The following is a 108,444-nucleotide window of genomic DNA, read 5'->3' as shown; positions in this document are numbered from 1 at the left end:
GCCCCCAGCGGCAGGCCCACCCCTGGGGCTTTGGGGCTTCGCCCTGGCCTGCGGCCACCCCAGGCCCGGGCCTGCCTCCGGACCAGCCTGCCATGACGCTTCAAGAGGCTCCCCCACACACCACGGGACGGCGCTCCCTCGAGGTAGGGGTCCGGGGCTTCGAGTGACATCGGGAGCCGGGTCGGTTCAGTCGGCCTCTGACGGTGGTTGGGGTGCGGGCGGGCGTACCCGGGGTCGGGCGTGGTTCCCGGGCATGCCGGGGGCGCAAGGCAGGCCGTAGACTGGGCCGTTGCTCCAGAGAAGCATGAAGTCAGCGCAAAGCGAGGTATGACCCCAGTGAAGCTCGTCTTCGCAGGTACCCCCGAGGTGGCCGTGCCCGCCCTGGACGCCCTGATCGCCTCAGAGCGGCACGAGGTCGCCGCCGTCGTCACCCGGCCCGACGCGCCGGCGGGCCGCGGCCGCCGGCTGGTCGCCAGCCCCGTCGCGCAGCGCGCGGAGGAGGCCGGCATCGAGGTCCTCAAGCCGACGCGTCCCCGTGACCCGGAGTTCCAGGCGCGGCTGCGCGAGATCGCGCCCGACTGCTGCCCCGTGGTCGCCTACGGCGCCCTGCTGCCCAAGTCGGCGCTCGACATCCCGACTCGCGGCTGGGTCAACCTGCACTTCTCGCTGCTGCCGGCCTGGCGCGGCGCGGCGCCCGTGCAGCACTCGATCATGGCGGGCGACGAGGTGACCGGTGCCTCCACCTTCCTCATCGAGGAGGGCCTGGACTCCGGGCCGCTCTACGGCGTGCTCACCGAGGAGGTCCGGCCGACCGACACCAGCGGCGACCTGCTGACCCGACTGGCCTTCGCGGGTGCGGGGCTGCTGGCCGCGACCATGGACGGCATCGCGGACGGTGCGCTGCGCGCGGTGCCGCAGCCGGCCGAGGGCATCTCCCTCGCCCCCAAGATCACCGTCGAGGACGCCAAGGTCGACTGGGCCGCGCCGGCGATGCGCGTGGACCGGGTGGTCCGCGGCTGCAACCCCGCTCCGGGCGCGTGGACGGTCTTCCGCGGCGAGCGGCTGAAGCTCATCTCGGTGGGGCTGCTTCCGGAGCGGACCGACCTGGCGGCCGGTGAGCTCGCGGGGGCGAAGAACAACGTGTACGTGGGGACCGGCTCGCACGCGGTCGAGCTCCTGTGGGTGCAGCCGCAGGGGAAGAAGCCGATGCGGGGTGCGGACTGGGCGCGTGGGGTCCGGCTCACCGTCGGCGAGCGGCTGGCCTGATCCTCGGTCGTGCGGGCGGGTCTGCTCGGTGGGCCCGCTGACCGGCGGTCCGGGTGGCGCGGGGCGGGGGCGCGGGGGACGTACGCTGAAGGCGACATCGCGCACCATCACCGTAAGCGGAGCACCTTTCACGTGACCGAGCAGCCCCGTCGTCGTCCCGGCAAGCAGGCCAAGCCGTACCGGCGGCCCCAGAAGGACCCCGTCCGCATCCTCGCCTTCGAGGCCCTGCGGGCGGTCGACGAGCGCGACGCGTACGCCAACCTCGTCCTCCCGCCCCTGCTGCGCAAGGCCCGCGAGGCCGCCGAGGCCAAGGGCGGCAGTTTCGACGCGCGTGACGCCGCCCTCGCCACCGAGCTCGTCTACGGCACGCTGCGCCGCCAGGGCACGTACGACGCGGTGATCGCCGCCTGCGTGGACCGTCCGCTGCGCGAGGTGGACCCGCCGGTCCTGGACGTCCTCTCGCTGGGCGCCCACCAGCTGCTCGGCACCCGTATCCCCACCCACGCGGCGGTCTCGGCCACTGTCGAGCTGGCCCGGGTCGTGCTCGGCGACGGGCGGGCCAAGTTCGTGAACGCCGTGCTGCGCAAGATCGCGGCGGACGACCTCGACGGCTGGCTGGAGCGGGTCGCCCCGCCGTACGACGAGGACGCCGAGGACCACCTCGCGGTCGTGCACTCGCACCCGCGCTGGGTCGTCTCCGCCCTCTGGGACGCCCTGGGCGGCGGGCGCGCGGGCATCGAGGACCTGCTGGAGGCCGACAACGAGCGCCCCGAGGTGACGCTGGTGGCCCGCCCCGGCCGCTCGACGGCCGAGGAGCTGCTCGGCGCCGCCGGCGAGGAGTCGGCGCTGCCCGGGCGCTGGTCGCCGTACGCCGTCCGGCTCGCGGAGGGCGGCGAGCCCGGCGCGATCGGGCCCGTGCGGGAGGGCCGCGCGGGCGTGCAGGACGAGGGCAGCCAGCTGGTGGCGATCGCCCTCGCCAACGCCCCGCTGGAGGGCCGTGACGAGCGGTGGCTCGACGGCTGCGCCGGCCCCGGCGGCAAGGCGGCGCTGCTGGGTGCGCTGGCGGCCGAGCGCGGCGCGGCGCTGCTCGCCTCCGAGAAGCAGCCGCACCGGGCCCGGCTCGTGGCCCGGGCCCTCGACGGGAACCCCGGCCCGTACCAGGTCATCGCAGCCGACGGCACCCGCCCGCCGTGGCGGCCCGGCAGCTTCGACCGCGTCCTGATGGACGTGCCGTGCTCGGGCCTGGGCGCGCTGCGCCGCCGCCCGGAGGCCCGCTGGCGCCGCCGCCCCGATGACATGGACGGCTTCGCGCCGCTGCAACGTGCGCTGCTGCGCGAGGCGTTGAGCGCGGTGCGGGTGGGCGGCGTGGTCGGTTACGCGACCTGTTCGCCGCACCTCGCGGAGACGCGCGTGGTCGTGGACGACATCCTCACGGGGCGCGGTGGCGCGGACCCGGTGGCCGCCGAACTGATCGACGCCCGGCCGCTGATGCCGGGTGTGCCGGCACTCGGGGACGGCCCTGACGTCCAGCTGTGGCCGCACCTGCACGGCACGGACGCCATGTACCTGGCACTGCTGCGGCGCACCGGGTGACGCGGGGCCCGCGGGCTGCCGGGCGGTCCGTGGGCTGATGCGCGTGCCGGTGGGTCGGGTCGGTCGAGCGGCGGGTCGGCCCGGACGCCGTCGTCCGGGGGCCCGGATGCCGTGGGATCCGGCCAAGTAGCGCAAGAACGCGGCCAGTTGTGGGCCGAGGACCTGGAACCGACGGGTCCGGTCGCGTGCTGCACGACTAGCCTGCCCCTCCTGGTACCGCCTCTTCCGGGGCGGCCGGAGGGAGGGGCAGACATGGCCGACGTCGTGCCGGCGGAAGCTCCTGACCTGCAGCTGGCGCGGGTCATCGTGGCCCGCCTCGCCCCGCAGGAGCTGCCGCTGTTCGAGCTGACGGCGCGGAGCCTCGTCGGGGACGGCGGCCGCCGGGTCGGGCGCGGGTCCGGTGGACGCGGGCGGGTGAAGGACGATCCGCTCGCCTTCGGAGGCGTGGCCGAGGTCGTCGTCACCGGCGTGGCCTGCGGGGTGGCCGTCGAAGTGGTCAAGGCGATGTCGCAGGACCTCGGGGCGGGCCTGGTGGTCCGGCTCCGGCGCAGGCTGGCCAGGCGGCGGGCGGGACGGGCCGGGGGCCGGGGCGAGGGCGCGCGCGAGGGCCTGGCGCTGCGGGCCGTGGGGGCTGAGGGGGCCGTGGAGCGGACCTCGGCGGGCGAGGGTGCCGCCGTCCCGGCGGCGGGCGGGGAGCGCGTCCCGGGCGGGGCGGTGGCCGGGTCCGGTGTGCTGTCCGAGGAGCGGATCGCGGAGCTGCGGGACGTGGCGCGCCGCAGTGCGGTCCTGCTCGGTCTGCCCGAGGACAGGTCCGAGCTGCTGGCCGCGGTGGTCGCCGAGCACCTCCGGGGTGCCGGCCGGGCGGAGGCCTGATCCGTGTCCCCGGTCGGGGAGGACGGGCGCCCATCGGGCAGCCCGGTGCCGGGGCGGGTGCGGGCGGCGGTCGGTCGCGGGGTGACCCCGGGGCGCGGCGGGGACCTGCCGTCCGGCACGCTGATCGCGTTCGTGCTGCTGATCTGCGCCGTGTTCGCCTTCATCGGGGTCCTGCATCCCGGTTACGCGGACTGGCTGGCCGGGGCCCGGCGGCTGCCCGGCGAGCCGAACGCGTGCCTGCGGGAGGCCATCGCCCGGGCCGGCGGGGTCGAGGCCTTCCTGAACGGCCCCCGCACGGGGCGCTGCGGGGTCTCCGGCGACCGCACCGCCCAGGGCACGCTGGTCTCGTACGCGATCCTCGTGGCGGCGACCGCCGGTCACTACTGGTTCCGCTCCGGGCGCCGGGAGCGCCGGCGGGGCGTGCACCGGCTGGATCCGGCGGCGTCCCCCGCCCTGGCCGCCGTGCACGCCGAGCTCCAGCGGCTGACTGCGGGGGTGCCGCGGGCGCGGGGCGTCGTCTACCTCGTCGACCTCCTCGACTCCGGCGTGAACGGTGTGGCCTTCGGGCGGGTGGGCCGGCGGCGGGTCCTCCTCAGCCGGGGCCTGCTCGAGCTGTACGGGCGGGACGCCGAGGGGAGCGGGGAAGGGGCCGGGAGCGGGAGCGGGGGAGGGGCGGACCGGGAGGCGTTCCGGGCCGTGGTGCTGCACGAGCTGGCGCACCTGCGCAACCGCGATGTCGACATCACCATGATCACGCTGGGGCTGATGCGCTGCCTCGTGGTGCTCATGCTGGTCCCGCGGGCGCTCGGGGACCTGCTGTCGCTGCTCCTCGTACCGGCCGCCGGCCGGTGGTCGATCGCGGCCGTGGTCGACTGGGCGGCGTTCGGGGCGGTGCTGCTCGTGGCGCGCGGAGCCGTGCTGCGGACCAGGGAGTTCCAGGCGGACGCCAGGGTGGTGGAGTGGCAGGGCGGGCCGGGTCCCCTGACGCGTGCCTTCGCACGGGCGGGGGCGCGGGGGCGGGGCGGGGCGCGGGGGCGGCCGGGGGCGTCGCCGTGGGTGGGAGGGTGGCGGCGGCTCACCCGCAGTCACCCGGGTTTCGCGGAACGCGAGCGCTGCCTGACCGACCGGCGCGCGCTCACGCACCAGGGGTTCGGCTTCGCCTTCGTACTGGGGTTCTGCGTGCCGGCGGCCTGGGACCCGGCGGTCTCCTTCACCGCCCTCTCGCGGGCCGGCAGCCTGCGGTCCTGGTGGCCGGCCCAGCTGATCACCGTCGTGGTCACCGTCGTCCTCTTCCTGACGGTGGCCCGCTCCCGCGGACTGGGCCCGCGGCTCGGTCCGGACCGCCGTCCCGGCGTGCCGAGTGCGTCGGACCGCCGACGCCGGGCGCTGTTCCGGACCGGGCTGGCGGTCGGGATCGTGGCGGGCTACGCGGTGGCACCGAGCGTCGTGGCCGACCACGTGATGCTCCCCGGGCTGGGGGTGTCGGCGCAGCTCGCGGGCTGGGTGGCGGTGGCCCTGCTGGGCCTGCTGTTCGCGGTGTGGTGCGAGTACGTGGCGGAGTGCTGGGCCGGGCCGCTCGCGGGGGCCCGGAGGCCGCTGCTGGGGGTGGCGGTCCTGGGGCTGGCCGCGGTGGGGCTGGTACTGCTGCACGCGTCGCTGGTGTTCGGGCTGCCGTGGCAGATCGAGCTCGGGCAGTTCCTGGACGAGCGGCTGCGGGACCTGCCGGCGGTGGTGCGGGCGGCGGTGTGGACGCAGAACATGTTCGCCGTCCGGTTCGCCCAGCCCCTGTGGTTCGGGGCGGTGCTGCTCCTGGCGCTGGGCGTGCCGTCGGCGGGGGCGGCCGTGGGGCGGTGGTCCGGTGCGGGGCGCGCGGCGGACCGGGCGGGTGTGCGTGGAGGGGGCGGGGACCGGGACGCGGTGGGCGCGGGTGCGGCTGGGGGTGCGGGGGGAGACGCGGGTGCGGCCGCGGGGTCCTGGGCCGGCTCCGGGTGGGCGGCCGCGGACGGTGCCGGGCCCGGGGCGCGGGGGCCGTGGGGTCCCGGTCCGTCGGCGGGGGCGGGCGTACCAGGGGCGGGGGCGGCGGACCCGTGGGCTCCGCCGCCCGGCGCCGGTCGGTCCGCGACGCCGCCGGGGGCGGGGCGGCGGGGGTGGGGCGTGTCCGGGGTCGGCGTCCTCGTGGCGGTCCTCTTCCCGTACGGCTTCGGCTGGTGGTGCGCGCGGGCGGGGGCGGGCGGACTGGACCGGCCCGCCGTGGTCGTACCGATGACGCTGCTCGTGGTCGTGGGAACGGTGGTCGGCGGCCTCGTACGACGGCACCGGGCGCTCTGGGCGGCCTGCTCGGTGCTGGCCGTGGCGGTGGTGCTGCTGGCCTGTGCGGCCGGACTGGTCCTGGTGGCGGGGGCGCTGGCACGGCCGCCCCGCTCCTGGGCGCGTGGACCCTGCTGGTCGGACTGTGCCTGGAGGCGGCCGTCGTCGGGGCGCTGGCGGCCGGGATCGCGGCCGGTCCGGGCCCGGACACCCCCTAGCGAGGTCGGGCGGATGCGCCGGGCCCGTCGCCCGGTCGGGGCCGGGGCGGGCCGGCGGGCGATGGGCGGGACGCCCGCGTAGGGGGAGGGGTGGAGGGCATGGCACGCTTGGGGCATGGCCGTTCAGATCAACCCCAGCATCCTGTCCGCCGACTTCTCCCGGCTCGCCGACGAAGCCAAGGCCGTCGAGGGCGCCGACTGGCTCCACGTCGACGTCATGGACAACCACTTCGTCCCGAACCTGACCCTCGGCATGCCGATCGTCGAGTCCCTCAGCCGGGCCACGGACACCCCGCTGGACCTGCATCTGATGATCGAGGACCCCGACCGCTGGGCCCCGCAGTACGTGGAGGCCGGTGCCGGTTCGATCACCTTCCACGCCGAGGCCGCCGCGGCGCCCGTGCGGCTGGCGCGGGAGATCCGGGCCAAGGGCGCCCGCGCCGCCATGGCGCTCAAGCCCGCCACCCCCATCGAGCAGTACGAGGACATCCTCGCCGAGCTCGACATGGTGCTGATCATGACGGTCGAGCCCGGCTTCGGCGGCCAGGCCTTCCTCGACGTGATGCTGCCCAAGATCCGCCGCACCCGCGAGCTGATCGCCAAGCACGGACTGGACATGTGGCTCCAGGTCGACGGCGGTGTGTCGGCGTCGACGATCGAGCGCTGCGCCGAGGCGGGGGCCGACGTGTTCGTGGCCGGCTCGGCCGTGTACGGGGCCGCGGACCCGGCCGCCGCGGTCCGCACCCTCCGCGAGCAGGCGGGCGTCGCGATCGCTGCGGCGCCGTGGGCCTGCGACCACTGACCGTGTGACGTCCGGGGCCCCTGGGGCGCCCCGGACGCCCTGGAGGAAGGCTCGGTGAACAGCTCGGTGAACGGTTGCTGTCCGGGCTGATCAACGGCCGCCGGATCTGACAGGATGAACGGCGAGTCGAGAGTGTGAACAGCAGTGAGGAGATCGCGGTGTCTGGTGTGTCGGCGGGACGCACGGCCCTGCGGATGGGACCCGCGGAGCTGGTGCAGGCGGCGGCCATGGCCCGTCGCTTCTACCTGGAGGGCAAGTCCAAGATCCAGATCGCGGAGGAGTTCGGCGTCAGCCGCTTCAAGGTGGCCCGTGTCCTGGAGACCGCCCTCGAACGCGACCTCGTCCGGATCGAGATCCGGGTACCGGCCGAGCTCGACGCGGAGCGCTCCGACGCCCTGCGCGCCCGGTACGGGCTGCGGCACGCGGTCGTCGTGGAGTCCCCGGCCGACGCGGCCGAGGACGCCCCCGACCCGGAGAACCTCGGCGCCGTCGCCGCCGACCTGCTCGGCGAGCTGGTCAGCGAGGGCGACGTCCTCGGCCTGGCCTGGGGCCGGTCGACCATCCACATGGCGGCCGCGCTGCACCGGCTGCCCCCGTGCACGGTGGTCCAGCTGACGGGCGTGTACGACGCGGGAACGGCGGAGCGCGGCTCCGTCGAGGCGGTACGGCGTGCCGCGCAGGTCTCCGGCGGCGACGCGCACCCCATCTACGCGCCCATGCTGCTGCCCGACCCGGCGACGGCGGCCGCCCTGCGCAACCAGACCGGTATCGCCCGCGCCTTCGAGTACTTCGACAAGGTCACGGTGGCCGCGGTGTCCATCGGCTCCTGGGAGCCGGGCATCTCGACGGTGCACGACATGCTCACCGACGAGGAGCGGGCGCACTACGCCTCCCTCGGCGTGGCCGCGGAGATGTCCGCGCACCTCTTCGACAAGGACGGCCGCAGGGTCGGCCGGGACCTCGGCGAGCGGTGCATCACGGTCGAGGCCGACCGGCTGCGGCGGATCCCCGAGGTCGTGGCGATCGCGGGCGGCCTGCGCAAGGCGTCGGCGATCGGTGCGGTGCTGCGGTCCGGGCTGGTCACGAGCCTCGTCACGGACACGGCGGCCGCCGAGTACCTCCTGACCGAGTCGGACCCGCCGGTCCGGCCGGCGCTGGAGCGGTCCGACCCGGACGACTACTCCGCCCGCTGACCGTTCCGTCCGGGCGGCGGTCCCGATCGTCGGGTCGCCGTACGGACAGGGGTGGGCGGGGGCACGGGCCGGGGGACCGGTCCTGCGCGGCGGGCGGTGGATCGCGAGCGGACGGGCGGGGCAGTGAGCGGCGAGCGGGTGGGCGGGGCCGACGTGCCCGGACCGGAGTGGTGGGCGCAGGACCCCGAGCACTGGGAGCTGCTGCGCTTCGAGGCGGTCTCCACGGGGGACGGGCCCACCGGGGACCGGGCGCGGGAGGACCGCGCCGCCGTCCTGGACCTGCTCGCCATGGCCCCGGGCCCGGTCGGCCACGGCTTCGCCCGCTTCCTGCTGGAGCAGGAGATCCTCTTCCACGAGGACTCCTGGGGATTCCACCACACCATCGAGGTCGCCGCGCTGCTGGTCGCCGAGCACCGCCGGCCCGAGGACGTCTGGCTGCTCGGGAAGGCGGTCGCCACCAGCTTCGACACGTGGTGCGGCCTGCCCCACCGGTTGCTGTTGGCGGCGGGCGGCAGCGCCGGGACGCTCGCCCACGTCGCCGGCTCGGACCACGAGCGGCGGGAGCACCTGCTGGAGCTGCTGCGCGACATGCCGGCGACCTCCGAGGACGAGGTCGGCGCGTTCGTCGCCGGACGCCGCCGGTACTACGCCGAGATCCTCCGGGAGCTCGCCACGGACCCGGCCCCGGACGCGGCCCCGGACGCGGACGCCGGCTGAGGGCCTCGGCCGCAGTCCGTCCCGCTGCGGCGGCCGACGGCCGTCGGTTCGCGGGCCCCGGGGACGATCGGCGGCATCGGGCGCACGATCGTGCGGCGACGGTCCCGCCCGGCGGTGCCGGCCGGGTGGGACCGGACGCGACCGCGGCCCCGTCGTCGGTCGGGGCCGCGGTCGCGCGGCGGCGTCAGGACGCCGTCTTCGGGATCCAGGGCGGGGTCTGGCCCCAGCCCCAGACGGGGACGCGGGCCGCGTCCACCGGGGGCGGGTCGTCGCCCGAGTAGATCAGGGCCATGCGCGTGCCCCACTCGATGTAGTAGACGAAGACCGCGCGGAACTCGGGGTCGGTCGGGAGGCCGACCTCGTCCGCGGTGTCGAGGAGGAGGTCCACCCAGCGCCGGCGCTGCTCCTCGGTGATGCCGCGGCCCAGGTGCTTGGTGGCCATGTGCATGTGGCCGCCGTGGTGGGCCGTGTAGTCGGCCGGGCCGCCGAAGACCTCCGACAGCCAGACCGCCACGTGCTGCGGGTGCTCCGCGTCCATCCCGGCGAACACCGGGGCCAGGATCTCGTCCTGCAGCGCGTGGCCGTAGAAGGCGTCGGTGAGGCGGTTCATCGCCTCGGCCCCGCCCATCCATTCGTAGATCGTCGGGGTGCCCGACGGGTTCGAGGTGCTCATCGTGCTCCGCCTCGCCTCGTGCCTCTCGTGCCTCTCGTACCGGGCCGGTCCGTGGCCGGCCGGTTCATGCCTGTGCGGGAGCGCCGCCCGTGCCGACCACGTCCGTGACGCCGTAGTGCTGCATCTCCTCGATGGCGGTCACGTACGGGCGGATGGCGCTGAAGAAGCCCGGGAAGTGCTCGCCGCGCCGGAAGCCCTGCAGGTGGGCCTCGACCGAGGTCCAGCGGATCCGGAGGATGTAGCGCTCCGGCTCCTCGTCGCAGCGGGCCAGCTCGTAGTCGATGCACTCGGGCGCCGCGGCCAGCGACTTGGCGGCCTCGCGGTACGCGTCCTCGAAGGCCTGGCGGTCGTCTAACGCGATCCGGTAGCGGATGTACTCGACGGTGGTAGCCATGTCAGGTCTGCCCTTCCCTGTTGCCTGCCCCGGTCGCCTGCTCCGGGTCGGCGGTCGGCTTGATCAGTTGCTCGTCGCCACCTTGGCGCGATCATCCTTCCCCGTCAGCCGTTTGCCTCATTCCTCCTCAGACTCCATGGAGTCGGTCGCCCGGTCGGGGCCCTGCGCGCGTACCCGTTCGACCTCTTCCAGGGACGAGCGCAGGTCCGCCAGCCACGTGTCGGTGTTCTTGCCGACCAGGCGTACGCACCACGCCAGCGCGTCGGCGCGGCTGCGCGCGACCCCGCCGGCGACCAGGGTGTCGAGGACCTGGCGCTCCGACTGGCGCAGCCTGGTCATGACGGGGACCGCGAGGTGGGTGAACAGGGCGCGCCCGGCGTCGGTCTCGACGCCCCAGGCCACCTTGCGGCGGTAGAGGGACTCGGCCTCGCGGGCGACCTCGATGCGCTGGTCGCGGGTGCGGGCGCGGAACTCCTTCACCGATTCGCCGGCCGGGACGCGGCCGATGACGGTGATCTCCTCCCGGTCGACGACCACGTCGACCAGGCTCTCGTACACGTCGATGGGCAGTCGTTCCGCGAACCAGCCGCGGAGCTGCTCTCGCTGCTCGGCTGTAATCATGTAATCAACGGTGCGTCCGTTGCGGGCTTGATCGCAAGAGGGGCCGGTCCGTTCCGCCCACGGCGGAACGGACCGGCCCCAACGGCCGGCGGACGGTCAGCCCATCGAGCGGTAGCGGTGGATCAGGGAGACGGCCATCGCGCCCTCGCCCACCCCGGAGGCCACCCGCTTGACCGAGTGCGCCCGGACGTCGCCGGCCGCGAACACCCCCGGCACGCTGGTCTCCAGCGGGTACGGGGCCCGCTCGAGGCTCCACTCGGCCGGCAGCTCGCCGCCGTTGGCGATCAGGTCGGAACCGGTGAGCACGAACCCGAACTCGTCCCGCTCCACCACGCCCGCCAGCCAGTCCGTGTGCGGCCGGGCGCCGATGAAGGTGAACATGAACCGGCATGCGACCTCGGTGTCCGTGCCGGCCGCCGCGTCGTGCAGGGTGATCCGCTCCAGGTGCTCGTCGCCGTCGAGGGCGACGACCGTGGTGCGGGTCCGCACCTCGATGTTGGGCGTGCGCTCGATCTCGTCGATCAGGTAGTGGGACATGCTGGCGGCCAACGAGTCCGCGCGGACGAGGATCGTCACGCGGGCGGCGTACTTCGCGAAGTGCACGGCCGCCTGCCCGGCCGAGTTCGCCCCGCCCACGATGAACACGTGCTGCGAGATGCAGGCCGAGCTCTCCGTGGTGGCCGCGCCGTAGTAGAGCCCCGCGCCCTCGAAGCGCTCCGCGCCCGGCGCGTCCAGCCGGTTGTACGCGACCCCGGTCGCCAGCAGCACGGTCTCCGCGCTGATCTCCGTGCCGTCCGCCAGCGTGAGGATCTTGGCCGGGTCGTCGCGGGTCAGCGAGACCACCTCGACCGGGTGCAGGATCTCCGCGCCGAACCGGGCCGCCTGGATCGTGGCCCGCCGGGTCAGGTCCCCGCCGGACAGGCCGGAGGGGAAGCCCAGGTAGTTCTCGATCAGGCTCGAGGTGCCCGCCTGGCCGCCCGGCGCGCGGGAGTCCAGCATCAGGGTCGACAGGCCCTCGGAGGCCGAGTACACGCCGGCCGCGAGCCCCGCCGGGCCGGCGCCGACGATCACGCACTCGTAGTGCGGGCGCGAGGCGGTGGTCGACAGGCCGAGCTTGCGGGCGAGTTCGGCGTCGGAGGGTGCCGACAGCACGGCGCCGTCGGGGAAGCGGACGAGCGGCAGGGCCGCGTCCGGCTGGGCGGCGAGCAGGGTCAGGGCCTCGGGGTCCCGCTCCACGTTCAGGAAGCGGAACGGCTGTCCGTTGCGGGTGAAGAAGTCCCGCACGGCGTGCGTGCCGGGGGCGACCAGGTGGCCGGCGACGATGATCCCGTCGTACGCGGGCCGGTAGGTGGCCAGCCAGTCCGACAGCAGGTCGTCGAGGACCGGGAAGAGCCGCTCGTGCGGCGGGTCCCAGGGCTTGAGCAGGTAGTAGTCCAGCCGGACCCGGTTGATGGCGGTGATGGCGGCGTCCGTCTCGGCGTACGCCGTCAGCAGCACCCGGCGGGCGTCCGGGAAGCGGCTGACCGCCTCCAGCAGGAACTCCACCCCGGTCACGTCCGGCATCCGCTGGTCCACCAGGAACAGCGCCGGGTCGTGGCCCCGCTCGTCGAGCGAGTCGAGGATCTTCAACGCGTCGGCGGCCGAGGAGGCGCCCAGCACGCGGTACCGGTCTCCGTACGCGCTGCGCAGGTCACGGCGTACGGCCCGGAGCACCTGGGGGTCGTCGTCGACGGCCAGGATGACGGGCTTGCGGCTCTCGCGCTCCTCGCGGGCCCGCGCCGGGGCCCCGGCGGCCTCCGCCGCGACGGCCGGCCGCGCCGCGCTGTCGTGCGCCGTACTCATGCGGTCTCCAGCATCAGCTCGTCGGCGTAGCACCAGGCCCAGTCCTCGCCCGGTTCGTGCGAGGCGGCGATGGGATGGTCCGTGCGCCGGTAGTGCTTGGTCGCGTGCCGGTTTCTGGAGGAGTCGCAGCAGCCGATGTGACCGCAGCTCAGGCACATCCGCAGATGGACCCACGAGTCGCCGAGCGCGAGGCACTCCTCGCAGCCCTCGGTGCCTGCGGTCACCGGGCGTATCTGATCGATATGGGTGCAGCTCATGTCCATCGGACCCCGTCCCTCCCGACGTCCTACCCGATTCCCACCGGTCCCTTCCGGGGAATCTTGAAGACCATAAAGCCGGGGACGTCGGAAGGTTCACCGATTCGGCCGAAGTCATGAAGTCCTGGAGGTACTTCATGACGTCCGCGGGTGACTACCGAAGGTTCCTCGAAGACCTGCCCCGCTACCTCACGAAGTCGCACACCGGCGCTTTGACGGGACCTCCCGGGAGCAGCAGTGTGGGGGTCGCCAACGACAACAGGCGGCGCCAGGAGGAATACGTGAGCAGAAAAATTCTGGTCATTGTCTCCGAACGCGGTTACTGGGCCGAGGAACTCATCGGGCCGGTTTCCAAGTTCGACGAGCGTGGTTATGAGGTCGTCTTCGCCACGCCGACCGGAAAGCGGCCGCACGCCCTTCCGCCGAGCCTCGACGCGAACTACGTCGACCCGCCGCTGGGCCGCTCGGTGACCACCGAGGAGAACGCCCGGCTCGGCCGCGAGTTCGAGGCCTCCAACCGGCTCGACACCCCCCTCGACATCGAGGCCTGGGTCCCCGAGCGCCCGTACACCAGCGACGAGGGCTACCTCCGCAAGCTGGAGCAGTACCACCGCGACCTCGACAAGGTCGACGCCGACATCGCCGAGTACGACGCCATCCTGATCGTCGGCGGCTCCGGCCCGATCGCCGACCTCGCCAACAACGAGCGCGTGCACGCCCTGATCCTGGCCTTCAAGAAGGCCGGCAAGGTCGTGGCCGCCGAGTGCTACGGCGTCGCCTGCCTGGCCTTCGCCCGCGACTGGGACGACCGCCGCAGCATCCTCTGGGGCAAGCACGTCACCGGGCACTGCAAGGAGTACGACTACAAGGACGGCACCGGGTTCCTCGGCACCGACTTCAACATGGGCCCGCCGCCGTACCCGCTGGAGTACATCCTGCGCGACGCCACCGGGCCGCGCGGCGCCTACCACGGCAACTTCGGGAAGCCGGTCTCGGTGATCGTCGACTTCCCGTTCGTGACGGGCCGGTCGACCCCCGACTCGTACCTCACGGGCCAGAAGATCGTGGAAGTCCTGGAGGACGGCCTCACCCGCTACGGCTGGTGACCGAAGCACGGAACCGGAAACGGAATCGGAATCGGCCACGCCATCAGCCGCGAAACCAGGGGGAATTCATGGCAGCGACCCCGGGCCGGGAAAGGCTCATCGAGCAATTCAAGGCCGACGGCCTCAACGTGATGTTCGGAAATCCCGGAACGGTGGAGCAGGGGTTCCTCGACGCGGCCGACGCGGCCGAGGGGTTCCAGTACGTGCTCACCCTCCAGGAAACCGTGGCCGCCGGCATCGCCGACGGCTACGCGCGGGCCACCGGAGGCGCCGCCCTGCTCCAGCTGCACTCCGGCGTCGGCCTGGGGAACGGCATCGGCATGCTCTACCAGTCGCTGCGCGGCCACACCCCGCTGGTCGTGGTCGCCGGCGACGCGGGCGTCCGGTACGACGCGATGGACGCGCAGATGGCCGCCGACCTGGTGGCCATGGCCAAGCCGGTCACCAAGTACGCCACGCGGGTGACCGACCCGCGCTCGGTGCTGCGGACCGTCCGCCGGGCCGTCAAGATCGCGCTCACCCCGCCCCGCGGCCCGGTGTTCGTGGCCCTGCCGATGGACGTGCTGGACGAGCTCAACTCCGAGCCCGTGCTGCCGGCCGCCGTCCCGCTGACCGACGTGGCGCCCTCGGACGCCGCCGTCGGGCGGGCCGCCCGGCTGCTGGCCGGGGCGGAGCGGCCGATCGTCCTCGTCGGCGACGGGGTGGCCCTGTCCGGCGCCCAGGCCGAACTGGCCGCCGTGGCGGAACTGCTGGGCGCCGACGTGTACGAGGTGGACTCCTCCGAGGTGAACATCGCCGCCTCGCACCCGCTGCGCCGCGGCCAGCTGGGCCACATGTTCGGCGAGCACAGCAAGGCCCTGGTCCGGGACGCGGACGCGGTGCTGATCGTCGGCACGTACGTGTTCCCCGAGGTCTTCCCGGAGCTGGCGAGCCCGTTCGCCGACGGCGCCCGGATCGTGCACGTCGACCTCAACACCTACGAGATCGCCAAGAACCACCCGGTGGACCTCGGTCTGGCGGCCGACCCGAAGCTCGCGCTGCGCGCCCTGGCACCCGTACTGGAACGGGAGCTGGACCCGCTGCGCCGGGCGGCCGCGGCCACCCGGCTCGACGCCCGGCGGCGCGAGCGGGCGCTCGCCCCCCGGCCGGCGGTGCCGGCGGAGTGGGACGGCACGCCGATGGCCGTCTTCCTGCAGACCCTGGCCGAGCGGACCGGGGGCGACCTGATCGTCTTCGACGAGGCGCTGACCACCTCCCCGCTGGTGACCGCCTACCTGCCCCCCGAGAGGCCCGGGGACTACCACCTCACCCGCGGCGGCTCCCTCGGCGTCGGGTTCCCCGGCGCGGTCGGCGCCAAGCTCGCCCACCCCGACCGGACGGTCGTCGGCTTCGCGGGCGACGGCGGGTCCATGTACACGTACCAGGCGCTGTGGACCGCCGCCCGGCACGGCATCGCCGCCAAGTTCGTGGTCTGCAACAACCGCAAGTACCGGCTGCTGGACGACAACATCGCCCAGTACTGGCGGGAGCGGGAGATTCCCCAGCACGCCTTCCCGAGCTCCTTCGACCTGTCCCACCCGGAGATCGACTTCGCGGGTCTCGCGCGCTCCCTCGGGGCGGGCGGAACGCGCGTGGAGAAGCCGGACGAGGCCGTCGCCGCGGTGCGCCGGATGCTCGACCACCCCGGCCCGTTCCTCGTCGACATCCAGATCTGACCACCACATCACACGGAGGCGCGCATGCCCGCCGAGCGGCTCACCGAGCACGCGATCCGGACCTTCGCGGGGGACTGGTACACCGCCCTCGACCAGCACGTCCCGCTGTCCGAGGTGCTGGCCCTCATCACCGAGGACCTGGAGTTCAAGGTCCCCGAGGACACGTTCCTGGGGCACAGCGGCTTCGGCCGCTGGTACGACGCCGTCACCAACCGGTTCTTCGACGAGGTGCACACCGTCACCAAGGTCGAGCCGGTCATCGAGGGCGACAAGGCCATCGTCCGGGTCCTGGTGAACTGGCAGGCCAAGATCTGGGACCCGCCGGCCGCCCGCAGCGTGTGGCTCGGCTTCGACGCCGACCAGACGTGGACCGTCGTACCCGGCCCGGACGGGCCGCTGATCAAGACGTACACCGTCAACGAACTGGCCCCGATGCCGGGTTCGGCCTCCCTCTGACGCCCCGAAGGAGAAGCGGACCATGACCAACGTGACGCGGCAGCGGGTCGAGGCGGCCTACCGCGCGCTCGGCTCCGGCAACCGCGACCGGATCCTGGAGTACTACTCCGAGGACCTGCGGTGGCTGGTGCCCGGCAACCACCCGCTGGCCGGCTGGTACGAGAGCCTGGACGCGTTCCTGGAGCTCATGGGCGAGACCCACAAGCTCACCGGCGGCACCTTCAAGATGGACATCGAGTACGTCCTGACCGGCCCCGACTGCTCGGCCGACGTGTGCCGCAACACCGGGTTGCGGGCCGGCGCGAAGGACGACGCGCAGTCCCCGTACGAGCGCATGGACTACCAGGTCTTCCACTTCATGCGCTGGCACGAGGGACGGATCGTCGAGGGCCGGGACGGCCTGTTCGGGGACACCGCCAGCGCCTTCAGCCAGTTCTGGGCGCCCTTCGCGCCGGGCGGCATCCGCAGGGACCGATGAGGGGGAGCACGCGATGGACGCACGTCACATCCTGACCAAGTACTACGAGTACGCCAACGCCGGCGACTGGGACCGCTGGTGCGACCTGTTCGCCGACGACCAGGTCATGGACGAGCAGCTGGCCGGCCACATCGAGGGCCTCGACACCCTGCGCTCGACGATGAAGGGCATGGGGGACATGTACCGGGTCTTCCGCAACACCCCCGTGCACCTCATCGTCGACACCCAGGGCCCCGGCGGAGAGACCCCCGGCACCGTCAAGGCCGCGGCCGTCTCCCACCTCAGCGCCGTCAGCGCCTCCGGCGAGGCGGTCGAGGCCGAGGTGATGAACTTCTTCAAGATCGTCGACGGGAAGATCGCGTACATGGCGAACTTCCACGACACGGTCCCCTTCCAGGTCCTGAGCCAGGGCTGAGGGGGCGCAGTCGTGACGGAGACTGAGTACGACTACGTGATCGTCGGCTCCGGCACCGCGGGCAGCGTGCTGGCCAACCGGCTCTCGGAGGACCCGGACGTCTCGGTGCTCGTCCTGGAGGCCGGCGGCGGCCGCATCCCGCCCGAGGTCGACGACCCCTCCTCCTGGTACAAGCTGCTCGGCGGCCCGGTCGACTGGGGCTACCAGTCCGTACCGCAGCCGGGACTGGACGGCCGGCGCACGTACGAACCGCGCGGCAAGGCCCCCGGCGGCAGCAGCAACCTGTACATCATGATGCACATCCGGGGCCACGCCTCGGACTTCGACAACTGGGCCTACCAGGGTGCCGCAGGCTGGGCGCACGAGGACGTGCTGCCGTACTTCGCGCTGCTGGAGTCCCAGGAGGACCGGACCACCGCGGCCATCGGCACGGACGGCCCCCAGCGGGTGACCAACGCCGGCCGCCACGACCCCAACCCGGTCTCGCGGGCCTTCATCGACGCGGCCGTCGAACTCGGCCACCGCGAGATCGCCGACTTCAACACCGACGGCCCGCAGCGCGGCCTGTTCGGCACCGGCTGGCACCACATCGACGTGGCCGACGGCAAGCGGCAGGGCACCCTGGCCGCCTACCTGGAGCCCGCGCTCGCCCGCCCCAACCTCACCCTGCGCACCGGGGCCCAGTCCTCCCGCATCCTGTTCGACGGCACCCGCGCCACCGGCGTCGAGTACGTCCAGACGGCCCCGCCCGCGGACTTCCCGGGCCGCACCGTGGCCGCCGACACCCCGCGGACCCCGGGCACGTACACCGTACGGGCCCGCCGCGAGGTGATCGTGGCCGCCGGGGCCATCGAGTCCCCGAAGCTGCTGCTGCTGTCCGGCGTCGGGGACCCGGAGCAGCTGCGCGAGCACGGCATCGCCGTCACGGCGGCCGTGCCGGGCGTGGGTGAGAACTTCCACAACCACGTCCTGACCGGGCTGATGGCCGAGGTCACCCAGGAACTGCCGCCGCCGACCCAGAACCTCTCGGAGAGCGCACTGTTCCTGGCCTCGCAGCCCGGCCTGCCGGCCCCGGACCTCCAGATCGCCTTCGTGCACGTGCCGTTCGACGTGATCGTCGGCCAGTCCCACCCGAACACCGTCAGCATCCTGCCCGGGGTGGTGCGGCCGGTCTCCCGCGGCTGGATCCGGCTGGCGAGCGCCGACCCGCTGGAGCACCCGCTGATCCACCCGAACTACCTGGGCGACCGCTGGGACCTGGAGCGCATGGTCCAGGGCGTCAAGACCGCCCGCGAGATCTTCGCCACCTCGGCCTTCTCGCCCTGGTACAAGCAGGAGCTGCAGCCCGGGCCCGGCACCGTCACGGACGACGAGCTGCGCGCCTTCGTCAAGCAGAAGTCCGAGAGCTACCACCACCAGTCCGGCTCCTGCCGCATGGGCATCGACGACCTCTCGGTCGTGGACCCCCAGCTGCGCGTGCACGGCACCGAGAACCTGCGCGTGGTCGACGCGAGCGTGATGCCGGCGGTGCCCTCGGGCAACTGCCACACCGCCATCGCGATGATCGCCGAGCGGGCCGCCGACTTCATCAAGGGGGTCTCCCGTGTCGAATGACGTCGTCCTGCGCGAGGGTCCGCTGTCCGGGACGAGGATCGCCGTCCTGGTCGAGAGCGACTTCTACGAGCCCGAGATCTTCTACTACCAGCGCCGGTTCGCCGAGGAGGGCGCGCAGGTCGACTTCCTGACCCGGTTGTGGGGCCAGGACTCGATCACCTTCACCGGGCACGAGTACCGGGCGCCCTTCACCGCGGACCGGAGCCTGGAGGGTCTCGGGGACGACGAGCTGCGCTCGTACGCCGCCCTGATCGTGCCCTCCGGCATGGTGGCGGACCGGCTGCGCTACACCGAGGACGTCGACGTCCTGGCCCCGGCGACCGAGCTGCTGCGCCGGGCCTTCGAGGAGCCCACCGTCCTCAAGGGGATCATCTGCCACGGCATGTGGCTGGCCTCCTCGATCCCCGGCACGGTGCGCGGCCGCAAGGTGGTCTGCCACAACAACCTCATCGGCGACGTCCGCAACATGGGCGGCCAGTACGTCGACGAGGACGTGGTCGTGGACGGCGACCTCGTCACCGGGCGCACCGGAGCCCACCACCACCTCTTCGCCCGCCGCATCATCGAGCTCATCGCGGCCGGCCGGGGCCGGAGGGCCGACTGATGCGCTGGTCGCACGTGGGCCTGAACTGCACCGACCAGAAGGTCACCGAGGAGTTCTACACGCGGTGGTTCGGCTTCACCCGGGCCCGCGTGGTCGACCTCGGCGCCTCGCAGATCGTGTTCCTGCGCAAGGGGGACGCGTACCTGGAGCTGTTCCCGGCCGGCACCGAGCCGGCCCGCGCGGCGCAGGAGGACGGACCGCAGGCGCCGGGCCGGATGCGCCACCTGGCCTTCCAGACCGACAGCGTCGACGCCTTCCTCGCCGACCTCGGGGACGCGGCCGAAGTGACCCTGGGCCCGCTGGACTTCGACGACTTCATCTGCGGCTGGCGGACCGTCTGGCTGCGCGACCCCGACGGCGTGATCGTCGAGGTCAGCCAGGGCTACCACGACGACGAGGCAGGACCGTCCCGCACCACCGCCGAGCCGACCCACGACAAGGAAGGTGCCCGACATGGCTGACGCCGTGAGCTTCTCCTTCTCCGACACCATCGCCGGCTACGTCGGCCACTTCGACTCCGAGTCCCGGCAGCTGAGGCTGACCACCGCCGACGGGCGCGAGTTCACCGTGTCGCTCGCCTCCGGCCCCAGCGCCGAGCTCGTCCGCAACCTCGACGAGCCGTACGTCGACGCCTCGGGCCACATCGACGAGATGCTCTCCCCGGGCCGGTTCCTCTTCGTCTACGGCGTCCACTACCCGGAGCACGGCGGGCGCTTCGACGCCAAGCGCCTGGTGTTCCTGGGCCGCGGCGCCGAGGACTACCGCTTCGAGGAGTCCGGCTGGTGGGTCAAGCAGGTCGAGTCGCTGGCCGCCTTCTACAAGCGGGCCCAGTTCGGCGACGGGCCGGTGGACTTCACGGAGTACCGCACCGAGATCCGGCTCGGCGGCGACAAGACCGCCAGCCACGTCCAGGAGACCGACACCATCTCCCGCCTGGTCTACGGCATGGCCTCCGCGTACCTGCTGACCGGCAAGGACGAGTACCTCGAGGTCGCCGAGCGGGGCACCGAGTACCTGCGCGCCCACATGCGCGTGGTGGACTCGGAGGAGGACGTCACGTACTGGTACCACGGCATCAGCGTGGACGGGGACGCCGAGCGCAAGCTCTTCACCTCCGAGTTCTACGACGACTTCGACGCGATCCCGATGTACGAGCAGATCTACGCCCTGGCCGGCCCGATCCAGACCTACCGGGTCACCGGCGACGCGCGGATCAAGAACGACGCCGACGGCACGATCCGCCTGTTCGACAAGTTCTTCTTCGACCGCGAGCAGGGCGGCTACTACTCGCACATCGACCCGATCCTCTTCAGCGCCGACCACGAGTCGCTGGGCGAGAACGCCGAGCGCAAGAACTGGAACTCGGTGGGCGACCACGCGCCGGCGTACCTGATCAACCTGTACCTGGCGACCGGCGACCAGAAGTACGCCGACTTCCTCGAGTACACCTTCGACACCATCGCCGAGCGGTTCCCCGACTACGACAACAGCCCGTTCGTCCAGGAGCGCTTCTTCCGCGACTGGTCCCACGACAAGGGCCACAGCTGGCAGCAGGACCGCGCGGTCGTCGGCCACAACCTGAAGATCGCCTGGAACCTGATGCGCATGAACTCCCTGAAGGCCAAGCCGGCCTACCAGGAGCTCGCCACCAAGATCGGCGAGATCATGCCGGCGGTCGGCAGCGACCTCCAGCGCGGCGGCTGGTACGACGTCGTCGAGCGCGTCAAGGAGGGCGACCAGGAGACGTATCGTTTCGCCTGGCACGACCGCAAGGCGTGGTGGCAGCAGGAGCAGGCGATCCTCGCCTACCTCATCCTGCACGGCACCGTCGGCGGCGACCTGTTCAAGAAGGAAGCCCGCCAGGCCGAGGCCTTCTACAACACCTTCTTCCTCGACCACGACGAGGGAGCGGTCTACTTCAACGTGCTCGCCAGCGGCACGCCGTACCTGCTCGGCACCGAGCGGCTCAAGGGCAGCCACTCGATGTCCATGTACCACTCGGCGGAACTCTGCTACCTCGCCGCCGTCTACAACAACCTGCTCATCAACGGCCGGGAGATGGACTTCCACTTCAAGCCGGACCCGACCGACCTGCCCGAACGCGTCCTGCGGGTGTCGCCCGACCTGCTGCCCGCCGGATCGGTGCGGATCGCCTCCGTCGAGATCGACGAGAAGCCGTACGACGACTTCGACGCCGAGGCCCTCACCGTGAAGCTCCCGGACGTCCAGGGGCGGGTCAAGGTCAAGGTCCGGCTCCGGCCCACGGCCAAGTAGCGCTCAACGGGGGCGCCCCACACCAAGGGGATGGGAAATGACTCTGACCATCAAGGAACGCCGGACCAAGGCCGCGACCGTGATCGCCGCCGCCGGTGAGATCAACAGCGAGACCTCCGGGCAGCTGCTCGACAAGCTGCTCCCGCTCGTCCGCGAGGGCCAGACCCTGCGCATCGACCTCAAGGCGGTCACGTACGTCTCCAGCGCGGGACTGCGCACCCTCCTCGTGGTCTACCGCGAGGCCCAGCACGCCGGCGTCGCCGTCACCCTGTCCGGGGTCAGCGACGAGGTGCGGTTCGTGATGTCGGCCACCGGCTTCCTCGACTTCTTCGAGACCGGCGAGGCGGCCGCGGCCGAGGCCGCCCGCAGGGAACGGCTGGCCACGAGGACGGCCCGATGAGCCCCGAGGCCGCCGCCCGCGCGGACCAGGTCCGCATCGACGCCTACCCGACCCACGACGTGGCCGGGTACGGCGTCCGGGCCGGCAAGCCCTACCCCTTCGGGGCGTGGGTCGTGCCCGGCGGCGTCAACTTCTCCGTCTTCTCCGACCAGGCCACCTCCATGACCCTGGTCCTCTACAAGCGCGGCGAGCCCGACCCGTTCGCCGAACTGGAGTTCCCGCAGGAGTTCCGCACCGGCAGCGTCTTCGCGATGACCGTGTTCGGGCTCGACCACGAGAACATCGAGTTCGGCTACCGGGCCGACGGGCCCTTCGACCCGGTCACCGGCCACCGCTTCGACGCCCGGCAGGTGCTCTCCGACCCCTACGCCCGGCTCATCGCGGGCCGGGACGTGTGGGGCACCGAGCCCGACTACAGCCGCGGCTACCAGTACCGCTCCCGCGTCTGCCTGCAGGACTTCGACTGGGGCGACGACACCCCGCTGCGGATCCCCGCCGAGGACCTCGTCGTGTACGAGACCCACGTGCGCGGGTTCACCCGGCACCCCTCCTCCGGGGTGACCGCCCCGGGCACCTTCGCCGGGCTGCGGGAGAAGATCCCGTACCTGAAGGAGCTCGGGGTCAACGCGATCGAGCTGCTGCCGATCTTCGAGTTCGACGAGACCGACAACCCGCGCACCAACCCCGAGACCGGCGAGAAGCTCTACGACTACTGGGGCTACAACACCGTCGCGTTCTTCGCGCCCAAGGCCGGCTATGCGGCCACCGGACGCTACGGCATGCAGGGCGACGAACTGCGCACCCTGGTCAAGGACCTGCACGCGGCGGGCATCGAGGTCATCCTCGACGTGGTCTTCAACCACACCGCCGAGGGCAACGAGATGGGTCCGACCATCTCGTTCAAGGGCCTCGACAACGCCACGTACTACATGCTCACGCCCGAGGGCTACTACTTCAACTTCAGCGGCACCGGGAACACCGTCAACTGCAACCACCCCGTGGTGCGCAACTACGTCCTCGACTGCCTGCGCCACTGGGTCGCGGACTACCACATCGACGGATTCCGCTTCGACCTCGCCGCCATCCTCGGCCGGGCCCTGGACGGCACCCCGCTGCCCAACCCGCCGCTGCTCGAATCGCTCGCCTTCGACCCCGTCCTGCGGCACACCAAGCTCATCGCCGAGGCCTGGGACGCCGCCGGGCTGTACGAGGTCGGCAACTTCCCCGCCTACGGCCGCTGGGCCGAGTGGAACGGGAAGTACCGCGACACGGTGCGCCGCTTCATCAAGGGCGACCCGGGCGTCACCGGGGAACTGGCCACCCGCATCGCCGGCTCCCCGGACCTGTACTCCACCCGCGGCACCGCCGCCTCCGTCAACTTCCTGACGGCGCACGACGGCTTCACCCTGGCCGACCTGGTCTCGTACAACGACAAGCACAACGAGGCCAACGGCGAGAACAACAACGACGGCGCCAACGACAACAACAGCTGGAACTGCGGCGCCGAGGGCCCCACGGACGACCCGGAGATCAACGCCCTGCGGCTGCGGCAGATGAAGAACGCTATCGCGATCCTCCTCACCAGCCAGGGCATCCCGATGCTGCTGTCCGGCGACGAGGTGGGCCGCACCCAGAAGGGCAACAACAACACCTACTGCCAGGACAACGAGCTCTCCTGGTTCGACTGGGACCAGGTCGACGACAACGCCGAACTGCTCCACTTCGTCCGGCAGATGATCGCCTTCCGCAAGCGGCACCGCGAGCTGCGCTCCACCACCCACCCCACCGGAGCCATCCGCGAGGGCCTGGGCCTGCCGGACATCAGCTGGCACGGCGCCCGCGCCTGGCTCCCCGACTGGTCCCCCGAGTCCCGGCTGCTGGCCGTGGCCCGGTGCGGCGCCGGCGACGACGACGTGGTCTACGTCGCCATGAACTCCCACTGGGAGGCGCACGACCTGGAGCTGCCGGCCCTGCCCGGCGGCCGCAGCTGGCACCTGTTCGCCGACACCGGGGCCGCGGCGCCGTACGACATCCGCACCCCGGGGGCGGAGAGCGAACTCGACAACGCAGGCAAGTACCTGATCGGACCGCGCTCGGTCGTGATCCTGGTGGGCCGCGTGCCCACCGAGGACTGACCAGCGCCCTGGACCCGTACGCCCGAAGGAGCCTGACATGCCGCTTTCCGTGTCCCTGACCATCGACGGCGACACCACCGTGATCGAGCTCGCCGGCGAACTGGACGCCAACACCGCGCCGGACTTCCACCAGACCATCGAGAAGGCCGCGGGCCACGGCACCGGCACCGTGGAGATCAGGATGGCCGGGGTCGGCTACATGGCCAGCGCCGGTCTGCGCTCCCTGGTCTTCGCGCAGCAGAAGGTCGCCTCGAACGTCACCATCAAGGTGGTCGGCGCGATCGAGCCGGTGGCCCGCACCATCAGGACCGCCGGGCTGCACCGCAGCATCGTGCTGAGCGATGACTGACCCTGTCCGACTGGCCGAGCGCCCCACCGAGCTGCAGGTGCCCGCGACCCTGGGCGCCCTGGCCGACATCGCCGCCTTCGTGCTGGGCCTGGCCGACCAGGCCGGGCTCGGCAAGCGGGCGACGTACCGGCTGCGGCTGGCGGTGGACGAACTGGCCACCAACATCGTGACCCACGGCTACCGGGGCGGCGACGGACGGATCACCGTCCGGGGCCGCGCCGGGGCCGGCCGGGTCCGGGTCCGCCTCGAGGACACGGCCCCCGCCTTCGACCCGGTCGCCGGCTGCCTGCCGCCCGCAACGGGGGTCCCCCCGGAGCGGCGGCGGGTCGGGGGCCTCGGCATCCACCTCGCGCTGACCAGCGTCGACGAGTTCGGCTACGTAAGGAGCGACGGCCGCAACATCAGCACGCTGACGGTCCTCGGTGAAGACGTGAGAAGGACGCGACCATGCCCTCCACGACCGTGATCATCCTGGACGAGCAGCCGCCGCCTCCCCAGGCCCTGCTCGACGCGCTGGCCAGCATGGACGCGGAGCTCTCCGCGCGCACCCTGGCCCAGCTGCTCACCGGCCCCATCTCCGCGCTGCCGGAGGCCGACGTCCTGCTCGCCCCGGCGCAGACCCCGGGCGAGCCGGTGCGCACGGCCGTACGTCGGCTGCGGCGCCGGGCCGGGGCGCCGATCGCGGTCGTGTGGACCACGGACGACTTCGAGGCCCTGGAGGACCACGTCCGGCTCGGCCACGACTACCTCGTACCGCCCTTCCTGCCCGCCCTGGTCGGCGCCCGGCTGCACAGCTGCTCCGAGCGCGCCGAGCTGGGCCGCACCCTCCAGGAGGCCGACGCCCGGGCCGAACTCATGAGCTACGAGAAGGAGCTGGAGATCGGCCGGGAGATCCAGGCCGGCTTCCTGCCGGAGGACCTACCGGTCCCCGCGGGCTGGGAGATCGACGTCCGGTTCCGCCCCGCCCGCCAGGTCGCCGGCGACTTCTACGACGTCTTCGAACTGGTCCACCGGCGCAGACTCGCCCTGGTCGTGGCCGACGTGTGCGACAAGGGCGTCGGCTCCGCCCTGTTCATGGCCCTGATCCGCTCGCTGCTGCGGCACACGGCGGAGAACAGCGGACTGCAGCACCTGGTGGCCGGCGGCCGCTCCGGCGCCGGGATCCCGGTCGTCGGTGCCACGCCGCTGCTCAACGCGGTCACGGCCACCAACGGCTACCTCACGCGCAACCACCTGCGGCAAGGCTACTTCGCCACCCTCTTCTTCGCGGTCCTGGACCCCGCGACGGGAAGCCTCGTCTACATCAACGGCGGCCACAACCCGCCGCTGCTGCTGGACGCGGACGGCGCCGAGCCGGTGCCTCTGGAACCCACGGGGCCGGCCGTCGGAGTGCTGCCGGACTGCTCGTACGCCCTCGGGTACGCCCAGCTCGACCCCGGGGACACCCTGTTCGTCTACACCGACGGCGTACCCGAGGCGCGCTGCCCGGACGGCCGGTTCCTCGGCGACGACCGGATGATCGACCTGCTCAGCGAGTCGGCGGTGAACGGGCGCGCGGTCCTGGACCGGATGGACCTGGCCGTGCGCCAGCACACCGGCGAGGCCGAGCAGCACGACGACGTCACCATGCTGGCCCTGCACCGGCCACGTGCGGCGCGGGGGCCGCACGCGGCCGGGCGGGCGGTGGCGTGATGGCGACGACCATCGTGGTGCACTCGCACCGGGGCGGCACCGGGAAGTCCACGGTACTGGCGAACCTCGCGCTGCTGATCGCGGCAGAGGGGCGCCGGGTCGCCCTCGTCGACACCGACATCCAGTCACCGACCATGGACGTCCTCTTCAGGGTCGGCCCCCGGGTCTGGTCCCTGACCGACTACCTGCTCGGGCGCTGCGAGATCGAGGCGGCCGCCCACGCGGTCGGCCCGCCCGGCCTCTACCTCGTACCCGCCCGGACCACCACCTCCTCCCTCCCCGAGATCATGGCCAACGGCTACGACGTGGGCCTGCTGCCCGAGGCCTTCGGCCGGCTGACCCAGAAGTACGACCTGGACGTCCTGCTCCTGGACACCCACGCGGGGCTCAACAACGAGACCGTGACGGCGATGGCGAGCGCCGACGTCCTGATGATCATGGCCCGGGCGGACCGCATCGACCTGTCCGGGGTGGAGGAGACCATCGCCCTGTCCGGTCGGCTTGCCTGCCGGCGCACCTTCGTGATGAGCATGGCCCCGGAGGGCATCGACCGCGAACGGGTACGGGACCGGGCCGAGCGCGTCTACGGCGCCCCACTGGCCGGAATTCTTCCCTACGTGCCGGAAATGGCGGCGCTGTGCGGAGAACGCATATTCGCGGAGGCCTGTCCCGACCACCCCCTGGTGGATGAATTCCGGAACATCATCGCGGTACTGGACGCACGTGACGAAGTCTCGCGTGCCTGACGCCCCACTCTCGCGCGCCCCCAGCAGGGCGTGTTGAATCGGCACCACTCCAGAAAGAGGAGAAAGAGTCATGAAGATACTCGTCGTCATGACGGCCAAGGCCACGCTCCACCTCCTGGACGGGGAACTCCACCCCTCCGGATTCTGGGCCGAGGAATTCGTCGTTCCTTACCAGCTGTTCCGCGCCGCGGGCCACACCGTCGACGTGGCGACGATCGGGGGCCAGGCCCCCACGGTCGACCAGACCAGCATCGACCCCGACTTCCTCAAGTGGGTGCGCCCCGAGGGCTCCGCGGACGACGACGCGGCCAACGCCGCGGAGTACGTACGGGTCATCGGCAGCACGCCGCAGCTCCAGAGCCCGATCGCGCTCGAGACCCTGGGCGAGAAGGACATCGCCGGCTACGACGGCATCTACGTGAGCGGCGGCCACGGCGCCATCGGCGACCTGCCCAAGTCCGACGAGCTCGCCCAGCTGCTGCGCTGGGCCATCGCCCAGGACAAGAAGATCGCCACCGTCTGCCACGGCCACACCTCCCTGCTCGCGCTCCGCGACGGCGAGGGCCACTGGCCCTTCGAGGGCTACCGGATGACCGCCTTCTCGCACAGCGAGGAGCTCGTCACCAACATGGCCGGCCGGCTGCCCCTCATCCTCGAGGTGGAGCTCACCCGTCTCGGCGCCCGGTACGAGAAGGCCGAGAAGATCTGGGACTCCCACGTCGTGGTGGACCGCAACCTCACCACCGGTCAGAACCCGTACTCCTCCAAGGCCCTCGCCGAGACGTTCTTAGCGCAGCTCGGCGCGTGAGCGGGTCCCGGGGCAGGCCCGGGCCCGTCGGGGCATCCGCACCCCCCACCGACACCGGAAGGCAGTCATGACCAAGCGCGCGCTCAGCGACCAGCCCCTGGCGAACCCGGGGAAGCTGTTCATCGGCGGGCAATGGCGGGAGGCGGCCGACGGCCGCACCGAGCCGGACCTCAGCCCCATCGACGGACAGGAGATCGTGCCGGTGGCGCAGGCCACCGCCGCGGACGCCGACGCCGCCGTGGCAGCGGCCCGCACCGCCTACGAGGAGGGTCCCTGGAGCAGACTCTCCGCCCAGGAGCGCGCACTCAGGCTGAACCGGGTCGGTGAGCTCATCGAGCGCGACCTGGAGGAGATCGCCCTGCTGGAGACCGTGGACATGGGCAAGCCGTTCGCGTTCTCCAGCACGGTCGACGCCCCGATGGCCGCGCAGCTCATGCACTACTACGCCGGCGCCGTCACGCGCGTCGACGGCGCCTCCCGCACCCCGGCCGGCGGACAGCTGGCGTACACCCTGCGCGAACCGCTCGGCGTGGTCTGCGCGATCACCCCGTTCAACTTCCCGCTGCTGCTGTCCATGACGAAGATCGCCCCGGCCCTGGCCGCGGGCAACACCGTGGTCCACAAGCCCTCCCCGGCCACCCCGCTCACCGCGCTCAAGATCGCGGAGCTGTTCCAGGAGGCGGAGATCCCGGACGGCGTGCTCAACGTCGTCACCGGGCCCGGAGTGGAGCTCGGCGAGACCCTGACCGACCACCCCGGCATCGACAAGATCGCCTTCACCGGCTCCACCGCCGTCGGCCAGAGCATCATCCGCAAGTCCGCCGGCACCCTGAAGAAGGTCACGATGGAGCTCGGCGGCAAGTCCGCCAACATCGTCTTCGCCGACGCCGACCTCGACCTCGCCGAGGAGCTCGCGTTCTTCGGCATCTACTACAACAAGGGCGAGATCTGCACCGCCGGCTCCCGGCTGCTGCTGCAGCGCCAGATCCACGACGAGATGGTCGAGCGCCTGGTCACCCGCGCCGCCGCCCTCAAGCCCGGCGACCCGCGGGATCCGGCCACCCTGTTCGGCCCGCTGGCCCACCGCGGCCAGTTCGAGAAGGTCAGCTCGTACATCGAGATCGGCCAGAAGGAAGGCGCCACCCTGCGCACCGGCGGCACCGGCTGGACCCCCGAGGGGGCCTCGTCGGAGGGGCTGTACTTCCTGCCCTCCGTCTTCACAGGGGTGGACAACTCCATGCGCATCGCGCAGGAGGAGATCTTCGGTCCCGTGCTCGGCATCATCCCCTTCGACACCGAGGAGGACGCCGTCCGCATCGCCAACGACAGCGCCTACGGGCTCGCCGCGGGCGTGCACACCCGGGACCTCAAGCGGGCGCACCGCGTCGCCTCGCAGATCAAGGCCGGCACCGTCTGGGTCAACTGCTACAACCAGTACGACCCCTCGGTGCCCTACGGCGGCTACAAGGCCTCCGGCTTCGGCCGCGAGTGCGGCCCCGAGTCCCTCGAAAGCTACACCCAGACCAAGTCGGTCTGGATCGGCATGAGCTGAGGAGCACACGAGCGCATGGACATCGGCATCATCGGCACCGGGCGGATCGGCTCCACGCTGGCCCGGATCCTCACCGCCGCGGGTCACCACACGGTCCTGGCCAACGCCGGCGGCCCGGCCTCCCTGGCCCCGCTGGTCGCGGAACTAGGTCCGGCCGCCCGCGCGGCCCTGCCGGAGGACGCCGCCCGAGCGGCCGAACTCCTGGTGCTGATGGTGCCGTTCGACAGCGCACGGGGCCTGCTGCCCGCCCCGGCCGTGAAGGACCGTCTCGTGGTCGACGCCATGAACGCCTTCACCGGCCGGGGCGAGCCCCGCGACCTCGGCCCCCGCGGCTCCAGTGAGCTCGTCGCCGACTGGTACCCCGGCGCCCGGCTGGTGAAATCCCTCAACACCATGCACTTCCAGACCCTGGCCACGGCCGGCGCCGCCGCCGGACCGCCGCTCGCCCACTACGTGGCGGGCGACGACCCCGAGGCCAAGGAAATCGTCGCCGGAATCATCCGCGACCTGGGATTCGCACCCGTCGACACGGGTTCCCTCCACACGGGCGGAATTCTCCAACAGCCCGGCGGTCCGCTTTTCAACCGGACGCTCACGGAACAGCAGGCCCGCACCGCAATCGGCGCGCGGTGAAAGCAAGCGAAGGGGCGTGGTCATGAATGTCGAACTGAACGTCAACGGTGTGCCGGAGCGATTTCCGGCCGAACCCAACGAGCTGCTCGTCGAGCGGCTGCGCGACGGTCTCGGCCTCACCGGCACCAAGGTCGGCTGCGACACCGGCCAGTGCGGCAGCTGCGTGGTCCGGCTCGACGGCCGCTCCGTCAAGAGCTGCCTCGTCCTGACCGTCCAGGCCGACGGCTGCGCGGTCGCCACCATCGAGGGCGTCGCCGCCGCCGACGAGGAGCTCACCGGCCTGCAGGAGGCGCTGCGCCAGGAGCACGGTACCCAGTGCGGGTTCTGCACCCCGGGCATGGTCATGTCCCTGGGCGAGCTCCTCGACGACAGCCAGGGCGGGCCCGCCCCCACCGAGCCCGAGATCCGCGAATGGCTGACCGGCAACCTGTGCCGCTGCACCGGCTACCACAGCGTCGTCCGCGGAGTACAGCGCGCCTGCGCCGCCGCCGCGGCCCCCGGCGCCGCCGCGGAGCCCGCGGCCGCAGTGTCCAGACCGGCCGCCACGACGGAGGGATGACGAGAGATGACCACCGTGGTGGGGGACCACACCCGACCGCTCGGCGCGCCGCTCGACAGCCGTGAGGACCCGCAGCTGCTGCGCGGCCAGGCCACGTACGTCGCCGACATCGAACTGCCCCGCATGGCCCACATGGCCATCCTCGGCAGCGACCGCGCCCACGCGCGCATCCTCGGCATCGACACCAAGGCCGCCGAGCAGATGCCCGGCGTCCTCAAGGTGGCCACCGCCGCCGACTTCCAGGACGTCATGCCGCTGCCGTGCATCTGGATCCCCGGCGGGGTGGAGAGCCACTTCCCGCCGCACCCGTACGGACTGCCCGGCGCCCGCCCCGTCCTGACCGGCGACGCCGTCCGCCACGTCGGCGACGCCATCGCCGTCGTGGTCGCCGAGACGCCCAAGCAGGCCCACGCGGCGCTGCGCGCCATCACCGTCGAGTACGAGCCGCTGCCCGTGGTCACCCGTGCCGACCACGCCCTGGCGGAGGGCGCCCCGCAGCTGCACGAGGCCGTACCCGGCAACCTCAACGCCTACTGGACCTGCGGCGACCAGGAGCGCACCGACCGCGCCATCGCCGAGGCCGAGGTCGTGGTGGAGCTGGACCTCGTCAACCAGCGCACCATCAACAGCCCCCTGGAGCCGCGCGGCGCGGTGGGCGAGTACGACGCGGCCACCGGCGAGTACACCCTGCACGCCTCCACCCAGGGCCCGCACAACCACCGCTTCCTGCTGGCCGCCCTGGTCCTCGGCATCCCGTTCAACAAGCTCCGCGTCGTGGCGCCCACCGTCGGCGGCAGCTTCGGCACCAAGGGCTACCTGTACCCGGACATGGCGCTGGTGCTCAAGCTCGCCAAGGCGCTGGGCCGCCCCGTCAAGTGGGTCGACACCCGCACTGGCCTGATGAACTCCACCGTCCAGGGCCGCGACCACCGCCAGCACGTGACCCTGGCCGGCACCCGCGAGGGCCGCATCACCGCCGTGCGCTGCACCAGCTACGCCAACCTCGGCGCCTACCCCTCCACCATCGGCCCCGGTGTCGCCACCGCCCTGATGGGCCGCTCCATCACCGGCATGTACGACGTCGACGCCGCCTTCTGCGAGGTGTACGCCGCCTTCACCAACACCGTGCCGCTCGGCGCCCAGCGCGGCAGCGGCCGCGCCGAGGCCGCGTTCCTCATGGAGCGCCTGGTCGACCGCTACGCCGCCGAGATCGGCCAGGACCCGGCGGCCGTCCGACGCAGGAACCTGGTCCCGGCGGAGAAGTTCCCGTACGACAACGGCCTCGGCTGGACCTACGACTCCGGTAACTACCAGGAGAACTTCGACAAGGCCCTGGCCCTGGCCGGCTACGCCGACATGCCCGCCCGCAAGGAGGAGGCCCGCGGCCGCGGCAAACGCCTCGGCGTCGGCCTGGCCACCTACGTCGCCATCTGCGGCGTCGGCCCCTCCACCCGGATGTCCCAGGAGGGCATGCTCGGCGGCACGTGGGAGAGCTCCAACATCCGCGTCCACCCCACCGGCGAGGTCACCCTGACCGTCGGCTCGGCCTCCACCGGCCAGAGCCACGGCACCGTCTTCGCCCAGGTCGCCGCCGACGTCCTCGGCATCGACCCGGAGCAGGTCCAGGTCCTCGAGGGCGACACCCTCAAGGCGCCCTACGGCCAGGGCACGTACGGCAGCCGCTCCTTCAGCATGGCCGGCCCCTCCGTCGCCCTCACCGCCGGCAAGGTCAAGGAGAAGATGCGCCGGGCCGGCGCCGCCCTCATGAACCTCCCCGAGGACCAGGTGGCCTACGAGGACGGCCGCGTCTTCGAGCGGGCGAACCCCGAGAACGGCAAGGCCTTCGCCGACCTGGCCATGGCCCTCTGGTACGGCTGGAACCTGCCGCCGGAGATCGAGCCCGCCATCGACGAGACCACCCACTTCGACCCGCCGGACTTCAACTACCCGTTCGGCACCCACGTCGCCGTCGTCGAGGTGGACGAACTGACCGGCGAGACCGAGGTGGTGGCCTACACCGCCGTCGACGACGCCGGCAACATCGGCAACCCCAAGGTCGTCGAGGGCCAGATCGAGGGCAGCATCCTGCACGGCCTCGGCCAGGCCCTGATGGAGGCCGCCGTCTACGACGACCAGGGCGTCCTGGTCAGCAGCGACCTGCGCAGCTACGCCCTCCCGCGGGCCGCCGACGCGCCGTTCTTCGCCCTCGACAAGACCGTCACGCCCACCCCGCACAACGTGCTCGGGGCCAAGGGCGCCGGCGAGATCGCCACCGTGCCGCCCGCCGCAGCCGTGGTCAACGCGGTCGTCGACGCCCTCTCCGACCTGGGCGTACAGCACATCGACATGCCGCTCACGCCGGAGAAGGTCTGGCGCCGGATGCAGGGAGAGGCGCAATGATCCTCACCGACTTCGACTACGTCCGGCCCAGCACCCTGGCCCAGGCACTGGAGCTGCTCGGCACCGGCTCCCGCGCCCGGGTGCTGGCCGGCGGCCAGAGCCTGCTCGTCGACCTGCGCACCGGTGAAGACACCGCCGAGCTCCTGGTCGACGTACGCCGCCTGGAGGAACTGCGCGGCATCCGGCGCACCGAGAACGGCTCGCTGCGCATCGGCGCCGGCACCACGCTCGCCGAACTCGCAGCCGACCGCCGGGTCCTGGACGAGGCACCCGCCCTCGCCCAGGCCGCCCGCGCCAACGGCGACCCGCAGGTCCGCAACCTCGGCACCGTGGGCGGCAACCTCGCCGCCCGCGGCCGGGCCACCGACCTGCCCGCCGCCGCCATCGCCGCCGACGCCCGGGTGCTGATCGCCGGCCCCACCGGCCGCCGCTCGGTGCCCGCCGAGGAGTTCGCCGCCACCGGCGCACCCACCGGCTCCGTCGTCACCGCCCTGACCGTGCCGCCCGCCCGCGCGGGCGCCTTCGTGAAGACCGCCGACCGCGCCACCCGCTACCCGGTGTGCGCCGTCGCGGTCCGCGTCGGCCCGGCCGGGCTGCGGATCGCCGTCACCGGCGCCACCGCCCGGCCGGTCCGGCTGCGCGGCGTCGAGGACCGGCTGCGCGGCACCGACCTCGGCACCGAGGCGGTGCTCGCCGCCTTCCGCGCCGAGCCCCGCGACCGGTTCACACCCGGCCGCGGCACCTCGGCCGAGTACCTCGGCCACCTCGCCGGGGTGCTCACCGCACGCGCCCTGAAGAGGGCGCGGAACCTCGCGAACAGTACGTGACCCGTACCCGCCCAGGCCCGCACACGGGGGAGTGAGCACCAGTGGCCAGCGACACGTCCAACCACCAGACCCACGGGGCACGACGGCACCGCGCCCCGCAACCGGCGAGCACATCCGGAGGCTCCGGCTTCTGGGTGGTCGGCGCGGTCCTCGTGCTGCTGATGCTCTCCTCCTCCGTACCCTCCGCGCTGTACGTGCTCTACCAGGAGAGATGGGACCTGTCCTCCGGGACGATCACGGTGGTGTTCGCCGTCTACGCGGTCACCGTGCTCATCGGACTGCTGGTCTTCGGCTCGCTCTCCGACACCCTGGGCAGACGGCCGGTGCTCACCGCCGGACTCGTCCTCGCCATCGTCTCGATGCTGCTGTTCGCCGGCGCCCAGGGCCTGGCCTGGCTGCTCGCCGCCCGGGCCGTCCAAGGCTTCGCGGTGGGACTGGCCACCGGGGCCATGGGCGCCGCCCTGCTGGAGCTCGCCCCGCGCTCGCGGCCCGCCCTCGGGGCGCAGGTCAACAGCGCGGGCCCGACGATCGGCATCGGGCTCGGTGGCATCGGGGCGGGCGCGCTCGTGCAGTACGCGCCCGCCCCGACCGCGCTCAGCTACCTGCTCCTGGTCGGGGCCTTCGCCCTCTCGCTGGTCGGGGTGTTCCGGATGGGCGAGAGCGCACCCGCGGCCGGCGGCCCGCTCCGGGTGGCCCCGCACCGCATCCGAGTGCCCGCCGAGGTACGCGGACGGTTCGCCGTGCTGGTCCTCACCATCGTCGCCGTCTGGTCCGTCGGCGGCTTCTACCTCTCGCTCGGGCCGCACCTGGCCCTGTCGCTCATCAAGAGCGCCAACTACGTCGTCGGGGGCGCCACCGTGGCCCTGCTCGCCGGCGCCGCCACCGGAGCGCAGCTCCTGCTCGGCCGGGTGGCCGCCCTGCGCACCGCGATCGTGGGACTCCTCCTCCTGCTCGCCGGACTCGGCCTGGTCCTGGTCTCCCTCGCGGCGGGCTCGGCCGCCCTGTTCCTGGTCGCCACGGCCGTCCTCGGCAGCGGCTGGGGGGCCGCGTTCCTGGGTGCCTTCCGGGCCCTGAGCGCCCTGGCCGACCCGGCCCGGCGCGGTGAACTCACCGCCGCCGTCTACGTGTTCGCGTACCTCGCCATGAGCGTCCCCGCCGTGCTGGCCGGCGTCCTGACCAACGTCCACGGCCTGCACCGCACCTCCGTCGGCTTCATGGCGGCGGTGGCGGCCGTCTGCGTGGTGGCGCTGGTGGCCACCGTACGGCTCGGCGCCCGGGGCACCACCGACCGCACGGCGGAAGGAGGCGCGGCGTGAGGGAGGCCATGACCCCGCGGCGGCTGCGCACCACCCTGTACGCGCTGGAACTCTTCGCCGGCCTCACGGAGGAGCAGCTCGACTGGCTCGTCTCCGTCTCGCAGCCCCGGGTGCTGTCCGACGGGGAGGCCCTCTTCCACGACGGCGACCCGGCCACCGACTTCCACGTGCTGCTCTCCGGCGGCCTGGTCGTCACCAAGGTGGTCGACGGCCGCGAGGAGGTCCTCACCCGCCACTCCACCGAGGAGGAGAGCGCGGACTCCCACGACGGCAAGCCCTCCGCCGCCCACCGCTTCACCGGAGAGCTGCCCCTGCTCACCGACGGCGCGTACGTCGCCACCGCCGCCGCCTCGGGGCCCGCGACCACCGTCGTCAGCTATCCCAAGGCCGTCTTCTACGAGATGCTCACCCGCTGCCACGGCGTGGCGGCCGTCCTGCTGCCCGTCCTGGCCTGGCGCATCAAGTCCTCCGAGGTGCAGGCCCGCAAACGGGCCACGGTCGAGGCGCTCGGCACCCTCGCGGCGGGCCTCGCCCACGAGCTGAACAACCCGGCCGCCGCCGTGGCCAGGGCCGCCCAGGAGCTCGGGCCCGCCCTCGACCGGCTCACCCGCACCGCGCACGGCTGGGGCGCCGTGGCCGGCGGCTCGGAGCGCGCCGTGTTCGACCGGCTCGCCGACGAGCTCGACAAGGTCCCGCCGCCGGCCACCAGCGACCCGCTCGCCCAAGCCGACGCCGAGGAGGAGGTGGCCGACTGGGCCGGGGAGACCGGCGCCGAACGCCCCGGTCTGCTCGCCGCCGGCATCGCCGACCTCGGACTGGAGCTCGGCTGGCTCCTGGAGCGGCTCGAAGGGGTGTCGGAGCCGGCCCTGCCGGCCGCCCTCGACCACCTCGCGGCCCTGCTGGAGACCCGGTCGCTGGCCGCCGAGCTGCGCGCCGCCGGCCCCCGCATCTCCCAGCTGGTGGCCGCCACCCGGGACTACGCCAACCTCGACCGCGCCCCCGAGCAGCGGTTCTCCGTCACCGACGGGCTCGAGAACACCCTCGTCGTGCTGCGCTCCAAGCTCTCCGCCGTCACCGTCGTCCGCGCCTACGAGGACCGCCTGCCCGAGCTCACCGGCTACCCCAGCGAGCTCAACCAGGTGTGGACCAACCTCGTCGACAACGCGGTCGACGCCATGGACGGGGCCGGCACCCTGACCCTGCGCGCCCGCACCGAGGGCGGCTGCATGGTCGTCGAGGTCCAGGACAGCGGCCGCGGGATCCCCGAGGACGTCCTGCCCCGCATCTTCGAGCCCTTCTACACCACCAAGGACGTGGGCAAGGGCACCGGCCTGGGGCTGCACCTCAGCTACCGGATCGTGACCCAGCGGCACCGCGGCTCGCTCACCGCGCGCTCGGTGCCGGGCGACACCCGCATGACCGTACGCCTGCCCCTCGCGACGAACCCGTCGTCCGATCCCAACGTGACACCTCAGACAGGGAGTTGAGATGCCGAAGTACGAGATCGAGAAGCTGCACCCGGTGTTCCGCCGCCAGATGGACGCGCTGGCCGCGCTCGACATCGACGCGGTGATGGCGAACTACACGGACGACGCCGTGCTGCTCCGCTTCGAGGGGGTGTCCACCGGGGCGAAGGCCGTACGCGAGACGTTCACCGGATATCTGACGCTGAAGCCGACTCTCGTCGAACTCCAGGAGTACATCGAGACGGACGACACCATCTTCTATCGGGCGATCATGAACCTGAACGGCGAACCGGAGCACGCGTTCGGGACACTCGTCGTCCGCGATGGCCGGATCTGGCGCCAGACCGCGGGATTCGGCAGCTGACCGCGAACTTCTGGGTAGCGTGTGCGGGGACGGCGGCCGAGCCGCCTTCCCCGCATACTCGGACGACAATTAAAGGGACGGTCCATGGAGCAGGAGACCAACCGCGTCGAGGCTTTCAGTGACGGTGTGTTCGCGATTGTCATCACCATTCTGGTCCTCGAGATCAAGGTCCCGGAGCACGGCGGCGACGAGCTCTGGCCCGCACTGGGTCATCAATGGCCCCATTACGCCGCGTACGTGGTCAGTTTCCTCGTGATCGGGGTGATGTGGGTCAACCACCACACCATCTTCAGCCACCTCAAGCGTGTCGACCGCCCCCTGCTCTTCCTGAACCTCCTGCTCCTCATGGTGGTCTCGGTGATCCCGTGGACCACCTCGGTCCTGGCCGAGCACCTCAAGGACCCGGAATCGGCCAACGCCGCGGCGATCCTCTACAGTTCGTGGACCGTCGTGTACGCCCTCGCGTTCCTGGGCTTCTGGTGGTACGTCACCCGCGTCGGCCACCTGTTCCACGAGCGGGTGGACAAGGGCGGGGCCCGTGCCACCCGGATGCGGTTCGGCCTGGGGGCGATCGCGTACCCCTTCACTGTCATCCTGTCCTTCTTCTCCGCCACCGCCACACTGGTCGCACACGGGGTCATCGCGATCTACTACGCGGCGAACCAGTTGCCCATCCCGCTCGTGGTGGGAGAAGAGCGGCTCGAAAGCGAAGTCGACCTCATGAAGTAGTCGCCGGGCCCTACGGGCGGGCTAATCGGTCAAGTAGGGTATTTGGATCTAGATCTGGGCGGGGGAGGCGCAGATGGCTCGCGGAGTCCTGCCGGAGGAATCCTCGAAGGAAGTCTCCGAATTAATCGACGTACTGATTTCCTTGTTCTTCGAGTCATTACCCCGGCGGGACCAGCGGAACTGGGCCCGCGTATACCTCAACGGCCTTGTTTCCACCGCCGGGAAAAAGACCATCCGCAATATCGCTGGAGCCGGCGCGAGCTCCGTGGAGCAGAGCCTCCAGCAGTTCATCAGCAAGTCCCCCTGGGACTGGGCGCCGGTACGGCGCTCGCTCGCGCAGTACCTCGAACGCACCGCCCAGCGGCCGCTGGCCTGGGTCGTGCGCCCCATGGTCATCGAGAAGGCCGGCGACCGCTCCGTCGGCGTCGGCCGCCAGTTCGTCCCCCAGCTCGGCCGCACGGCCAACTGCCAGCAGGCCAGCGGGATATGGCTCGCCTCCAGCGAGGCGAGCTTCCCGGTCGAATGGACCCTCACCCTCCCCGGTCCGTGGACCAGCGAACTCCTGCGCAGGCGGCGCGCCGGCATCCCGGACACCGCCCGCTCCCTGACCCCGTCCCAGGACGCCGTCCACGCCGTCCAGCGCATGGCCGCGACCTGGCAGCTCCAGCGCCGACCCGTGGTGATGGACCTGTCCAACACCGAAGTGCCGCGCAGCGTCGAGGCGTTGTACGCGCAGGACATCCCCTTCGTCCTCAAGGTCGACGGCACCCTGCCGGTGGCCTTCGGCGCGGCCGGCCGCCAACGGCCCGGCCCGTACGTCGCGCCGGCCCGCGAGCTCATCGACTCCCTCCGCTCCCAGCGCCGGGTCGTCGAGTGGACCCGGCACGGCCGCGGCGAGGGCGCGGTCACCCTGCTGACCTCGGCCACCGTCCTCGGCGCCCACCACGAGGACCGGCCCGGCCCGCCGGCGCACCCGCCGCTGCTCCTCATGGGCGCCTGGACCGAGACCGCCCTGCTGCCCACCGAGTTCTGGCTCACCAACATCGGTGACCGGCCGCTCGCCCAGCTCTTCCTGCTCGCCAAGCTCACCGACCGCGTCCAGCTCGACTTCGGCGACATCTGCGAGCAGGTCGGCATCCGCGACTTCGAAGGCCGCTCCTTCCGCGGCTGGCACCACCACGCCACCCTCGCCAGCGTCGCCCACGCCGCGACCCTGCTGGCCACCCGGCGCCCCCACGAGGGGCAGGCCCGGCCCGCCGCGCACGACGACGGCCGCTACGGCACCCCGCGACCCGCGCCCGTGCCACCGCCCCGGCGTCCCCTGAACCCCGGGCGGGCCTCCCGCCACGAGTACATCCGCTGAGGGGGGCGCCGGCCGATGCTGGACATCGCCTCCGAGCTACGCGCGTGGTGTGCGGCCCGGCGGGAGTTCGCCCTGGCCACGGTGGTCGCCGTCAGCGGCAGCGCGCCCCGCGGCCCCGGCGCCTCGCTCGCCGTCGACGACCGGGGCACCGCCCTGGGCAGCGTCTCGGGCGGCTGCGTCGAGAGCGCGGTGCACGAACTGTGCCTCGACGCCATCGCCTCCGGCGAGCCGGGCCTGCACCGCTTCGGCTACAGCGACGACGACGCCTTCGCGGTCGGCCTGACCTGCGGGGGAGTGCTGGACGTGCTGGTCACCCCGGTGCGCGGGGCCGACCCGGTACGGCCCGTGCTGGGCGCCGTGCTGGACACCGCGGCACGCGGCGGCCGGGCCGCCCTGGCCCGGGTCGTCACCGGCCCGCCCGGGCAGCTCGGCCGCGCCCTGGCCGTGCGCGCCGACGGCTCGTACGAGGGCGACCTCGGCGGACCCGCCGCGCTGGACCGCACCGCGGCCGAGCGCGCCCACGCCCTGCTGCTGGCCGGCCGCACCGCCACCGCGGAGCTGGGCAGCGCGGGGGGCCTGTGCGGGGAGCCCCTCACCCTCCTGGTGGAGTCCGCGGCAGCTCCGGCCCGGCTGCTGGTCTTCGGCGCCATCGACTTCGCCGCCGCGCTGGCCCGGGCCGGCTCCTTCCTGGGCTACCGGGTGACCGTGTGCGACGCCCGGCCGGTGTTCGCCACGCCCGAGCGGTTCCCCGGGGCGGACGAGGTGGTGGTCGACTGGCCGCACCGCTACCTGGCCGCCGAGGCGGCGGCGGGCCGGCTGGACGCCCGGACCGCCGTCTGCGTCCTGACGCACGACGCCAAGTTCGACGTACCCGTGCTGGAGCTGGCCCTGCGGCTGCCGGTCGGGTACGTGGGGGCCATGGGGTCGCGCCGCACCCACACCGAGCGGCTGGCCCGGCTGCGCGAGCAGGGGGTCGGCCCCCGGGCGCTGGCCCGGCTGCGTTCGCCCATCGGGCTGGACCTCGGCGCGGCCACGGCCGAGGAGACCGCCCTGTCCATCGCCGCGGAGATCGTCGCCGCCCGGCACGGGGCCTCCGGAGGACCGCTGACCGGGACCCGGCGGCCCATCCACCGGCGGCCGGGTCCGGTGGGTTCCACCGGGCCCGTGGGGCCGGCGAGGACCGAAGTCCCGTAGGAAAGGACCAGCCGGGCCGGTATGTCCTGGACGATCGTCCCGGGAGTCGCAAAGGTCCGGACATGGGAGAATGAAGTACGTGCGTTTTGCCTCGGCTGTCGCCCTGTCGAGGTACCTCCGAACGACTGGGATGTCTGCACGTGCGTTTCCTCAATGACCTCAAGCCGCCGTACGACCTGACGTACGACGACGTATTCATGGTGCCGAGCCGCTCCGCGGTCGGCTCCCGCCAGGGCGTCGACCTCTCCGCGCCCGACGGCACCGGTACGACCATCCCGCTCGTGGTCGCCAACATGACCGCGATCGCCGGCCGCCGCATGGCCGAGACGGTCGCCCGCCGCGGCGGTCTCGTGGTCATCCCGCAGGACATCCCGATCGAGGTCGTCACCGACGTCATCTCGTGGGTCAAGACCCGGCACCTCGTGCTCGACACCCCGATCGTCCTGGCCCCGACCCAGACGGTGGCCGACGCGCTGTCGCTGCTGCCCAAGCGCGCCCACGCCGCGGGCGTCGTCGTCGACGACCAGGACCGCCCGATCGGCGTCGTCACCGAGCACGACCTGTCCGGCGTGGACCGCTTCACCCAGCTCTCCGAGGTCATGTCGAGGGAGCTGCTGCTCATCGACGCCGACATCGACCCGCGCGAGGCCTTCACCACCCTCGACGCCGGCCACCGCAAGCTGGCCCCGGCCGTCGACGCGGACGGCAAGCTGGTCGGCATCCTGACCCGCAAGGGCGCGCTGCGCGCGACCCTGTACAGCCCGGCGGTGGACGCGGACGGCAAGCTGCGCATCGCGGCCGCCGTCGGCATCAACGGCGACGTGGCGGGCAAGGCCAAGCAGCTCCTCGACGCGGGCGCGGACGTGCTCGTGATCGACACCGCGCACGGCCACCAGGAGAAGATGATCGAGGCGATCAAGCTGGTCCGCGCGCTGGACCCGCAGGTCCCGATCGTGGCCGGCAACATCGTCGCCGCCGAGGGCGTCAAGGACCTCATCGAGGCCGGCGCGGACATCATCAAGGTCGGTGTCGGCCCCGGCGCCATGTGCACCACCCGCATGATGACCGGCGTGGGCCGCCCGCAGTTCTCCGCGGTGCTGGAGTGCGCGGCCGAGGCGAAGAAGTACGGCAAGCACGTGTGGGCCGACGGCGGCGTCCGCCACCCGCGCGACGTGGCGATGGCCCTGGCCGCCGGTGCGTCGAACGTGATGATCGGCTCCTGGTTCGCCGGTACGTACGAGTCCCCGGGCGACCTCCAGCAGGCCGCCGACGGTCGCCTCTACAAGGAGTCCTTCGGCATGGCCTCGGCGCGCGCGGTGCGCAACCGGACCTCGGACGAGTCGGCGTACGACCGGGCCCGCAAGGCGCTGTTCGAGGAGGGCATCTCCACCTCGCGCATGTTCCTCGACCCGACCCGTCCGGGCGTCGAGGACCTGATCGACTCGATCATCGCCGGTGTCCGCTCGTCCTGCACCTACGCCGGTGCCGGCTCCCTGGCCGAGTTCGAGGAGAAGGCCGTCGTGGGCATCCAGTCCGCCGCGGGCTACGCCGAGGGCAAGCCCCTCCACGCCTCCTGGAGCTGACGCTCCCGCCCCGGGGCCCCGTGCCCCGGAAACCCCCGGGCCCCGTGCCCGGGCAACGGTCCGGCTCCGGCCGCCGACCCGCCCTACCGCCGCGCCGGCGGAGCCCCTCGGCTCCGCCGGCGCGGTGCGTTGCGCCGGCCGCCGCCCCGTCGCGCGTCCCGCGGTCCCGACCCGGAGCCGGGCGACCGTACGCCGCCCGGCGAGCCGTACGGTCGGGCGCGCACGGTGGCCGGCCGACGCCGGGCCGGCGGGGTGCCGCGTACGGCAGCCGGGGGGTTCGCGGGCGACTTCGGGCGTGGGCGGAGGTCCGGGCGGGGCCTCAACTGATAATCCGTCAGGCATCGCTCTGCCTCTCACCACCCGGAAGGGGCCGGTCCATGCCGCGCACGCCGACCACCCGACACCGTCTGCACCGGTTGCTCACCACCTCCCTCGGCGCCATGCTCGCGGTCGCCGCCGCCGCGGCCCCCGCCCGGGCCGACGTGGGGGAGGTCACGGAGTTCCCGATCACCACCGTCGCCGACAGCTTCCCCGCCGGCATCACCGCCGGACCGGACCGTGCGCTGTGGTTCACCGAGTCCGGCGTGGGCCGGATCGGGCGCATCACCACCCGCGGCAACGTGACCGACTACGCCCTGCCCACCACGGACAGCTTCCCCTTCGACATCACCGAGGGCCCCGACGGCGCGCTCTGGTTCAGCGAGGGGGCCGCCGGCGCGATCGGCCGGATCACCACGAAGGGCCACGTGACGGAGTTCCCGCTGCCGTGGGCGGGCGGCTTCCCGCTCGGGATCACCCAGGGGGCAGACCACGCGTTGTGGTTCGCGGACGGGGGGACGAACTCCGTCGGGCGCGTCACGACGAGCGGTCGCGCCGTCTCGTACCCGATCCCCACGCCGGACGCGTACCCGTACCACGTCGCGGCCGCTCCCGACGGCTCGGTGTGGTTCACCGAGATCATCGCGGGCAAGATCGGCCGGGTCGACCGGTCGGGCACCGTGACCGAGTTCCCGCTGCCCACCGGCTACGAGTTCCCGTCGGACATCGCCTACGGCCCCGGCGGGATGTGGTTCACGGCCTCCGAGCAGATCGGGCGGATCACCCTGAACGGCTCCGTCACGCTGTTCCCGCGGCCGAACCCGGGCGGCGGCGCCGACGGGATCACGCGCGGCCCCGACGGGAACATGTGGTACGCGGACCAGTTCGGCCACATCGGCCGGATCACCCCCTACGGGAGGATCACCGAGTTCCCCGTGGCGGGCGGTGCGGACACGGTGCCCTTCAACCTCGCCACCGGGTCCGACCGGAACATCTGGTTCACCGAACTGATCGGCAACGCCATCGGCCGCCTCCAGGCCCTGCCGGGGCTCGACGCGAGCCCGCACGCCGCGGCCCAGTCCCAGTCCCCGGCCCAGATCCCGGCCCCGGCTCACGCCCTGGCCCAGCCCTCGGCCCCGGCTCGCGCCCTGGCCCAGCCCTCGGCCCCGGCTCACGCCCACGCGCCGGCCCGGCCCTCGACCAGGGCCGACGCCCCGAGCCGGCTCCCGACCCGGGCTCGCGTCCCGGCACTGGTCGAGGCCCTTGCCCACGCCAAGGCCAAGGCCCAGGCCCCGGGCCGGGCGGCCCACCGCCCCGTGCGTCCCGCGTGGCGGCTTCCCTGTGCTCCGGCCGACGGTCGCGCGGTGCCGGTGCTCTGCCGTTGACCCGCGGGTCGACCTCCGATGCCGCAGGGACACCGGGGGACGCCACCTGCACGAATCGCCTGACACGGCCCCCCTCGCATCATGCGGGCATCGCATCATGCGGAGCCGGAGCCGGGGCCGAGGCCGCAGCCGCGCCCGTCCGGAGGACGGGCGCGGGGCCCTGACGCCGCCATCGGCGCAGCGCCGCACCGGACGTTCCCACTCGCAGTCGGAGGTTTCGCATGCCCGTACAGCCCATTGCCCTGCCGTGTTCGAGGAAGGGGTTCCACCGACCGGCCCGCCGGCGGGTGCTCACCACCGGCCTCGTCACCACGGCACTCCTCATGCTGACCGTCCCCACGGTCGCCGCCGGCCCCGCCCGGCCGACGTGCTTCGGCCGCCCGGCGACGATCACGGGCTCGGGCACCGTCAACGGGACCCCGCGCGACGACGTCATCATCGGATCTCCCGGTGAGGACACCATCGACGGCAAGGGCGGCAACGACCGGATCTGCGGTCTCGACGGGAAGGACCTGCTCATCGGGGGGCTCGGCAACGACCGGATCGACGCCGGTCCCGGCGACGACATCACGGTCGGCGACGTGCGCACCGCGAGCGGCGACGCCACGGGCGGAGGCAACGACTTCCTGCTCCTCGGACCGGGTGACGACGCTGCCACCGGCGACAGCCTGGCCATCGACGGCAACGTCTCGGGGGGAGGCCGCGACCGGATCGAGGGCGGACCCGGCGACGACCGCATCGCGGGAGACAGCACCACGTTCTCCGGCCACGCCACGGGTGCGGGCGATGACATCCTCCACGCCGGTCCGGGTCTCCTGGACACGCTGACGGGGGACGGCAACGCGGCCCTCGGCGCCGACGGGAGCGGGGACGACGTCCTGGACCTCGGCCCGGACGGCGGATACTTCGTCGTCGGAGACCACAACACGTTCACGCCGGGCGCCACGGCGACCGGCGCGGGCAACGACCGGATCCTCGGGGGGTCCGGAGCCGAACTCCTCATCGGCGACAGCGCCGCGGACAACTCCTCCGACGCCGGCAACGACCGGATCGACGGCCGGGGCGGGGACGACGTCCTCTTCGGCGACAACACCGACGTCGACGGCACCAGGACCGTCGGCACTGCGGGCGGCCGGGACCACCTCGACGGCGGTGCCGGGGACGACGCGTTGCGAGCAGGCCCGGGCAACGACCGCCTCGACGGCGGGCAGCAGACCGACGACTGCGACGGCGAAGCCGGCACCGGTGACACCGCCGTGCACTGCGAGACGGTCGTCGGCGTCCCGTAGACACCCGAACGGGGTCCGCGTCGGGCCCGCTGCGGAGCACCGCGACGGGCTCGGCGAGGGCCCTGACGGGCACGCGCGGTGATGCGTCGCCAGCGGTGGCCGGGGGAGCGGCCGGGGTCCGACAAGATCCGTAAGAGACGGCCTACCCCACGAAGCCCTCCTCGCGCAGGGAACGGGCCACCGCGGCGCCGAGGGCCGCGTGGCCCGCGTCGTTGGGGTGCAGCCCGTCGGCCAGGTGCTCGGGGCGGAGCAGGGGCAGGCCGGGGAGCACCGCCAGCCGGCGGTCACCGGCGAGGATCCGCTCCCGCACGGCCCGCTCCATCGCGGCCCGCAGCTCCGCCAGGGTCGCACCGAGCTTGTTCGGGACGGCCTCCGCCTCGGGCCGCAGGACGGGGGAGACCAGCAGGAGCGGCGTCTCCGGATGCCCCTGCCGCACCAGCTCCAGGAACGCCCGCGTGGTCTCGTACAGCAGCGGTGCCGAGAACGGCACCCGCGACCAGCAGTTGGTGCCGAAGGCGAGCGTCAGCACGTCCGCGGGCAGGGACGCGAGCTGCTCGGCCACCACCAGCTCCCCGCGCGCCGCCCCCGCGTAGCCGAGGTTGACGGTGTCGACGCCGAGCGCGCGGCCGGCCACCGCGGTCCAGCCGTGCGCCGGCCGGGTCGACCACCAGCCCTCGGTGATCGAGTCGCCGTGCACCACCCACCGCGGGGCGGCCGGCGCGGGCAGCAGCGGACCGCCGACCCCGCGCAGCCCGAGGATGAGCGGCGACTGGGTCTCCGGCGGGTGGATCGTGAACGGCCCCGAGCCGGGCGGGAGTTCGATGCGCAGCACGGCCTCGGGCGCGGGCTCCGTGAACACCTCCGACAGGGGCCCCGACCGGTCCCACAGCGCGAACCCGTGCGCCAGGTCGCGCAGCGCGTCCGTGGGCCCGGGCACGGTGGCCCGGTAGCTGATCTCCACCGCGTGCGCCCGCGGCGCCGTGAACTCCAGCCGTACCCCGATCGGCAGCGTGGCCCGCTCCCCGGTGTCCCACGGCAGCCGCTCGGTGTCCGCCGGGTCCGCCCGCACCGCGCGGCCGCCGTCCCGCCAGGCCACGCCGCGCAGGAAGGGGACCGGATCCAGCCATTCGCCCGCGTCCACGCCCATCGCCACTCGCCCCGCCTCCGATCGCCGGCACCGGCCCCCTGCCGGTACCCCCGCCGCACCGCCGCACCCCTCCCAAGACTGCCCCGCGCGGGCCCCCGCGCCACCCCTTCCGAGCACCTCGGGCGGGCACACCTTCCGCCAGATCTGACGAACCGTCAAGATTGGTCGCAGAGCGTTACCGCGCAGTGATCTTTCACCTGCGTGCAACAAACACCCATCCTGGACAGATGTGCGCAATGATCGTGCGCCAATATGCAAGGATGGTGCATTACGGGCGGTTACCAGCTGCTCGTAGGCTCACTCGCTGTACGTGGAGTGGCGAGACCGCCTGCTCGGCGGTCCCCCCTAGCTCCTGCCTGACCAGGCACTGCTCTGCTCCGGACCGCCGCGGTCGACGCCTTCCCCGATCCGCGACGAACAAGGAGTCCCTCCGTGCTGGACCACGGCCAGGCGCCCCCCGCCTCCCCCGCCACCGCGCCCCCGCGGCTCGGCGGCAACCCGCTCTTCCGGCGCAAGCCGGTCGAGCGCTTGGTCGCCGAGGGCGGCCAGGGCGAGGGCGGTGCGCTGAAGCGCTCCCTCACCATGTGGCAGCTGACGATGATCAGCATCGGTGCCACCCTGGGCACCGGCATCTTCGTCGTGCTCGGCGAGGCCGCCCCCAAGGCCGGCCCTGCCGTGACGATCTCGTTCATCGTCGCCGGCCTGACCGCGCTGTTCTCGGCCCTGTCCTACGCCGAGCTGGCCGGCTCCGTCCCGGTCTCCGGCTCCTCGTACTCCTACTCGTACGCCACCATGGGCGAGTTCATCGCCTGGATCTGCGGCTGGTGCCTGGTCCTGGAGTACGCCGTCTCGGTCGCGGCCGTCGCCGTCGGCTGGGGCGAGTACCTCAACGAGCTCCTCGACGGGACCCTGGGCATCACCATCCCCGAGAAGCTCGCGGCCGCGCCGTTCGGCGAGGGCGGCTACATCAACCTGCCGTCGCTGGTCGTCGTGCTGCTCTCGATGGTCTTCCTGATGCGCGGCGCCAAGGAGAGCGCCCGGGTCAACTCGATCATGGTCGGCGTGAAGATCGTCACCCTGCTGCTCTTCATCGGCATCGGCGTCATGGGCATCAAGGCCGGCAACTACACCCCGCTGGCCCCGCTCGGCGTCACCGGCATCAGCGCCGCCGCGTCCACCCTCTTCTTCTCCTACATCGGCTTCGACGCCGCCTCCACCGCCGGTGAGGAGGCCAGGAACCCGAAGAAGGACCTGCCGCGCGCGATCATGCTGTCGCTGGGCATCGTCACGATCCTCTACGTCCTGGTCGCCTTCGTCGCCGTCGGCGCCATGCCGTGGAAGGACTTCGGGGGCACCGAGGCGGCGCTCGCCAAGATCATGACCGACGTCACCGGTCACAGCTTCTGGGGCGTGGTCCTCGCCGCCGGCGCCGTCGTCGCCATCTTCTCCGTCGTCTTCGCCGTGCTCTACGGCCAGACCCGCATCCTCTTCGCGATGTCCCGCGACGGCCTGGTCCCCAAGGTCTTCGCCAAGGTCGACGAGAAGACCGGTGCCCCCCGCGCCAACGTCGTGATCGTCTCGATCTTCTGCGGCGTGCTGGCGGCCTTCATCCCGCTCGGCGAGCTGGCCAACGCCACCAGCATCGGCACGCTCTTCGCCTTCGCCCTGGTCAACGTGGCCGTCATGATCCTGCGCCGCACCCGCCCGGACATGCCCCGCACCTTCAAGGTGGCGCTCTTCCCGATCACCCCGATCGCCGGCTTCCTCGCCTGCGCCTGGATGATGTACAGCCTGCCGACCGCCACGTGGATCGCGTTCGGTGGCTGGATGGCCGTCGGCCTCGTGGTCTACTTCCTCTACGGCATCCGCCGATCGGAACTGGCTACCGCAGAGAAGTGATCCACCCGCAGTGCGACTGAACGATCTCGACGAACGCATCGTGCACGCCCTCGCCGAGGACGCCCGCCGCTCCTACGCCGACATCGGCTCCGAGGTCGGGCTGTCCGCCCCCGCCGTCAAGCGACGGGTGGACCGGCTGCGGGCGGAAGGGGCCATCACCGGCTTCACGGTCCGCGTCGACCCCGCCGCCATGGGCTGGGAGACCGAGGGCTTCATCGAGATCTACTGCCGCCACAACACCTCGCCGGACGACATCCGGCGCGGCCTGGAGCGGTACCCGGAGGTGGTGTCCGCGTCGACCGTGACCGGCGACGCGGACGCCCTGGTGCAGATCTTCGCCTCCGACATGCGGCACTTCGAGCGGGTACTGGAGCGGATCGCCGGCGAGCCCTTCGTGGAGCGCACCAAGTCCGTGCTGGTCCTCTCGCCGCTGCTGCGGCGCTTCTCGTCGGGCTCCCCGGCCTGACCGACCCGCTCGTACGTACGGCCCGGCGGCCCGGGCGCGTGACGGGACCCCCGTCCCCCTCACGCGACCCGCGGCCGACCGGGCCGTACGCGTACGTCGGGGCTACTCGTTCGACTGCGGGTACTCCGGGACCCAGGGCAGGACCTTCCAGTCGCCCGAGCCGGCCTTGATCTTCTCGAACGGTGCCGAGCTGGTGCACGGCAGCGGCTCGCCCTCACCCGGCGCGCCGACGGCGGCCCAGCTGTAGCCCAGCCGGTCGTGCCGGCCCAGGTCGTGCACCGTCACCCCGACCCGCTTGCCGACCGCGGGGGACGCGACCCCGTCCGCGCGGGTCACGATCCCGGTCACCACGGCGACCTTGCCGCCGGTGACCAGGCAGTCCACCTTCACGTCGGCCGAGGCGCCCCACGTCTTCGTGTAGTGGCTGAAGTGGAAGGTGCCGGTGGCCTTGCGCGGGTCCATGTTGTCCTTCGCGGCCAGGTGCGCGTCGAAGGTGAAGGTGATGTCGTCGCCCGCCGGCCGGTAGAGCTTCGCGGTACCCGTCAGCGCCGCCGCCTCGCGCGGGTGCCCCGACGAATCGTTGTCCGTCGCCGCGGCGGCGGAGCCGGCCGCGCCCGCCGTGAGGAGGACGGCGGTGGCGAGTGCGGCGAGACGGGTGCGGCGGTGGCTGCGGATGGCGTTCATGATGACCCTTTCGGCAGGTCAGGGGCGTGGTCCCCGGGGTTCCTCCCCGGTGCCCCCTACTCTTCCGGTCTGCCGTCCGGGCGACGTCGGCCCACGGGACCCACCCGCTCCCCCGTACGGCGGGGACCCCCTCCACCCGGCGGATGACGCAGGACCGTGCAACGAATCGCCGCACGTGGCGGTGAACGCGCAACGAATCGGTCGCCGCCGCGCAACGGTGGCGCCTTGTCCGGGTCGAACGGTGCCCCGTACGGTCTAGAAGTCCCCCAGGAACAGACTTTCGCCCCAGACGCTCCGGACCGTCCCAGACGCTCCCGGCGCCGCAGGTGCACCGGTCGCCCCATTCGCCCCAGAGGTTCGCCCATGTCTTCGCTGCGCACCGCACTCCTCCAGAGCTCCGGAAGGCTCGGCGACGTCGCCGAGAACCTGAAGGCGCTCGACGAGGCTGCCGAGCGCGCCGCCGCGGCCGGGGCCGGGCTGCTGGTCGCCCCCGAGATGTTCCTGACCGGGTACGCCATCGGCGACGACGTCCCGAAGCTCGCCGAGTCCGTCGACGGCATGTCCGCGCGGGCCATCGGCGACATCGCCCGCCGGCACGGCCTGGCGGTGCTGTACGGCTACCCGGAGCGCGACGGGGACACGGTCTACAACTCCGCGCAGCTGATCGGCCCCGAGGGCACGTCGCTCGCGAACTACCGCAAGACCCACCTCTTCGGCTGCTTCGAGCAGGAGAGCTTCACCCCGGGCGACACCCCGGTCGTGCAGGCCGAGTACCAGGGCCTGACCATCGGCATCCTGATCTGCTACGACGTGGAGTTCCCGGAGAACGTACGGGCCCACGCGCTGGCCGGGACCGACCTGCTGCTGGTGCCGACCGCGCAGATGCACCCGTTCCAGTTCGTGGCCGAGAGCCTCGTGCCGGTCCGCGCCTTCGAGAGCCAGATGTACGTCGCGTACGTCAACCGCACAGGCCCCGAAGGCGAGTTCGAGTTCGTCGGCCTGTCCTGCCTGGCGAGTCCCGACGGGACCACCCGGACCCGGGCCGGCCGCGGCGAGGAGCTCGTCCTCGGCGAGGTGGACCCGGAGCTGCTGCGGGCCTCGCGCGAGAACAACCCGTACCTGCGCGACCGCCGCCCCGGACTCTACGAGTCCCTCCTCTGACCTGACGGATCCGCTCCGGATCCCGCCCCCGGGACCCGCCCCCGCGGGTCTCCCGGATCTGCCCCCGGATCCGGACCCGGCGCCCCCTCCCCGCGCCGGACCCAGCTGCACCTGCCACACCACCCCCGCGCAAGGAGTCGTACCCCATGACGTCCACGGTGCCCACCGCCGTCCCGCACACCGACGGCCAGCCGCCGATCACCATGTTCGGCCCGGACTTCCCGTACGCCTACGACGACTTCCTCGCGCACCCGGCCGGCCTCGGCCAGATACCCGCCACCGAGCACGGCGCCGAGGTCGCGATCATCGGCGGCGGCCTGTCCGGCATCGTGGCCGCGTACGAGCTCATGAAGATGGGCCTCAAGCCGGTCGTCTACGAGGCCGACCAGATCGGCGGCCGACTGCGCACCGTCGGCTTCGAGGGCCCGGAGGCCGAGGGCCTGACCGCCGAGATGGGCGCCATGCGCTTCCCGCCCTCCTCCACCGCGCTCCAGCACTACATCGACCTGGTCGGCCTGGAGACCACGCCCTTCCCGAACCCGCTGGCCGAGGCCACCCCCTCGACCGTGGTCGACCTCAAGGGCGAGACCCACTACGCCGAGACCATCGACGACCTGCCGCAGATCTACCGCGACGTCGCCGACGCGTGGAACGCCTGCCTCGACGAGGGCGCCGACTTCTCCGACATGAACCGCGCCATGCGCGAGCGGGACGTCCCGCGCATCCGCGAGATCTGGGCCAAGCTCGTCGAGAAGCTCGACGACGAGACCTTCTACGGCTTCCTCTGCAAGTCCGAGGCCTTCCAGTCCTTCCGCAAGCGCGAGATCTTCGGCCAGGTCGGCTTCGGCACCGGCGGCTGGGACACCGACTTCCCGAACTCCATCCTGGAGATCCTGCGCGTCGTCTACACCGAGGCGGACGACCACCACCGCGGCATCGTCGGCGGCTCGCAGCAGCTGCCGCTGCGCCTGTGGGAGCGCGAGCCCGAGAAGATCGTCCACTGGGCCCAGGGCACCTCGCTGTCCTCCCTGCACGAGGGCACCCCGCGCCCGGCGGTGACCCGCCTGCACCGCACGGCCGGCAACCGCATCACGGTCACCGACGCCTCCGGCGACATCCGCACCTACCGCGCCGCGATCTTCACCGCGCAGTCGTGGATGCTGCTGTCCAAGATCGAGTGCGACGACTCGCTGTTCCCGATCGACCACTGGACCGCGATGGAGCGCACCCACTACATGGAGAGCTCGAAGCTCTTCATCCCGGTGGACCGCCCGTTCTGGCTGGACAAGGACGAGGAGACCGGCCGCGACGTCATGTCGATGACGCTGACGGACCGGATGACCCGCGGCACCTACCTGCTGGACGACGGCCCGGACAAGCCGGCCGTGATCTGCCTGTCGTACACCTGGTGCGACGACAGCCTCAAGTGGCTGCCGCTGTCCGCGAACGAGCGGATGGAGGTCATGCTGAAGTCCCTCGGCGAGATCTACCCGAAGGTCGACATCCGCCGCCACATCATCGGCAACCCGGTGACGGTCTCCTGGGAGAACGAGCCCTACTTCATGGGCGCCTTCAAGGCGAACCTGCCGGGCCACTACCGCTACCAGCGCCGCCTGTTCACCCACTTCATGCAGGACCGCCTGCCGGCGGACAAGCGCGGCATCTTCCTCGCCGGTGACGACATCTCCTGGACGGCCGGCTGGGCCGAGGGCGCGATCCAGACCGCGCTCAACGCGGTGTGGGGCGTCATGAACCACTTCGGCGGCGAGACCGACGGCACCAACCCGGGCCCGGGCGACGTGTACGACGAGATCGCCCCGGTCGAGCTCCCCGAGGACTGATCCCCTCCGGAGGACCGGTCCCCCCTCCCGAGGACCGGACCGGTCCCCACCCCCCCGGCTCCGGCGCCACCCGCGCCCGAGCCCCCGTGACAACGGGCCGTCCCCGCGCGAACATCGCGGTGGCGGCCCGTTCTCCATGCCCAGGGGTCGCCGAGCTGCGCACCGCTCAGCAGGCAGCGGCCGGTGTCAGCAGGCAGCGGCCGACCAGGCCGACGCCCTTGTCGAGGGAGTCGGAGAACTCGGCGGCGAGTTCGGGGCAGTCGCGCAGCGTCCACAGCAGGCGGGCCGCGGACCAGGCCGCGTCGCGCGCGCGGTCCAGGCTCCACGAGCCGAGCAGGTGGGTGAGCGGGTCGGCCACCTCGAGCAGGTCCGGCCCGGGCATGAGGTCCTCGCGGATGCGCTCCTCCAGGGCCACCAGCGTGTCGCCCACGCGGTCGAAGTCCGCCTCCAGGTCGGCCGGGGCGCAGTCCAGGGACCGGCAGCCGGCCACCACCGCGAGGGCGAGGTCGTACCCGATGTGTGCGTTGATGCCGGCGAGCGCGTGCTGCAGCGGGCGTACGCCCGGATGACGGCGGTACTGGAACAGCGGCCGCCAGCACGCGGACACCCGCCGCCCCTCGTACGCGGCGTCCACGGCCGCGAGGTACCGCTCGGCGAACCGGACCGCCAGCGTCGCGGCCGTACGCGCTTCCGGGAACTCCCCGCGGCCCATCCGCTCCCGCAGCTCCCGGGTGACCGCCAGGTAGACCCGGTTGAAGACCGCGACCCCGTCGCGCGGGTGCAGCAGCCCGTCGAGCGCGCGCATCCGCGCGAGCACGGGGTCCAGCGACACCTCGACCGTCATCTGCGCCATGAGGCAGAGGGTCCCAGCGTGCGCCCGCGGAGGGGAGCCCTCCCGGCCCCGTTTCGCCGGTTTGGGCGAAGCCCCCGCGTAACCCCGGCGCCCCGGGGTGGATCAGGTCCGGGTTCAGGTCCGGGTTCCGTGCAGGGGGACCTCCCCCTCGGTGTGGGTCCCGTCTGCGGTGCCCGTCGCGCCGCCGGCCGCGGCCCGGCCCGGGCCGCGCTGGCGGAGTACCGCGGCGCCCGCCACCAGGGCGAAGGCCAGCAGCGTGACCAGGGCGAACGAGCCGACCAGCGAGGTGGCGTCGGCCACCGCGCCGATCGCCGAGGGTGCGATGAGCCCCGACGTGTACGTGATCGTCGCGACGCCCGCGATCGCCTGGGCCGGCGCGCGGCCGGTCCGGGCCGCCGCCGCGAAGGCCAGCGGGACCACCACGGCGATGCCGAGCCCGATCAGCCCGAAGCCCGCCATGGCCGCCACCGGTTCGCGCACCCCGACCACCAGCAGGCCGCCCGCCGTCGCCAGGACGCCGCCCGCCCGCACGGTGCGCACGGGGCCGAAGCGGTCCACGACCCGGTCGCCGGCGAGCCGGGCCACCGCCATGGTGAGCGCGAACGCCGTGGTGGAGGCGGCGGCCAGGCCCGCCTCGGTGTCCAGGACGTCGCGCAGGTAGACCGCCGACCAGTCCAGGCTCGCGCCCTCCGCGAAGACCGCGCAGAACCCGACCGCCCCGATGAGCAGCGCCGACCGCGGTGGCAGCGTGAAGTGCGGCGGCGGCTCCTCGTCCGCCCCGCCGCGCAGGTCCAGTACGCCGCGCACGGCCCACAGGCCCAGCAGCGTCAGGACCAGTGCGGCGACCACGTGGTGCAGCCGGGCGTCCGTACCGGCGTGCGCGGCGAGCGCGCCGGCGGCCGAGCCGACCAGGGCGCCCACGCTCCACATGCCGTGCAGCGAGGACATGATCGAGCGGCCGAGCCGGTTCTCGGTCTCCACGCCGAGCGCGTTCATCGCCACGTCCGACATGCCGGCCGCGGCCCCGTACGCCAGCAGCGCGACGCACAGTCCCGCGAGGTTCGGGGCCAGGCTCGGGAGCGCGAGCGAGAGGGTCCACAGGGCGAGCAGGCCGCGCAGCGCGGCGCGGGCCCCGAAGCGGTGGTTCACCCGGCCGGCCAGCGGCATCGCCAGGGCGGCGCCGATGGCGGGGAACGCCAGCGCGAGGCCGAGCGCGGCCGGGCCGAGCTGGGCGTGGTCCTGGATCCAGGGGATGCGGGTGGCGAAGTTGCCGGTGACCGCGCCGTGCACGCAGAAGACCGCGGCTACGGACCGCCGGGCCCGGTTCAGACGGCGCACGCCTATGACGTCGAGGGGTTCGCTCAGCATGCGGCGTAAACTATCAGGAAGGTTGCCTGATGGATAGTCTCGAACCCGAGCCCGATTAGGATTCCCGGCATGCGACCCGCCTCCCCGAGTACCGCGCGCGCCCTCAACGACCGGCACGCCCTGCGCCTCCTCCAGGATGAGGGACCGCTGACCGCCGCGCGCCTCAAGGAGCTCACCGGCCTGTCCCGCCCGAGCGTGGCGGACCTGGTCGAGCGCCTCACCGAGGCCGGCCTGGTCGAGGTCGTCGGCGAGTCCGGCGCCCAGCGCCGCGGCCCCAACGCGAAGCTGTACGGGATCGTCGCCCGCCGGGCCCACCTCGCCGCCCTCGACGTGCGCACCGACAGTGCCCGCGCCGTGGTCGCCGACCTGCTCGGCCGCCCGCTCGCCGAGGCGGACCTCCCCGTGGACGCGGTGGACGAGGCCGTGGCCCTGCTCCAGGAGCTGGCGGCCGGCGTCGGCGCCGACGCCCTGCACACCGTGTGCGTCGGTGCGCCCGGGCTGGTCGATCCCGCCACCGGCGAACTGCGCGACACGGCCGGCCTGCCGTCCTGGCACCCCGGGCTGGTCGCGGCCCTCCAGCAGCGGCTGTCCGCCCGGATCCTCGTCGAGAACGAGACCAACCTCGCGGCCGTGGCCGAACGCGCCGAGGGTGCCTGCCGGGACACCGACTCCTTCGTCCTGCTGTGGCTGGGCGACGGCGTCGGCGCGGCCGTGCTGCTCGACGGCAGGCTGCGCCGCGGCGCCTCCGGCGGCGCGGGCGAGATCGGCTTCCTGCCGGTGCCGGGCACGGGCGCACTGCCCTCCGCCACCGGCTGCGAGGGCGGCTTCCACAGCCTGACCGGCGCCGCCGCGGTGGCCGCCCTCGCGCACCGGCACGGCTTCGCCGGCCCCGCCGGCGATGCGGTCCGGGCGGCGCTGGCCGCGGGCCCGCCCGCGAAGGCCTTCCTCGACGAGCTCGCCGAGCGGATCGCGCTGGGCGCGGCCGCGGTGGCCGCCGTGCTCGACCCCGGCTGCGTGGTCCTCGGCGGGCACGTCGGCCACGCCGGCGGCGACGCCCTCGCGGACCGTGTCGCCGACCGGCTCGCCGCCCTGACCCCCGTGGCCACCGCGGTACGCGCCACCGCCCTGGGCGACACCGCCGTGCTGCGCGGCGCCCTCCTCACGGCCCGGGCCGCCGCCCAGGACGCGGTCTTCGGAGCGTGAGCCGTACCGCCGGCGGGGGCTACGAGGGCTCGGGACGGGTGCCGGAGGCGAGGGCGGCGACGTACGCGGCGAAGGTGCCGGTGCCGTCGGAGTGCTCGGGTGCCGTGATCCCGCCGCGCCGGAAGGCCGCGTACGCCCGCCCGAAGAGCGGTACGGGCACCACGGCGCGCCGCTTGCCGAGACCCGCGTAGTACGCCCGCAGCCACGCGTCGAGCGTGCGGGTCTCGGGCCCGCCGAAGTCGGGGGCCCGGCCGGCCGGTGAGCCCTCGGCGAGCTCCGCGAGCCGGGCGGCCACGTCCCCGGTGGCGACGGGCTGGACCGGGATCCCCTTCGGCACGAGGACCACGGGCAGCTTCCCGAGGGCCTCGGCGGCCATCTTGACGAGGTCGTGGAACTGGGTGGTGCGCAGGACCGTCACGCCGAGGCCGGACTCCGTCAGGATCCGCTCGACCGCGAGCTTGCGCCGGTAGTAGGGGAACGGGACGGCGTCCACGCCCACGATGGAGATGTAGACGAGGTGCCCGAGGCCGGCCCGGCGGGCGGCCGCCACCAGGTTCCGGGCCGCCTCCTCGTCGCCCTTGCCGGCGCTGCGCGTGGCGCTCGCGCAGTGCACCACCGTGTCCGCTCCGGCCATCGCGGCGTCCAGGCCGGTGCCGGCCACCAGGTCGACGGGGTACTCGGGGGAGTGGCGGCTGAGGACGCGGACGTCGTGGCCCCGGGCCCGCAGCCGTGCGGTGACGAGCGTGCCGAGGGTGCCGGTGCCGCCGGTGACGAGGATGGTGCTCATGGTGCCGGTGTCCTTCCGTACGGTGGGTCTTCCGTACACGGGACCGGACGGGCGGCGGAAACGTGACGTGCGACGCGGGTGGAGCGGGTGAAAGACGGGGGAGGGCCCGGCAGCGTGCGGCCGCCGGGCCCTCCGTCCGCTCCTCGCGGGACCTTCACCCGCCCCTCAGCAGGCGCCGAGGTCCTCCCAGACGCCCCACTGGCCGGTGGTGCCGGGCTCCTCGTTCTGCGTCCACCACTTGGCCTTCCAGTTGCGGCCCTTGTGGGAGACGAGCGAGCCGCCGTTGTAGACGTTGCCCGCGACGTAGGCCGGATTGGCGCAGGTGCCCCCGCCGCCGGTCGTGCCGCCGGTGGTCCCACCCGTCGTGCCGCCGGTGGTCCCGCCGGTCGTGCCGCCCGTCGTGCCGCCGGTGGTCCCGCCGGTCGTGCCGCCCGTGGTCCCGCCCGTCGTGCCGCCCGTCGTGCCGCCCGAGCCCGGCTCGACCACCGTCGTGCCGCGCGCCAGGTCCTGCGCGATGCCGTACGTCTTGCCGCCGAACGTCACCGTCCAGTTCGACGGGGTCGAGGTCGGCAGGTAGTAGACGAAGTCGAGCTCCACCGAGGCGCCCGGGGCCAGCGACTGCCAGCTCGGCAGCTTCAGCGAGACCCGGTTGTAGTCGCCCTTGAGCCCGCCCACGTTGGTGCCCGTGTGGTCGCTGCGGATCACGGTCGTGCCCCAGCCGGACTGGTCCTTGGCGTTGCTCGGCGCCGAGGAGGAGTAGTCGAACTGGAACTCCGTGCCCCCCGGCAGGGTGGCCGTGGTGTTGTTGGTGATCTTCAGCTTGGGGCTGATCGGGTAGTTCGAGTCGCCGAGCGGGAACTGCCCGAACTCCGCGTCCACCTTGATCGCCTCGGTCGGCGGCGCGGTGGTGGCGCGCCTGGCCCCGTACGGGGTGGCGGCCTTGAAGCGGTCGTACATCGCCGTGGTGAGGGTGTCGCCGGGCTCGTACTGGCCCTTGGCCGCGTTCCAGGCGTAGTCGCCCGCGAGCTCCCAGACCATGGTGCCGCCGATGCCCTTGTCGGCCACGTAGTCGGCCTTGGCCTTCACCGACTGCTCGTCCTCGGTGGACAGGAACACCTTCTTCTGCGCGTTCCACAGCCACGGGGCCACCAGGGTGGCGTCGTAGTTGCGGACGTACGTGCCCGTCAGGGTGGTGTTCGCCGGGAAGCCGTACTTGGTGACGTAGTCGCCGACGACGCCCTTCTCCAGGTTCTTGGCGTGCCACATCGGGTTCGAACCGGCCGGCGCCTCGACGCCGTTGGTGTCGAGGTCGTGCCACAGGTTGTCGATGCCGACCGCGCCGTCGCCGCACTTGGTCAGCCCCGCGCCCGCCGGGCAGGTCGTCGCCGGGGCCCTGCCCCACAGGCCGTTGGTGCCACCGGTGACGTTCTTGAAGCCGCGGGTGTAGTACGGCAGGCCGATGTTGATGCGGCCGGCCGGCATGGACCCGCGGAAGTAGTGGTACGCCCAGTCGGTGTTCAGGTAGCCGATACCGCCGTACTGGGAGGTGGAGTACACGCCTGCGGCGGCCAGTTCGCCGTCCTTGCCGTCGTCGAAGAGCGAGGCGTTGGGCCCGACGTACTCGTTCCAGGCGCCGTGCAGGTCGTAGGACATGATGTTGACGTAGTCCAGGTACTTCTGCATCTGGAACGTCTCCATGCCCCGCAGCAGGTAGCCGGAGGAGGGGGCGGCGACCGAGAGCAGGTAGTGCCTGCCGTCGGCGGCGCCCGCCGCGTCGAGCTTCTCGCGCAGCGTCTTCATCAGGGCGGCGTAGCCCTTGACCAGGCCGGCGCGGCGGCCGTTGGCCAGCGACCAGTCGAGGGGGTTGCCCGCGTCCTTCATCGTCGTCGGGTACTCGTAGTCGATGTCGACGCCGTTGAACCCGTACTTCCGGACGAAGTCGACGGCCGAGTCCGCGAAGGTGCTGATGCCGGCCTGGTTGACCGAGCCGTCGGCGTTGGTGGCCATCGAGTAGAAGCCGCCGGAGCCGACGCGGTTGCCGTCGTCGCCGAAGTAGCCGCCGGTCTCGGCCCAACCGCCCACCGAGATGAGCGTCTTGACGTTCGGGTACTGCTTCTTGAACTTCGTCAGCAGGTTGAAGTGGCCCTTGTAGGGGAGCGTGGGGTCCATCTCGGCCCCCGCCACGCCCGGCCAGCTCATGCCGGTCGCCGCGTTGTTCGGGCCGTCGGCGCCGACCGAGATCTTGTTGTCGCCGCCCACGTGGGCGAAGGCGTAGTTGAGGTGCGTGACCTTGGACCACGGGATGTTCGACGCGAGGTAGGCGGGGGTGCCGTCCTTGCCGGTGCGCCAGCCGGTGAAGTAGCCGATGACGCGGCGCTGGTGGTCGGCGCCCATCTTCTCGCGGCCGTCGGTGTCGTAGACGGAGCAGTACGGGACGTCGACGCCAGGGGTCTTGTAGAGCCCGTCGGGACGACAGGCCTCGTTGTCCGCGGCGTGCGAGACGCCGGTGGAGAGGGTGCTGACGAGCAGGCCCGCGACGGCGGCTCCCGCGGCCATCAGCGCCGCTCTCGAACGCGTGGGGGACAGCATCGTGATGCCTCCTGGGGAAGGGAGGTAGGCGGTGCACAACGGATGGACGGAACACGACGTGCAGAGGGGTGGCGCGTGGTGACCCGTGATGTGCGCACATCTGACGGGCTGTCTCCCGGGGAATGTGAAGAGGACATTAAGAGGACTAGACCACCTCGTCAATAGGTCTGGACCATCTGCGGGAGGGGGTGGTGGCGCAGGCGGCTCAAGAGACGCTGGAGAGTGAGCCAGGCCACAGTCAGGTCCGTGCGTGCCCGGAGATCGGGCGTGGCACACTGGCCCTAGTACCAGAAGCAGCGCACTCCGGGGTCGGTGCAATTCCGAACCGGCGGTTACAGTCCGCGACCCGACCGCATCCAGCGGCCGGTTGACCAGGTGAAATTCCTGGACCGACGGTTAAAGTCCGGATGGGAGGCAGTGCGCGGCGGGCCAGTCACGGTACGCCGCCTTCGGCGGTTTCCCGGGCGTACGCAGTATCCGTACGCACCACCGGCGGAACCGTCGGCCCGAGCCGTTCCACGGCCGGGTCCGGCATCGGCGTCCCCCGTGAGCTGCGACCCGCTCCTCTGTCGTCATCGACAGGCCCCGGAGTCCGTGCCCGAAGAGGCAGGAGGACCCGGGTGGCCACCACCACCGCCGACACGCAGGCGATGCGCCGCGCCATCGCGCTCGCCGCCCGTGGTCTCGGCTCCACCAGCCCCAACCCGGTCGTCGGTTGCGTGATCACCGACGCGTCGGGCGCTGTGGTCGGCGAGGGCTGGCACCAGCGCGCCGGCGGACCGCACGCCGAGGTCCACGCCCTGCGCGCGGCCGGCGAAGCGGCCCGCGGCGGCACCGCGTACGTCACCCTCGAGCCCTGCAACCACACCGGCCGCACCGGCCCGTGCGCGCAGGCCCTGATCGAGGCCGGTGTCGCCCGCGTCCACTATGCCGTCGGCGACCCGAACCCGCAGGCCACCGGCGGTGCCGCCACCCTGCGCGCGGCCGGCGTCGAGGCCTCGGGCGGACTGCTCGCCGACGAGGCCGAGGCCGGCAACACCGCCTGGCTGACCGCCGTACGGCTGGGCCGCCCGCACGTCACCTGGAAGTACGCCGCCACCCTCGACGGCCGCAGCGCCGCCGCGGACGGCTCCAGCCGCTGGATCACCTGCCCCGAGTCCCGCGCCGACGTCCACCGGCTGCGCGCCGAGAGCGACGCCGTCCTGGTCGGCGCCGGCACCCTGCGCGCCGACGACCCGCACCTGGCCGTCCGCGGCGTCGAGGGCGCCACCCAGCCGCTGCGCATCGCCGTGGACACCCGCGCCGGCATCCTGCCGACCGCCCGCGTCCTCGACGACGCGGCCCCCACCCTGCTGGTGGTCGGCGCGGACGCCGACACCCGGCACCTGCCCGGCGTAGACCTGCTGCGCCTGCCGCTGCACGACGGCCGCATCGGCGTCCACGACCTGCTCGCCCGGCTGTACGCCCGCGGTGTGCGCGCCCTCTTCCTGGAAGGCGGCCCCACCCTCGCGGGCGCCTTCCTCGAGGCCGGCGCCGTCGACCGCGTCGTCGGCTACCTCGCCCCCGCCCTGCTCGGCGCGGGCCCGGCCGCCCTCGGCGACGCCGGCATCACGAACATCGCCGGCGCGGTCCGCCTCGACATCACCGAGGCCGTCCGCGTCGGCACCGATCTCCGCATCACCGCCGTACCCACCACCGCCCCCAAGGAGCACTGAGTGTTCACCGGAATCGTCGAAGAACTGGGCGAGGTCGCCGCCGTCGAGCAGCTCCCGGACGCCTCCCGCTTCCGCCTGCGCGGCCCCCTCGTCACCGAGGGCGCCAAGCACGGCGACTCCATCGCGGTCAACGGCGTGTGCCTGACCGTCGTGGAGACCGAGAACGGCGAGTTCACGGCCGACGTGATGCAGGAGACCCTCAAGCGGTCCAGCCTCGGCGCCCTCGCCCCCGGCTCCCGGGTCAACCTGGAGCGCCCCATGGCCCTCGGCGGACGCCTCGGCGGCCACCTGGTCCAGGGCCACGTGGACGGCACCGGCACGATCGTCTCGCGCACCCCCTCCGAGCACTGGGAGATCGTCAAGGTCTCCCTGCCGGCGGAGCTGTCCCGGTACGTGGTGGAGAAGGGCTCGATCACCGTCGACGGCGTCAGCCTCACGGTCGTCGAGGCCGCCGCCGACTACTTCACGATCAGCCTCATCCCCACCACCCTCGCGCTGACCACCCTGGGCATCAAGCAGCCCGGCGACCCGGTCAACCTCGAGGTCGACGTCCTGGCGAAGTACGTGGAGCGGCTGCTCGCCGCCGGCGTGGACCCGCTGCACGCGGCGAAGGAGGACGGGCGGTGAGCGCCCTGACCTGGCTGAACTCCGAAGCCTTCACTGCCTTCGGCAAGCCCATCAAGTGGTCCGACATGATCGGCAACACGATGGGCCTGATCGCCCTCGCCCTCGGCTGGCGCCGCTCCATATGGACCTGGCCGACCCAGTTCCTCTCCGGCGCGATCCTCTTCACCGCCTTCGCGGCCGGCCACCTCTCGGGCAGCGCCGGCAAGCAGGTCGTCGTCATGCTCGTGGCCGCCTGGGGCTGGCTGCAGTGGACCCGCGGCCGGCAGCAGGCGCAGGACGGCTCGCTCGCCGTCCGCTTCGCCACCTGGAAGGAGCGCGGCCTGCTGCTGGCGGCCGCCGCCGTCGGCACCCTGGCGGTCACGGGCCTGTTCACGCTCTACCCGTGGATGTCCTGGAACCCGCTGCCGGACGCGTACATCTTCGTCGGCACCATCGTCGCGATGTACGCCCAGGCCAAGGGCATGGTCGAGTTCTGGTTCGCCTGGCTGCTGGTCGACGCGGTCGGCGTCCCCCTCGCCTTCACCAGCGGCTACGCCTTCTCCGCCTTCGTCTACGTGATCTACGGAGCCCTCGTCCTGTGGGGCGCCTACGACTGGTACCAGCGCTCGCGCACCACCACCCCCGCCACGGCCCTGGAAGGAGCGGCGGCATGACCTCCCTCAAGCCCACCCTCACGCCCGTCCCGGACAACGACGACGCGTACTTCCGCCTCGACCCCGTCGAGCAGGCGATCCGCGACATCGCCGCGGGCCGCCCGGTCGTGGTCGTCGACGACGAGGACCGCGAGAACGAGGGCGACCTCGTCATCGCCGCCGAGAAGGCCACCCCCGAGATCGTCGCCTTCATGATGAGCGAGTGCCGCGGCCTGATCTGCGCGCCCATGGAGGGCGACGAGCTCGACCGGCTCGAACTGCCGCAGATGGTCCAGAACAACACCGAGTCGATGCAGACCGCCTTCACCGTCTCCGTGGACGCCACCGCCGCGCACGGCGTGAGCACCGGAATCTCGGCCGCCGACCGCGCCACCACGCTCCAGCTGCTGGCCGCCGGCTCCAGCACCGCCGAGGACTTCGTCCGCCCCGGCCACATCTTCCCGCTGCGCGCCAAGCCCGGCGGCGTCCTGGTCCGCAACGGCCACACCGAGGCCGCCGTCGACCTGGCCCGGCTCGCGGGCCTGCGCCCGGCCGGCGCCATCGTCGAGATCGCGGGCGAGGACGGCGTCATGCTGCGGCTGCCCGAGCTGATCCCGTTCGCCCGCAAGCACGGTCTGACGATCATCTCCATCGAGGACCTGATCGCCTACCGCCGCTCCGCCGAGCCCACCGTGCGCCGCGAGGCCGAGGTCAGCCTGCCCACCGCGTTCGGCGAGTTCACCGCGTACGGCTACCGCTCCACGGTCGACGGCGTCGAGCACGTCGCCCTCGTCCACGGCGACATCGGCGACGGCGAGGACGTCCTGGTCCGCCTCCACTCCGAGTGCCTGACCGGCGACATCTTCGCCTCCCAGCGCTGCGACTGCGGCCCCCAGCTGCACGCCTCCATGGAGCGGATCACCAAGGAGGGCCGGGGCGTGGTGGTCTACCTGCGCGGCCACGAGGGCCGCGGCATCGGACTGCTGTCCAAGCTGCGCGCGTACGAGCTCCAGGAGCGCGGCCGCGACACCCTCGACGCCAACCTGGAGCTCGGCCTGCCCGCCGACGCCCGGGACTACGGCGCCGGCGCCCAGATGCTCGCCGACCTCGGCGTGCGCGGCGTCCGCCTGCTGACCAACAACCCGGAGAAGTCGGCCGCGCTCGTCCGGCACGGCATCGAGGTCACCGGCCGCGAGCCGATGCCCGTCGAGGCCGGCGAGCACAACCTGCGGTACCTGCGCACCAAGCGCGACCGCATGGGGCACGACCTGCCCTGGCTGGACTCGGTGGCCGCCGTGTCCACGTGCGCCAACCAGTGACACCCGCACCATTCGAGTTCCACCCCGCACCACCGGCAGCACCAGCACCAGCACCAGCAGAGAAGCACCGCACCAGCACCAGAGAACCGATCGAGGAGAGTCGTGAGCGGCAAGGGCGCACCCGAACTGAGCGTGAAGAACTGCGGAGACCTGCGGGTCGCGGTGATCGCGGCGCAGTGGCACGAGAAGATCATGGACGGCCTCGTGGACGGGGCCCTGCGCGCCCTGCACGAGCTCGGCATCGACGAGCCCACGGTGCTGCGGGTCCCCGGTAGCTTCGAGCTCCCGGTCGTCGCGAAGGTCCTCGCCGGGCGCGGGTACGACGCCGTCGTCGCCCTCGGCGTCGTCATCCGCGGCGGCACCCCGCACTTCGACTACGTCTGCCAGGGCGTCACCCAGGGCCTGGTCCAGGTGTCGATCGACACCGGCGTCCCCGTCGGTTTCGGCGTACTGACCTGCGACAACGAGGAGCAGGCGCTGGACCGTGCGGGCCTGGAGGGCTCGAACGAGGACAAGGGACACGAAGCGGTCACCGCCGCGGTCGCCACCGCCATGACCCTGCGCACCGTCAGCGAGCCCTGGCGCTAGGACCCCTCGCGCGGAGGAACGGACCCGGCGCCGGGAGACCCCCGGTGCCTGTCCAAGGAGTGAACCCTGGCGCTGCGGCGCCCGGGTGAACCCGTACTCTAAGGACATCATGGCGAACAAAACCTTCGAAGAGCTCTTCGCCGAGCTCCAGCACAAGGCCGCCACCGGCGACCCCAGCACCTCCCGCACCGCCGAGCTCGTGGGCAAGGGAGTGCATGCCATCGGCAAGAAGGTCGTCGAGGAGGCCGCCGAGGTCTGGATGGCCGCCGAGTACGAGGGCAAGGAAGCCGCCGCCGAGGAGATCTCCCAGCTGCTGTACCACGTCCAGGTGATGATGGTCGCGCGCGGGATCTCGCTCGACGAGGTCTACAAGCACCTCTGACCGGCCACCGACGACCGGCCCGCCCCAGTCCGCTCCGCACAGCGCATTTCTCCACGCGAACAAAGGAACCGCCCCATGCTGCGCATCGCCGTCCCCAACAAGGGTTCACTCTCCGGACCTGCGATGGAGATGCTCCATGAGGCCGGCTACCGCCAGCGCAAGGAGTCCAAGGAGCTCGTCACCGTCGACCCGGAGAACGAGGTCGAGTTCTTCTACCTCCGGCCGAAGGACATCGCGATCTACGTCGCCTCCGGCAAGCTGGACATCGGCATCACCGGCCGCGACCTGCTCCTGGACTCCGGCGCCAGCGCCGAGGAGATCCTGCCGCTGAACTTCGGCCGGTCCACCTTCCGGTACGCGACCAAGCCCGGCACCGCCAAGGGCCCGGAGGACTTCCAGGGCATGACGATCGCCACCTCGTACGAGGGCATCGTCGCCAAGCACCTCGCCGAGCAGGGCATCGACGCCTCCGTCGTCCACCTCGACGGGGCCGTCGAGACCGCCATCCAGCTCGGCGTCGCCCAGGTGATCGCCGACGTCGTCGAGACCGGCACCAGCCTGCGCAACGCCGGCCTGGAGGTCATCGGCGACCCGATCCTCAAGTCCGAGGCCGTGGTCGTCCGGCGGCACGGCGCCGACGCCGACCACCCGCAGGTCCAGCAGTTCCTGCGGCGCCTCCAGGGCGTCCTGGTCGCCCGCTCGTACGTGATGATGGACTACGACATCCGCGCCGAGTTCCTGGAGCGCGCCGTCGCCCTCACCCCGGGCCTGGAGTCGCCCACCGTCTCCCCGCTCCACAACGAGGGCTGGGTCGCCGTGCGCGCCATGGTCCCCGCCAAGGACGCCCAGCGCATCATGGACGACCTGTACGAGCTCGGCGCCCGCGCGATCCTGACCACCTCGATCCACGCCTGCCGCCTCTGATGTCCACCGACGCTCCCGCCACCCCCGCCCTGCCCGTCACCTTCCGGCCCACCCGTACCCGGATCGTGCTGCTCGCCGCCGGGGCGGGCGTGTTCGCCACCATCACGGCCATCGCCGTGCTGCTGGACCGGCTCAGCACCGGCGAGCGGCTCAGCTTCGTCCTCACCGCAGTCCTGCTCAGCTCGGTGCTCGTGCTGCTCAGCCGGCCCAAGGTGGTCGCGGACGAGGACGGGGTCACCGTCGTCAACCTCACCAGCAAGCGGCGGCTGGAGTGGGCCCAGATCCTGCGGGTCAACCTCCGTCCGGGCGACCCCTGGGTGTTCCTCGACCTCAACGACGGCACGAGCCTGGCCGCCCTCGGCATCCAGCCCGGCGTCGCCAGGGCGAAGGCCGTCGCGGACGCCCGGGCCCTGCGCGCCCTCGCCGAAACCCGCGGCAGCGGCGCACACGACAACTGACCGCCATTGCGGTCACGATCCCAATGACTACCCTGGTGGCGGGGCGCATCCGTGCGCCCCGCCCCGCGCCCCGGTCCCCGAGGGCCCTGGGCCCCTGCTATTTCGAGGAGTGACTCCCTCCAGCGATGGACGGATCGTCCGGTAGTACCCGCGCCGCCACCTCCCTCGAGGCGACGGCATGACCATCCCGCTACTTCTGCTCGCGGCGGCCTTCGCCCTGATCCTGGCCAACGGCTTCTTCGTGGCGGCCGAGTTCGGCCTCGTCACGGTCGACCGGCCCGACGCCGAGCGCGCCGCGGCCGAGGGCGACCGGCGGGCCCGCACCGTCGTCACCGCCCTGCGCGAGCTGTCGTTCCAGCTCTCCGGCACCCAGCTGGGCATCACGATCACCTCCCTGGTGACCGGCATGCTCGCCGAGCCGGCCCTCGCGGCCCTGCTCACCGGACCGCTGTCGGCCCTCGGCCTGCCCGGGGGCGCCGTCTCCGGGATCGCCGTCGTCACCGGCATGCTGCTCGCCTCCGCCGTCCAGATGGTGGTGGGCGAGCTGGTCCCGAAGAACTGGGCCGTCTCCCGCCCGCTCCAGGTCGCCCGGTTCGTCGCCGGCCCGCAGAACGCCTTCTCAAAGGCGTTCCGCCCGGTGATCGCCGGCCTCAACTCCGTGGCCAACCGGCTCGTCCGGGCCCTCGGCGTCGAGCCCACCGAGGAGCTGGCCTCCGCCCGCACCCCCGGCGAACTCGTCTCCCTGGTCCGCCACTCGGCCGAGCAGGGCGCACTGGAGCAGGACACCGCGGACCTGTTCGTCCGCACCCTGTCCCTCGGCGACCTGGCCGCACAGCACGTCATGACGCCGCGCGTGAAGGTCAGCGCCCTGCAGTCCACCGCGACCGCCACCGACGTCCTGAACCTCACCCGCGCCACCGGCCTGTCCCGCTTCCCGGTCTACCGCGAGCGGATCGACGAGGTCGTCGGCGTGGTCCACCTCAAGGACGCCCTCGCCGTGCCCGAGGACCAGCGCACGGCCGTCAGCGTCAGCCGCATCGCCGTGGCCCCCCTGCTGGTGCCCGGCACCCTGCCGCTCCAGCCGCTGCTGGAGCGGCTGCGCAGCGAGCAGCCGATGGCCGTGGTCGTGGACGAGTACGGCGGCACCGCCGGTGTCGTCACGCTGGAGGACATCGTCGAGGAGCTCGTCGGCGAGGTCCGCGACGAGCACGACCGCGCCGAGGAGGAGACCCCCGAGCTGGCCACCGTGCCCGCCGAGGACGGTCGGCCCGCCTGGGACGCGGACGGCTCCTGCCGGGTCCACACCCTGCGCCGGATAGGCCTCGAGGTCCCCGAGGGCCCGTACGAGACCGTTGCCGGCCTCGTCGCCGACCTGCTCGGCCGCATCCCGGCCCCGGGCGACCGGGCCGAGCTGCCCGGTTGGAAGCTCTCCGTCCGCCAGGTCGGCCGCTACCGGGCCGAGCGGGTGCGCCTGGTGCGCACCGGCCCCGTTCCCGAGCAGGGCGACGGCGCTCCGCACGGGCAGCCCGGCCACGGCGCGATCGGCGCCCCCGCGGGCGCCCCGGAGCTGGCGGTGGGCCGGTGAACACGCTCCAACTGCTCTTCGCCCTCCTCCTCGTGTTCGCCAACGGATTCTTCGTGGCCGCCGAGTTCGCCCTGGTCTCGGTGCGCCGCAGCCAGATCGAACCGCTGGCCGCCGACTCCGCGCGGGCCCGCCAGGTCCTCCACGGCCTGGAGAACCTGCCGCGGATGATGGCCGCCGCCCAGTTCGGCATCACGGTCTGCTCCCTCACCCTGGGCGCGGTGGCGGAGCCCACCGTCGCCCGGCTGCTGGAGCCGGTGTTCCACGCCGTCCGCGTGCCGGAGGGGCTGATCCACCCGCTGGGCTACGCGGTCGCGCTGGCCGCCGTGGTCTTCCTCCACCTGGTCATCGGCGAGATGGTCCCCAAGAACCTCGCCATGGCCGCCCCGGAGAAGGCCGCCCTGTGGTTCAGTCCGGGCCTGGTCGGCTTCGCCCGCGTCTGCGGGCCGGTCACCACGGCCCTCGGCGCGTGCGCCCGACTGGTGCTCAAGCTCTTCCACGTCGAGCCCAAGGACGAGGTCGAGGCCGTCTACACCAGCGCGCAGCTGGGTCGGCTGGTCGAGGACTCCCGGCAGGCCGGGCTCCTGGAGCAGGTCGAGCAGGAGCGCCTGGAGGACGCCCTCGAACTGGGCAGCCGCCCGGTGACGGAGGTCCTCCTCGACCCCGCCCAGCTGGTCACGGTGGGGCCCTCGGTCACCCCGCGCGAGGTGGAGCGGCTGACCGTCCGCACCGGCTTCTCGCGCTTCCCGGTGCGGGCCGAGAGCGGGGCCTTCATGGGCTACCTGCACGTGAAGGACGTACTCGACCTGGAGGAGCGGGAGCGGGCCGTGCCGCAGCACGTCTGGCACCGCATGGCGACCCTGTGCTCCACCCTCCCGCTGGACGACGTCCTGTCGGTGATGCGCCGCGAGGCCACCCACCTGGCCCAGGTCGCCGACCCGGACGGACGCGTCCTGGGCCTGGTGGCCCTGGAGGACGTCCTGGAGATGCTGGTCGGCGAGGTCCGCGACCCGGCCCACCGCCGCGTCAAGCCGGGCCCGACACCGTCCAGCCCGGCCGCCTCCAGCCTCGCCGGCGTGTGAGACACCCCTAGACCGGGGGCGGCTCCGGCCGCCCCCGGTCCGCCGGGCCCCGCCCGGACAGGACCTCCCCGTACGCCTGCATCAGGTCCGGCAGCCGCAGCGTGGCGAGGTCCTCCCGGGTCGGGGTACCGGCGTACCCGGCCAGCCGCAGGTCCCGGTACGCGCAGCTCTTCTCGTACAGGGTCCGCAGGAACCGCCCGTTGCCGAGCTCGTCGATCCATCCCTGGTCGACCACGTGCCCGCTGATGCTGCGCAGCTCGTCCAGCGCCTCCTCGTCCCAGCAGTCCCCGTTCGCTCCCGCCAGCACCTCGCCGATCGCGGTCAGCTCCAACGGCCGGTAACTCGGGAAGTCCACCCGCGTGGTGAACCGCGACGACAGCCCGGGGTTGGTGGCGAGCAGCCGGTCCATCCCCGCCGGGTAGCCGGCCAGGATGACGACGAGGTGGTCGCGGTTGTCCTCGGCCCGCTTCAGCAGCACCTGCAGGGCCTCGTCCCCGTACGCGTCGCCCTTGCTGTACCCGGAGTTCGACAGGCTGTAGGCCTCGTCGACGAACAGCACCCCGCCCAGCGCGGAGTCGATCAGCTCGTTCGCCTTGACCGCGGTCTGGCCCAGGAACTCGCCGACCAGATCGGCCCGCTGGGCCTCCACCAGGTGGTCCCCGCCCAGCAGCCCCAGCGCGTAGAACACCCGCCCCAGGATCCGCGCCACGGTGGTCTTCCCCGTCCCCGAGGGCCCGGAGAAGACGAAGTGCCGCTTGGGCGGCTGGACCGGCAGCCCCTGCACGGCCCGCAGCCGCGCCATGTGCAGCTGCGCCGAGAGCGCCTTCACCTGCCGCTTGACCGGCTCCAGCCCCACCATCCGCTCCAGCTCGGCCAGCGCCTCGGCCAGCAGCTCCGGATCGGCCGGCCCGGTGGGCAGGCCCGCGGGCCCCGGCTGCGCCGGAACGGACTTGCGCCGCGCCCCCTCGCGCAGGCCCCCGGACACCACCGCCGCCCCGCCCGGGCCCGGCCCGAACCGCGGCTCGCGCCCGTCCGCCGGATCCCCGGCCCCGGCCTCCGGCTCGCCCGGGCCCTCGGCGGCGTCCTGCCCGAGGCCCCCGGACAGGGCCACGGCGGCCAGGTCGGCCGAGAGTGCCGGATCGTAGCCGCCGAGGCCCTCGGGCCCGTCCAGCCCGTCGCCCTCGGCGATCGCGGTGAGCCGGGCCGCGGTGTCCATGAACGCGGGGTCGACCCGGTGCACCGCCCGGTACAGGGGGAGTGCGGCGGCGCTGCGGCCGGTGCCCTCGTGCGCCCGGGCCAGCCAGTAGCGGAGCTCCTTGCGCTGCGGCTGCTCGCTGCGGCAGCGCATCAGCGCGGCCGACAGCATGGGCTCGGCCTGCCCGTACATCTCGAGGCGCACCCGCGCCATGCCGCCGAACAGCCCCGCCTCGATGCCCAGCAGCGCGTCGTCCACGAGCGGCTCGGTGTGCCGCACCAACTGGTCCCAGTCCTTGACGAGGTAGGCCCGGCAGGCGTGCAGGAAGCGCACCTGGGGGTCGGTGTCCACCGGGGGCAGCTCCGCCAACGCCTGGTCCAGCTCGGGCACGTGGCGGCCGTCGAGCCAGTGCGAGGCGTGCGCCAATAACAGGTCCCGGCGGTTCTCGAGCACCGGCTGCACCCACCAGCCCAGCCAGTACCAGGAGTTCAACGTCCGTCGGTGCCGGGCCCGTTGCTCGCCGAAGCGGTCGCGGTGGGCGTACATGCGCAGCAGCGCGTTGGTGGTGTCCACGCGCAGCGCGTGCAGGCCCAGCCACGCGTCGGCCATCGTGGGGTCGAAGCGTACGGCCGCCCGGAACTCCTCCTCGGCCTGCGGGTACGCGCCCATCGTGTAGGCGTCGACCCCTCGCAACCAGGCGAGTTCGGCCGGGGCGTACGTGCTGCCCTGCGTGCCGAAGTCCATCCCATCCCCCACAAGCCTGCCCCCGTGGTGCGCGACCGGGCCTCTGCCCGGCTGCCGGACTGACCAAACCTCCCCGTCGGCGACGGGAGTTGGCGCGACTGAGCCGTACGAGCCGTGAAACAGGGTCGCATCGTACCTGCGGTTACTGTCCTGACACAGGCTGTCGCGAGCACTCCTCGCGGAGGACCGCCGCGACGCCTGTGACGGAGGGTGAGGGTGGGAGGGGTGCCGGGGGCCTCCGGGAGGGGCCGCGGGCAGAACGAAGCCCCCGATCACGGGGGAACAATCGGGGGCTTCGTGTCCGTGTCGGCCTTGGAAGACCGCACATTGAGAACGTAAGACCTCGGCGGGCGCCAGGTCAAGCAGGGTCGCGGGGCTCCCCGGCGGCCGTCCGGAGGTGCTGGTCAGGCCCGGGGCAGGCCGTCACTGTCGGTGACGGAAACGGGGGTTCCGGGCGTCGCTGAGGCCCCGGAAGTCCACTCGTATCCCGTACCCCTCTGACGCACCAGGGTGTCCGCGAAGGGGCGCGAAGGGTCGTCCGCGAAGTGCGCGAGCTCCGCGCGCTCCCACCCGTCCCAGAAACCGGACAGGCCGCTGCCGTCCCGGCGGCGCCCCCGGCCCCAGGACTCGGTCCGGGGCGTCTCCATCCACAGCAGGTGCGCCAGGTGCGGGCGCAGTGCCCGCCGGCCGGCCCCGACGCCCTCGACGAGCAGCACCGGCGCGGGCTCCAGCACGCGCGCGGGGCCGAAGCGCCGGGCCACCCAGTCGTACGGGAACCAGCGGGCCGGCCGGCCGAGCGCGAGCGGCTCCAGCACCTGCGCGCGCAGCCGGGCCGTCCAGCCGAAGAGCTCCTCGTGCGTCGCCACGTCGTCGAGGTGGAGCACGGGCGCCCCGCCGAGGGCCGCGGCCAGCCGGCCGGCGAAGGTGCTCTTGCCCGAGCCCGCGTGCCCGTCGACCGCGACCAGCCGCACCGCGCCGCACGAGGGCGGCAGCACGGCGAGTCGTCCGGCGAGCTCACGGAGGTCGCCGGGCTCGCCGAATTCCTCGGGTTGGTCGGGGCGGTGCACCTCATCAGCGTACGTTCACCTATGACAGGGAAGTCGCACCGACAGGGGGTCCTCCGATCATGAACGCACCCACCGCACCCACCGCACGCCGGACCGTGCTCGCCGCCGCCGTCGCGGCCGTCGCCGCCGGTACCGCCCCCGGGACGGCCGCCGCGGTCGGCGCACCGGACCGGGCGCCGGAGGAGGCCGGCGCCGAGGCCGAGACGGCCCACCCGGCCCACGGGGGACCCCGGCACGTCGACAACCGGTTCTGGCACCGCTACGGCCACTGGCGGGCCGGCGCCCACCGCGGCACGGTCGCCCTCGGCGGCCACCGCCCCGGCCTGGCCCTCGCCACCCCCGAGGGCGTGACCACGTACACCGATCCGCACACCGGCCGGACGGGCGAGTGGGAGTACGCGACGTGGGTCTCGCCCGAGCACGTCAGCGCCGTGCCGGCCACCGAGCTGGTCGCCTCCTGGAACGCCCACGCGCCCGCCGGCACCTGGATCCAGGTCGAGCTCGCCGGCGCGTACTCCGACGGCACGGCCACCCCCTGGTACGTGATGGGCCGCTGGGCCGCCGGGGACGGCGACATCCGCCGCACCTCCGTCGACGGCCAGAAGGACGGCCGCAGCAGCATCGGCACCGACACCTTCGCCATCGACGACCCGGCGGGCGGGCTGCGGCTGGCCGCATGGCGCCTGCGCCTCACCCTCTACCGCACCCCCCGCACCCGGCTGACCCCGGTGGTCTGGCTGGTCGGGGCGATGGCCTCGGACGTACCGGACCGCTTCACCGTGCCCGCCTCGGTCCCGCGGCACGTGGGCGAGCTGGACGTACCGCGGTACTCGCAGGAGATCCACAAGGGCCAGTACCCGCAGTACGACAACGGCGGCGAGGCGTGGTGCAGCCCCACCTCCTCGCAGATGATCGTCGAGTACTGGGGGCGCCGCCCCGACGACGGCGACCTGGCCTGGGTCGACCCCTCGTACGCCGACCCGCAGGTCTGCCACGCCGCCCGGCAGACGTACGACGCCGCCTACAAGGGCTGCGGGAACTGGCCCTTCAACGCCGCGTACGCGGCCACCTACCCCGACCTCGCCGCGGTGGTCACCCGGCTCGGCTCGCTCACCGACGCCGAGACCCTCGTCCGGGCCGGGATCCCGCTGATCACCTCCCAGTCCTTCCTCAAGGAGGAGCTGACCGGCGCCGGCTACGGCACCGCGGGGCACCTGATGACGGTGATCGGCTTCACACCCGAGGGCGACGTCGTGGCGAACGACCCGAACTCCGCCACCGACGCCGAGGTCCGGAGGGTCTACCGGCGGCACGAGTTCGAGACCGTCTGGCTGCGCACCAAGCGGTACAACGCCGCGGGGAAGGTCGTCTCGGGCCCGGGCGGCGTCTGCTACCTCTACGTCCCCGCCCACCCCACCCGGGAGCAGCGCCTGGCCCTGCGGCTGGTGGGCGTGCTCTGACCGCCGCCCCGTGGGGGACGGCCGGTCGGCCCGCGGGCGAGTGACCAACGTCTCCGCCCGCGGGCGCCGGCCGGCTGGCACATTGGAACGACGTCGGGGGGCGACCACTGCCGGACGATCCGAAGCGAGACAGCCATGACCTCGACCAGCGCCAGCCACGTCCTTGCCCGTGCCCGCGTGCGCACCGGCGGCCCCCAGGACGGCTCGAAGTGGCTCGAGCACGTCCTCGGGTGGATCCTCGTGCTCGTGGTGGCGATGTTCGTCACCCGGACCGGGCTGCTCTGACCCCCTCCCGGGGCGTTCCGCCGCCCCGCTGGTCCGTACCTGGCAGGCCCTGCTGACCGTCATCGTGGAGTTCGTCCCGGAGTGCACCGCGCCTGTCGGGGTCGGCGCGCCCCGCTCGCCGGTGGCGCGGGTTCCGCTCGTCCCGCGTTCCGTGATCTTGAACCCGTGACGGGACCGGATTTGTCGTGCATACTCGACCCGCCGCAGCCGCTGATCAGCCATTTCCGTGACCCGGGAGGGCAGCATCGGCTGTGAGAGCACACGTTCCGGCGGCGCCGTCGAACCCGACGCGCGTTGCCGCAGTGCCCGACCAGGGAGGAGAGTGCCGTCATGACCGATCGCGCGCAGCAGCCGGTGGACCGAGAGCTGCCCACCGAGGAGTCCCGGGACCTCCTCGCGCTGGTACGAGACATCGCCCAGCGCGAGATCCGGCCGTCGGCCGCCGAGGAGGAAGAGGCCGGCCGCTTCCCGCGCGAGGTCTTCACGCTGCTCTCCGAGGCGGGCCTGCTGGGCCTGCCGTACGGGTCCGAGTTCGGCGGCGGTGACCAGCCGTACGAGGTCTACCTCCAGGTGCTGGAGGAGCTGGCGGCGGCCCGCCTCACGGTCGGCCTCGGCGCCAGCGTCCACACCCTGGCCTGCCACGGCCTGGCCGGCTTCGGCACCAAGGAGCAGCGGGCCGAGTTCCTGCCCGCCATGCTCGGCGGCGGCCTGCTGGGCGCCTACTGCCTGTCCGAGCCGTCCTCCGGCTCCGACGCCGCCTCCCTGACCACCAAGGCCGTCCGCGACGGCGACGACTGGGTGATCACCGGCACCAAGGCGTGGATCACCCACGGCGGGGTGGCCGACTTCTACACCGTGCTGGCCCGCAGCGGCGGCGAGGGCCCCCGCGGCATCACCGCCTTCCTGGTGCCGGGCGACGCGGAGGGCCTCAGTGCCGCCGTGCCCGAGAAGAAGATGGGCATGAAGGGCTCGCCCACCGCCCAGCTGCACTTCGACGGGGTCCGCGTGCCCGACGGCCGTCGGCTGGGCGAGGAGGGCCAGGGCTTCACCATCGCCCTCGCCGCCCTCGACTCGGGCCGCCTGGGCATCGCGGCCTGCGCGATCGGCGTGGCCCAGGCAGCGCTCGACGAGGCCCTGTCCTACGCGACCGGGCGCAAGCAGTTCGGACGTCCGATCGCGGACTTCCAGGGCCTGCGCTTCATGCTCGCCGACATGGCCACCCGCATCGAGGCCGGCCGGGCGCTGTACCTCGCCGCGGCGCGGCTGCGCGACGCGGGCAAGCCGTTCTCGCGGCAGGCCGCGATGGCCAAGCTCTTCTGCACCGACGCGGCGATGGGCGTGACCATCGACGCGGTGCAGGTCCTCGGCGGCTACGGCTACACCGCCGACTTCCCGGTCGAGCGCCTGATGCGCGAGGCCAAGGTGCTCCAGATCGTCGAGGGCACCAACCAGATCCAGCGCATGGTCATCGCCCGGCACCTGGCCGGTCCCGAGAGCCGCTGACGCACCCCGCGCCGTCCCGCCGCCGGGACCGGCCCCGTACGGCCCCGCCCTCCCGGCGGGGCCGTACGCGTTCGGGGCGGGCCCGCCCCGGGCTCCGGGGCCCGGCTCAGCGTGGCTGGCCGCCGCCCGGCCAGACGGGGGACGACGTGAGCCGGGCCCACTCGGGGTCCCGGCGGCCCGGCAGGGTGCGCCCGTCCGCCGTCCAACGGGCCAGCAGCGCCCGGTAGATCGGCGGGTCGGCGGGGTGCGGCGGGGCTGCCGCGGCGGGGCTGCCGTTGCGCCGAACCGATTCTTCGTATCCCGGGGGCGTCGGCCGGCGGCGCCGCCCGGTGCTGGGCTCGGAGTGAAGCATCGTCATGACCGGCCAACGCGGCGCTCGCCACCCAGGTAACACCCCGGGGCGGGCGCCCATAGGTTCGACCCGTCCCCGCCCAGCGCCCCGCGGCGCCGGGCGGGGGCGGGCGGACACGGGGGCGAGCGGCGGCCCCACGCGATCCGGCCGCGGGATTCCTGTCAGCGGGTGACACGAGTATGGTCGCCCGCAGCGAATCTGACGTACCGTCATATCTGCTCGCCCGCCCGCCCCCAGGAGGTGCCGACCGTGCCCGCGGACCGTCCCGTCGCCCTTGACGAGTACCCGATCCACCAGGTGCCGCTGTCGATGAAGCACGTCGCCACCGGCGACCGCAACGCCTACGACCGCTGCATCTTCCACGTCTTCGACCACGCCGGCCGCGCCGTGCTCGTCCTCGGCCTCGGCGTCTACCCCAACACCGGCGTGATCGACGCCTACGCCACCCTGCGCCTCGGGGACGACCTCCTCGCGGTCCGCGCCTCCGACGCCCTCGGCGACGACCGCCTGGACCTCTCCACCGGCCCGCTGCGCATCACCGTGGACGAGCCCCTCAAGCGGTTCACCCTGCGCTGCGAGGCCGATCCGGCGGACCCCGACGGCCTCTCGTACGAGATCGCCTGGACCGCCGACTTCCCGGCCGTCTGGGAGCCGCACCACGTCCAGCGGCGCGGCGACCGGCTCATGCTGGAGGGCCGCCGCTTCGTCCAGGCCGGCTCGGCCACCGGCTGGATACGGGCCCGGGGCGAGGAGATCCGGTTGGCCGCGGGGGAGTGGACCGGCACCCGCGACCGCAGCTGGGGCGTCCGGCCCGTCCCCGGTGAGGACGGCGGCCGCGCCGCCGAGGAGCACCGGCCCGACGGCTTCCACTGGCTCTGGATCCCGGCCCGCTTCGAGGACCGCTTCGTGATGGTCATCGCCCAGGAGGACGCCGACGGCCACCGCTCGCTCAGCGAGGCCCTGATGGTGCACCCCGACGGCGGCGGGCGGGGCGACGTACAGCTGGGCTGGCCGCACACCGACATCACCTACCGCCCCGGCACCCGCCACCCCGAGCGCGCCGTGGTCCACCTGACGGACCCCGCCCGCAAGCCCCTCGAACTCGGGGTGGAGGTCCTGGCCTCCTCGCCGCTGGCGGTCGGCGCCGGCTACCCGCCCGCCGCGGACTGGCAGCACGGCAGCTGGCAGGGCCGCGGCTGGACCGACCGGCGCACGTACGACCTGTCCGACCCGTCCGCCCACCCCATGGCGGCCTTCGGCGTCACCGACCACTCGGCCCGCTTCACCCTCGAAGGGCGGGTCGGCTACGGGATCTTCGAGCACGGCAGCTTCGGCCGCCACGACCCGAGCGGCTTCACCGGCTACGACTCCGTGGCCCCCTGACCGGCCCGCCACCCCCCACCGAGGCGCCACTCCCGACCCGCCGTCACCAGCTGAGGGGAACCACCGCATGGCAACCGCCCCCCGCCCCCGCACCTCCACGCGCGCGCCGGAGGAGCTCGGCCGCCGGCTGGAGGCCTGGCTCGGCCGGCACCTGCCCGGCGCCCGGGTCACCGACATCAGCGTGCCCGGCTCCAACGGCATGTCCAGCGAGACCCTGCTCCTCGCCGTCGACCACCCCGACGCCCCGGTGCGCTCCTGCGCCCTGCGGCTGGCCGCGGACCCCGCCGCCTACACGGTCTTCCCGACCTACGACATGGCCCGCCAGTACCGGGTCATGAGCCTGGTGGCCCGGCACACCGACGTCCCGGTGCCCACGGTGCGCTGGCTGGAGGAGGACCCCGAGCCGCTCGGGGCGCCGTTCTTCGTGATGGACCGCGCAGAGGGCCGGGTCCCGCCGGACGTCATGCCGTACACCTACGAGGGCAACTGGCTGCACTCCGCCACCGATGCCGAACGCGCCCGCCTCCAGGAGGCGAGCGTCTCCGTCCTCGCCCGGCTGCACGACCGGTTCCCGGCCGAGGAGGCCGCGTTCCTGCTCCCCGAGGGCACCGGCAGCCCGCTGCGCAGGCACGTCGAGGCCCAACGCGCCTACTACGCCTGGGTGGTGAGGGGACTCGCCCGCTCCCCGCTCATCGAGCGGGCCTTCGACCGGCTCGACGCGCTCTGGCCCGCCGACGAGGGGCCGGCCGTCCTGTGCTGGGGCGACGCCCGCATCGGCAACATCGTCTACGACGGCTTCGAGCCCGCCGCCGTGCTCGACTGGGAGATGGCGGCGTACGCGCCCCGCGAGGTCGACCTGGGCTGGACCGTGTACCTGCACCGGTTCTTCCAGGACCTGACCGTGTCCTTCGGCCAGACGGGACTGCCGGACTTCCTGCGCCGCGAGGACATCGAGTCCCGGTACGCCGAACTCACCGGCCACACCCCGCGCGCCATGGAGTTCCACACGCTGTACGCCGCCCTGCGGCATGCGATCGTCATGCTGCGGATCGCGTACCGGCAGGCGTACTTCGGCGAGGTCGAGCTGCCCGCCGACCCCGACGGCCTCATCCTCCACCACGCCAGCCTGGCCGCCATGGTGGACGGCACCTACTGGTGAGCGCGCGGCGGGCCGGGGGCCCTGCCCCCGGCCCCGAACCGACCGGCGTTCAGGCGGCCTTGACGTGCTGCCGGTGCTGCGGCGGCAGTTGCATCCTGACGGGCCGCGAACCGGGGCCGCCCACGTGCGAGAACGGCTGGTTGCGCCAGTCGAGGCCCTGCGGCAGGGACAGCAGGACGACGGGCTCCAGCTCCTCGGCGCCGGTGGGGTCCGCGGGCTCCGCCTCCACGGCGGGACGGCCGGTGCCGCGGCACACCGTGAGCCCGAACGGGTTCCACGGCGTCAGGCAGAGCGCGTGCTCCGGCAGGAACTCCTCGTCGGCGACGAGCGCGATGGCCTGCCCGCAGTCGGGGCAGGTCGCGTGGTGGATCTCGAAGGAATCAAAGTCCGGTTCGTCGTCCTCGACGAGGTCGTCGATATCGAGGGGCTCCGGCTCGGTGCGACCGGCGCGCTTGGTGTTCGGCATGGATGTACTCCCCCTTGGGTGGGCCGGGCAGACGGTTCGGGCCTCGGCCACAGCAAGCACTTCCCGCCACCGCGCACGAGTAACCACGACACCCCGGCGTACGCCTACATACCCCTGTGGTATTGGTCACATGCCCGCCGCAGGTGCCACTTCGGCGCCGTCGACACTGTGCCCGGGGGGTCCCGGGGACATAGGTTGGGCCGCTATGAGCGCAATGGAGGAGTTGGACCGTCAGATCGTGGAGCTGCTCGTCAGAGACGGGCGGATGAGCTACACGGACCTCGGCAAGGCCACCGGCCTGTCGACGTCGGCGGTCCACCAACGAGTACGCCGCCTGGAGCAGCGCGGTGTCATCCGCGGGTACGCGGCCGTCGTGGACCCGGAGGCCGTCGGGCTGCCCCTGACGGCGTTCATTTCGGTCAAGCCCTTCGACCCCAGTGCCCCCGACGACATCGCGGAGCGGCTGGCCGGAGTGCCCGAGATCGAGGCCTGCCACAGCGTGGCCGGCGACGAGAACTACATCCTCAAGGTGCGCGTGGCGACCCCGCTCGAACTCGAGGACCTGCTGGGCCGGATCCGCCACCTCGCCGGGGTGTCGAGCCGGACCACCGTCGTGCTGTCGACGCCTTACGAAGCCCGCCCGCCCCGCATCTGACGCGAACCGGCGCGAACCGGGCCCCCGACGTCCTCGCCGCCCCACGAAGGCGCGAGACTGTTCCGCATGACCCAGCGCGCCACCACCCCCGCGGACACCCCCGCCGACGCACCCCACCGCACCGTCCTGCTGCGCAGGGGAGAGGTGCACAGCCCCGCCGACCCCTTCGCCACCGCGATGGTCGTCGAGCGCGGCCACATCGCCTGGGTGGGCTCCGAGGGCGCCGCGGACGCCTTCGCCGAGGCGGCCGACGAGGTCGTCGACCTCGACGGCGCGCTGGTCACCCCCGCGTTCACCGACGCCCACGTGCACACCACCGCCACCGGACTCGCCCTGACCGGGCTCGACCTGTCCGACGCCCCCACCCTCGGCCGGGCCCTGGAGCTCGTATCCGCGTACGCGGACCAGCGGCCCGGCGACCGGGTCCTGCTCGGCCACGGCTGGGACGCAGCCCGCTGGCCGGAGCGCCGGGCCCCCCGCCGCGACGAGCTGGACGCCGCCACCGGCGGCCGCCCGCTCTACCTCAGCCGCATCGACGTGCACTCCGCCGTGGCCACCACCGCCCTGCTGGACCTCGTCCCCGGCGTCCGCGACCGCGACGGCTTCGAGGACGGCGGGCCGCTGACCCGGGACGCCCACCACGCCGTCCGGGACGCCGCCTTCGCCGCCGTCACCCCGGCCCAGCGCACCGAGGCCCAGCGGGCCGCCCTGGCCCGGGCCGCCTCCCTCGGCATCGGCTCGGTCCACGAGTGCGGCGGCCCGACCATCTCCTCGCCCGAGGACTTCACCGCCCTGCTGGAGCTGGCCGCCACCGAGCCCGGGGTCCGCGTCCACGGCTACTGGGCCGAGCAGGACGCCGCCCGCGCCCGCGAGCTCGGCGCCGTCGGCGCGGCCGGTGACCTCTTCGTCGACGGGGCCATCGGCTCCCACACCGCCTGCCTGCACGACCCGTACCTCGACGCCCCGCACACCGGCACGGCGTACCTGTCCGCCGCCGACGTGGCCGCGCACGTGGCCGCCTGCACCGAGGCCGGTCTCCAGGCCGGGTTCCACGCCATCGGCGACGCCGCCGTCACCGCCGTGGTCGACGGCATGCGGGCCGCCGCCGAGAAGCTCGGCACCGCCCGGATCCGGGCCGCCCGGCACCGCGTCGAGCACGCGGAGATGATGACCCCCGAGACCATCGCCGCCTTCGCGGAGCTGGGCCTGACCGCCTCGGTGCAGCCGGCCTTCGACGCGTACTGGGGCGGCGAGGAGGGCATGTACGCCGAGCGCCTGGGTGCCGACCGGGCCCGGACCCTCAACCCGTACGCGGCCCTGCTGCGCGCCGGCGTGCCGCTGGCCTTCGGCTCGGACGCCCCGGTCACCCCGCTCGACCCGTGGGGCACCGTGCGGGCGGCCGCGTTCCACCGCACGCCCGAGCACCGGGTCTCCGTACGGGCCGCCTTCACCGCGCACACCCGCGGCGGCTGGCGCGCCCTCGGCCGCGACGACGCCGGCGTCCTGGTGCCCGGGGCCCCGGCCGACTACGCGGTCTGGCGCACCGACGAACTCGTCGTGCAGGCCCCCGACGACCGGGTCGCCCGCTGGTCCACGGACCCCCGCTCGGGCACCCCCGGCCTGCCCGACCTCACCCCCGGCCGGGAGCTGCCGGAGTGCCTGGCGACCGTGGTGGGCGGCCGGACGGTCTACGTACGCCCACAGGAGTGATCCCGGTAGGGGCCGCTGCGCCGAACGACGTGGCCCGGGCCGGGGCGCTGCCCGCCCGGGCCTCCGCACTGACCAGGCGCTTCGCGGAGATCCGCTGGTCAGAGGCGTGTTGACAGCGACTGCCGGTCCGCGGGTAGGTTCTGCCCGGTCCACCACAGGACGTCCGGACCGGTCGAACCCGCACGTTCAGCGCGCCCGCGCCTCGGGGGCGAGGGAAGGTTTCGCCGGGCCGGCGGTGCGACCCGGGTGGGGCCCGGCCGTCCAGTAGACAACGGTCACGGCCGCCCGCAGCCGGTGGGGGAGCCGGACCGGCCCGAAGGACTCCGGGCCCCGATCCGCTCCGCCCCCACCACGTCTCGCTAAGGTGGGACTGCTGTGAACGGACGCGATAAGGGGTATCAGTGAGCGACGGCGGTGTGGGAGTCCCCCCGGGCGGAGCCCGGGAGAGGAAGTACGGGCCGCTCGGCACGACCCTGGTGATCATCCCGACCTACAACGAGGCGGAGAACATCAGGCCGATCGTCGACCGGGTCCGCGCGGCGGTCCCCGACGCGCACGTCCTGGTCGCGGACGACAACAGCCCCGACGGCACCGGCAAGATCGCGGACGAGATCGCGGCCGAGGACGACCACGTCCAGGTGCTGCACCGCAAGGGCAAGGAGGGCCTCGGCGCCGCCTACCTGGCCGGCTTCCGCTGGGGCCTGGAGCAGGGCTACGGCGTGCTGGTGGAGATGGACGCCGACGGCTCCCACCAGCCCGAGGAACTGCCCCGCCTGCTGACCGCGCTCAAGGGCGCGGACCTGGTCCTGGGCTCGCGCTGGGTGCCGGGCGGCCGGGTGGTCAACTGGCCCGCGCACCGCAAGCTCCTCTCGCGCGGCGGCAGCACCTACTCCCGCCTGATGCTCGACGTCCCGATCCGGGACGTGACCGGCGGCTACCGGGCGTTCCGCCGCGAGACCCTGGAGGGCCTCGGCCTCGACCGGGTCGCCTCGCAGGGCTACTGCTTCCAGGTCGACCTCGCCCGGCGGTCGGTGGAGGCCGGCTTCCATGTGGTGGAGGTGCCGATCACGTTCGTCGAGCGCGAGTTCGGCGACAGCAAGATGAGTCGCGACATCGTGGTCGAGGCGCTGTGGCGCGTCACCGCCTGGGGGCTGACCACCCGGGCGGGCAAGCTGCTCGGCCGCCCCTCCGGCCCCGGGCGCCCCTCCGGCCGCTGACCCTCCCGACCGGCCTTTATCCCGCTCCGGCGGCGCTCCCGGCACACTTGAGTGCATGATGAGCGGCATTTCCTCCCCGACGGCTCCCAGGCGTTCCCGGGCCCGTACGTTCCTGCCCCTCGCGGTCGTCGCGTGGGCGGTCCTGGAGATCTGGCTGCTGACCCTGGTCGCCCGGGCCGCCGGCGGCTTCACCGTGTTCGCGCTGCTCGCGGGCGGGGTGGTGCTGGGCGCGGTGGTCATCAAGCGGGCCGGCCGGCGGGCGTTCGCCAACCTCCGGGAAGGCGTCCGGGCCGCCGAGGCGGGCCCCGGCGGCGCCCCGGCCGCCCCGGGCCGGAGCGGCGGCAGCGGCAACGGCATGACGATGCTCGGCGGCCTGCTGCTGATGGTGCCCGGCCTGCTCTCCGACGCCGCCGGGCTGCTGTGCCTGGTTCCGGGCGTCCGCGAGCGGATCGCGAAGCTGCTCGGCCGGGCCTTCCAGCGCCGGCTGGCCACGGCCGCCCCGGGCGGCTTCGGCAGCGCGTACCAGCAGGCCCGGATCCACTACCCCGACGGAAAGGTCGTGCAGGGCGAGGTCGTCCGCGAGGACGCGCCCGCAGGACCTGGTGGCGCAGGCCCCTTCCAGCCCCCGCGCCCGCCGCTGACCCCCTGACCCCCTGACCCCCGAGCGCGACGAACGGCGCCGGGCCGCCCCGCAGCGGGGCGGCCCGGCGCCGTTCGCGCAGGTGCCCGGAGGATGCGGGGTCGTGCGCGGAGGATGCGGGGCGTGCGGGGAGTAGTGCGGGGCCGGGCCGTGCGAGCACGACGAGCCGAGGGCCGTGCCACCGGAAGTGGTACGGCCCTCGGCTCGTGATGTGCTTCGTACGCGGTTAGGCGGACTTGCGGCTGTCCCGCGGGTGCACAGCGATGTTCATGGCTCCGGAGCGGAGCACGGCCAGCCGCTCGGCCAGCACCTCTTCCAGCTCCTCGCGGGTACGCCGCTCCATGAGCATGTCCCAGTGCGTTCGCGCGGGCTTGCCCTTCTTCTCCTCGGGCCCGTCGCCGTCCACCAGGAGTGCCTGGGCGCCGCACGCCTTGCACTCCCACTCCGGCGGAATCTCCGCCTCAACCGAGAACGGCATCTCAAATCGATGTCCGTTCTGGCATGCGTACTCCACCGCCTGGCGCGGGGCCAGATCGATGCCACGGTCCGTCTCGTAGCTGGTAACCACGAGGCGCGTGCCGCGGAGAGCTCGCTCACTCATGAATCGTGCCTCCCGGGCTTGTCGCCCACAGGACAGGTGTCGCTGTCGTCGTCATCCGGTCAACGTCCGGTCGGCGGTATAGATTCCCGCTCCGGGTCGTGCGTCGCCCGTCGTGCCGCCCCTTGTTGTACCCACCAATGCCCGTTTTGTCACATCTGGCAGCAGATGTCACCCAACGTTTTCACTTGATGAGCACGCAGTAACGGTCCGCCTGGCAGGCCAAAGGCGTACACTACCGGCCTTTGACTTCGACGTCTAAATCCGGTCCGGAACCGGGTTCCCGGCGGCCGCCACGGCCTCCCGCACCGGCACCCGCGCCAGCAGCACGAACCCGAGTGCGAAGAACAGCACCAGCGAGATGATCGCGTCCCGGTAGCTGCCGGTCACCTGGTACGTCAGGCCGAACACCAGCGGCCCCACCCAGCTCACGCCGCGGTCGCTCATCTCGTACGCCGAGAAGTACTCCGCCTCCTTGCCCGCGGGCACCAGGTGCGAGAAGAGCGAGCGCGACAGCGCCTGGCTGCCGCCCAGCACCAGCCCGATCATCGACGCCAGTACGAAGAACCACACGGGCGCCCCGGCCGGGAGGAAGAACCCGGCCGCCAGGGTCACCGTCCACGCCACCAGGGACCCCAGGATGGTCTTCTTCGCTCCGAACGACACGGCCAGCCGGCCCATGGCCATCGCGCCCGCCACCGCCAGGATCTGGACCAGCAGGACCGCCGTGATCAGCGTGGAGTCCTCCAGCCCCAGCTCCTGCTTGCCGTACACGGAGGCCTGCGAGATCACCGTCTGGATGCCGTCGTTGTAGACCAGGTAGGCCAGCAGGAACGACAGCGTGAGCGGGTGCCGCCGCATGTCCTTGAGCGTGGCGACCAGCTGCTTCCAGCCGGACCCGGCCGCCGCGTGGCCGGCGCCCGAGCGGACCGCCGCCCGGTCCCGCAGCCGGCGCAGCGGGATGACCGCGAACGCGCCCCACCACAGGCCCGCGGAGGCCAGGCAGATGCGCACCGCCGCGTCCTTGGAGATCCCGAAGGACTCGTGCGACTGGAACAGGACCAGGTTCAGGATCAGGACGAAGGCACCCGCGGTGTAGCCGAAGGCCCAGCCGCGCGAGGAGACGGTGTCCCGCTCCGCCGGCTCGGCGATCTGCGGCAGGTACGAGTTGTAGAGCACCATCGAGACCGACATCGCGGCGTTCGCGACGATCAGCAGGACCCCGCCCAGCAGGTAGCGGTCGCCGCCGAGGAAGAACATCGCCGTGGTCGCGGCCGCGCCGGTGTAGGCGGCCGCCGCGAGCAGCGGCTTCTTGCGGCCCGTACGGTCCGCGGCAGCGCCCACCAGCGGCATCACCAGCACCGCGACGATCACCGAGACCGAGACGGCGTAGGCGAAGAACGAGCCCGACCGGACCGGGATCCCCAGCGGGTGGACGTATCCCCGCGCGTCCTGCGCCGCCTCCGCCATCGTCGTCAGGTACGGGCCGATGAACACCGTCAGCACCGTCGACGAGTAGACCGAGCAGGCGAAGTCGTAGAAGTACCAGCCGTGCTGCTCCCGCTTGCGTTCGGCCGCGCCCGGCACCGGCCCCTCGGCCGCCCGCCCCGCGCCCTGCTCTGTGGTCTCCGCACTCACCGGTGCCCCCTCGTTCCCGTCCGGCACGGGAAGGTGTTACCGGCGGTCCTGGCAGGTCAGGCCCAGGCTCCGCGCTGGTCCAGCACCGTGCGCAAGATGTCGATCCGGTCGGTCATGATGCCATCGACACCCAGGTCGAGGAGAGCCTCCATACGTTGCGGTTCGTTCACGGTCCACACGTGGACCTGCAGGCCCCGCTCGTGGGCCGTCCGCACGAACCGGCGGTCGACCACGCGGATGCCCGCCTGCACCTCGGGGACCTGTGCCGCCACCGCTCCCACGCGCAGCGCCGCCGGGATCGCGTACGAACGCAGCCGCAGGCCGACGACGCCCGACATCCCGTACGAGGTGGCCAGCCGCGGCCCGGCCAGCCGCTGCGCCCGGGCCACCCGCCGCTCGGAGAACGAGCCCACGCACACCCGGTCCCACAGGCGCGCCCGCGCGATGTGGTTCACCAGCGGGAGCAGCGCCGACTCGTCCTTGACGTCGATGTTCCAGCGGGCGTCGGGGAACTCCTCGACCAGGTCCTCGAACAGCGGCAGCGGTTCCGCGCCCCCCACGCGCGCCCGGCTCACCTCGCTCCAGGGCAGCTGCGCGATCCGCCCGGTGGCGTCCGTGACCCGGTCGAGGGTGGAGTCGTGGAAGGCGACCAGTTTGCCGTCGGCGGTCGCGTGGACGTCGGTCTCGAAGTACCGGTAGCCCGCGTCGGCGGCGCGCCGGAAGGCGGCGGCGGTGTTCTCCAGCCCGTCCGCCGCCCCGCCCCGGTGGGCGAAGGGGATCGGGGCGGGGTGGTCCAGATACGGATGGCGTACGTGCGTCACGGCGGCAGTATGCACGCCCGCCCGGACCGGGGGCCGACCGGGCAGGGCGCGGGCGGATGGCCGGACGGTGAACCTTGGCCCCGGCGGGACCGCCCGCGCCCGGCGGACGGATCCGCGCCCCGGCGGACGGATCCGCGCCCCGGCGGACGGACCCGCCTCCGGCGGCCCCGGGCGGGGCCGACCCGGGCGGGGCCTGGACGCGGCGGGGCCTGGACGCCCCCGCAAGAACCCCTCTGGTGCCGCGGGCAGGCCACATGGCACCCTGGACCCCCGGGAAGCGGTCCAAAGCGGCCGTCCCACCCGGACCAGACGGCCAATCCAGTGAAGGTGGACCGGACGACATGGCCCAGTGGACCTCCGCCGTCGGCGCGACCCAGCTCGCCCGGCTGATCAGCTCCCAGCAGCCCGTCCCGGCCGCCGGCGGCGCCCGCAGGCCGCCCGCCTACCGCGCCCTGGCGGACGGCATCCGGCTGCTCGTCCTCGAGGGCCGGGTCCCCGTCGCCGCCCGGCTGCCCGCCGAGCGCGAGCTGGCCGCCGCCCTGTCGGTCAGCCGGACCACCGTCGCCGCCGCGTACGAGGCCCTGCGCGGCGAGGGGTTCCTCGAGTCCCGCCGCGGCGCCGGCAGCTGGACCTCCGTGCCCGCCGGCAACCCGCTGCCCGCCCGCGGCCTCGAACCCCTGCCGCCCGAGTCCCTGGGCTCCCTCATCGACCTCGGCTGCGCCGCCCTCCCCGCCCCCGAGCCCTGGCTGACCCGGGCCGTCCAGGGTGCGCTGGAGGAACTGCCGCCGTACGCGCACACCCACGGCGACTACCCCGCCGGACTGCCCGCGCTGCGCCGCATGCTCGCCGAGCGCTACACCGCGCGCGGCATCCCCACCATGCCCGAGCAGATCATGGTCACCACCGGGGCGATGGGCGCCATGGACGCCATCTGCCACCTCTTCGCCGGGCGCGGCGAGCGGATCGCCGTCGAGTCGCCCTCGTACGCCAACATCCTCCAGCTGATGCGGGCCGCCGGGGCGCGCCTGGTGCCGGTGGCCATGACCGACGGGCTCGGCGGCTGGGACCTGCCGGTGTGGCGCCAGGTGCTGCGCGACGCCGCGCCGCGGCTGGCGTACGTGGTGGCCGACTTCCACAACCCGACCGGCGCCCTGGCCGACGAGGAGCAGCGGCGCGCCCTCGTCGAGGCGGCCCGCTCCGCCGGCACGGTCCTGGTCGTCGACGAGACGATGATCGAACTGCACCTCGAGGACGACCTGGAGATGCCCCGCCCGGTCTGCTCCTTCGACCCGGCCGGCAGCAGCGTCATCACCGTCGGCTCCGCCAGCAAGGCCTTCTGGGCCGGCATGCGGATCGGCTGGGTCCGGGCCGCCCCCGACGTGATCCGCAGCCTGGTCGCCGCCCGCGCGTACGCCGACCTCGGCACCCCCGTCCTGGAGCAGCTCGCGGTCAACTGGCTCATGCGCACGGGCGGCTGGGAGCAGGCGGTGGAGCTGCGCCGGGTACAGGCCCGCGACAACCGCGACGCCCTGGTGGCGGCGGTCCGCCGGGAGCTGCCGGACTGGGAGTTCGAGGTGCCGCGCGGCGGCCTGACCCTCTGGGCCCGGGCCGGCGGGCTGTCCGGCTCGCGGCTGGCCGAAGTGGGGGAGCGGGTCGGGGTCCGGGTGCCGTCCGGACCGCGGTTCGGTGTCGACGGCGCCTTCGAGGGGTACGTGCGGCTGCCGTTCACCGTGGGCGGCCCGGTCGCCGACGAGGCCGCCGCCCGGCTGGCGACGGCCGGCCGGATGCTCGACACGGCGGCCCCGGGCACGGCGGAGGCCCTGCGCACCTTCGTGGCCTGACGGCCCGCGGGCCCGCCCCGGGGCCGGGTCCGGCCCGTGGGGGGCGGCCCGGCGGGCCCGCGGCCCCGGGTGTCCGGCGGATCACGGCCGGACGCCCGGGGCGGCTACCGGGGCGGCTAGTCCTTGACCGTGCTGACCTCGGCAGCCTCCGCGGCGGCGACGGAGCGGCCGCCGGGGACCATGTCCCCGCCCCCGTGGTCGGCGGTGCGGTGGGCCGGCAGCAGGTCGAGCACCGCCTGCCGCTGCGTCGGCGAGGTGGCGTCGTCGTACGGGTCCGGGGTCGCCGGCACCTGCAGCCGGTGGACCGGGCCCATGCCCAGGCGCGCGTACCCGCGCCCGGGCGGCATCACCGCCGTCGGGGTGGTGCTCGGCGGCGCCCCGAGGACGCCCGCGATCTGCGACGCCGAGGCCGGGCCGAGGACGACCCGGGCCCGGGTGTGGGCGAAGACGCCGTCGGTGAGCAGCTCCAGGTTCTCGAACTGCTCGGCGACCACCACCGTCACCGTGGCCGACCGGCCGTGCCGCAGCGGGACCTGGAGCAGCGCCAGTGGGTCGGGCCGGCCCTCGGCGTGCGCGAGGTGGCCGAGGACGCTCGGCCGGTCGAGCAGGATCCACAGCGGCCGCCGGGTGTCGTCGGGGGCCGGCCGGCCCGCCTGCAGGGCCCGGTTCGCGGCGATCAGCCGCCGCTCCGTCTCGTGCGCGGCCCACTCCAGCGTGGCCAGCCCGCCCGCCAGCCCGCACTCCACGGCCAGGACGCCCGCGCGGCCCACCAGGCACGCGTACTCCCCGGCCCCGCCGCCGTCCACGATCAGCACGTCGCCCTGCCGCAGCGCCTGCAGGGCGAGGGAGCGGACCAGCGTCGAGGTGCCGCTGCCGGGCTGGCCCACGGCCAGGAGGTGGGGTTCGGTCGCCCGTCCGCCGGTGCGCCACAGCACCGCCGGCACGTCGCGCGGCCGGCCGTCGTGGGTCACCGGCAGGGTGCGCTGCACCACGCTCGTGTCGGTGAAGCCGAGGACCACCTCACCGGGTGCGGTGACGAACGGCTGGGCCGGGATCTCCGTCGGCAGGGCGGGCAGCACGCTCATGTCGAGCTGGTTGGCCTCCTCGTCCCAGGCGAAGAGGTACTCGCGGCCGCGCCCGGACTTGGCGTGCAGCAACTGCTCGATGCGGGCCCGCGACGCGGCCTCGCCGTCGGTGAAGTACGCCGGGTAGCGGATCCGCAGCGTGGTCAGCCGGCCGGCCTCGTCGAAGGCGTACCCGCTGAGGGCCTTGTCCCAGGCGCCGCCGTGCGTGAAGAGCGGGGCGGGGTCCTCGGGGACGGCGAAGTAGGGGACGAGGGCTTCGTAGAGCCCCGCGAGGCGTTCGGTCTCGGCGTCGGACGGCCCGCTCCTGGGCGGCGTGCGGTCCCGGCCGTGCCAGGCGGCCGCGACCGTGACGGCGCCGACGGCCAGCAGCGGACCGTACGGGACGAGTACGACCGCCAGCAGGCAGGCCGCCACCAGGAAGAGCGTGGGACCGCGCCTGTCCTTGGGGGTGTCGGCCCACCTGCGCCGCCCGGTGGCGGCCAGGACGCGCAGGCCGCGTCCGATGGTGAGGAGCGGATGGAAGACGTCCGTGGCACTGTCGGCGGCCGTGCGCGCGAACTGCCGGCTCCTGGCCAGCGAAGCGCTGCCGCTGCTGAGGATGCGGGGAAGTGGTCGCCGGGCCACGGGCGTCTCCTGGAGTTGTCTCTTGCGTGTCGTGCGTACCGGACGCCGTCCAGCGGCGGCCGGGGAGGGGGTCAGGACTCGACCGGGGGGATCAGAGCTTGATGCCCCCCAGCAGTGAGGCGATGCTCGCGGTGCTGGCCGTGATGCTGGGGGCGATGGCGGAGCCCGCGAGGAAGAAGCCGAAGAGCGCGGCGACGAACGCGTGCGACAGCTTCATCCCGTCCTTGCGGAAGAAGAGGAAGCAGATGATGCCGAGCAGTACGACGCCCGAGATGTTCAGGACCATGGGTTCTCCTGGTAGGTGGGGACAGTCACCATCAGTTGTTCCAGGCTCACAGGAAGTATCTATGCGATAAAAGGTGCATACGGGTGAATTGCGGTGGATTTCACTTGACTGGGCGCGTTCGGGTGGCGGGCAGGGCGGCTTCGGGGGCATTCCGGGGCGGTACCCGCCGTGTCCGCGCAGGGGCAGTACCCTGTCGATTCACTCGTACGGACCCAGTGCCGTACCCCCCACGGCCCGCCCGGCCTGGGGAGACTCAAGCCGGCAGCCCTGCCGGGAGCGGTGGAAAGGCGGTACGTCAGATGAGCGGGACCCCGGAGCGCGCGGACAACCCGGAGACCCCCGACGCCGACGTGGTCGAACTGGCCACCAAGATCTTCGATCTGGCGCGGCAGGGAGACGCCGCGACGCTCGGCGCCTACATCGACGCGGGCGTGCCGGCGAACCTCACCAACGACCGCGGCGACACCCTCGTGATGCTCGCCGCCTACCACGGCCACGCCGAGGCCGTCACCGCCCTGCTGGCCCGCGGCGCCGAGGCCGACCGGGCCAACGACCGGGGCCAGACCCCGCTCGCCGGAGCCGTCTTCAAGGGTGAGACGGACGTCATCCGCGCCCTCCTCGCCGGCGGCGCCGACCCGGACGCGGGCACGCCCTCCGCCGTCGACACGGCCCGCATGTTCGGCAAGGCCGACCTGCTGGAGCTCTTCGGGGCGGCAGGGGACTCGCAGGGCGCTTGATCGGCGGCCGCGCCGCAGGGGAGGCCGTAAATGTGGTCGCGGCGCGCAAACCGGCTGGGTCATCATGGCGTCGGATCGGGACATCGCCCGACATCACGGGGGGAAGCTCCGGACACTGACGAAAGGCTGAAGGTGATGGTCTACATCAAGCGGAAGACGACTGCGGGCGCCTCGACATGCTGTTACGCGGCCACGTGAACCCCGTTTCCCGGTTGCGTCCCCAGCTTGATTTGAGGCCATTCCCATGTTCGAACCAGTCATAGCGCCAAGCGGAACCCTGCTCGGCCTCCTTCAGAGGGGCCGCGGCGACGGGACCCTGCACGCGCTCGCGGCACCGCGCCCGGAGGCGCTCGCCGCGCTGAACCACTGCGTGCTGCGCGACCCCCGCCGCGACTGGCAGGTCGAGAACCGCTCCCTCTACTACGCACGCCTGTACCTGGACCTCAACGGCCCGCTCACCGAGATCGAGGCCCACCTGTTCAGCGCCGAGGACCTGCTCGACCAGGACGAGGACCCGGACGAGAACCGCACCGGCCTCGCCCTGTCCGTCCTGGGCCACCTCGCGTCCTACGGTCGCGACGACGCGCTCATGCTGCTGCGGCGCTACGCCGCGACCGGCGCGAACTGGTCCTGGGCCCTCGACGAGCTCGCCGTCCGCGACGACGACGCCGGCCTGCGCGGCCTCGGCCCCTCCGTCATGCGCCGCTTCCCCGCCACCCCTGACGGCGAGGCTCGACTGGCGACGGCGGTGCGCGACGCGTACGAGCCCCGGCCCTGGCGGCTGTGGGAGGAGCTCCCCACCTACCGGGCCCGCCTCGCGGCCGCCCGCGAGCAGGGCAGCTTCGACCGCTGGCAGCGCCAGCTCTCCCCGTCCGGGCCGCGCCCGGGCTGGAGCGTACGGGCCGTGCTCGACTGGGCCGAGGAGGGCCTGCGGCGGGGTACCCCGCTGCACGTGCCGGCCGCCCGCTGCCTGGCCGCCGTGGCCACGCCCGAGGACCGGCCGGAGATCCTGGCCGCGGCCGTCTCGGGCCCCGAGGCCGCCCGGGCCACCGCCCTGCACCACCTGGTCGTGGCCGAACCGGAGAACCCGGCGGTGCTCGACCTGATCGAGGCTGCGGCCGACGACGAGGCGGCGGTCGCGGCGTACGAGCGCATGCTGACCCCGCTCGCCGTCGACCGGGCCCGCACCTGGGTGCACCGGCAGGACGCGCTGGGCGCCGCCGCCGGCCGGATGCTCGCCGACCGCGGCGACCTCGCCGACGCCCCACTGGTCCTGGGCGCCCTCCGGGACGCCGTACGCGGCGACGGGCCCGACTCCGCCGCCCTGTGGCCGCTGGTCGACGGGGCCGGCCGCCTCGAGATCGCCTGTGCGGCCCCCGTCCTGCGGCACGTCTACCGCGAGACGGCCTCCTCCCACCTGCGCGGCCGCGCCGCCGCGGCGCTCTCCGCCACGGACCCCCGCTTCGCCGCGGGCTTCGCGGTCGAGTGCCTGTGGGACTGCGAGGAGTCCACGCGCGAGCTGGCCGCCCGGTACGCCGAGACCGGCGACGTCCGCGTCGTCGACCGGCTGCGCCGCCTGGCCGCCGATCCGGCGGAGGAGGAGGACGTCCAGTCCGCCGTCCGCAGCCGCATCACCCCCGACCCGGCCCTGTAACCCGGAGCCCGTCAGCACCTCCCGGCCCCCGACCCCGCGCAGGCGGTCGGGGGCCGGGTGCGATCCTGGCCGCATGAACGGACCCGGCGGCTCGCGCGAGCGCGACATGACCCTCACCCTCATGGCCGTCCTGGCGGCCGACCGCCGGGACCAGCTCGCCTGGCTGGGCGGGCGCGCGCTGGACACGGGCGCCCTGGCCGAAGAGGCGGAACTGTTCTGCCGCGTCTGCGAGGAGCTCGCGGACCGCGGGCTGTTCGAGCCCGAGGCCCTGCGCGGGCTCCGGGCCGTCCGCCGCACCCTGGGCGGGCTCGCCGCCGCGGACCGCGCGGCCCCGTGGTCCGACGCCCTGACCACCGACCCGGCGTGGGACGAGATACGCACCCTGGCCCGCGGCATCCTCGTCTCGGAACTCGGCGACTGGCGCCGACCGCTCCCGCGTCCGGCGAGACCCGCCGGCCCGCCCGCGGGCGACCGCTGACCGCCGTCGGGCTGCCGCCGGAAATCGGTGGGGCCGCAGCCCCCGAGCTGCGATCATGCCTCTGTTTCCCAGCGGAGGACATGTGTTCGTTTTCGTGTGCGCGGGGTGCGGCGCCGAGCTGACCGCTCCGCTGTCCGAGGTCGCCCTGCCCGTCCACGCCCGCCAGTCGTACGGGAACGGGATCCAGCTCCCGGTCCTCATGGACCCGGGCACGTTCGCGGTGGACCCGGAGCCGTGGGGACCGCCGTGGCGGTCGTGGTCCGAGGTCCCTCCGGAAGAGGCGGCCGCCCGGGGCATCCACGCTCCGGTCCACCGCGTCTCCGACGGCCCGCCGGGCGCGATCGTCGTCGCCCCGGGCGACACCCGCGGCACCGTGCTGCTCCCGGAGAACCGCGGCTCCGGCAACTGCTGCGGCCTCGACGGCGCCGGCGGCCCCAACACCGCCTGCGCGGAGTGCGGCGTTCCCGTGGCGAGCCGGATCGACGACTGCTCGCTCTGGCAGGCGACGTGGTTCGCTCCGGACGCGGTGCGCCGCCTCCCCGTCGGCGGGGGCCATGCCGCACCGCGCCCCTGGGAGGAGCTGATGGCGGAAGAGGACGGCACGCCCCCGTTCGAGCCCGTCACCACGTGGGGCGCGCGCCAGCGGGCCGGCCACTGGTCGGACCACTACTGGTCCTGGAGCCCGCGGTGGGAGGCGGCGGCCGGCCGGGCGCTCGCCCACCTGCTGGCCGCCTCGGAGGGACGGCCGGTCATCGTCCCCGACGGTCTGGCCGGCGAGATGTTCCAGCGCGCCCTCGACACCCTGCTGCCGGCCGGCCCGCGGCCGCGGCGCGCCGTCCTGGCCGGGCCGGAGCGGCCGGCCCCGGACCAGGACGCCGACATCGCCCTGGTCCCCGTCCACCCGCAGACGGGCCGGGCCTGGGCCCCGCCCGGCCCGACGACGTATCCCGTGCCCTTGCCGTTCGGAGTGTGGCGGTGGCTCGTCTCACCCGAGCGGGACCTGCTCCTGCCCGCCTCCGGAGGCCTGCCCCACGGCGTCCTGCGCGACGACTTCGATCCGCCCGCCCCGCATCCGCTGCACCTCTTCCGGGCGGACGGGCGCGTGCTCGGGCACACGCTGGCCCGGCTGCCGGACGTCCGCAGCCCGTGGCTGCGCACGATCTTCGACGCCCTCATGAGGGCCGAGTACGCGGGCCTCTTCTAGGGCCTGGACGCGCGCCGCCGGACGCATCGCCTCAGGGCGGCGACGGTCGCGTCCGCCCCTCACGCAACCGGCTCCCCGGTCAGCCCGGGACGAAGACCACGGGCGTGCCCGGGCGGGCCTGGGCCGCGAGCGCCAGGGCGGGGGGTGGGACGACCCCGATGACCGGGTAGCCGCCGGTCACCGGGTGGTCGGCCAGGAAGACGACCGGGAGCCCGTCCGGCGGGACCTGGACCGCCCCCAGGACCATGCCCTCGCTCGGGAGTTCGCCCTCGCGCACGCGCGTCAGGCGCGGCCCGCCCTCCGTCCGCAGTCCGATCCGGTTGCTCGCCGGGGCCACCCGGTAGCGCGCGCCGAACAACGCCCCCGCCCGGAACCAGTCGTCCCGCGGCCCCGGCCGCACCGGCAGCACCAGCTCCGCGGGCGGCGCGGGCGTCCGTACGACGTCCGCACCCGCCACCGGAGCGGCCGGCGCCGGTCCGACCGGCAGCCGCACCCCGGCGGCGAGCGGGGCGGGGCCCAGCCCCGAGAGCAGGTCCGTGGACCGGCTGCCGAGCACGGCCGGCACCGCCAGCCCGCCGCGCACCGCCACGTACGTCCGCAGGCCCGCCACCGCCCGGCCCACCTCCAGCACCGCGCCCGCGGGCACCCGTACCGGTGCGCCCCAGGGGGCCGGCCGGCCCGCGACGAGCACCGGGCACGGGGCGCCCGTCACCGCGACGGTGACCGGGGCGTCGGCGCGCAGCGCGACGCCGTCCACGGTGGTCTCCAGGCCGGCCGCCCCGTCGGGGTTGCCGAGCAGCCGGTTCGCCAGCGTGAGCGCCGGGAGGTCCAGCGCGCCCGAGTGCGGCACGCCGACGTGCGCGTACCCGGGGCGGCCCAGGTCCTGCACGGTGGTCAGCGCCCCCGGCCGCACGACCTCCAGCTCCACGGCCTCCGCCCCCGTCTCCGCCTCGGCCGCCACGGCCTCCGTCTCCGCCCCCTCGTCCGCCGCCATGGCCTTCGCCGCCTCCGCGTCGGCCCCCACGGGCTCCACCGCCTCTGCGTCGGCCCCCACGCCCTCCGGCCGCACCGCGCCCCCGCGCATCCGTCCGCCCCCGCGCATCCGTCCGCCCCCGCTCATCCGTCCGCCTCCGCGAACCGCACCCGCGTCCCCGGTGCGAAGAGCGCCGCCGGGTCGCGGTCCGGGTCCCACAGCACCGCGTCCGTCGTCCCGACCAGCTGCCAGCCGCCCGGCGACGAGCGCGGGTACACCCCCGCGAACTCGCCCGCCAGGGCCACCGACCCGGCCGGCACCGCCGTCCGGGGCGTGGCCCGGCGCGGCACGTGGAACCGTTCCGGCAGGCCCGTCAGGTAGCCGAACCCCGGCGCGAAGCCGCAGAACGCCACCCGGAACTCCACCGACGCCATGACCTCCGGCACCGGCGCGCCCCACAGCGCGGCCACCTCGGCCAGGTCCGGGCCGTCGTACCGCACCGGGACCACCACCTCCGGTCCCGTGGCCGGGGCCAGGTCCGGAACCTCCCAGCCCGGCAGCCGCGCGGCCAGCCCCGCCGCGTCCCGCACCCCGTCCAGCAGCACGGTCCGCGCCGCCGGCACGATCTCCCGTACGCCCCCCAGCTCGCCCGCCGCCCGCCGGCGCAGCAGCTCCGCGTGCACCGCGGCCACCTCCGCCGCCGAGTCCACCTCGACCAGCAGCGCTTCCCGGCCCACCGGCAGCACGCGCATGCGCACGCTCACGCGAAGGCCCCGATCCTGATCCCGGCCCCCTCCAGGGCCGCCCGGACCCGGGCCGCGAGCTCCGCGGCCCCCGGCGTGTCCCCGTGCAGGCACAGCGACCGCCCCGCGCGCGCGCCCGCGAGGGCCAGCGCCTGGGCGATCACCGCGGCCGGCTCGTGCAGCACCGCGCCCGGCTCCGAACGGGGCACCAGCGTGCCCTCCGCCGTGTACGCGCGGTCCGCGAAGCACTCCGGGACCGCGCGCATCCCCGCCTCCCCGGCCGCCCGCAGCAGCCGCGAACCGGGCAGTCCGAGCACCGGCAGCCCGGTACCGGCCGCCAGCCGCACCCCCTCGACCACGGCCGCCGCCTGCTCGACGTCGTGCACGGTCCGGTTGTACAGGGCGCCGTGCGGCTTGACGTACGCCACAGCGGCCCCGGCCGCCCGCGCGAACACCTCCAGCGCGCCGATCTGGTACGCCACCTCGTCCGCCAGCTCGCGCGCGGGCACCTCCATCGCCCGGCGCCCGAAACCGGCCAGGTCCCGGTACGACACCTGGGCGCCGATCCGCACCCCGCGGGCCACCGCCAGCTCGCACACCCGCCGCATCGTCGAGGGGTCCCCGGCGTGGAAACCGCAGGCCACGTTGGCGCTGCTGACCACCGAGAGCAGCGCCTCGTCGTCGGTCAGGGTCCAGCGCCCGAAGCCCTCGCCGAGGTCCGCGTTGAGGTCGATCACCGACGTGTCCGGCGCCGCCGCGTCCGGTGCGATCATGGAAGCCATGCCGTGAGCGTAGGACAGGCCCCCGCCCCGCATCCCCGCACCCGGGGAGGATCGGGTCGAACCACGCCGTTTGGGTCGTTGTCGGGGGGAGCGCCTACTCTTTCCGTCGTGACTCTCCCCGCCCCGGTGAAGACCCTTCCGTCCCCGGCACCGGGCCCGGCCGCCGACGAGGGCCTGGCCCGGCGGCTGCGCGCGCTCGCCTGCACCGCCCCCCTGCACGACCTCGACGCGCGCAAGGCCAACCTGGCCGGCGAGTACACGGTCTACGCCATGGCGGAGGTCGCCCTCGCGGCGATCGACCTGGTCACGCTCAACATGGACTTCGACACCGGCGCCGACCACGAGCAGATAGTGGCCAGGCTGCTGCCCCGGGTCGCCGCCCAGGCCCCGCGGCGCCCCGCCGCCGAGCACGAGCGCGTGGCGCGCTGGGTCCTGGAGAACCTGATCAACGTCGGCAGCGTGGACCGCGGCTTCCGCGCCGTCTACGGCACCTTCGGCCCCGACGGGGTCTACGTGCGCCGCGACTACGACTTCAAGCTCCTCGAAGAGGTCCCCGGCTACGGCGGCACGGTGTACCTGCGCACCACCGACGAGGCCGTCAACGTGCTGGTCGGCGCCCTCGACACGGACGTCACCAGCGCCCAGATCGCCGCCGAGGTCAAGCTTGAGGTGCTGATCAGCCGCGGCCGGCTCGCGGACGCCCAGCTCGCCGCCGAGCAGGCCCGCTACCGGACGGTCCAGTACGCCGAGACGCTGCGCAAGACCCTCGACGCGACCCGGCGCAACGTCCGCGCCGTGGACTGGCTGCAGTCCGTACCGGACATGATCGCCGAGGCGCTGGAGCACGTGGCGGACCGCTACCGGCACGAGAACGCGATCCTCACCAACATCCGCAAGGCCCGCGACGAGGCCGAGGACCCCGAGCACAAGCGGCGCGCCGCCGAACTGGTCGACATCGTCAAGGACTGCATCCGCCGCCACACGCAGCTGCAGTCCCGCCTCCTGGAGGCCGGCCCGCTGTTCCGCGCCGAGCAGGACCGGCAGGCCTTCGCCGCCCCGGCCCCGACCGCAGGCATCGACCTGTACGGCCAGCTCGTCGCCCCCACCCTGCCGCTGCCGCTCGCACAGGCCACCCGGGTCACCGACGCGTTCTTCGCCCGCGGGACCGGCCTGCGCACGCCCGTGTCCGTACGGGTCGCGGACCTGGTCGAGATACTGCTCACGCCCCCGCTGGAGCGCGAGCACCTCGGCGCCGAGATGCCCGAGCCGGACCTGATCGCCACCCCGGACGACAGCCGCTTCAGCGAGGAGCAGCTGGCCGCGGCCATGGAGCTGCTGGACCTGCCGCACGACGCGCCGCGGCGGCTGTCCGGCCTGCTGGCCGAGGCCCGCCGCACCGACCCCGACCTGCCGTACCTGGTGGCCCTGCTCGCCGTGCACGCGGCCAGCCCGGCGGTGGGCACGGCCTACCGGCAGGGCGAGGAGCGGCTGCTGTTCGCCGTCGACGACGGGACGGAGCTGGACGACCCCGAGTTCGGCGGCGCCGACCTGATCGTGGGCACGGCCCTCCTGGACGCGGCGGGGATGGCCGCCGACCGGACGGAGGCCGCGTGACCGCCGCACCCGTCGTTCCGGCACCCGCCGCACCCGCCGCACCCGTCGTCCCGGCACCCGCCCCACCCGGCCGCCCCCGCCCCACCGGCAGCCACCACCACACCCACAGCACCCTCAGCACCCACACCACCCGCGTCACCCGCCCCACCCGCACCCCCGGCACTGCCCGCACCGCCAAGGAGTCCCGCCCGTGAGCGACCACCACGCCGAGTACCCCGCGTGGAGCGAGCCCGAGCCGTCGCAGGCGCCGGCCGCGTCCTCTGCCGGGACCCCTGCGGTGACCCCCGCCGACGCCGCCGACGCGGCCCGCCTCGTGGCCTTCGGACTCCAGCCCAAGCTCCTGCCCGCCCGCGACGCCGAATACGCCGAGCTGCTGCGCCGCTACCGCGAGGACCCGGCCTTCGCGCGCCTCGCCGACGCCGTCGCCACCGGCCTCGGCCTGGTCGTGCTGGAGGTCTCCCCGCGCGCGGGCATGGCCGTGGCCGCCGGCGAGGACTCCGTCTTCGCCGTCCGCATGGGCGACTACGCCCGCCGCACCGCCGCCGACGGCGGCGACCGCTTCCTGCACGGCCTGGCCCACCTGGCCGTGGCCGCCCTGGCCTTCCCCCGGCCCGAGGACCTCGCCGACGACGGCTACATCGGCCGGGTCACGGTCAACGGCGTGGACGGCTTCGTCCGCCAGGCCTGCCGCCGCCTGGAGGAGCGCGCCGAGGAACTGGGCGAGAACACCGACCCCGCCACCGGCGCCCCCGGCCTGGAGGCCGCCTGGCGCGTCTACGCCCGCCGCAGCGCGACCGGCGCCACCAAGGACGCCCGCCGCCTGGCCGGCTCCACCACCGGCATCGTCGGCAAGGCCGTGGCCTTCCTGACCGACTCCGGCTTCCTGCAGCGCACCGGCGACGACGCGGGCGGCACCTACCGCACCACCCCCCGCTACCAGCTCCAGGTCCGCGACATGGCCGGCAGCGCCGCACTGGCCGAGCTGATCGAACTGGGCGTGGTCCCGGTCACCGACGGCACCGCCACCCTGCTGCCGCCGCCCGAGGGCGACGACCTGGAGCTGGCCGCCGACGCCGGACTGCCGTTCCACGCCTGACGCCGAGCCGCTCCCGTACGCCCCGACCGGGCCGTACGCGGCCCGGGGCCGCTCCGTACGACCGTACGCACCCGGCCCCGCCGGGGCCCCGACCGCCACCACCGCACCAGACACCACGAGAGTCCGCCGCCATGTACGAGCTGTCCCGGATCCGCCTCTACTCCATCGGGCCCGCCGGCGCGCGCTACGCCGACACCGTGCTCGACCTGCGCGGAGTCGGCGAGCCGGTGCCGAACCCGGCCCCCACCCAGGCGGAGTTCTTCGAGGACGAGCCGACCGGCCCGCCGCGCCGCCCGGCGCCCGCGGGCGTCCTCTTCCTGGAGAACGGCGGCGGCAAGTCCGTCCTCCTCAAGCTGATCTTCTCGGTCATGCTGCCCGGCCACCGCAACACCCTCGGCGGCGCCAGCTCCGGCGTGCTCCGCAAGTTCCTGCTCGCCGACGACTGCGGGCACGTCGCGCTGGAGTGGCAGCACACCCAGACCGGCGAGTGCGTGGTCGTCGGCAAGGTCAGCGAGTGGCGCGGCCGCCAGGTCTCCAACGACCCCCGCAAGTTCGCCGAGGCCTGGTACTCCTTCCGCCCCGGCCCCGGCCTGAGCCTGGACAACCTCCCCGTCGCCGAGTCCACCGCCGTGCGCCCGCCCGTCGAGGGCGCCTCCGGCGCCCAGGGCCGCCGCCGCACGATGAAGGGCTTCCGCGACGCGATCACCGAGGCGGGCAAGGCGTACCCGCACCTCGACGTGTACTGGGAGGAGATCCACGACCGCTGGAACGAGCACCTCGGCGAGCTCGGCCTGGACCCCGAGCTCTTCCGCTACCAGCGCGAGATGAACGCGGACGAGGGCGAGGCCGCCGGCCTCTTCGCGGTCAAGAAGGACTCCGACTTCACCGACCTGCTGCTGCGCGCCGTCACCGACACCCGCGACACCGACGGCCTCGCCGACCTGGTGCACGGCTTCGGCAACAAGCTGGGCCGGCGCGCCGAGCTCATGGCGGAGCGGGACTTCACCGCCGGCTCCCTCGACCTGCTCACCCGCATCGCCGAGGCAGCCGAGAAGCGCGGCCGCACCCGCGACGTGCACGCCGGTGCCGAGCGCCGCACCCGCACCCTCGCCCGCCGGCTGTCCGCCCGCGCCGCCGAGGAGCGCGGCCGGGCCGCCGAGCTCGCCCAGGCCGTCACCGCCGCCGCCCACCAGGTCACCGAGGCCGAGTCCGCCCGGGGCCGCAGCTCGCTGGTCGCCGCCGAGCTCGCCTACCGGCACGCCTCGCTGGCCCTCGGCGTGGCCGAGAAGGCCGCCGCCGCCCAGCGCCGCGAACTCGCCGACGCCCGCACCCTGTACGCCGCCTGGCAGGCCGCCGAGGCCGTCCTGCGCCACCGCGCGGCCGCCGACCGCTCCGCCCGCGTCTCCGCCGCGATCCAGGAGGCCGAGCGGGACGCCGCCCCGGCCCTGGCCGCCCGCGCCACCGCCGCCGCCGACCTCGTACGGGCCCTCCACGCCGCCGCCGAGGCAGGCGAGCGGGTCGCCAACGAGGAGGAGGAGCGCTCCGCCGGCCTCCAGGCCGCCGGCGAGGCCGCCCACCGCGACGCCACCGCCGCCGCGACCGCCGCCCAGAAGGCCCGCAGCGAATCCGAGCACCTGCGCCAGCGGCTCGCCGAGGTCGAGCAGGAGACCGCCGAGGCCGTCCGCGCCGGCTGGCTCGACGACTCCGCCCCCGACGCCGACCCGGCCCGCGCCGCACTGGCCGCCAGCGACGCCGAGAAGACCGCGGTCGCCGCCTGGGACGCGGCCCGCGAGGCCGCCCGGAGCGCCACCGACGCCGCCCGCGAGGCCACCGCAGCCGAGTCCCGCGCCGAGCTGGCCGCCGCCCGCGCCGCCGACGCAGCGGACGGCGCCGAGGCCGCGTACGAGGCCGAGCGCCGGGCCGCCGCCTCGATCGGCGAGGACCCCCGCCTGGCGGCCCTGCTGGGCCTGCCGGGGGCCGCCGCCCGCCCCGCCGTCCCCGGCCCCCGCGCCGCCCAGGACGCGCCCGCGGACCCCGGCGGGGAACCCCGCGGTCTGAGCGCCGAGGACCTCGACCGCAGTGCCGACGACCTCCAGCACCTCCTCGACACCGGCGTCCAGGCCGCCGAGCGCCAGCTCTTCGACCTGCGCACGGCCGCCGCCGACGACGCCCGCATCCTCGGCGCCCTCGGCGACGGCGGCCTGCTCCCGCCCGGCCCCGACGTACTGGCCACCGTCGAGTACCTCGGCGAGCACGGCATCCCGGCCCTGCCCGGCTGGCGCTACCTCGCCCAGTCCGTCGACCCGGCCGACCACGCCGCCGTGCTCGCGGCCCGCCCCGAGCTCGTCGACGGCGTCGTCATCACCGACCCCGACAGCCACGCCCGCGCCCGCGAGGTGCTCGCCGCCGCCGCCCTGCTGCCCCGCTCGGCCGTCGCCGTCGGTACGGCGGCGGCTCTGCTCGCGCCGGTACCGCCCGCCGACACGACGGACACGGGCGTGTTCCTCGTACCGCCGAACCCGGCCATGCACGACGAGTTCGCCGCCGACGAGGAGCGCCAGGCGCTGCGCGCCCGCGCCACCGAGCGCGACGCGGAGATCCGCGAGCTCGCCGCCCGGCTGGCCGGCGACCGGGCCCTGGCGGCCCGCCTCGGCTCCTGGCGCACCGGCTGCCCGCCCGGCCGTCTCGCCGACCTGGCCGCGGCCGCCACCACCGCCCGTGCGGCCGCCGAGGAGGCCGCCGCCCGTCTCGCCGAGACCCGCACCGCCCGCGCCGAGGCCGACGAGGTCGCCGCCGACGCCGTCCGGGTGCGCGACGAGCGCCAGGACGTCGCCCAGCGCGCCCGCCGGGCCGCCGACGCCCTGGCCGGCCTCGCCTACCGGCTGCGCGAGCGGGCCGGCTGGCAGGCCAGGGTCCGCGAGCTCGCCGACGAGGCCGCCGAGTCCGAGGCCCGCGCCGAGGCCTGCCTGGACCGGGCCCGGGCCGCCGACGAGGACCGCCGCGCCGCCCAGCGCGCCGCCGACGACGCGCGCCGCACCTCCCGCGCCCTGCGCGCCGAACGCGCCGAGATCGCCGGTGCCCCCGACCCGCTGCCCGAGGGCGAGGCCCCGCGCGCCGCGCTGCCCGCCCTCCGCGAGGCCTACCGGGCCGCCTCCCAGGTCTACGAGAAGGTCGGCGTCGGCGCCGACCTGCGCGCCGAGCAGGCCCGTGCCGAGAGCGACGAGAGCGCCGCCCTCGCCGAGCTCGACCGGCTCACCAACAAGGTCCGGACCCGCGCCGCCCAGCTCCTGGAGGGCACCGACGGCGCCGACGGCCCGTCCCGCCAGGCCGCCGCGGCCCGGGCCGAGCAGCTCGTCCAGATGCTGGAGTCGCGCACCTCGGCCGCCAGCGAGCAGCTGGGCCGGCTGCGCGGCGAGGCCGAACGGCTCGCCCCGGCCGACGGAGAGTGCCACACCGAGCTGGCCGAGGACCGGATCCCGGCCGACGTCGAGCAGGCCCAGGCCATGCTGCGGGCCGCCAGCGCCCAGCTGGCCGCGCACTCCGCCGCCGTCGAGAGCGCCCGCGCCGCGCACGCCGAACTGCTGACCGCCCACCGCTCCGCCGAGGACGGCGCCGGCGGCTTCGACGAGACCGCCGCCCTCCTGCGCGACCTGCTCCGCGACCACCAGCAGGCCGACGAGGACGAGGCGGAGGGCGGCCCGTACCCGGGCAGCCTCACCGAGGCCCGCCAGTCGGCCGCCGAGGCCCGCCGCTCGCTGCGCGGCTGCACCGCCGACCTGTCGGCCGCCGAGGCCGCCGTGCGCGAGGCGAGCGACGTACTCGTGCGGCACGCCAACGCCACCCGCTACGAGCAGGTGCGCACCCCCGCCCGCCAGCAGATCCGCGAACTGCCCGTCGCCACCCTGCCCGACCACGCGGCGGCCTGGGCGGCGGCCTTCGCCCCGCGGCTGCGCGTGCTCACCGACGAATTGGAGCAGCTGGAGCGCAACCGCGACTCGATCGTCGACCGGCTGCGCGGCCTGGTGGAGTCCTCCCTGGCCACCCTGCGCTCCGCCCAGCGGCTCTCCCAGCTCCCGGAGGGCCTGGGGGAGTGGTCGGGCCAGGAGTTCCTGCGCATCCGGTTCGAGGAGCCCGACCAGGCCGCCCTCACCGAGCGGCTCGGCGAGGTCATCGACGACGCCACCCGCTCGGCGGTCAAGAAGAACGCGGCGTTCGGCGAGGGCCGGCGCGACGGCATGTCCCTGCTGCTGCGCGGTGTCCACGCCGCGCTGCAGCCGCGCGGGATCGCCGTCGAGATCCTCAAGCCGGACGCCGTGCTGCGCGCCGAGCGCGTCCCGGTCGGGCAGATGGGCGACGTGTTCTCCGGCGGCCAGCTGCTGACCGCGGCCATCGCGCTCTACTGCACGATGGCCGCCCTGCGCAGCAACGACCGGGGCCGCGACCGGCACCGGCACGCGGGCACGCTCTTCCTCGACAACCCGATCGGCCGCGCCAACGCCACGTACCTGCTGGAGCTGCAGCGGGCGGTGTCGGACGCGCTGGGCGTGCAGCTGCTCTACACCACGGGTCTGTTCGACACCACGGCGCTGGCGGAGTTCCCCCTGGTCATCAGGCTCCGCAACGACGCCGACCTCCGCGCGGGCCTGAAGTACATCAGCGTCGAGGAGCACCTGCGGCCGGGCCTGCCGCAGCAGGCGGCCGAGGGCGAGACGATCCACGGAGAGATCACGGCCACCCGCATGTTCCGCCGCACTCCGGTGCCGGCGGAGTAGCGGCCGGACGGGGGCCCGCACCCAGCGTGCCCGCGTGCCCGCATCCCCGGACGTCCGGGCACGTGAGGACGGGGGCACGCGGGGACGGGTGCGGCGGTCAGGCCTCCTTGAGCAGGCCGCCGCCCGCCCGCTCCGCGGCCTTGGCCGCCTTGCGGGCCCGGCGCCGCTCGCGCCGCGACCGGCGCGCCGAGCTGCTGGGCTCGGACAGGACGCCGTAGCGCTGGTTCCACATCTGCCGCGTCACCCACACGTCCGCGACCCCCCAGGTGGCCACGACGGTGGCCGCGATCGCGGCCATCATGACCGGGAACGCCAGCCACGAACCGGTGACGCTGAAGAGCACGGTCACGGACCCGAGGATCAGCGCCACCGATATGAGCAGGACGGCCCGGACGGCGGACTCGCGGACGGGGTCCGGCATCCTGCGCCGCGCCTTGGGCTCCTCGGCCCACAACTGCCGCACCTGCGGGGCCTCGGGGCCCGACCGGTAGCCGTAGCCGAAGTCCGCCCCCGAGACGTAGCCGTAGGCCTCGTAGCGGCCGTAGCCGTTCTCCGTCGTGTCCGCGGTGTCCTTAGTGTTCGCGGTGTCCTTCGCGTCCTTCGCGTCCGTCGCGTCCGGCGCCTGCGTCGCCGTGTCGGTGTCACTCATGGTCGTTCTCACTCTGCATGGTCGTTCAACTCCCCACCTCGCGGCTCCCCGGGCCGCTCCTGAACAGATAGACGAACGACAGCCGCTGGGGTTGCCCCGGAACCCCCCTTCTTTTCGTCGCGGAACGAATGATTCCAGCCATCCGTCCCACCTGGGGAACTGACGTCCCACCAAGTGTCATCTCACACATTTCGGTCCGCTCCTGACCGGAAGTATCCGACAACTGGTGATCTTCATCCAGGGGGGCGGCCGAAAACGTCCGGACACGCCTTCGAGTTGGTCACGGGGCAGTAGTAGGCTCACGCCGTTTATTGACGGAACACCTACCCCGGACACGGGGGTTGAGCTGGGGGAGGCCATGCGCTTTCGCGGGAGAACCATCCGCCGGAAGATCGTGGCGCTGCTGCTCGTGCCGCTCGTCTCGCTCACCGCCCTGTGGGGGTTCACCACCGTCATCACCGGCCTCGAGGCGGTCCAACTCCTCGAGGTGGGGCCCGTCATCCAGAAGGTCGGCTACCCCATCGAGGACGTCGTACGCGTCGTCCAGAAGGAGCGCCGCCAGACCCTGGTCCTGCTCGGCGACCCGCGCGCCGCGCAGTCGATCACCGAACTGGCCCGCCGCCGCACCGAGACCGACCGCATGGTCGCCAGGATCCGTCAGGACTCCCGCGACCCGGAGGTCCAGGAAGAGCTGCCCTCCGAGACCCTGGACCAACTCCACTCGATCTTCGAGGCCTTCGACGGCATCGACGCCCTGCGCCGCTCCGTCGACCGCACCGAACTCGACCCCGACCAGGCGCTCGAGCTCTACAACCGGCTCGTCGACCCCTGCTACACCTTCCTGATGAACCTCCACGGCCTCGACGACGTGGAGATGGACAAGCAGGGCCGCGCCCTGGTCGGCATCACCCGCGCCCGCGAGACCCTCTCGCGCCAGGACGCCGTGATCGCCGCCGCGCTCGCCGCCCGCCGGGTCACACGCCAGGACACCCGCACGATCTCCGACCTGATCGCCAACCGGCGGCTGCTGTACGACGTCAACCTCGTCACGCTCCCCGCCGACGAGCGCGAGCGCTTCGAGGGCTACTGGCTCAGCCCCGCCACCCGCCCGCTGCGGGACGCCGAGGAGGCCCTGATCGCGCAGGGCGCCACCAACCGCCCGCGCACGATCACGGCCGCCCACTGGGACGAGCTCGCCTCCCGCGTGCTGTCCGACCTCGCCACGATGGACACCGCCGCCGGCGACCGCTACCAGGGCCGGGTCGAGCCCCTGGCCATGGGCGTCGTCCTCAAGGCGGCCGCCGCGGGCGTCCTCGGCTTCCTCGCCCTGCTCTTCTCCGTCGTCCTGTCCGTACGCATCGGCCGCGACCTGGTCCGCGACCTGTCCCGACTGCGCAAGGAGGCGCACGAGGTCTCCGGCGTCCGGCTGCCCAGCGTCATGCGCCGGCTCGCCGCCGGCGAGCAGATCGACGTCGAGACCGAGGCCCCGCGCCTGGAGTACGAGAAGGACGAGGTCGGCCAGGTCGGCCAGGCCCTCAACACCCTCCAGCGGGCCGCCGTGGAGGCCGCCGTCAAGCAGGCCGAGATGCGCCGCGGCGTCTCGGAGGTCTTCGTCAACCTCGCCCGCCGCAACCAGGTGCTGCTGCACCGCCAGCTCACCCTGCTCGACACCATGGAGCGCCGCACCGAGGACGCCGAGGAGCTCGCCGACCTCTTCCGCCTCGACCACATGACCACCCGCATGCGCCGGCACGCCGAAGGCCTGGTGATCCTCTCCGGCGCCGCGCCCTCCCGGCAGTGGCGCAAGCCGGTCCAGCTCATGGACGTGGTCCGGGCCGCCGTCGCCGAGGTGGAGGACTACGAGCGCATCGAGGTCCGCCGACTTCCCCGGCTCGGCATCACCGGCCCGGCCGTCGCCGACCTCACCCACCTCATCGCCGAACTCCTCGAGAACGCCACGGTGTTCTCGCCCCCGCACACCGGAGTGCAGGTGCACGGCGAGCGGGTGGCCAACGGCTTCACCCTGGAGATCCACGACCGCGGCCTCGGTATGACCTCCGAGGCACTCCTCGACGCGAACCTCCGCCTCGCCGAGACCCCCGAGTTCGAGCTCTCCGACACCGACCGGCTGGGCCTGTTCGTGGTCAGCCGGCTCGCCCGCCGCCACTCGGTGCGCGTCTCCCTCCAGCCGTCCCCGTACGGCGGCACCACCGCCGTGGTGCTCATCCCGGCGGCGCTGCTGACCGAGGCACCCGACACCAACGGCGTGGGCCTGCGGCTCGAGAAGCCGGCGGAGCGCCCGGCGGTCGGCAGCGGCCGCGGCGGACACGCCGCACTGGGCCCGGCGGGCCGTCCGGGCACCTCGGGCACCGCCTCCGGACGCTCGGCCGTCCTCGACGGCCCCGTCGAGCTGGAGCCCCCGCTCAGCGTGCTGGGCCTGGACGGGGCCGCGTCCCTGGACGGCATCCCCGGCATCGACGACGCGCCCTCGCGCGGCGGCCTGCTCGGCGCGCCCCGCGCCTCCTCGGGCGCCCCCGCGGCCCGTCCCGCCCGGCCCGCCACCGGTCCGGTCCGGCTGGAGAGCGCCCGCGAGGACGCCGATCGCGCCGACGGCCCCCGCCTGGAGCCCGCCCGCACGGACGGGAGCCGCGCGGAGGGTGCCAGGTCGGAGACGCCCCGCGGGGAGGGTGGCCGCCCGGCCCCCGGCGCCCCGCTGCCGCTGCCGCGCCGTCGGCGCACGCCGACGCTGGTGGCCGTGCGCGAGGACGCCGCGGAGGCCACGACCGGGACCGGCGCGACTCCGGGCCGGGGTGGGGAGCCGGCTGCGGGCAGGGAGCCGGCTGCTGGTGGCGAGCCGGCCCGCGGCGGGGATCCGGCTGCCGGCCGGCGTACGGACCGCGCCCCGGCGGCCGGCGGGTACTCCGGCCCGGGCTTCGGTGCGCTCTCCGGTCCGGCGGACCGTACGGATGCGGCGCCCGCACCGGCACCCGCGCCCGCGCCCGCGCCCGCACCCGCGCTGGTGGGCCCCGGAGGCCTGCCCCGCCGGGTCCGCCAGGCCAACCTCGCCCCCCAGCTCAAGGACGGTCCCGCCCCGGCCGAGCGGAAGCCCGACCCGGTGGCCGACCGCGACGCCGAAGAGGTGCGCAGCCGCATGTCCGCCCTCCAGCGGGGCTGGCAGGCCGGCCGCCGGCACTCTCCCCAGCCCCCGGGCCCGCGGCCCGAGCGCGGCGCAGAACACGCAGAACCCGACAGCAACACACGCAGCACATCGGAGGGGGACGGTCGATGACCGCACCGCAGACCGCAGCGCACACCGCCGCGAGCCGGGGATCCGGCCAGCTCAACTGGCTCCTCGACGAGCTGGTCGACAAGGTCGGCAGCATCCGCAAGGCGGTGGTCCTCTCCGGTGACGGACTGCCCACCGGGACCTCCCGGGACCTGACCCGCGAGGACAGCGAGCACCTGGCCGCCGTGGCCTCGGGCTTCCACAGCCTCGCCAAGGGCGTCGGCCGCCACTTCGAGGCCGGCTCCGTCCGCCAGACCGTCGTCGAGCTCGAGGACGCCTTCCTGTTCGTCACCGCCGCCGGCGACGGCAGCTGCCTGGCCGTCCTGTCGGACGCCGACTCGGACGTCGGCCAGGTCGCGTACGAGATGACCCTGATGGTCAAGCGCGTGGGTGCCCACCTGGCGACCGCGCCGCGCGGCGGAGCACCAGCCGGAGGGTGAGGCGGACGGCATGACCGATCCAGGCCGCCACTGGTTCGACGACGAGGCGGGCCCCGTCGTCCGCCCGTACGCCATGACCCGGGGCCGCACGCGCGGCGTCAACCAGCACAGGCTCGACCTGATCGCCCTCGTGGTGGCGGAATCCGCCGCCGAGGACCCGGTCTGGGAGCAGACCCTGTCGCCGGAGCACGCCGACATCCTCGCGCTCTGCCGGTCCAGGGCCCAGTCGGTCGCCGAACTGGCGGCCGAACTCGACCTGCCCGTCGGGGTGATCAGGGTGCTCATCGGCGACCTCGTCGAGGACGAGCTGGTCCACGTGAGCCGTCCGGTGCCGCCGGCGGAACTGCCCGACGAATCCATTCTCCGAGAGGTGATCGATGGCCTTCGGGCGCTCTAGCCGCACCGCCGACGGCCCGGCCCGACGGCCGGGCCCCGCGGCGGTCGAGCCGCTGACCCTGAAGATCCTGGTCGCCGGCGGCTTCGGCGTCGGCAAGACCACCCTGGTGGGAGCCGTCAGCGAGATCCGCCCGCTGCGCACCGAGGAGGACCTCTCGGAGGCCGGGCGCCCGGTCGACGACACCCACGGCGTGGAGGGCAAGTCCACCACCACCGTGGCCATGGACTTCGGGCGGATCACGCTGCGCGAGGACCTGGTGCTCTACCTCTTCGGCACCCCGGGCCAGGACCGCTTCTGGTTCCTGTGGGACGAGCTCGCGCAGGGCGCGCTGGGTGCGGTGGTGCTGGCGGACACCCGGCGGCTCGAGGACTGCTTCGCCGCCGTGGACTACTTCGAGCGGCGCGGGATCGCGTTCCTGGTGGCGGTGAACTGCTTCGACGGGGCCGCGCGGCACGCGGCGCAGACCGTCCGGGAGGCGCTGGACCTCGACCCCGAGGTGCCGGTGGTGCTGTGCGACGCGCGCGAGCGGTCCTCGGCCAAGGAGGTGCTGGCGGGGGTCGTGGAGCACGCCCTGGCGCTGGCGCGGAACCGGCGGGAGCCGGCTCCTGCGTGAGGTTGGGACGACTCGCGCCTGAGGCGAAACGTAGGTGAAGGCCGCGGCCCGTACCCCCGCCGACTGGGGTACGGGCCGCGAGCGGTTCCTGGAGTGTTCTCCTGCTGCGAGGGGGCGTCAAGCGTCCGCGCGGGGTGGGGTTTTCCCGTCCCTCGGGTGGGTGAGGGTGCGGGTGCGGGTGTCGCGGGTGTCGCGGGTGTCGCGGGTGTCGCGGGTGGGCGAGGGTGCGGGTGCGGGTGATGTGATCCCTGACTGTTGGACCCGTTGGACCCGTTGGACCCGTGGGCCTGGTGGTGGGGCAAGGGCGGCGGGGTCGGCGGGATTGTGTGAGGCCGACGGTGTCGGGGTGGGCTCGCTTCGGGGGTGGGTCCCGTGGTGTGTGGGTCCCCTCGGCGCTTGACAGGGGCGGCCTGCAGGCCCTGCGGCAGGCCCACCCCTGGGGCA

At 73.7% G+C, this 108,444-nt stretch carries 98 protein-coding genes and 1 riboswitch; of the genes, 74 read left to right on the top strand and 24 right to left on the bottom strand.

All coding sequences use genetic code 11. The features are described 5' to 3' along the window. Nucleotides 1–336: 336 nt before the first annotated feature. The 7 genes from fmt to IF43_RS0113820 all read left to right on the top strand — a co-directional run bounded on the left by fmt (nt 337) and on the right by IF43_RS0113820 (nt 8,969). On the top strand, nt 337–1,266 hold the full coding sequence (gene fmt, locus IF43_RS0113850) for a methionyl-tRNA formyltransferase (protein ID WP_030199277.1): 930 nt from the start codon (nt 337–339) through the stop codon (nt 1,264–1,266). Between the two features lie 132 nt (nt 1,267–1,398). After that, nucleotides 1,399–2,859 (top strand): RsmB/NOP family class I SAM-dependent RNA methyltransferase, encoded by a 1,461-nt coding sequence (locus IF43_RS0113845; protein WP_030199274.1) that lies wholly within the window; start codon nt 1,399–1,401, stop codon nt 2,857–2,859. Between the two features lie 252 nt (nt 2,860–3,111). Continuing rightward, nucleotides 3,112–3,732, top strand: coding sequence for a hypothetical protein (locus IF43_RS0113840; RefSeq protein WP_030199271.1), 621 nt, complete (start codon nt 3,112–3,114; stop codon nt 3,730–3,732). A gap of 81 nt (nt 3,733–3,813) precedes the next feature. Continuing rightward, nucleotides 3,814–6,339 (top strand): M48 family metallopeptidase, encoded by a 2,526-nt coding sequence (locus tag IF43_RS41600; RefSeq protein ID WP_158939308.1) that lies wholly within the window; start codon nt 3,814–3,816, stop codon nt 6,337–6,339. Nucleotides 6,340–6,372: 33 nt separating this feature from the next. Next, nucleotides 6,373–7,059: a ribulose-phosphate 3-epimerase gene (rpe, locus tag IF43_RS0113830; RefSeq protein WP_030199266.1), complete on the top strand. Its 687-nt coding sequence runs from the start codon at nt 6,373–6,375 to the stop codon at nt 7,057–7,059. A 134-nt stretch (nt 7,060–7,193) separates the two neighbouring features. After that, on the top strand, nt 7,194–8,252 hold the full coding sequence (locus tag IF43_RS0113825) for a sugar-binding transcriptional regulator (protein ID WP_078910137.1): 1,059 nt from the start codon (nt 7,194–7,196) through the stop codon (nt 8,250–8,252). A 123-nt stretch (nt 8,253–8,375) separates the two neighbouring features. Continuing rightward, nucleotides 8,376–8,969 carry a hypothetical protein gene (locus IF43_RS0113820; RefSeq protein ID WP_030199259.1) on the top strand — a complete coding sequence of 198 codons (594 nt, stop codon included), beginning with the start codon at nt 8,376–8,378 and terminating at the stop codon, nt 8,967–8,969. A 184-nt stretch (nt 8,970–9,153) separates the two neighbouring features. Here IF43_RS0113820 and IF43_RS43695 read toward each other — a convergent pair whose 3' ends face one another. The 5 genes from IF43_RS43695 to IF43_RS0113795 all read right to left on the bottom strand — a co-directional run bounded on the left by IF43_RS43695 (nt 9,154) and on the right by IF43_RS0113795 (nt 12,762). After that, nucleotides 9,154–9,642: a group II truncated hemoglobin gene (locus tag IF43_RS43695; RefSeq protein WP_037888418.1), complete on the bottom strand. Its 489-nt coding sequence runs from the start codon at nt 9,640–9,642 to the stop codon at nt 9,154–9,156. A gap of 64 nt (nt 9,643–9,706) precedes the next feature. Continuing rightward, entirely contained in the window at nt 9,707–10,036 is a 330-nt protein-coding gene (locus IF43_RS43690) for a putative quinol monooxygenase (RefSeq protein WP_037888416.1), read from the bottom strand. A gap of 117 nt (nt 10,037–10,153) precedes the next feature. Further along, entirely contained in the window at nt 10,154–10,657 is a 504-nt protein-coding gene (locus IF43_RS0113805) for a hypothetical protein (RefSeq protein WP_030199252.1), read from the bottom strand. 96 nt (nt 10,658–10,753) lie between these two features. Next, nucleotides 10,754–12,499, bottom strand: a complete 1,746-nt coding sequence (locus IF43_RS0113800; protein ID WP_030199245.1) for an FAD-dependent oxidoreductase — start codon at nt 12,497–12,499, stop codon at nt 10,754–10,756. Then, nucleotides 12,496–12,762: a UBP-type zinc finger domain-containing protein gene (locus tag IF43_RS0113795; protein WP_030199244.1), complete on the bottom strand. Its 267-nt coding sequence runs from the start codon at nt 12,760–12,762 to the stop codon at nt 12,496–12,498. Before IF43_RS0113795 ends, IF43_RS0113800 begins: the two co-directional genes overlap by 4 nt. Before the next feature lie 275 nt (nt 12,763–13,037). Between IF43_RS0113795 and IF43_RS0113790 the strand changes: the two genes are divergently transcribed. From IF43_RS0113790 to IF43_RS0113645, 30 genes are all read left to right on the top strand, one after another. Further along, complete coding sequence (locus tag IF43_RS0113790; RefSeq protein WP_030199242.1) at nt 13,038–13,862, top strand: type 1 glutamine amidotransferase domain-containing protein; 825 nt, start codon at nt 13,038–13,040, stop codon at nt 13,860–13,862. A 68-nt stretch (nt 13,863–13,930) separates the two neighbouring features. After that, nucleotides 13,931–15,577 (top strand): thiamine pyrophosphate-binding protein, encoded by a 1,647-nt coding sequence (locus IF43_RS0113785; protein WP_030199239.1) that lies wholly within the window; start codon nt 13,931–13,933, stop codon nt 15,575–15,577. Between the two features lie 24 nt (nt 15,578–15,601). Next, nucleotides 15,602–16,033: a nuclear transport factor 2 family protein gene (locus tag IF43_RS0113780; protein WP_030199227.1), complete on the top strand. Its 432-nt coding sequence runs from the start codon at nt 15,602–15,604 to the stop codon at nt 16,031–16,033. 22 nt (nt 16,034–16,055) lie between these two features. After that, on the top strand, nt 16,056–16,511 hold the full coding sequence (locus IF43_RS0113775; RefSeq protein WP_030199224.1) for a nuclear transport factor 2 family protein: 456 nt from the start codon (nt 16,056–16,058) through the stop codon (nt 16,509–16,511). A 13-nt stretch (nt 16,512–16,524) separates the two neighbouring features. Continuing rightward, nucleotides 16,525–16,926, top strand: coding sequence for a nuclear transport factor 2 family protein (locus IF43_RS0113770; RefSeq protein ID WP_030199223.1), 402 nt, complete (start codon nt 16,525–16,527; stop codon nt 16,924–16,926). Between the two features lie 12 nt (nt 16,927–16,938). Beyond that, nucleotides 16,939–18,540, top strand: coding sequence for a GMC family oxidoreductase (locus IF43_RS0113765; RefSeq protein WP_030199218.1), 1,602 nt, complete (start codon nt 16,939–16,941; stop codon nt 18,538–18,540). Beyond that, nucleotides 18,530–19,144 (top strand): DJ-1/PfpI family protein, encoded by a 615-nt coding sequence (locus tag IF43_RS0113760; RefSeq protein ID WP_030199210.1) that lies wholly within the window; start codon nt 18,530–18,532, stop codon nt 19,142–19,144. Before IF43_RS0113765 ends, IF43_RS0113760 begins: the two co-directional genes overlap by 11 nt. Then, entirely contained in the window at nt 19,144–19,605 is a 462-nt protein-coding gene (locus tag IF43_RS0113755) for a VOC family protein (protein ID WP_030199209.1), read from the top strand. The genes IF43_RS0113760 and IF43_RS0113755 overlap by 1 nt, the downstream gene beginning before the upstream one ends. Further along, a complete protein-coding gene (locus IF43_RS0113750; RefSeq protein ID WP_030199207.1) occupies nt 19,598–21,418 on the top strand; it encodes an AGE family epimerase/isomerase in 1,821 nt (606 codons plus the stop codon). Before IF43_RS0113755 ends, IF43_RS0113750 begins: the two co-directional genes overlap by 8 nt. Before the next feature lie 37 nt (nt 21,419–21,455). Further along, nucleotides 21,456–21,818, top strand: coding sequence for an STAS domain-containing protein (locus IF43_RS0113745; protein ID WP_030199206.1), 363 nt, complete (start codon nt 21,456–21,458; stop codon nt 21,816–21,818). After that, complete coding sequence (gene glgX, locus IF43_RS0113740; RefSeq protein ID WP_030199203.1) at nt 21,815–23,953, top strand: glycogen debranching protein GlgX; 2,139 nt, start codon at nt 21,815–21,817, stop codon at nt 23,951–23,953. The genes IF43_RS0113745 and glgX overlap by 4 nt, the downstream gene beginning before the upstream one ends. A 37-nt stretch (nt 23,954–23,990) precedes the next feature. Next, a complete protein-coding gene (locus IF43_RS0113735) occupies nt 23,991–24,302 on the top strand; it encodes an STAS domain-containing protein (RefSeq protein WP_030199195.1) in 312 nt (103 codons plus the stop codon). After that, nucleotides 24,295–24,768: an anti-sigma regulatory factor gene (locus tag IF43_RS0113730; RefSeq protein ID WP_063753328.1), complete on the top strand. Its 474-nt coding sequence runs from the start codon at nt 24,295–24,297 to the stop codon at nt 24,766–24,768. The genes IF43_RS0113735 and IF43_RS0113730 overlap by 8 nt, the downstream gene beginning before the upstream one ends. Further along, the gene (locus IF43_RS0113725; RefSeq protein WP_051795288.1) at nt 24,750–25,994 is read left to right on the top strand and encodes a PP2C family protein-serine/threonine phosphatase; all 1,245 of its coding nucleotides are present in this window, start codon (nt 24,750–24,752) and stop codon (nt 25,992–25,994) included. Before IF43_RS0113730 ends, IF43_RS0113725 begins: the two co-directional genes overlap by 19 nt. Then, complete coding sequence (locus IF43_RS0113720) at nt 25,994–26,740, top strand: MinD/ParA family protein (protein ID WP_030199191.1); 747 nt, start codon at nt 25,994–25,996, stop codon at nt 26,738–26,740. The genes IF43_RS0113725 and IF43_RS0113720 overlap by 1 nt, the downstream gene beginning before the upstream one ends. A gap of 70 nt (nt 26,741–26,810) precedes the next feature. Beyond that, entirely contained in the window at nt 26,811–27,548 is a 738-nt protein-coding gene (locus tag IF43_RS0113715) for a type 1 glutamine amidotransferase domain-containing protein (protein WP_030199190.1), read from the top strand. Between the two features lie 67 nt (nt 27,549–27,615). Next, nucleotides 27,616–29,100, top strand: coding sequence for an aldehyde dehydrogenase (locus IF43_RS0113710; RefSeq protein ID WP_030199186.1), 1,485 nt, complete (start codon nt 27,616–27,618; stop codon nt 29,098–29,100). A 15-nt stretch (nt 29,101–29,115) separates the two neighbouring features. Continuing rightward, the gene (locus tag IF43_RS0113705; RefSeq protein WP_030199183.1) at nt 29,116–29,733 is read left to right on the top strand and encodes an NADPH-dependent F420 reductase; all 618 of its coding nucleotides are present in this window, start codon (nt 29,116–29,118) and stop codon (nt 29,731–29,733) included. Between the two features lie 22 nt (nt 29,734–29,755). Then, nucleotides 29,756–30,292: a (2Fe-2S)-binding protein gene (locus IF43_RS0113700; protein ID WP_030199181.1), complete on the top strand. Its 537-nt coding sequence runs from the start codon at nt 29,756–29,758 to the stop codon at nt 30,290–30,292. Nucleotides 30,293–30,298: 6 nt separating this feature from the next. Then, nucleotides 30,299–32,692, top strand: coding sequence for a xanthine dehydrogenase family protein molybdopterin-binding subunit (locus IF43_RS0113695; RefSeq protein ID WP_030199179.1), 2,394 nt, complete (start codon nt 30,299–30,301; stop codon nt 32,690–32,692). Continuing rightward, on the top strand, nt 32,689–33,519 hold the full coding sequence (locus tag IF43_RS38020; RefSeq protein ID WP_051795282.1) for a xanthine dehydrogenase family protein subunit M: 831 nt from the start codon (nt 32,689–32,691) through the stop codon (nt 33,517–33,519). Before IF43_RS0113695 ends, IF43_RS38020 begins: the two co-directional genes overlap by 4 nt. A 41-nt stretch (nt 33,520–33,560) precedes the next feature. Further along, entirely contained in the window at nt 33,561–34,835 is a 1,275-nt protein-coding gene (locus tag IF43_RS0113685; protein WP_063753327.1) for an MFS transporter, read from the top strand. Beyond that, nucleotides 34,832–36,322: an ATP-binding protein gene (locus IF43_RS0113680; protein WP_051795279.1), complete on the top strand. Its 1,491-nt coding sequence runs from the start codon at nt 34,832–34,834 to the stop codon at nt 36,320–36,322. The genes IF43_RS0113685 and IF43_RS0113680 overlap by 4 nt, the downstream gene beginning before the upstream one ends. 1 nt (nt 36,323) lies before the next feature. After that, on the top strand, nt 36,324–36,665 hold the full coding sequence (locus IF43_RS0113675) for a nuclear transport factor 2 family protein (RefSeq protein ID WP_030199171.1): 342 nt from the start codon (nt 36,324–36,326) through the stop codon (nt 36,663–36,665). Nucleotides 36,666–36,749: 84 nt separating this feature from the next. Then, on the top strand, nt 36,750–37,394 hold the full coding sequence (locus IF43_RS0113670) for a TMEM175 family protein (RefSeq protein WP_030199169.1): 645 nt from the start codon (nt 36,750–36,752) through the stop codon (nt 37,392–37,394). Between the two features lie 73 nt (nt 37,395–37,467). After that, on the top strand, nt 37,468–38,757 hold the full coding sequence (locus IF43_RS0113665) for a transposase (protein WP_078910136.1): 1,290 nt from the start codon (nt 37,468–37,470) through the stop codon (nt 38,755–38,757). A 15-nt stretch (nt 38,758–38,772) separates the two neighbouring features. Further along, nucleotides 38,773–39,951 (top strand): XdhC family protein, encoded by a 1,179-nt coding sequence (locus tag IF43_RS0113660; protein ID WP_051795277.1) that lies wholly within the window; start codon nt 38,773–38,775, stop codon nt 39,949–39,951. A 134-nt stretch (nt 39,952–40,085) separates the two neighbouring features. After that, nucleotides 40,086–41,534: a GuaB1 family IMP dehydrogenase-related protein gene (locus tag IF43_RS0113655; RefSeq protein WP_037888453.1), complete on the top strand. Its 1,449-nt coding sequence runs from the start codon at nt 40,086–40,088 to the stop codon at nt 41,532–41,534. A 377-nt stretch (nt 41,535–41,911) separates the two neighbouring features. Then, nucleotides 41,912–43,237 carry a hypothetical protein gene (locus IF43_RS0113650; protein WP_063753326.1) on the top strand — a complete coding sequence of 442 codons (1,326 nt, stop codon included), beginning with the start codon at nt 41,912–41,914 and terminating at the stop codon, nt 43,235–43,237. 221 nt (nt 43,238–43,458) lie between these two features. After that, complete coding sequence (locus tag IF43_RS0113645; RefSeq protein WP_107048482.1) at nt 43,459–44,526, top strand: calcium-binding protein; 1,068 nt, start codon at nt 43,459–43,461, stop codon at nt 44,524–44,526. A 142-nt stretch (nt 44,527–44,668) separates the two neighbouring features. On the opposite strand, the gene IF43_RS0113640 is transcribed toward IF43_RS0113645, so the two are convergent. Continuing rightward, the gene (locus IF43_RS0113640) at nt 44,669–45,673 is read right to left on the bottom strand and encodes a GDSL-type esterase/lipase family protein (RefSeq protein ID WP_030199150.1); all 1,005 of its coding nucleotides are present in this window, start codon (nt 45,671–45,673) and stop codon (nt 44,669–44,671) included. 432 nt (nt 45,674–46,105) lie between these two features. Here IF43_RS0113640 and IF43_RS0113635 point away from each other — a divergent pair, with 432 nt between their 5' ends. Next, a complete protein-coding gene (locus IF43_RS0113635) occupies nt 46,106–47,572 on the top strand; it encodes an amino acid permease (RefSeq protein WP_030199149.1) in 1,467 nt (488 codons plus the stop codon). A 10-nt stretch (nt 47,573–47,582) separates the two neighbouring features. Then, a complete protein-coding gene (locus IF43_RS0113630; protein ID WP_030199146.1) occupies nt 47,583–48,038 on the top strand; it encodes an Lrp/AsnC family transcriptional regulator in 456 nt (151 codons plus the stop codon). Nucleotides 48,039–48,140: 102 nt separating this feature from the next. On the opposite strand, the gene IF43_RS0113625 is transcribed toward IF43_RS0113630, so the two are convergent. Beyond that, nucleotides 48,141–48,722, bottom strand: coding sequence for a hypothetical protein (locus IF43_RS0113625; RefSeq protein ID WP_030199143.1), 582 nt, complete (start codon nt 48,720–48,722; stop codon nt 48,141–48,143). Between the two features lie 363 nt (nt 48,723–49,085). On the opposite strand from IF43_RS0113625, the gene IF43_RS0113620 reads away from it, so the two are divergent. Both IF43_RS0113620 and IF43_RS0113615 read left to right on the top strand, forming a co-directional pair. Beyond that, on the top strand, nt 49,086–49,883 hold the full coding sequence (locus IF43_RS0113620; RefSeq protein WP_030199140.1) for a carbon-nitrogen hydrolase family protein: 798 nt from the start codon (nt 49,086–49,088) through the stop codon (nt 49,881–49,883). Between the two features lie 146 nt (nt 49,884–50,029). Then, the gene (locus IF43_RS0113615) at nt 50,030–51,724 is read left to right on the top strand and encodes an NAD(P)/FAD-dependent oxidoreductase (protein ID WP_030199136.1); all 1,695 of its coding nucleotides are present in this window, start codon (nt 50,030–50,032) and stop codon (nt 51,722–51,724) included. Nucleotides 51,725–51,890: 166 nt separating this feature from the next. Here the strand turns inward: IF43_RS0113615 and IF43_RS0113610 are convergent, their stop codons facing one another. Together IF43_RS0113610 and IF43_RS0113605 are read right to left on the bottom strand one after the other, a co-directional pair. Beyond that, entirely contained in the window at nt 51,891–52,577 is a 687-nt protein-coding gene (locus tag IF43_RS0113610) for a DUF5995 family protein (protein ID WP_030199135.1), read from the bottom strand. Between the two features lie 114 nt (nt 52,578–52,691). Continuing rightward, nucleotides 52,692–53,945 carry an MFS transporter gene (locus IF43_RS0113605; RefSeq protein ID WP_051795275.1) on the bottom strand — a complete coding sequence of 418 codons (1,254 nt, stop codon included), beginning with the start codon at nt 53,943–53,945 and terminating at the stop codon, nt 52,692–52,694. Between the two features lie 69 nt (nt 53,946–54,014). Between IF43_RS0113605 and IF43_RS0113600 the strand changes: the two genes are divergently transcribed. Further along, nucleotides 54,015–55,148: an ROK family transcriptional regulator gene (locus IF43_RS0113600; RefSeq protein WP_030199128.1), complete on the top strand. Its 1,134-nt coding sequence runs from the start codon at nt 54,015–54,017 to the stop codon at nt 55,146–55,148. Between the two features lie 19 nt (nt 55,149–55,167). Here IF43_RS0113600 and IF43_RS0113595 read toward each other — a convergent pair whose 3' ends face one another. Together IF43_RS0113595 and IF43_RS0113590 are read right to left on the bottom strand one after the other, a co-directional pair. Continuing rightward, entirely contained in the window at nt 55,168–55,935 is a 768-nt protein-coding gene (locus IF43_RS0113595; protein ID WP_030199124.1) for an SDR family oxidoreductase, read from the bottom strand. Nucleotides 55,936–56,100: 165 nt separating this feature from the next. Next, nucleotides 56,101–58,524, bottom strand: a complete 2,424-nt coding sequence (locus tag IF43_RS0113590; protein WP_030199122.1) for a chitinase C-terminal domain-containing protein — start codon at nt 58,522–58,524, stop codon at nt 56,101–56,103. Nucleotides 58,525–58,818: 294 nt separating this feature from the next. Further along, nucleotides 58,819–58,949, top strand: a riboswitch (FMN riboswitch). Between the two features lie 225 nt (nt 58,950–59,174). On the opposite strand from IF43_RS0113590, the gene ribD reads away from it, so the two are divergent. The 10 genes from ribD to IF43_RS0113540 all read left to right on the top strand — a co-directional run bounded on the left by ribD (nt 59,175) and on the right by IF43_RS0113540 (nt 67,833). After that, nucleotides 59,175–60,239, top strand: a complete 1,065-nt coding sequence (gene ribD, locus IF43_RS0113585) for a bifunctional diaminohydroxyphosphoribosylaminopyrimidine deaminase/5-amino-6-(5-phosphoribosylamino)uracil reductase RibD (RefSeq protein ID WP_030199120.1) — start codon at nt 59,175–59,177, stop codon at nt 60,237–60,239. Beyond that, nucleotides 60,240–60,866, top strand: coding sequence for a riboflavin synthase (locus tag IF43_RS0113580; protein WP_030199117.1), 627 nt, complete (start codon nt 60,240–60,242; stop codon nt 60,864–60,866). It abuts the gene before it with no gap. Then, nucleotides 60,863–61,519, top strand: coding sequence for a nicotinamide mononucleotide transporter family protein (locus IF43_RS0113575; RefSeq protein WP_030199116.1), 657 nt, complete (start codon nt 60,863–60,865; stop codon nt 61,517–61,519). The genes IF43_RS0113580 and IF43_RS0113575 overlap by 4 nt, the downstream gene beginning before the upstream one ends. Next, nucleotides 61,516–62,817 (top strand): bifunctional 3,4-dihydroxy-2-butanone-4-phosphate synthase/GTP cyclohydrolase II, encoded by a 1,302-nt coding sequence (locus IF43_RS0113570; protein WP_030199115.1) that lies wholly within the window; start codon nt 61,516–61,518, stop codon nt 62,815–62,817. Before IF43_RS0113575 ends, IF43_RS0113570 begins: the two co-directional genes overlap by 4 nt. Nucleotides 62,818–62,919: 102 nt before the next feature. Next, nucleotides 62,920–63,405, top strand: coding sequence for a 6,7-dimethyl-8-ribityllumazine synthase (gene ribH / locus IF43_RS0113565; RefSeq protein WP_030199114.1), 486 nt, complete (start codon nt 62,920–62,922; stop codon nt 63,403–63,405). A 109-nt stretch (nt 63,406–63,514) separates the two neighbouring features. After that, nucleotides 63,515–63,787 (top strand): phosphoribosyl-ATP diphosphatase, encoded by a 273-nt coding sequence (locus IF43_RS0113560; RefSeq protein WP_030199108.1) that lies wholly within the window; start codon nt 63,515–63,517, stop codon nt 63,785–63,787. Nucleotides 63,788–63,862: 75 nt separating this feature from the next. Beyond that, the gene (gene hisG, locus IF43_RS0113555) at nt 63,863–64,711 is read left to right on the top strand and encodes an ATP phosphoribosyltransferase (protein WP_030199106.1); all 849 of its coding nucleotides are present in this window, start codon (nt 63,863–63,865) and stop codon (nt 64,709–64,711) included. After that, on the top strand, nt 64,711–65,169 hold the full coding sequence (locus IF43_RS0113550) for a PH domain-containing protein (RefSeq protein ID WP_030199094.1): 459 nt from the start codon (nt 64,711–64,713) through the stop codon (nt 65,167–65,169). The genes hisG and IF43_RS0113550 overlap by 1 nt, the downstream gene beginning before the upstream one ends. A 178-nt stretch (nt 65,170–65,347) precedes the next feature. Next, entirely contained in the window at nt 65,348–66,754 is a 1,407-nt protein-coding gene (locus IF43_RS0113545) for a hemolysin family protein (protein WP_078910135.1), read from the top strand. Then, the gene (locus IF43_RS0113540; protein ID WP_030199088.1) at nt 66,751–67,833 is read left to right on the top strand and encodes a hemolysin family protein; all 1,083 of its coding nucleotides are present in this window, start codon (nt 66,751–66,753) and stop codon (nt 67,831–67,833) included. Before IF43_RS0113545 ends, IF43_RS0113540 begins: the two co-directional genes overlap by 4 nt. 7 nt (nt 67,834–67,840) lie before the next feature. On the opposite strand, the gene IF43_RS0113535 is transcribed toward IF43_RS0113540, so the two are convergent. Both IF43_RS0113535 and IF43_RS0113530 read right to left on the bottom strand, forming a co-directional pair. Continuing rightward, nucleotides 67,841–69,772 (bottom strand): AAA family ATPase, encoded by a 1,932-nt coding sequence (locus tag IF43_RS0113535; protein WP_030199083.1) that lies wholly within the window; start codon nt 69,770–69,772, stop codon nt 67,841–67,843. Nucleotides 69,773–70,176: 404 nt separating this feature from the next. After that, complete coding sequence (locus IF43_RS0113530; RefSeq protein WP_051795291.1) at nt 70,177–70,767, bottom strand: uridine kinase; 591 nt, start codon at nt 70,765–70,767, stop codon at nt 70,177–70,179. A 131-nt stretch (nt 70,768–70,898) separates the two neighbouring features. Between IF43_RS0113530 and IF43_RS0113525 the strand changes: the two genes are divergently transcribed. From IF43_RS0113525 to IF43_RS0113515, 3 genes are all read left to right on the top strand, one after another. After that, the gene (locus tag IF43_RS0113525) at nt 70,899–72,299 is read left to right on the top strand and encodes a peptidase C39 family protein (protein WP_030199077.1); all 1,401 of its coding nucleotides are present in this window, start codon (nt 70,899–70,901) and stop codon (nt 72,297–72,299) included. Between the two features lie 135 nt (nt 72,300–72,434). Next, nucleotides 72,435–72,584, top strand: a complete 150-nt coding sequence (locus IF43_RS40660; protein ID WP_107048481.1) for an SCO1431 family membrane protein — start codon at nt 72,435–72,437, stop codon at nt 72,582–72,584. Between the two features lie 330 nt (nt 72,585–72,914). After that, nucleotides 72,915–74,087, top strand: a complete 1,173-nt coding sequence (locus IF43_RS0113515; protein ID WP_030199067.1) for an acyl-CoA dehydrogenase family protein — start codon at nt 72,915–72,917, stop codon at nt 74,085–74,087. Between the two features lie 106 nt (nt 74,088–74,193). Here the strand turns inward: IF43_RS0113515 and IF43_RS39370 are convergent, their stop codons facing one another. Then, nucleotides 74,194–74,445 carry a hypothetical protein gene (locus tag IF43_RS39370; protein ID WP_078910134.1) on the bottom strand — a complete coding sequence of 84 codons (252 nt, stop codon included), beginning with the start codon at nt 74,443–74,445 and terminating at the stop codon, nt 74,194–74,196. 243 nt (nt 74,446–74,688) lie between these two features. On the opposite strand from IF43_RS39370, the gene IF43_RS0113510 reads away from it, so the two are divergent. Both IF43_RS0113510 and IF43_RS0113505 read left to right on the top strand, forming a co-directional pair. Next, a complete protein-coding gene (locus tag IF43_RS0113510; RefSeq protein WP_030199064.1) occupies nt 74,689–75,822 on the top strand; it encodes a hypothetical protein in 1,134 nt (377 codons plus the stop codon). Between the two features lie 67 nt (nt 75,823–75,889). Next, a complete protein-coding gene (locus IF43_RS0113505; RefSeq protein ID WP_030199061.1) occupies nt 75,890–76,981 on the top strand; it encodes a phosphotransferase family protein in 1,092 nt (363 codons plus the stop codon). 49 nt (nt 76,982–77,030) lie between these two features. Here IF43_RS0113505 and IF43_RS0113500 read toward each other — a convergent pair whose 3' ends face one another. Then, complete coding sequence (locus IF43_RS0113500) at nt 77,031–77,447, bottom strand: hypothetical protein (protein WP_030199058.1); 417 nt, start codon at nt 77,445–77,447, stop codon at nt 77,031–77,033. 214 nt (nt 77,448–77,661) lie between these two features. Here IF43_RS0113500 and IF43_RS0113495 point away from each other — a divergent pair, with 214 nt between their 5' ends. The 4 genes from IF43_RS0113495 to fxsA all read left to right on the top strand — a co-directional run bounded on the left by IF43_RS0113495 (nt 77,662) and on the right by fxsA (nt 81,678). After that, entirely contained in the window at nt 77,662–78,102 is a 441-nt protein-coding gene (locus tag IF43_RS0113495) for an Lrp/AsnC family transcriptional regulator (protein ID WP_030199054.1), read from the top strand. A gap of 66 nt (nt 78,103–78,168) precedes the next feature. Further along, nucleotides 78,169–79,812: an amidohydrolase gene (locus IF43_RS0113490; protein ID WP_051795273.1), complete on the top strand. Its 1,644-nt coding sequence runs from the start codon at nt 78,169–78,171 to the stop codon at nt 79,810–79,812. A gap of 401 nt (nt 79,813–80,213) precedes the next feature. Continuing rightward, nucleotides 80,214–81,029 carry a polyprenol monophosphomannose synthase gene (locus IF43_RS0113485; RefSeq protein WP_037888409.1) on the top strand — a complete coding sequence of 272 codons (816 nt, stop codon included), beginning with the start codon at nt 80,214–80,216 and terminating at the stop codon, nt 81,027–81,029. A gap of 55 nt (nt 81,030–81,084) precedes the next feature. Continuing rightward, nucleotides 81,085–81,678, top strand: a complete 594-nt coding sequence (gene fxsA / locus IF43_RS0113480; protein ID WP_030199038.1) for an FxsA family membrane protein — start codon at nt 81,085–81,087, stop codon at nt 81,676–81,678. 217 nt (nt 81,679–81,895) lie between these two features. Here fxsA and IF43_RS0113475 read toward each other — a convergent pair whose 3' ends face one another. From IF43_RS0113475 to IF43_RS0113465, 3 genes are all read right to left on the bottom strand, one after another. Then, on the bottom strand, nt 81,896–82,270 hold the full coding sequence (locus IF43_RS0113475) for an RNA polymerase-binding protein RbpA (RefSeq protein ID WP_003959706.1): 375 nt from the start codon (nt 82,268–82,270) through the stop codon (nt 81,896–81,898). A 255-nt stretch (nt 82,271–82,525) separates the two neighbouring features. Next, nucleotides 82,526–83,905, bottom strand: coding sequence for an MFS transporter (locus tag IF43_RS0113470; RefSeq protein ID WP_030199034.1), 1,380 nt, complete (start codon nt 83,903–83,905; stop codon nt 82,526–82,528). Nucleotides 83,906–83,961: 56 nt separating this feature from the next. Continuing rightward, the gene (locus IF43_RS0113465) at nt 83,962–84,726 is read right to left on the bottom strand and encodes a glycerophosphodiester phosphodiesterase (protein ID WP_030199031.1); all 765 of its coding nucleotides are present in this window, start codon (nt 84,724–84,726) and stop codon (nt 83,962–83,964) included. Nucleotides 84,727–85,067: 341 nt separating this feature from the next. Here IF43_RS0113465 and IF43_RS0113460 point away from each other — a divergent pair, with 341 nt between their 5' ends. Then, the gene (locus IF43_RS0113460; RefSeq protein WP_030199028.1) at nt 85,068–86,567 is read left to right on the top strand and encodes a PLP-dependent aminotransferase family protein; all 1,500 of its coding nucleotides are present in this window, start codon (nt 85,068–85,070) and stop codon (nt 86,565–86,567) included. A gap of 116 nt (nt 86,568–86,683) precedes the next feature. Here IF43_RS0113460 and IF43_RS0113455 read toward each other — a convergent pair whose 3' ends face one another. Both IF43_RS0113455 and IF43_RS0113450 read right to left on the bottom strand, forming a co-directional pair. Continuing rightward, on the bottom strand, nt 86,684–88,276 hold the full coding sequence (locus IF43_RS0113455; protein WP_234332145.1) for a hypothetical protein: 1,593 nt from the start codon (nt 88,274–88,276) through the stop codon (nt 86,684–86,686). Nucleotides 88,277–88,367: 91 nt separating this feature from the next. After that, nucleotides 88,368–88,562: a hypothetical protein gene (locus IF43_RS0113450; RefSeq protein ID WP_030199023.1), complete on the bottom strand. Its 195-nt coding sequence runs from the start codon at nt 88,560–88,562 to the stop codon at nt 88,368–88,370. A gap of 299 nt (nt 88,563–88,861) precedes the next feature. On the opposite strand from IF43_RS0113450, the gene IF43_RS0113445 reads away from it, so the two are divergent. The 4 genes from IF43_RS0113445 (at nt 88,862) to IF43_RS0113430 (ending at nt 92,635) form a co-directional block, all read left to right on the top strand. Continuing rightward, the gene (locus IF43_RS0113445; RefSeq protein ID WP_030199020.1) at nt 88,862–89,299 is read left to right on the top strand and encodes an ankyrin repeat domain-containing protein; all 438 of its coding nucleotides are present in this window, start codon (nt 88,862–88,864) and stop codon (nt 89,297–89,299) included. Between the two features lie 244 nt (nt 89,300–89,543). Then, the gene (locus IF43_RS0113440) at nt 89,544–90,953 is read left to right on the top strand and encodes a hypothetical protein (RefSeq protein WP_030199018.1); all 1,410 of its coding nucleotides are present in this window, start codon (nt 89,544–89,546) and stop codon (nt 90,951–90,953) included. A 73-nt stretch (nt 90,954–91,026) separates the two neighbouring features. Then, the gene (locus tag IF43_RS36440; RefSeq protein ID WP_037888404.1) at nt 91,027–91,431 is read left to right on the top strand and encodes a hypothetical protein; all 405 of its coding nucleotides are present in this window, start codon (nt 91,027–91,029) and stop codon (nt 91,429–91,431) included. An 82-nt stretch (nt 91,432–91,513) separates the two neighbouring features. Beyond that, on the top strand, nt 91,514–92,635 hold the full coding sequence (locus tag IF43_RS0113430) for a hypothetical protein (RefSeq protein WP_030199015.1): 1,122 nt from the start codon (nt 91,514–91,516) through the stop codon (nt 92,633–92,635). Between the two features lie 79 nt (nt 92,636–92,714). Here the strand turns inward: IF43_RS0113430 and IF43_RS0113425 are convergent, their stop codons facing one another. Genes IF43_RS0113425 through IF43_RS0113415 form a run of 3 tightly spaced genes read right to left on the bottom strand, consistent with a single transcriptional unit; the run spans nt 92,715 to nt 95,088 of the window. Further along, the gene (locus tag IF43_RS0113425; protein ID WP_267884776.1) at nt 92,715–93,755 is read right to left on the bottom strand and encodes a biotin-dependent carboxyltransferase family protein; all 1,041 of its coding nucleotides are present in this window, start codon (nt 93,753–93,755) and stop codon (nt 92,715–92,717) included. After that, entirely contained in the window at nt 93,752–94,360 is a 609-nt protein-coding gene (locus tag IF43_RS0113420; RefSeq protein ID WP_030199008.1) for an allophanate hydrolase subunit 1, read from the bottom strand. Before IF43_RS0113420 ends, IF43_RS0113425 begins: the two co-directional genes overlap by 4 nt. A gap of 8 nt (nt 94,361–94,368) precedes the next feature. After that, complete coding sequence (locus tag IF43_RS0113415; RefSeq protein ID WP_030199005.1) at nt 94,369–95,088, bottom strand: LamB/YcsF family protein; 720 nt, start codon at nt 95,086–95,088, stop codon at nt 94,369–94,371. Nucleotides 95,089–95,241: 153 nt separating this feature from the next. On the opposite strand from IF43_RS0113415, the gene IF43_RS0113410 reads away from it, so the two are divergent. The 4 genes from IF43_RS0113410 (at nt 95,242) to IF43_RS0113395 (ending at nt 102,615) form a co-directional block, all read left to right on the top strand. Further along, nucleotides 95,242–96,747, top strand: a complete 1,506-nt coding sequence (locus IF43_RS0113410) for a membrane protein (RefSeq protein ID WP_030199001.1) — start codon at nt 95,242–95,244, stop codon at nt 96,745–96,747. Next, nucleotides 96,744–96,941, top strand: a complete 198-nt coding sequence (locus tag IF43_RS0113405; RefSeq protein WP_030198997.1) for a hypothetical protein — start codon at nt 96,744–96,746, stop codon at nt 96,939–96,941. Before IF43_RS0113410 ends, IF43_RS0113405 begins: the two co-directional genes overlap by 4 nt. After that, nucleotides 96,938–97,843, top strand: coding sequence for a hypothetical protein (locus tag IF43_RS0113400; protein ID WP_030198995.1), 906 nt, complete (start codon nt 96,938–96,940; stop codon nt 97,841–97,843). Before IF43_RS0113405 ends, IF43_RS0113400 begins: the two co-directional genes overlap by 4 nt. A 131-nt stretch (nt 97,844–97,974) precedes the next feature. Continuing rightward, on the top strand, nt 97,975–102,615 hold the full coding sequence (locus IF43_RS0113395) for a hypothetical protein (RefSeq protein ID WP_030198994.1): 4,641 nt from the start codon (nt 97,975–97,977) through the stop codon (nt 102,613–102,615). A gap of 97 nt (nt 102,616–102,712) precedes the next feature. On the opposite strand, the gene IF43_RS42655 is transcribed toward IF43_RS0113395, so the two are convergent. Then, a complete protein-coding gene (locus tag IF43_RS42655) occupies nt 102,713–103,264 on the bottom strand; it encodes a hypothetical protein (RefSeq protein WP_234332137.1) in 552 nt (183 codons plus the stop codon). A gap of 358 nt (nt 103,265–103,622) precedes the next feature. Here IF43_RS42655 and IF43_RS0113385 point away from each other — a divergent pair, with 358 nt between their 5' ends. From IF43_RS0113385 to IF43_RS0113370, 4 genes are read left to right on the top strand one after another with little or no spacing between them, the layout of a single operon-like run. After that, entirely contained in the window at nt 103,623–106,553 is a 2,931-nt protein-coding gene (locus IF43_RS0113385; RefSeq protein WP_078910133.1) for a nitrate- and nitrite sensing domain-containing protein, read from the top strand. After that, nucleotides 106,550–106,990: a roadblock/LC7 domain-containing protein gene (locus tag IF43_RS0113380; protein ID WP_030198984.1), complete on the top strand. Its 441-nt coding sequence runs from the start codon at nt 106,550–106,552 to the stop codon at nt 106,988–106,990. Before IF43_RS0113385 ends, IF43_RS0113380 begins: the two co-directional genes overlap by 4 nt. Nucleotides 106,991–107,000: 10 nt before the next feature. After that, nucleotides 107,001–107,387 carry a DUF742 domain-containing protein gene (locus IF43_RS0113375; RefSeq protein ID WP_030198980.1) on the top strand — a complete coding sequence of 129 codons (387 nt, stop codon included), beginning with the start codon at nt 107,001–107,003 and terminating at the stop codon, nt 107,385–107,387. Next, on the top strand, nt 107,368–108,000 hold the full coding sequence (locus IF43_RS0113370) for an ATP/GTP-binding protein (protein WP_030198975.1): 633 nt from the start codon (nt 107,368–107,370) through the stop codon (nt 107,998–108,000). Before IF43_RS0113375 ends, IF43_RS0113370 begins: the two co-directional genes overlap by 20 nt. Nucleotides 108,001–108,444: the final 444 nt, after the last annotated feature.

The organism is Streptomyces sp. NRRL S-87, assembly GCF_000719335.1.
GTDB lineage: Bacteria > Actinomycetota > Actinomycetes > Streptomycetales > Streptomycetaceae > Streptomyces.
The sequence above is the reverse complement of the archived record's forward strand: the minus strand, read 5'-3'. Positions and strand labels throughout refer to the sequence as shown.

Excerpts from the sequence above, each read along its gene's own strand:
- IF43_RS0113490 (WP_051795273.1), top strand. The coding sequence starts at position 78,169 with ATGACCCAGCGCGCCACCACCCCCGCGGACACCCCCGCCGACGCACCC.
- IF43_RS0113420 (WP_030199008.1), bottom strand. The coding sequence starts at position 94,360 with ATGCGCGTGCTGCCGGTGGGCCGGGAAGCGCTGCTGGTCGAGGTGGAC.
- ribD (WP_030199120.1), top strand. The coding sequence starts at position 59,175 with ATGCGCCGCGCCATCGCGCTCGCCGCCCGTGGTCTCGGCTCCACCAGC.
- IF43_RS0113590 (WP_030199122.1), bottom strand. The coding sequence starts at position 58,524 with ATGCTGTCCCCCACGCGTTCGAGAGCGGCGCTGATGGCCGCGGGAGCC.
- IF43_RS0113720 (WP_030199191.1), top strand. The coding sequence starts at position 25,994 with ATGGCGACGACCATCGTGGTGCACTCGCACCGGGGCGGCACCGGGAAG.
- IF43_RS0113705 (WP_030199183.1), top strand. The coding sequence starts at position 29,116 with ATGGACATCGGCATCATCGGCACCGGGCGGATCGGCTCCACGCTGGCC.
- IF43_RS0113570 (WP_030199115.1), top strand. The coding sequence starts at position 61,516 with ATGACCTCCCTCAAGCCCACCCTCACGCCCGTCCCGGACAACGACGAC.
- IF43_RS0113425 (WP_267884776.1), bottom strand. The coding sequence starts at position 93,755 with ATGAGCGGGGGCGGACGGATGCGCGGGGGCGGACGGATGCGCGGGGGC.
- IF43_RS43690 (WP_037888416.1), bottom strand. The coding sequence starts at position 10,036 with ATGGCTACCACCGTCGAGTACATCCGCTACCGGATCGCGTTAGACGAC.
- IF43_RS0113385 (WP_078910133.1), top strand. The coding sequence starts at position 103,623 with ATGCGCTTTCGCGGGAGAACCATCCGCCGGAAGATCGTGGCGCTGCTG.
- IF43_RS0113595 (WP_030199124.1), bottom strand. The coding sequence starts at position 55,935 with ATGAGCACCATCCTCGTCACCGGCGGCACCGGCACCCTCGGCACGCTC.
- IF43_RS0113670 (WP_030199169.1), top strand. The coding sequence starts at position 36,750 with ATGGAGCAGGAGACCAACCGCGTCGAGGCTTTCAGTGACGGTGTGTTC.
- IF43_RS0113495 (WP_030199054.1), top strand. The coding sequence starts at position 77,662 with ATGGAGGAGTTGGACCGTCAGATCGTGGAGCTGCTCGTCAGAGACGGG.
- IF43_RS0113620 (WP_030199140.1), top strand. The coding sequence starts at position 49,086 with ATGTCTTCGCTGCGCACCGCACTCCTCCAGAGCTCCGGAAGGCTCGGC.
- IF43_RS40660 (WP_107048481.1), top strand. The coding sequence starts at position 72,435 with ATGACCTCGACCAGCGCCAGCCACGTCCTTGCCCGTGCCCGCGTGCGC.
- IF43_RS0113560 (WP_030199108.1), top strand. The coding sequence starts at position 63,515 with ATGGCGAACAAAACCTTCGAAGAGCTCTTCGCCGAGCTCCAGCACAAG.
- IF43_RS0113545 (WP_078910135.1), top strand. The coding sequence starts at position 65,348 with ATGACCATCCCGCTACTTCTGCTCGCGGCGGCCTTCGCCCTGATCCTG.
- IF43_RS39370 (WP_078910134.1), bottom strand. The coding sequence starts at position 74,445 with ATGACGATGCTTCACTCCGAGCCCAGCACCGGGCGGCGCCGCCGGCCG.
- IF43_RS0113715 (WP_030199190.1), top strand. The coding sequence starts at position 26,811 with ATGAAGATACTCGTCGTCATGACGGCCAAGGCCACGCTCCACCTCCTG.
- IF43_RS36440 (WP_037888404.1), top strand. The coding sequence starts at position 91,027 with ATGAACGGACCCGGCGGCTCGCGCGAGCGCGACATGACCCTCACCCTC.
- IF43_RS0113550 (WP_030199094.1), top strand. The coding sequence starts at position 64,711 with ATGTCCACCGACGCTCCCGCCACCCCCGCCCTGCCCGTCACCTTCCGG.
- IF43_RS38020 (WP_051795282.1), top strand. The coding sequence starts at position 32,689 with ATGATCCTCACCGACTTCGACTACGTCCGGCCCAGCACCCTGGCCCAG.
- IF43_RS0113755 (WP_030199209.1), top strand. The coding sequence starts at position 19,144 with ATGCGCTGGTCGCACGTGGGCCTGAACTGCACCGACCAGAAGGTCACC.
- IF43_RS0113675 (WP_030199171.1), top strand. The coding sequence starts at position 36,324 with ATGCCGAAGTACGAGATCGAGAAGCTGCACCCGGTGTTCCGCCGCCAG.
- IF43_RS0113445 (WP_030199020.1), top strand. The coding sequence starts at position 88,862 with ATGAGCGGGACCCCGGAGCGCGCGGACAACCCGGAGACCCCCGACGCC.
- IF43_RS0113750 (WP_030199207.1), top strand. The coding sequence starts at position 19,598 with ATGGCTGACGCCGTGAGCTTCTCCTTCTCCGACACCATCGCCGGCTAC.
- IF43_RS0113475 (WP_003959706.1), bottom strand. The coding sequence starts at position 82,270 with ATGAGTGAGCGAGCTCTCCGCGGCACGCGCCTCGTGGTTACCAGCTAC.
- IF43_RS0113440 (WP_030199018.1), top strand. The coding sequence starts at position 89,544 with ATGTTCGAACCAGTCATAGCGCCAAGCGGAACCCTGCTCGGCCTCCTT.
- IF43_RS0113380 (WP_030198984.1), top strand. The coding sequence starts at position 106,550 with ATGACCGCACCGCAGACCGCAGCGCACACCGCCGCGAGCCGGGGATCC.
- IF43_RS0113770 (WP_030199223.1), top strand. The coding sequence starts at position 16,525 with ATGGACGCACGTCACATCCTGACCAAGTACTACGAGTACGCCAACGCC.
- IF43_RS0113695 (WP_030199179.1), top strand. The coding sequence starts at position 30,299 with ATGACCACCGTGGTGGGGGACCACACCCGACCGCTCGGCGCGCCGCTC.
- IF43_RS0113710 (WP_030199186.1), top strand. The coding sequence starts at position 27,616 with ATGACCAAGCGCGCGCTCAGCGACCAGCCCCTGGCGAACCCGGGGAAG.
- IF43_RS42655 (WP_234332137.1), bottom strand. The coding sequence starts at position 103,264 with ATGAGTGACACCGACACGGCGACGCAGGCGCCGGACGCGACGGACGCG.
- IF43_RS0113515 (WP_030199067.1), top strand. The coding sequence starts at position 72,915 with ATGACCGATCGCGCGCAGCAGCCGGTGGACCGAGAGCTGCCCACCGAG.
- IF43_RS0113535 (WP_030199083.1), bottom strand. The coding sequence starts at position 69,772 with ATGGACTTCGGCACGCAGGGCAGCACGTACGCCCCGGCCGAACTCGCC.
- IF43_RS0113795 (WP_030199244.1), bottom strand. The coding sequence starts at position 12,762 with ATGGACATGAGCTGCACCCATATCGATCAGATACGCCCGGTGACCGCA.
- IF43_RS0113610 (WP_030199135.1), bottom strand. The coding sequence starts at position 52,577 with ATGGCGCAGATGACGGTCGAGGTGTCGCTGGACCCCGTGCTCGCGCGG.
- IF43_RS43695 (WP_037888418.1), bottom strand. The coding sequence starts at position 9,642 with ATGAGCACCTCGAACCCGTCGGGCACCCCGACGATCTACGAATGGATG.
- IF43_RS0113395 (WP_030198994.1), top strand. The coding sequence starts at position 97,975 with ATGTACGAGCTGTCCCGGATCCGCCTCTACTCCATCGGGCCCGCCGGC.
- hisG (WP_030199106.1), top strand. The coding sequence starts at position 63,863 with ATGCTGCGCATCGCCGTCCCCAACAAGGGTTCACTCTCCGGACCTGCG.
- glgX (WP_030199203.1), top strand. The coding sequence starts at position 21,815 with ATGAGCCCCGAGGCCGCCGCCCGCGCGGACCAGGTCCGCATCGACGCC.
- IF43_RS0113775 (WP_030199224.1), top strand. The coding sequence starts at position 16,056 with ATGACCAACGTGACGCGGCAGCGGGTCGAGGCGGCCTACCGCGCGCTC.
- IF43_RS0113745 (WP_030199206.1), top strand. The coding sequence starts at position 21,456 with ATGACTCTGACCATCAAGGAACGCCGGACCAAGGCCGCGACCGTGATC.
- IF43_RS0113700 (WP_030199181.1), top strand. The coding sequence starts at position 29,756 with ATGAATGTCGAACTGAACGTCAACGGTGTGCCGGAGCGATTTCCGGCC.
- IF43_RS0113735 (WP_030199195.1), top strand. The coding sequence starts at position 23,991 with ATGCCGCTTTCCGTGTCCCTGACCATCGACGGCGACACCACCGTGATC.
- IF43_RS0113780 (WP_030199227.1), top strand. The coding sequence starts at position 15,602 with ATGCCCGCCGAGCGGCTCACCGAGCACGCGATCCGGACCTTCGCGGGG.
- IF43_RS0113460 (WP_030199028.1), top strand. The coding sequence starts at position 85,068 with ATGGCCCAGTGGACCTCCGCCGTCGGCGCGACCCAGCTCGCCCGGCTG.
- IF43_RS0113805 (WP_030199252.1), bottom strand. The coding sequence starts at position 10,657 with ATGATTACAGCCGAGCAGCGAGAGCAGCTCCGCGGCTGGTTCGCGGAA.
- fxsA (WP_030199038.1), top strand. The coding sequence starts at position 81,085 with ATGATGAGCGGCATTTCCTCCCCGACGGCTCCCAGGCGTTCCCGGGCC.
- IF43_RS0113500 (WP_030199058.1), bottom strand. The coding sequence starts at position 77,447 with ATGCCGAACACCAAGCGCGCCGGTCGCACCGAGCCGGAGCCCCTCGAT.
- IF43_RS0113375 (WP_030198980.1), top strand. The coding sequence starts at position 107,001 with ATGACCGATCCAGGCCGCCACTGGTTCGACGACGAGGCGGGCCCCGTC.
- IF43_RS0113650 (WP_063753326.1), top strand. The coding sequence starts at position 41,912 with ATGCCGCGCACGCCGACCACCCGACACCGTCTGCACCGGTTGCTCACC.
- IF43_RS0113660 (WP_051795277.1), top strand. The coding sequence starts at position 38,773 with ATGCTGGACATCGCCTCCGAGCTACGCGCGTGGTGTGCGGCCCGGCGG.
- IF43_RS0113785 (WP_030199239.1), top strand. The coding sequence starts at position 13,931 with ATGGCAGCGACCCCGGGCCGGGAAAGGCTCATCGAGCAATTCAAGGCC.
- IF43_RS0113725 (WP_051795288.1), top strand. The coding sequence starts at position 24,750 with ATGCCCTCCACGACCGTGATCATCCTGGACGAGCAGCCGCCGCCTCCC.
- IF43_RS0113640 (WP_030199150.1), bottom strand. The coding sequence starts at position 45,673 with ATGGGCGTGGACGCGGGCGAATGGCTGGATCCGGTCCCCTTCCTGCGC.
- IF43_RS0113645 (WP_107048482.1), top strand. The coding sequence starts at position 43,459 with ATGCCCGTACAGCCCATTGCCCTGCCGTGTTCGAGGAAGGGGTTCCAC.
- IF43_RS0113600 (WP_030199128.1), top strand. The coding sequence starts at position 54,015 with ATGCGACCCGCCTCCCCGAGTACCGCGCGCGCCCTCAACGACCGGCAC.
- IF43_RS0113840 (WP_030199271.1), top strand. The coding sequence starts at position 3,112 with ATGGCCGACGTCGTGCCGGCGGAAGCTCCTGACCTGCAGCTGGCGCGG.
- IF43_RS0113505 (WP_030199061.1), top strand. The coding sequence starts at position 75,890 with ATGGCAACCGCCCCCCGCCCCCGCACCTCCACGCGCGCGCCGGAGGAG.
- IF43_RS0113615 (WP_030199136.1), top strand. The coding sequence starts at position 50,030 with ATGACGTCCACGGTGCCCACCGCCGTCCCGCACACCGACGGCCAGCCG.
- IF43_RS0113665 (WP_078910136.1), top strand. The coding sequence starts at position 37,468 with ATGGCTCGCGGAGTCCTGCCGGAGGAATCCTCGAAGGAAGTCTCCGAA.
- IF43_RS0113450 (WP_030199023.1), bottom strand. The coding sequence starts at position 88,562 with ATGGTCCTGAACATCTCGGGCGTCGTACTGCTCGGCATCATCTGCTTC.
- IF43_RS0113730 (WP_063753328.1), top strand. The coding sequence starts at position 24,295 with ATGACTGACCCTGTCCGACTGGCCGAGCGCCCCACCGAGCTGCAGGTG.
- IF43_RS0113625 (WP_030199143.1), bottom strand. The coding sequence starts at position 48,722 with ATGAACGCCATCCGCAGCCACCGCCGCACCCGTCTCGCCGCACTCGCC.
- IF43_RS0113800 (WP_030199245.1), bottom strand. The coding sequence starts at position 12,499 with ATGAGTACGGCGCACGACAGCGCGGCGCGGCCGGCCGTCGCGGCGGAG.
- rpe (WP_030199266.1), top strand. The coding sequence starts at position 6,373 with ATGGCCGTTCAGATCAACCCCAGCATCCTGTCCGCCGACTTCTCCCGG.
- IF43_RS0113370 (WP_030198975.1), top strand. The coding sequence starts at position 107,368 with ATGGCCTTCGGGCGCTCTAGCCGCACCGCCGACGGCCCGGCCCGACGG.
- IF43_RS0113605 (WP_051795275.1), bottom strand. The coding sequence starts at position 53,945 with ATGCTGAGCGAACCCCTCGACGTCATAGGCGTGCGCCGTCTGAACCGG.
- IF43_RS0113525 (WP_030199077.1), top strand. The coding sequence starts at position 70,899 with ATGAACGCACCCACCGCACCCACCGCACGCCGGACCGTGCTCGCCGCC.